We start from the raw sequence: 111,599 nt of genomic DNA on the forward strand, positions 1-111,599 counted from the left end.
AGGCCGCATTCGGTCTCAGCGTTGCCCTTCAAACGGCTGCGTTGGCGTGGTTTGCGATGCCGTGGATACGTACGTTCGGCAAAAGTCTCTGTCGTTCGTTCGCCCGGCCTCCCAAAGCGCGCGGCACCTCGGCCGGATCCGGACGGCCAGCCTTCGAGCGGCCCATTTTTGAGGCGTGTGACGGAGTGGATTGGTAAGCGGGGCGCAAAAGCAGTCTCATAAAACGCGGTCGCGTTACGTCGAACTGAGCCACTAAAGGATTGAGTTGGGCGAGCGCCCCTCGGCGAAAGCCCGGCCCAATGACTGATGTTGTTCCTCCCTGCAAATCGAATTTGTACCCATCGAGATCGCAATTCCGGGGACAGACGCGATGCGCTTGGATACACGACCTAATAGCGAAACGGCAGTTTAACGAGCGAGGCTGACCTCACAAGCTGTTGTTCACGCCGCCGTCGTTTCCGAGCGAAGACTCCGGACACTCCTTTGTTTCTCTTTTCCTACGCCAGGCTACTAACCCAGTAACTGCCTTGTTGTGCCGAGCCATTTCCTGCCCCTTCTATTCATCCCCATCTGAGGCCGCTCGGGACGGCCTCATTCGTTGGGGACAGCGGTGGCAATCCATTCCATTCAATCGGAGGCAATGTCGCGCGGCGCGCGCATGCTACGCACGGCGTTCGGTCCTGCGATCGCGCGCTTCCTGGAAGATCCTGTTGTCGTTGAGGTCATGCTCAACCCTGATGGGCGGTTGTGGATCGACCGGCTGTCGAGTGGTTTGGCGGATACCGGAGAAACGGTGTCTGCCTCGGACGGAGAGCGGATCGTTCGGTTGGTTGCGCACCACGTGGGCACCGAAGTCCACGCCGGCGCCCCACGTGTCTCGGCCGAGTTGCCTGAGACGGGGGAGCGCTTTGAGGGACTGTTGCCGCCGGTGGTTGCGGCACCAGCCTTTGCAATCCGGAAACCAGCGGTCGCCGTGTTCACGCTGGACGATTACGTCGCCGCCGGAATCATGACTTCGGGCCAGGCCAGCGCTTTGAAAGGTGCGGTCGAAGCACGCAAGAATATTCTTGTGGCAGGCGGCACCTCCAGCGGCAAGACGACGCTGACCAACGCACTCCTGGCGGAAGTTGCCAAGACCTCGGATCGTGTCGTTCTGATCGAGGACACGCGGGAGCTTCAGTGCAAGGCGCCAAATCTTGTCGCGCTTCGCACCAGGGACGGCGTGGTCTCGCTATCGGATCTCGTGCGGTCATCGCTTCGCCTGCGGCCTGACCGCATCCCGATCGGAGAGGTGCGCGGCGCCGAGGCGCTCGACCTGCTCAAGGCCTGGGGCACCGGCCATCCCGGCGGAATCGGCACCATTCATGCCGGTACCGCGCTAGGCGCGCTGCGCCGGCTCGAGCAGCTGATCCAGGAAGCGGTCGTCACCGTGCCGCGGGCCCTGATCGCGGAAACCATCAATGTCATTGCCGTCCTGTCCGGTCGCGGTGCCGAGCGCCGTCTAACCGAACTTGCTGATGTCACAGGACTCGGAACTTCAGGCGACTACAGCCTGACAGCAATGGGGGACCAATCATGAGTATCGTCACTTCGTGCAAGCGAATGGTCGCTTCGACGACCATGGCCGCGGCCGCCTGTTTGAGCGTAGGTCCAGCCTTGGCTGCCGGCTCCAACATGCCATGGGAGCAGCCGCTCAACCAGATCCTTCAATCGGTCGAAGGACCGGTCGCCAAGATCATCGCTGTCATCATCATCATCGTCACCGGCCTATCGCTCGCGTTCGGCGACACTTCGGGTGGCTTCCGCAGGCTCATCCAGATCGTGTTTGGCCTATCGATCGCGTTTGCCGCGTCGAGCTTCTTTCTGTCGTTTTTCTCGTTCGGCGGCGGAGTGACGATCTGATGGACGGTGAGATCCCAGGTTTCGTCACGCCGGTACATCGCGCGTTGACCGAGCCGATCCTGATGGGCGGTGCTCCACGTTCCATCGCCATCCTTAACGGCACGCTCGCAGCTGCCCTCGGCATCGGCCTGCGCCTTTGGGTCGCCGGCCTCCTGCTTTGGTTCGTTGGCCACATGGTCGCCGTCTGGGCCGCCAAGCGCGACCCTGACTTTGTCGAGGTCATCCGCCGGCACCTTCGCATCCCTGGTCATCTCAACACGTGAGGTCTTATATGATGAATCTTGCCGAATACCGCCGTTCCAATACCCGTCTTGCGGATTTTCTGCCGTGGGCGGCCCTTGTCGACGAGGGGATCATCCTGAACAAGGACGGGTCGTTCCAGCGCACGGCAAAGTTTCGGGGACCGGACCTCGACAGCGCCGTGCCGGCAGAGCTTGTTGCTGTTGCCGGGCGCCTCAACAACGCGCTGCGCCGGCTCGAATCCGGCTGGGCAATCTTTGTCGAAGCCCAGCGCCATTCGGCGGGAGCTTATCCGCCCAACACCTTTCCGGATGTCGCCTCTGCCCTGGTCGATGCGGAGCGGAGAGCACAGTTCGAAGAGGCCGGCGCCCACTACGAGTCGAGTTATTACCTGACATTTCTTTATCTGCCGCCGGCCGAGGGCACGGCAAGAGCGGAACGGCTGCTTTACGAGGGTAGCAACCGCACCGTGGATGCTGACGCACGGGAAGTTCTCCGCGGCTTCATCGACCGGACCAGTCGCGTGCTTCAGCTCGTCGAGGCGTTCATGCCCGAGTGCGCCTGGCTCGACGACGAGGCGACACTGACCTACCTGCACTCCACGGTCTCGACCAAGCGGCACCGGGTCAGGGTGCCCGAGATCCCAATGTATCTCGACGCGCTGCTTGCCGATCAACCGTTGACAGGCGGTCTCGAGCCGATGCTCGGCTCAGCGCATCTGCGAGTTCTGACCATCGTCGGGTTTCCGACGGCGACGACGCCCGGGATTCTCGACGACCTCAACCGTCTTGCCTTCGCCTATCGCTGGTCGACCCGCGCGATCATGCTCGACAAGGCGGATGCGACAAAACTTCTGACGAGGATCAGGCGGCAATGGTTCGCCAAACGCAAGTCAGTGGCCGCAATCCTGAAGGAGGTGATGACCAACGAGGCGTCTGCGCTCCTCGACACCGATGCGCATAACAAGGCGCTGGATGCCGACGCCGCACTGCAGGAACTGGGCTCGGATCAAATTGGGCAGACCTTTGTCACGGCGACAATCACGGTCTGGGACACCGATCCTGCTACCGCCGACGAGAAGCTCCGCCTCGTCGAGAAGGTGATCCAGGGGCGGGATTTCACCTGCATGGTCGAGACGGTGAATGCAGTCGAGGCCTGGCTCGGCAGCTTACCGGGACATGTCTATGCCAATGTCCGTCAGCCACCGATCTCAACGCTGAATTTGGCGCACATGATCCCACTGTCTGCGGTATGGGCTGGCGAAGCGAGGGACCACCATTTCAAGGCGCCACCGCTGTTCCTGGCCAAGACGGAAGGTTCAACGCCGTTTCGTTTTTCGCTTCATGTCGGCGATGTCGGACATACGCTGGTAGTTGGCCCGACCGGCGCCGGTAAATCGGTGCTGTTGGCGTTGATGGCATTGCAATTCCGGCGCTACGGCGAATCTCAGATTTTTGCGTTCGATTTTGGCTGTTCCGTACGTGCTGCCACGATTGCCATGGGCGGCGATTGGCATGACATCGGCGGCGTGCTCTCGGGCGAATCCGCGGAGTTCGTTGAGCTTCAGCCGCTTGCGGCAATTGACGAACCATCTGAGCGTGCTTGGGCAGCAGAGTGGATCACCGCGATCCTCGGTCGTGAAAGGGTCGAAGTCACGCCGGAAGCCAAGGATCATCTATGGTCGGCACTCACCTCGCTCGCTTCAGCACCGATCGGGGAGAGGACCCTGACGGGTCTTTGTGTTCTTCTTCAGTCCAATGCGTTGAAGCAGGCGCTGCAGCCTTATTGCCTCGGGGGGCCGTACGGCCGGCTTCTCGATGCGGAGTTCGAACGCCTTGGCGATGCCGCTGTTCAGGTCTTCGAGACCGATGGGCTGATCGGCACCGCCGTCGCGCCGGCTGTCCTTTCCTACCTGTTCCACCGTATTGAAGCACGGCTTGATGGTCGGCCAACTCTGCTCATCATCGATGAAGGATGGCTCGCGCTCGATGATGAAGGGTTTTCCGGTCAACTGCGTGAGTGGCTGAAAGCCCTTCGCAAGAAGAACGCCTCCGTCATTTTCGCCACCCAGTCGTTGGCTGATATCGATGGCTCCGCGATCGCGCCTGTTATCATCGAGAGCTGCCCCACGCGCATTTTGTTGCCGAACGACCGCGCCATCGAGCCACAAATCACGGCAATCTATCGACGCTTTGGGCTTAACGACCGGCAGATCGAGATCCTGGCGCGCGCGACGCCGAAGCGCGACTATTACTGTCAGTCGCGGCGCGGCAATCGCCTGTTCGAGCTCGGTCTCGGTGAGGTTGCCCTGGCCTTCACGGCCGCTTCCTCCAAAGCCGACCAGGCCCTTATCGAACAGGTCCTTGCCGAACATGGCCGTGAGGACTTTGTGCGCGGCTGGCTCAGGGCGCGCGACATCTCCTGGGCGACCGACCTCATCCCGCATTTCAGTGAATTGGAGGTCTCGAAATGAACCGCCTTTACCGCCTCGCCACCGCCAGCATAATCGCGATCACCGTTGCCGTCAGCTTGAGGCCGGCGTCGGCGCAATTGGTCGTTTTTGATCCCAATAACTATGCACAAAACGTGCTGACAGCCGCTCGCAGCCTGCAGCAGATCAACAACCAGATCGCGTCTCTGCAGAATCAGGCGCAGATGCTCGTTAACCAGGCGAAGAACCTGGCAACGCTGCCGTTCTCGTCGTTGTTGCAACTGGAGCAATCGATCCAGCGGACCCAACAGCTTCTCGCTCAGGCCCAGCGCATCGCCTACGACGTCGGGCAGATTGATCGTGCGTTTTCAACGACCTACGCGCCGGCAACATTCAGTATCTCGGATCAGGCGTTGATCGCAAACGCGCAGACGCGTTGGCAGAACGCAATGGCGGGCCTGCAGGACGCCATGCGGACGCAGGCCACGGTCGTTGGCAATCTCAATACCAACCGTACCCAGATGTCCGCGCTTGTCACCGCGAGCCAGGGCGCGACCGGGGCGCTACAGGCGAGCCAGGCCGGCAATCAGCTCATGGCCTTGCAAGCTCAGCAGCTAGCCGACCTCACGGCGGTCGTCGCGGCTCATGGGCGCGCACAGAACCTGGAGTCTGCTCAGCGTGCCGCCGCGCAGGACCAGAGCAGGGAGCAGCTGCGCCGCTTCCTGACCCCGGGCCAGGGATATCAACCCACAGCCGTTCGGATGTTTCACTGATGAAGAAGTTAGCGATCGATAGGCTGCCGATGATCGCGGCCATGGTGCTCGTCGTCCTCATCGTCGCGGCCTGTGCAATTCGCCTGCGTGACGACGAAAACCAAACCACGTCCGCCACATCCTTCGACCAGGCGTCTGATCCGTTGGCAACAAGGCTCGCGCAGTGCCGCTCCGTGACCTCGGAGCAGAAAGAGGCTCTGTCGGAATGTCGCAAGGCTTGGGCTGAGAAACGCCGTCAATTCCTCAGGCAGACATCTCCAACGTCCCCGGAAAGCGCCGCTTCTCACGGCACATCACCATTGTTCATCCCCTCTGAGCATGACCGCGGGCCCAGGCTCGGGCCGCACGATTCAGTAACGCAGTCTGGGAAGGAGTAAGCGATGAGCGGTACGGGCATTATCGACCAGTTCCTGGAGACCTTTACCCGCTACATCGATTCCGGCTTCGGGCTGCTTGGAGGCGAAGTCGGATATCTCGCCACGACACTAGCGGCCATTGACCTCACGCTGGCGGGCCTATTCTGGGCATGGGGTGCTGACGAAGACATCCTGGCGCGCCTTGTCAGGAAGACCCTGTTTGTCGGCGTCTTCGCCTTCCTGATCGGCAATTGGAACAGCCTGGCCCGCACCATCTTCGAAAGCTTTGCCGGTTTGGGTCTGAAAGCCTCGGGCACCGGCCTTTCCTCAGCCGATTTCTTGAGGCCCGGAAAGATCGCCCAGGTTGGCCTTGATGCCGGACGACCACTCCTCGACTCAGCCTGGGGACTGATGGGGTATGTCGGCTTCATCGAGAACTTTATCCAGATCGTGGTGCTGCTGTTCGCCTGGATCGTGGTGCTGCTGGCTTTCTTCATTCTGGCCATCCAGCTCTTCATCACCCTGATTGAGTTCAAGCTGACGACGCTCGCTGGCTTCGTGCTGATCCCGTTCGGCCTGTTCGGCAAGACCGCCTTCGCCGCCGAGCGGGTGCTCGGCAACGTGATTTCTTCCGGGATCAAGATTCTGGTGCTTGCCGTCATCGTCGGCATCGGCTCGACGCTGTTTGCGCAATTCACGGCAGGATTTGCCGGCAACCAGCCGACCATCGACAACGCGATGGCGCTTGTGCTCGGCGCACTTTCTCTTCTCGGCCTCGGTATTTTCGGGCCCGGCATTGCCAATGGCATCGTATCCGGTGGACCGCAACTCGGTGCCGGAGCCGCCGTCGGCACCGGTTTAGCCGCTGGGGGCGCCATCGCTGCTGGCGCCGGCCTCGCGGCAGGCGGCGCAGGACTGGCAGGTGGAGCGCTCGTAGGTGGCGCCCGTGGCGCAGCCACGATAGCGAGCGGAACGGCAAGTGCCTACCGAGCCGGAGGATTGAGTGGTGTCGCCAGCGCAGGCGGCTCGGCAATCGTCAGCCCGCTGCGCCGCATGGCAGCCGGACTGACAAGTAGCTCGCCGACCACAGATGCGCCTCCGGCCTGGGCGCGCCGCATGAAGCGCGCGCAGACCGTGAACCAGGGCGTGTCCGCCGCCACCCACGCCGTTCGTAGCGGCGATAGTGCCGGTGGCGGATCCTCCGTCGACCTGTCCGAGGGAGGGCAGTGATGTTCAAACGACCATCCGTGCATTACGGCCGCACGCCAGAGCCAGTGACGTCTTACCAGAAGGCGGCTCAGGTCTGGGATGAGCGCATCGGGTCGGCGCGCGTTCAGGCCAGAAACTGGCGGTTGATAGCATTCGGATGTCTGTTGCTGTCGGGAGGGCTCGCCGCCGGCCTCGTCTGGCAGTCCACCAAAGGCACCGTCACGCCATGGGTGGTGGAGATCGACCATCTCGGTCAGGCCCAAGCGGTTGCGCCGGCGAGTCCTTTCTATCAGCCGACCGATCCGCAAATCGCGTTTCATCTCGCGCGCTTCATCGAAGATGTGCGAGGCCTTCCATCGGACGCCATTGTGCTGCGTCAGGGTTGGCTCCGCGCCTACGACTTTACGACCGATCGTGGCGCTGCAGCGCTGAACGACTACGCACGTACCAATAACCCCTTTGCCAGGCTCGGCAACACACAAGTTGCAGTCGAGATCTCCAGCGTCATTCGCGCCTCGCCGGAGAGCTTTCGGATTGCATGGACCGAGCGCCGCTACGACAGCGGCCAGCTAGCCGCGACCGAGCGCTGGACCGCGATCCTTTCTGTCGTCATCGAAACCCCTCGCGATGCCGATCGTCTCCGCAAGAACCCGCTCGGCGTCTATGTCAATGCGATCAACTGGTCAAAGGAGCTCGGTTAGTGAGAAAACCCGTACCGCGATCCGCGCACCCCGAATGGAATCGAGCGCCCTTACGTCTCGCTTTTCTTCTGACGGTCGCGCTCTCCGGCTGCACGACCTTCAAGCCGCCACAGATCAGCTATGATGATGAGGTACCGCCATCTCCCGATCTCCCGATGCCGGCCGATGACCACGCGCGTCCCTTGCATGTCCCACCGGCCTGGACTCCAACTCGTGGCGGCAACAAGGGTGAAACAGAGTCAAAGGACCCGACCGGTCGCGTCGAGATCGCCAATGATGTGGCGCGTGTCCAGCCGCGGCGGGCAGGGTATTTCAATGCCGTACAGGTCTTTCCCTATAGCCCCGGCGCGCTCTATCAAATCTATGCCTCGCCCGGGCAGATTACGGATATCGCGCTCGAACCTGGCGAACAGCTAACCGGTTCGGGTCCGCTCGCCGCTGGGGATACCGTGCGCTGGATCGTCGCCGACACGGAGAGCGGCAGCGCTGATACCAGGCGCGTTCACATCATGGTCAAGCCAACGCGCCCCGCCATCGAGACCAACCTTGTCGTCAACACCGATCGACGAACCTACCTCATCGAACTTCGCTCTCGCGAAAAGCTCTACATGCCGTCGGTCGCCTGGTTCTACCCGGAAGACCGGACCAGCCGCTCCCGGACGTTGCCGCTAACGCCGCTCATCCCGGAAAAGGATCAGCGTCGATATCGCTATGTGATCGAAGGCGACAACCCGCCGTGGCGGCCAGTGAATGCCTATGACGACGGTCGCAAGGTCTACATCGAATTCTCGCCCGGGATTGGCCAGGGCGAAATGCCACCGCTGTTTGTCATCGGCCAGGACGGCAAGCCCGAACTCGTCAACTATCGCGTCTACAGGAATGTCCTGATTGCCGATCGTCTGTTCGCCGCGGCCGAGCTTCGCCTCGGTACAGACAATCAGCAGAAAGTCCGAATTGTCAGAAACGATGGGAGGCGATCGTGACAGACAACGGCCCAAGCGAGAGCGTCGGTCCCGTATCTGGACCACGGCCGTCACCTGCCGATCGCGCGCATGCCTTGCGTCTGGGTGCAGAGCGCCCAAGGATCACGAGGCTTTCCCGAAGGGTGCTTGCCGGCGGCGCGGCCCTGGCTTTGCTGCTCATCTCTGGCGCGGCGCTGTGGGCGCTAAGGAATAACCATCAGCGCAATCCGGCGCCGGACGAGCTCTACAGCACGAATCATCACAACATCGCAGATGGGCTCGCGACGTTGCCGAAGGACTATGCCGGGATCCCGCGCGATGTGCCGCCGCTTGGACCGCCTTTGCCTGGCGATTTAGGCCGTCCGATTGTTGCAGCGCAGACCCAGACCGGTCCCATAGCGGTCGATGCCGAGCAACAGCGCGTCAACCAGGAAACGGAATCGGCGCGGACGAGCAAGCTGTTCGCTACCACGAATATCCGCCCGCCGTCCGCTACAACGGCATCGAATGACGCGCCCACCACCGAGACGACGTCGTCAGACGAAGCATTCGCTCAGAACGGCCAGGATCGAAAGATCGCCTTCGTGAATGCCTCGGTCGACAGACGCACAACGGGCCCGGATCGTCTGGCCAAACCAGCATCGCCCTTCGTGGTTCAGGCAGGGACCGTCATTCCAGCTGCCTTGCTGACCGGGATCCGCGCTGACCTGCCGGGCCAGATCACGGCACAAGTCACCGAGAACGTTTTCGATTCGCCGACCGGGCGGGTCCGACTCGTTCCGCAGGGCGCGCGACTGATCGGGACTTACGATAGCCGGGTCGTGTTTGGACAATCACGCGTGCTCCTGGTCTGGACCAGGTTGATCATGCCGAACGGCCGGTCCATTGTGCTCGAACGGCAGCCGGGAGCCGATGCCGCGGGCTATTCCGGCCTTGAGGATGAGGTCGACAACCACTGGAAAGAGTTGTTGCGAGCAGCTGCGCTGTCAACGTTGCTCGCCGTCGGGACCGAGGTGAATTCGGGCAGCGACGTCAACAGCACGAACGGCGCCCTCATCCAGGCGTTGCGACGAGGAGCAGGCGATTCCGCCAGCCAAGTTGGGCAACAGCTCGTTCGGCGCAATCTCAATATCCAGCCGACGCTGACGATCCGGCCGGGATTTCCCGTTCGTGTGATAGTCAATCGCGATCTCGTGCTCGAACCCTACGGAGAATAGCTTTCGGCCAATAGCCTAAGAAAGCTAGTTTATAAATTATGGATGAAAGTCTATTCCTCGCTTCTGCGAGCTATTAGCAAGATTCTCTGCAAAATACGACTGCATCGAGTACCCACTTTGGTCAAGTCTTCGAACAGCGCAGATTAACCAGACTGTTCCAGCTTACGACAGTCTGGTTTTTGACCCCGCCTACGCATTCAACCGCGTCAAGGCACAAAAATCTCCCGCGATTGCTCGCGGGAGATTCTTGCTTTGCGCGCCTGAGATTCATTCGGAAGGCACATCGCCGTGAATGGTGTCGCCGAACAATTCCCACTTCGTGCCCTTAAATCTCATTAGTTGAAGCGAACTGATCGGGGCAAAATCGGTCGGCCCGGTGTTGATCTTGACGCCCGGCAGCAGCGTGTCGGGCACGAAGTCCTTCAAATTCGCTGCCTGCTTCATGACATTGGCACGCGTGAGATCGTCGCCACACATCTCGAGTACCTTCGCCAAAGTCTGGGCAGCGCCATAACCATAGATGTGGCCGCTATCGGTCTTGTCAGCACCCGGCATGTATTTGTCGATGAACTCGGCCCATTTCTTCATGCCGGGATCGTTGGCCCATTGCGGATCGGTCGCGTCCTTTGCGTAGGCAGCTGAAATCACACCCTGTGCATTGTCAAAGCCGGCGGGTTGCATCACGCTACCTACCGAGGCCGAGACGTTGGTCATGATCTGCAGTGGCTTCCAGCCGATCTCAGACGTTTTCTTTATCGCTTGCGCTGCGAACTTCGGGGTCGTGTAGATCAGAAAAACGTCTGGGTTGGCGGCCTTGATCTTGACGATGTGGGAGTCGATCGTTGGTTCAGAAACTTCGTGACTCTCTTCCATGATGATATTGGCAGTCTTGGCGCCGAACCCATCCTTTGTGCCCTTGACATAATCTTTGCCGAAGTCGTCGTTCTGATAAAGGATGGCCACCTTCGCATTTGGCTTCTCCTTCATCAGATATTTGGCGTAGATGTGCGCCTCACTCTGGTAGGAAGGCTGCCAGCCCATCGTCCAGGGGAAATTCTTGGGATCGTTCCACTTGGTGGCACCCGTCGCAACGAACAGCTGCGGGACTTTCTTTGAGTTGAGATACTTCTGGACCGCTGTATTGGACGGCGTGCCGAGCGGGTTGAAGACGAGCAAGACTTCGTCGCTTTCGACGAGCTTGCGGACCTGCTCTACCGCCTTCGGAGGAGAGTATGCGTCGTCGTACGTTATGAAGTTGATCTTACGACCATTGATGCCACCGCGATCGTTGATCATCTTGAAGTAAGCTTCCTCAGTCTTGCCGATCACGCCATAGGCGGACGCCGGACCACTGTAGGGCATGATGTTGCCGATCTTGATTTCGGCGTCGGACGCGCCGGTATCGTATTTTTTTTGAGCGAGCGCGGCGGATGGCGAAACCGCCAGCATCGTCAAGGTAAGGGACGCTGCGGCGAATCTGTAGGTGACTGTCATCATTCCATTCTCCCTTTGCTTTTTATGAATCAGTCCTTACGAGAATTCCCTTGTCGTGGACCAGTGACCGGCGCCTTGCTCGAGCTGAAACGGCTTGATGGCATCCTATTCGCAAACATAGGCACCTCTCCCACTTGCCAGAAGGGCGCCGTCGGTACCGACAACACGTGTTTCAGCAACGCTGAATTGGCGCCCCATCTTTACCAATCGGCCAATTGCGCGCAGCTGACCAGGTAACGCAGGTCGATGGAAATCGACGTGCAGATCGATTGTCGCGCGCGGTGTTCCTCCAGCTGCAAGGATGGTGTAGAGTCCAGTCAGGTCGATCAATGCGGAAAGAATACCGCCGTGCGCCGACGCGATCTTGGGATTGGATACAATCTCGTCTCGCCACGGCATTTCGAGTACGAGTTCGTTCATATTGGAATCAACCAGAGTCAGGCCGAGCCAGCGATGAAAGGGTGCGATCAGCAGACGTTCGCGTAGTTGCTCAATATCGTGTGGCTTCTTTTCTCGGCTCACGAGGCCACCTCCGCGACATGCCTTCGGATCAGGAATTCAACGATGGCCTGACCAAAAGCATCATTTTGATCCCCCACTACCATATGCGTGGCGTCGGCGATGTCGGTGTACTCGGCGTGAGGGACCAACCTCTTGAAATGCGCCACAGCCTCGGGAGACACGAGATCGCTGGAACCTCCCCGGATCAAGTGCACGGGCAGGCGAAGCCTTTCGGCCGCAGCGTTGAGCGCAGCGTGCCGGCCATCGATCGCCGTCGAATCCGCTATCTGTGGTCGAATGATTCGATCGATGAAGGCGGGGTCCCAATGCCAGTAGTATCGTCCGTCTTCCTTGCGGCGAAGATAGGTTTGAAGTCCGGATGAAGCCTTGCGGGTTGGCCGATGCGGCAAATAATTGGAGATCGCCTGCGCAGCCTCCTCCGGAGAGGCAAATCCTTCGCGCGCATGAGCTGCCATAAAGCCAACAATGCGCGCAACGCCTGCCGGCTCCATCTGTGGAGCGATGTCGACAAGGGTAAGAGACGCAAAGCTAAAGGGGCTCAGTTCGCCTTCCGCGAAAATGCCTGCCAGCCCCCCGAGCGAGGCCCCAATCAGCGCCGGCCTTCGACTGTTCGCGTTGGCGATAGCCGCAATATCGTTCGCAAAATCCCGGATGTCATAGGCTCCATCGTCGGCCCAGGCGCTATCGCCATGTCCGCGAAGGTCAATGGCAATTGATCGAAATCCATGCCTGGCCAGCAGTTGCGAGACAGCAAACCAACTCCGCCGTGTCTGGCCTCCGCCATGTGCCAGCATAACCGGAAAGCCATTGTCTGGCCCCTCTATCGAGGCGGCAATTCGGTGGCCCCGGTGCCCAGCGAGTGTGATCGCGGGCTGCGTCATGCTTTCAATCCAGCGTGGGCGTTAGTGTCGATCGCCGTTGTGTGACAGGGTTTGAGGGACCGCGGCTTTGGCATTGGCGCTGTCGGGAATCCCGGGGCGGGATTGTCGAGGCAAGCATGTTCGTGGTCCAAACTCATGGCGCTCTGGCCGAACAATTGCGTGCGATTTTTCTGATGCATGGGAGTGCCGCGCCGATGTCGAACGGCTTCGGCGACACCTGGCCGATCAGGTTTTGGCCCTTGAAAGTCGTGGTCAGATCGAGAACCCAAATCAGCGAAGCCTTTTCAAAAAAACAGCAGCAGCACTGCAATGCTAAACGGTACGCCGACGACACCTACGACCATCGCCGCGACGACCATCGCGATCGTTGATGCCGAGCCCTTCTCGGCTTGCAGCTTCACCCGTGTTCGCCGCTGTCTCATTAGCTTGTGAACCGCCGAACGCATCTTACCCGCGCTTCAGGCATTCGAAGATGCGCCCTCCCTTTTTTTTCACGAATAGACCTATTCTTATAAAGAAGCAAGCTTATGATAGCCTTGCACATGGAACTATATGTCGCGAGGGGAATCATGGTGCTTGAAAAACCAGGTGTGAGACCGCGAAAAGCTAAAACTTGCGGGGAGCCAGCGTTGGGGATTGTTTGAAAAGACGTTTCGACGTAATTGCGGGATTTCGGCCCCGAGGAAAATGCCATGAGCATACGAGCATTTTGCTTGATCGGCCTTTTGATGCTTTCGCTGCTCTCGCCATCGGGAGCGGTGCTGCGGTCAAACGTCGCGGCTACTGAAAGCGGCCCCCCGATTACCGACGATACCGATCAAGGGGCTTCACGTGAACTTCAGTTCTTTCGTGAAGCCAAAGTTTCGTTGCGGAGGGCAATCAAAATCGCAGAGAGGCTGCATACCGGATCAAGGGCCTTCGATGTCAAATTCGATATCCTGGCTGATTCCGCGGTTTACTGGGTCAAGACCATGCGGAAACGCAGATTTGGGAGAATGCCATCGACGCAAAAACGGGAAGTGTAGCGAGGAATGAAACTGTCTCCTCTCTGGAGGGCCGTAATGCTGACGACGGAAATAGATTGCCTGATCTGAAGAGCGTAGGGCAGGAATTGTCGGATGCTGTCGCTATCGCAGAGAAGGTCACGAAAGGAAGTGCCATTAGCGCAGCTTTGATGAGCAGGAACGGCAGACTGAACTTCATAATCTTGATCGTGAGCGGCGATCAGCTGAAGGAGGTCACCCTCGAGCCACCGAGAGTACGGCGTCCGTGATCATTTGCTGGCCACTGCAGCTGCGTGGTTCGGGTTCGGGTATAGAGGGGCCGGCTCGCCCTTCGGTTAAGGCCGCTTCAGAGTAGTTATCGGACCGAGCATGCAAACGCGTTGGCCCCGACTGCCTTTTCCCGCCTGCCTCGCCTTGGGTTAACCGGAACTGGTTTCTTCCTTGACGCGTTTTGGAAGCGTGCGGCACTCTTCGGCGACCGAATAGGAACCGAGCCATGGACAGTGTCGGCAGTCGAATCAGGGATATCGTCAGCCGGCACCTTGGCGTGCCGCCGGAGAAGATCACCGAGTCTGCTCGGTTTATCGAGGATCTAGGCGCTGACAGTCTGGATACGCTTGAGCTGCTGATAATTTTTGAAGAGGCATTCGGCTGTGAGGTTCCCGACGAGGCTGCTGAATCTATCCATACTGTGGGAGATGCACAGAGATATCTCGAAGCCAAGGTAAAAACGTAGCCGAATTTCGGGGGGAGGGACAAGGGCGGCAGACGCGTGGCTGTACGCCAATATAGGTTCTGATTGCATTGCGAGCTTGTGGTGAGGCGCCCGCACTCGGAACGGGCCAAGAGCGACGCAAAGTCGGGTAAGCGCTGAGCAAAAGTTCCCCTCGGACGTCCGTTCCATCCTACGAGAATCCGCAGCCGCGCCTTGACTATTACATAAGCTAGCTTATAATATCATTATGTTATTGGAGATGGAAATGAGTCGCGCCTCTGTGGATCAGGATTTTTTGTTCACTCTCGCCGAACTGGCTCGAATGCTGCGTGTCTATGCCGACAAGGAAGCAGGGCGTTTTGGCATTACGCGCGCACAATGGGCGGTCTTGGCTAAAGTGGGGCGCAATGAGGGCATGAGCCAGGCTGAACTCGCTGAACAGATGGAGATGCAGCCGATTACGTTGACGCGGCTGGTCGACAGGTTGTGTGAGAACGATTGGATCGAGCGCCGCGGCGACGCCAATGACCGGCGCATCAATCGTCTTCATCTCTTGAAAGCCGGTCGCCAGTTGCTTGGCAAATTGGCCGGACTGCGTTCGGAACTGACAACCACCGCGTTGAACGGCATTCCCCCGGCAGAGGCCTACCGCCTTCTCACACAACTCGAGGCAATCAAGGAAAACGTTCGTAACGCGGTTCAGAATCCGGTCGAGGACGTGTCTCGGAAGGAACACCGTTATGGCTGATCCCGTCCTGAAATTCCCTCCTGAGCACAAGGGCGAGCCGCCCGTTCCCGGCCGACAAAAGATTGCCGCTGAGCCGCGCCGGCGACTGATGGCGGGCTTGCGTCGTTATCGTCGCTTGCTGTTGCTCGTAGTCTTGCCGCTGGTCGCGGCGCTGGCCGGCGTTACATTCTATCTGAACGGCGGACGCTACGTCACCACGGACAATGCCTATGTCGGCGCGCAGAAAGTGCTGATAACGCCGGATGTTTCCGGCAAGATCGTCAGCGTTTCCGTGAAGGAAGGGCAGATTGTCACGCCCGGCGACACGCTGTTCCAGATTGATCCTGTGCCCTATCAGCTGGCGCTGGCACAGGCGCGCGCCAAGCTGGAGGACGCCAAGACCAACCATGCCAATCTCGTCGCCAATGTGAAGCTCTATTCGCAGACGCTCGAAATCGTCGGCGCTGGCATCGCTATCAAGCAGCGCGACGTCGAGCGCAAGTCGTCGCTCGTGAAAAACAATGTCGGATCACAGCTCGATCTCGACAACTCCATGACCGGGCTCGTGACCGCGCAGGCACAGCAGCAACTGGTCCGCCAGCAGCGCTCCAATGCACTTACCCAGTTGCTTGGTAATCCCGATTTGCCGCTGGAGGAGTTCCCCGCCTATTTGCAAGCCAAGGCGGCGCTCGACGATGCGCAGCGAAATCTCGACCTCACAACGGTTCGCGCGCCGATCAACGGGACGGCCACGCAAGTCGAGCAGATCCAGCTCGGCCGCTACGTCACCGCGGGCACGCCCGTGTTTTCCGTGATGGACGCAGCCAACCCCTGGGTAGACGCAAATCCCAAGGAGAGCGACCTGACCTACGTCGCGGTAGGCCAGCCCGTTTCGCTGGAGGTTGACGCCTTCCCCAACCATCTTTTTAAGGGAAAGGTCGGTTCTCTGTCGCCCGGAACCGGCGCTCAGTTCGCGATCCTCCCGCCGCAAAACGCGACCGGCAACTTCGTGAAGGTGGTTCAGCGCGTGCCGGTGCGCATCTATTTCGACAAGAGCGACCGCATGCTGCGCAAGCTGAAGGCTGGCATGAGCGTCTATGCCACCATCGACACCGGTCACAAGCGCACGCTGGCCGGTCTGCTCGGGCTCTCGGCAACAGCAAACCAGCACGAGGATTGACGTCATGTCGGGTCCGCTCCCTCCGGGCCTGCGGCGGAACATGGTAACAATCTGCGCGATGACGGCCACCATCATGCAGGCGCTGGACACGACCATTGCCAACGTCGCGCTGCCCTACATGCAAGGCACATTGTCGGCGTCGCAGGACCAGATCAACTGGGTGCTTACCTCCTACATCGTCGCCGCCGCCATCATGACCGCCCCTGTAGGCTGGGTGGCCAATCGTTTTGGACGCAAACGCATCTTCATCGTCTGCTCGGCCGGGTTCACCGTGGCATCCGTGCTGTGCGGGCTGGCGCACGATATCGGACAAATGGTGGCGTTTCGTCTGTTGCAGGGGGTATTCGGCGCCGCGCTCGTGCCCCTTTCGCAGTCCGTGATGCTTGACTCCTATACGCTACAGGAGCGAGCCAAAGCGATGGCGATCTGGGGCACGGGCGTGATGATGGGGCCGATCATGGGACCGTCGCTTGGGGCTTGGCTCACTGAAACTTATTCCTGGCATTGGGTTTTCTTTGTCAATCTCCCATTCGGTGTGCTGACGGTCCTTGGCTTATTAGCTTTCATGGACGAGACTAAGAAGGATCTTACGCTCCGGTTCGATTGGTTTGGATTTGCCGCATTGGCCGTTGCCATCGGCGCCCTGCAGCTCGCGCTTGATCGTGGCGAGCAGCTGGGGTGGCTTGAATCGAATGAGATCATCGCCGAATTCATCATCTCGGCCGTCGGCTTCTACTATTTCTTCGCGCACTCCTTCACCACCGCCACCCCGTTCATCCAATTCGCGCTGTTCAAAGACCGCAATTTCGTGACGGGCTGCATTTTCATGACCGTCATGGGATTAGTCCTGTACTCGACCATGGCGCTCGCCTCGCCGTACCTGCAGAACGTGATAGGCTATCCCATTATCACCGCGGGTATGCTGCTTGCGAGCCGTGGCTTCGGTACGTTCCTCGCCATGATGATGGTCGGCAGGTTAATGAGCTTTATCGAGGCTCGAACGTTGATCATCGCCGGCTTGACGCTGACGGCGGGTTCGCTATTCCAGATGACCGGATGGACCGAAATGACCCAGGTTCCGGAAATCATCACGGTGAGTGTTTTTCAGGGCTTCGGCTTCGGCCTTGTGTTCGTGCCCTTATCTACCGTTTCCTTCTTGACGCTTCCCAACCAGCTCCGCACCGACGGGACGTCGATGCTGACGCTGTTGCGCAACGTTGCCAGTTCGATTGGAATTTCAATTGTGATTGCTGAGCTCACGCAGGGAACGCGCCGCAACTATGCGATCCTGTCCGAGCACATCAATCCATTCAACCACGCCCTGCAAATGCCCGACGTGCGTGGCATCATCAATCTTTCAACTGATGCTGGGCGCGCGATGGCCGATAAGATGGTAGCAATGCAGGCGCAGATCATCGCGTTTTCACAAGACTACCAATTGGTCATGCTGTTTATCCTGGCCTCGATTCCACTTGCGATCATGATCGGCTCGACAAAAGCTACGTTGCGCAAGTGACCTGACCGGGCTTTTTTGGACCAAGCGATGTGAGAGAATGAGCTTGGCAAAAGGAGCTTTCGGATGCCGAAGAAGCGGTTTAGCGCGGAGCAAATCGTTGTAGTGCTGCGCCAGATTGAAGTTTTGATGTCGCAGGGCAAGACGCCCGCCGTGGCGTGCCGGGAGGCCGGGATATCTCAGCAGAGTTATTATCGCTGGCGGAAGGAATACGGCGGGCTCGAGCTTGATCAGGCGAAGCGGATGAAGGAGCTGGAGCGCGAGAACGTTCGTCTCAAGCGTCTGGTTGCCGATTTGTCGCTGGAGAAGCAGGTGCTCAAGGATGTCGCCTCGGGAAACTTGTAAGCCCTGAGCGGCGCCGGCGGGCTGTTGAAGGCATTCGGGCGAAGTATGGTCTGTCCGAACGTCACGCCTGCCGGATCGTCGACCAGCCCCGTGGAACGCAACGATACGCCACTATTGTCCGAGCCGATGAAGATGCGCTGACAAGAGCGATTGTCTCACTGGCGTCTCGCTATGGGCGTTATGGCTATCGTCGGATCACGTCGCTGCTGACCCAGGCTGGTTGGCAGGTGGGCTGTGATCGCGTTCAGCGGATCTGGCGCCGCGAGGGGCTGAAAGTGCCCAGGAAACAAAGGCCGCGAGGCCGGCTCTGGCTGAATGACGGATCCTGCATCCGGTTGCGGCCGCAGCACCGCAATCATGTCTGGAGCTACGACTTTGTCGAGGCGCAGACCCATGACGGACGCAGACTCCGCCTCATGACCTTGATCGATGAGTTCACCCGGGAATGCCTGGCCATCCGCGTCGCGCGCCGGATCAACAGCTTTGGCGTCATCGAGACGATGGCCGACGTGATGCTCACCAGAGGTGTTCCAGAACACATCCGCTCCGATAATGGCGCGGAAATGACGGCCAAGATCGTTCGCAACTGGCTTGCAAAGCTCGGCGCCAAGACGCTCTACATCGAGCCCGGCAGTCCATGGGAGAACGGCTATTGTGAATCCTTCAACGGCAAGCTGCGCGACGAGTGCCTCAACCAGGAAATATTCTACAGCCTGAAGGAAGCCAAGGTCGTGATCGAGCAATGGCGCAATCACTTCAACACGATACGCCCACACTCATCGCTCGGCTACCGACCGCCGGCACCGCAGACATCCACAGCCCAAATGCTTCAACTGGATCAGCGTGCGGTCGTGCAGTAGTCTCTATCCCGCTGGTCCAAATTATCCGTCAGGTCAAGTACGACGGGCGGTTTCGAAGTGTATTTGCAGGATCGCTCGGGCGGCAGCCTCGATCGCCTGGGGCAAATGACAACCAGCTTGATACAAGCAGCAGCTCAGCGTCCCGAATTGCGCGGTGTACGTACCACCTTTAGCACGGCTGTGCCGCAATACCGTATTAGCGTAGACCGCGAAAAGGCAAAGGCGTTAAGCGTTCCGATCAGTGCGATATTCGATACGATGCAAAGCACTTTCGGTAGCCTTTACGTGAACGACTTCACGCTGTTCGGGCGCACGTTTCGCGTGAGCCTTTCGTCCGAGGCAGAGTTCAGAAGAACGCCCGACGATCTGCGCCATGTCTTTGTCAGATCGCTCGGCAACGCGATGGTACCGCTAAACGCGGTCGTGTCGCTTGAACGAGTCGTCGGCCCCGATATCGTCGATCGCTTCAACGTCTTCCCGGCCGCGAAGATCCTCGGCGAGCCGGCTCCTGGATATTCCTCTGGCCAAGCAATCGCCGCAATGCAGCAAATTGCGGCCAAAACGCTGTCGGCAGATTATTCAATTGGATGGATCGGCTCAGCTTACCAGGAACTCGCCACCGCCGGCACGGGCTATCAGGGTTTCTTGTTTGGGATTCTCATGGTGTTTCTTATACTTGCCGCGCAATACGAACGCTGGTCACTACCGTTCGCGGTGATCACAGCAGTGCCGTTTGCCGTCTTCGGGGCTGTGCTCGCCATCTTTCTGCGCGGGCTCGACAACGATGTCTATTTCCAGATTGGGCTCGTGACCTTGATAGGCTTGGCCGCCAAGAACGCCATTCTGATTGTCGAGTTTGCTGCACAGCGCATGCGCAAGGGGGCAACGGTCTTTGAAGCCGCCGTAGAGGGAGCTCGCTTGCGGTTTAGGCCTATCATCATGACCTCCTTGGCTTTTGTTCTTGGCGTACTGCCGCTGGCAGTCAGTACTGGCGCTGGATCCGCCAGCCGCCATTCGATCGGCACCGGCGTGATCGGCGGTATGCTGGCCGCGACCTTTCTGGCTATCCTGTTCGTACCGGTGTTCTTTCGTTTGGTGACCCGCATTCGTCCTACAACAGGTGCCAAGCGGCGGGGGGTGACTCAAGCTCCTGCAAAGTAGGCGTTCATCGCGTCAACTGGCCTCATGTACCGGAGGGACTAACATTTGGCGTCTTCTTACTCTATCCGTTGTAGACGCACTCGTCGGCATGACGGTTCGTTGCGACATCTCGGAGAAGGACCGGGATATCATCTATGGAGCGAATGCACTGTGAGAGCGGCGAATACCTAATTCCCCATCGACGCAGTTTGACCATAAATTTTGGACAACCGATCCCTTAGCTCGGAAGCGGAATTGCAGCTCACCTAAGCGCTGATCACCACCTTATTAACCCGGCGTTCACACGACAAAGTGAGAAAGGCCCCTATACTTCTAGCCATTGCCTGCACAGTGTCGCGTCGGCGAGCAGCTCGATTGGGGTTCCTTCGAAGACGATCGATCCGTGACCCATCACGTAAACCCGCTGCGAGACTTTCATGGCAATGGACAGTTTCTGCTCCACAAGAAGCACTGAGATTCCTTTGTTTTTCAGTTCAATCAAATATTTGCCGACAAGGTCAACAATGCGGGGGGCGAGTCCTTCCGTGGGCTCATCGATTAAGATCATGTCCGGATTTCCCATAAGTGTCCTGCAGAGCGTGAGCATCTGCTGCTCGCCACCTGAAAGCACCGCTGCGGGGGTATGTCGGCGTTCCTTCAGATGTGGGAAAAAGTTGTACATGTCATCCAAGGACCACTGCGCTTTCGACGAAACACCTCTACGTTTCTTTTCGCCCAAGATAAGATTCTGTTCCACAGTAAGGGCCGGAAATACGTCGCGGCCTTCAGGTACATAGCCAATCCCTCTGCGAGCAATTTCAAAGGCTCTCAGTCCGGTGATCGCCTCCCGCCGGAATTCGATCGAGCCGGTTGCAGCGACGAGGCCCATGGCGGCCTTCAAGGCGGTGGATCGGCCGGTACCGTTCCGCCCCAGGAGGCTGACGATCTCGCCTTCGTTTACGACCATGTCCACGCCGAACAGGACATGGCTCTTGCCATAGAACGCATGGACATTCTTGAACGCGAGAAGCTCACTCATTGAATTCGATCCACGGTCGAATATTCGCCGAGATAAGCTTCTCGAACCTGCGGGTTATTGCGAATATCGTTCGGTGCGCCGGATGCAATGATCTCGCCATAAACCAGGACCGCGATTTTTTCGGCCAAGGCGAAAACGACGCTCATATCGTGCTCGACGATCAAAAGGGTCTTGCCCTTGGTAATCCTGCGGATCATCTCGACGGCCGCATCGGTTTCAGAGCGGCTCATCCCCGCCGTTGGTTCGTCGAGCAGGATGACGGCGGCGTCGCCAGCGATGGCTATGCCGATTTCCAGGGCCCGCTGTTCGGCATAAGTCAGCAATCCGGCTGGTGAGTGTTGACGGTCTCGCAAGCCGATCAGGTGGAGCACTTCATCGACTCGTTCTTTGACGTCCGGCAAGCTGCTCAGTTTCTGCCAGAACGAGTACCGGTACCCGAGTGACCAAAGCACCGAGCAGCGGAGGTTTTCGAAAACCGATAATCGATGGAATACATTCGTGATTTGGAAGCCACGGGATAATCCGCGTCGATAGATTTCGAATGGCTTCAGTCCCATGATATTGGAGCCGTTCAACAGGATTTCACCCGAGCTTGCGGGGAAACGACCCGTAATGAGATTGAAGAGCGTTGATTTTCCTGCGCCGTTAGGTCCGATTATTGCACAGCGCTCCCCCTTTTCGACTTGCAAATTGGCACCCCGAATGATTTCGGCGCTTCCGAAGCGCTTGCGAACATCTCTTAGCTCAAGTGCATATCCGCTCACGTTCCGGTCCTTCGGATCGTAATCCCCGCAATCTCCGTCTGCGCTTTGTCGGCCCCCTCCCAAAATGCGATCCAAGCCCAACGCAGCAAGCTTCCGCTCACGATAACCAGGAGCCCGACCACGACGTAGCTCATGCGTAACGATGTATCGACGGAGATCCCAAACAAATGGATCGCAGAGTCAGATCCCAAATTATGCTGGAATAACATTTCGATGGCAAATATCACGCCGAAGACGACTGACAACCCGCTCACGCAAATTGCTAGCATCAACGGCCACCGGAGAATGGTCCTTCTGAGCGCCTTTGGCTGCACGGCTTCGACCAGAAGGCTGGAAGCGCCTCCTGGGGCATACAGAACCATAAGGACAAAAAAGATGCCGAGATAAAGTTGCCAGGCAGGCGTATAGTTCGAAAGAAGTTCAGTGAAGAAGACGCCGAAGGCGGCTCCGATCAGCGGACCGAAGAAATGGTCAACGCCGCCGATGAAAGTGAAGAGCAGGATGGCACCGGAGCGCCCCGTGCTGACATTTTCCGCTGATACAATCTCAAAGTTGATAGCCCCCAGCGCTCCCGCGATACCCGCAAAGAAGGATGACAGAATGAACGTCAGATATCTTACGCGCTGGGGGTCATATCCGATGAACTCGGCCCGCTCGGGATTGTCCCGCACTGCATTGATCATTCGCCCAAGCGGAGTCAGTGAGAACGCATAGATGGCCAGCGTGCAGATGAAGAGCCAAGCTGCGATCAGATAATAGACCTGGATTTGCGGTCCGAAGCTGATCCCGTAAAGTGGACGGCCCACGACCCGGTTGAACGAGACGCCGCCTTCGCCGCCGAAAAATTCCGGCATCATGAGTGCGCATGCAGATACCAGTTCGCTGATACCCAGCGTAATCATCGCAAATGTGGTTCCAGATTTCTTGGTCGTCACATGCCCGAACAGGATTCCGAAGAGCATGGCCGCCAGGCCGCCCAATATGGGTACGAGAGATATCGGAATTGAGATCGTCCCGGCTCCCGCCAGCCTGATGGCGTGCGCGGCAAAGTAGGCGCCGAGCCCGGAATAGACAGCGTGCCCGAACGAGAGCATGCCGCCCTGGCCGAGGAGCATGTTGAAGGAGAGCCCGAGCAGCATCATGGTGCCGATTTGGGAAAGAATCGATAACGATGCTCCTCCGCTGAAGATAAGAGGGGCAACGATCAGACCAAGCGCGAACACGACCCACGGCAATGCACGCGGGAGTATCGTCTGCAAGCGCGCAGGGATTGCGTCGGGGCGCTGGGCCGGTTCCGGTTTCATCCTTCCCTCGTACCCATCAAACCCTTGGGACGGAGAATGAGAACCAGGACCAGCAGCATGTAAGGCAGCATCGGTGCCATCTGTGCAACGGTAATGCGGAGAACGCTGCCGCGCAGCGCGGTCCCTTGGATTCCCAGCGCCGTCAGCAGCGTGAGAACAGAATAGTCCAGCGATACCGCAAAGGTCTGCACCATTCCGATTAATAAGGATGCAATCAGGGCGCCGACGAGCGAGCCCAGCCCACCAACGACCACCACAACGAAGATGATGCTGCCGACGGTGGCGGCCATGCCGGGCTCGGTGACGAAGGCATTGCCGCCGATCACACCCGCGAGCGCGGCGAGACCACAGCCTCCTGCAAACACCAGCGTAAACACGCGGGGAACGTTGTGCCCCAGTGCCTCGACCATGGATGGGTGTGTCAAGGCGGCCTGAACAACGAGGCCGACACGTGTCCTGGTCAGGGCGAGATAGATCGACAGCATCATGAGTGACGCAACGAGCATCATGAAACCGCGATAGATCGGAAAGGAGGTGCCATAGAGCGTAAACAGAGGGCCATCCAGTTCCGCGGGAATCGAATATTGCACAGTAGCCCGTCCCCAAGTGACCTGAACCAGTTCCACCACGATGTAGGAAAGCCCGAAGGTGAACAGTAGCTCGGCGGCGTGACCGTACTTGTGGACATGGCGAAGGCCATAGCGTTCGACCGCCGCTCCGAGGCCCGCGACGATCGCGGGAGCCACGAGCAAAGCAACCCAAAAGCTCAGGTTCACGCTGATCGAATACGCGAAATAGGCGCCCAGCATGTAGAAGCTTGCATGCGCGAAATTCAGGACGCCCATCATGCTGAAAATGAGAGTCAATCCGGAAGAGAGCATGAACAGCAATAGTCCGTAACTCAGTCCATTGAGCAATGTGAAAAGGACAAATTCCATAGCTGCTTCTCGTCCGGACGCCGATCATTCGAAGCGAATGCAGGATCCAAGGAGCCAGGAACCATCAGTCCCGCCCCTTGCTAAGTCTCAGGACCGGGGCGGTCTCTTCATGTCGCAAGTCGTCGGCTGCGTGCTCGCAGATGCTTCGTATTTCTTCTCGGTCTTCCAACCGTATCCCGTACCTTCCTGATCGTATTTGACGGCCTTGCCGTCTGCTTTGGTCCATACTCCGATGTAAAGCGGCTGAAGCAGCTGATGGTCGCTCGCCCGCATTTCAACCTGACCGTTCAGACTCGTTGCCTTCATGCCTTCGAGCGCAAATCCAACCTTTACAGGGTCCGTCGAGCCACTCTCCTTGATCGCCTTCGAAAACATCGCGACGATCGAGTAACTCACCATCCAAGTGAAATCGTCGTTATATTTTTGCTTGAAGGATGCCGCGATGTCTTCGCCTGCGAAGGTCTCATTGTTGATATTCCAGATCCCGACGTATCGAACGCGATCCGCGCCATCCGCACCCATCGCGATCGGCGCGCCCTTGAGGTTGGCATAGTAAGTGTAGAAGTTGGCGTTGAGGCCCGCTTCCTTCGCAGCCTTGATAAGCAATGAAAGATCAGTGCCCCAGTTGCCTGTTACCACGCTATCGGCACCCGACGCCTTGATCTTGGCGATATAGGGAGAAAAATCCTTGACCTTTCCCAGCGGCACAAGGTCTTCGCCGACGAGTTCAAGATCGGATCGTGCGCTCTTCAGATACTCCTTTTCACCGCGGGTGAATTGGTGTCCTGCCGCATAATCCTGGTTGATTATATAGACCTTCTTGATCGAAGGATTCGTTGCCAGGTGATTGATCAAGACCTGAGATTTCATGTCTGCATTGGCGTCGAACCGAAAATGCCAGAAGCTGCATTTGTCGTTCGTCAGGCTCGGATCGACCGCTCCGTGATTGAGGAACATGACCTCCTTGCCCGGATTGCGCTCGTTGTGCTTGTTGATGGCGTCGATCAGCGCCAGAGCAGCCCCCGATCCATTCGCTTGCGTTATGTATCGGTAACCCTGGTCGATCGCATTCTTTAACTGGACAAGCGAAATCTGCGGACTTGCCTGATTGTCGAAGCCAACGAATTCAAGTTGGTTGTCGCCGGCCCATTTCTCTTGGTTCGCGCGTGCCGCGATCGCTTGAAAGCTTTGCAGTTCATTCTGTCCCAGGGCCGCGAAGGTTCCGCTCAGTGGGTCAATGAAGGCAACCCTGACGGTTTCCGCGAGAGCCGGCGTCGAAAGCAGGGTGACGCAAATGACTGCCGATCCCGCCAGACTCGTTCGTCGATAAGAAGTGCTCATTAGATCCTCCCTTGTGAGAAATCCTCTTCGCCAGCGGAAAAATCGACAATTCAGCTGGACGCGGGGCATTTGCGAGGCTGCCTCTGAAGCGGGCCGCCCCAGAAAATAAGAATAAGTCAGGATCATTTTTTTTACAAGCTGAGCTATCTTACTTTTGAAGAATGATAACCTACGAAAACCGTGCAAGCAAGCCAGAGTGTCAGAATATTACATACATCCAATATGTTAAGTCAATTTAGGCTACGAGATCAAGAAGAGGATTGACACTTCCACGAAAGGCTTAGATAAAATGAAGATAGCTCATTTTTGCTTAGGAGAAGACGTGATAGTTCGCTCTGAAGTGCGGGGAGACCTGTGGCTAACGATCAACCGACCGGATCGGCGCAATGCGTTGAACAGGGAGGCATCGGAAGCCTTGGCGGCTGAATTTCGGGCGGCAAATGCATCGAACTATCGCGCAGTGGTGCTTACCGGCGCTGGTGACAGGGCGTTCTGCGCGGGAGGCGACCTTCAGCCGACTGCCGACGGTAGCCCGTTCAGCATCGAGCCGGATCAACCTCATCACTTCTTTGCGGAATTGCTGCGTGCGATGGATGCCTGCCTTCTTCCGATCGTTGCGCGAGTCAATGGATCGGCGTTCGGTGGCGGGTTGGGACTCATTTGCGCTTGCGACATTGCCGTCGGTGTCGACACCGCAAAATTTGGGACGCCGGAAGCGAAGGTTGGCGTGTTTCCGTTCATGATCATGCCCTACCTGCTTCGCGTCATGCCTTACAGGGATGTTGTCGCGATGGCGTTGACTGCAGAAACAGTGACAGCGGAGCGCGCCCTTGGTAACGGGTTGCTCCAGCAGACCTGTGCCGCCAGCGAGCTCGACCGTATCGTCGCCAACTGGCTAGACAAGATACGGGCCTGTTCTCCCACGGCTCTCAGGCTTGGCAAACATGCGATCCGATCCACGGCGGCGTTGTCCAGCGCCGATGCTCTCAATCTCATGCAGGCGCTCCTGCCATTGTCTGCCCTTACCCAGGACGCGAAGGAGGGCCTCAAGGCGTTTGGGGAGAAGCGAGCGCCAGCGTGGAGCGGACAATGACAAGCTCCGCGGCTGACGTACTGCGGATCGGGTGCGCTTCGTGTTTCTGGGGCGATACTGAATTTGGTGCCCGCCAGCTGGTCGATGGTGGAAAGATCGATGTTCTGGTCTTCGACTATCTGGCCGAGATCACTATGTCGATTTTGGCGCGCGCAAAGGCCAAGGACCCGACCAAGGGATACGCCGTCGACTTCATCAAGGTTCTCGCGCCACTTTTACCGGAGATCGCGCATCAAGGCATTCGCGTCATCAGCAACGCGGGCGGCCTGAATCCCGATGCATGCGCCGATGCGTTGCGGGCAGAATTGTCCAGGGCGGGACTGGATCTCAGAGTGGCCGTCGTCAAGGGCGACGATCTGATGATGCGGTTGAGCTGGCTCAAGGAGCAGTCGATTCGCGAGATGGGCACTGGCGAGGAGTTGCCGCCGACCCTGGTGAGCGCCAACGCCTATCTCGGCGCGAGACCGATCGCCGCCGCGCTCGATCGGGGAGCCGATATCATCATTACCGGCAGATGTGTTGATAGCGCCGTCACTTTGGGGCCGCTCGTCCACCATTTCGGATGGAAGTGGGACGAATATGACAAGCTTGCCCAAGGCTCGCTCGCCGGTCATATCATCGAATGCGGCACGCAGGGCACGGGCGGTCTCTTTACTGACTGGCGAGACGTTCCCGGCTGGGACGATATGGGGTTCCCGATCGTCGAATGCGGTAGCGATGGTGTTTTCGTTGTGACCAAACCACCCAATACCGGAGGCTTGGTGACGCCGCCGACCGTTGCAGAGCAGATCGTCTACGAGATCGGAGATCCTCAAACCTACGTCCTGCCAGATGTCATCTGTGACTTCAGCGAAGTTGCGCTGTCGCAGGTCGGTCCGGATCGGGTCCGGGTGGTGGGCGCGAGAGGGCGACCTCCGGGTGGGGCCTACAAGGTTTGTGCAACCTACGCCGATGGTTTCCGGATTACGGCGACGTTGATGATTGGCGGCATAGACGCCGCGGCCAAGGGCGAACGGGTGGCGGAGGCGATGCTGACCCGGCTGCGGAGAATCTTGAAGGAAAAGGGCTTCCAGGATTTCCGGGAAGCGAACGTCGAGATCCTGGGCGCGGAAGCAATGTACGGACCGCATTCGCGCGCGCGCTCCGCGCGTGAAGTCATCGTCAAGGTGGGTGCCCGGCATGAATCGAAGGATGCGCTCGATTTGCTAGGTCGGGAGTGGTACTCGGCGGCCGCAGCGATGGCTCCGGGGATTTCCGGAGTGGCTGGTGGCAGACCGGCGCCCTCGGGTGTCGTGAGATTGTTCTCATTTCTCCTGCCCAAGGCTGTTGTTCCGGCCTCAATAGGAATCGACGGAGAAACCTTTAACGTCGAGATGGGGCGGGAATCATCTGCTCCGATACTTCCAGTTCGACCCGAAGTGCGCATACCGACGGCTGCCAGATCGACTGTCGACGTGCCTTTGATACGGGTTGCCCATGGCCGTAGCGGCGACAAGGCGGACACGGCCAACATTGGTCTTATCGCGCGCCGGCCAGAGATCTTTCCCATTCTGGCCGAGCAGGTCACGGCGGAACGCGTCGCAGCGCATTTCAGCTATTTGCTGAAGGGGACTGTCGAGCGATATCTGATGCCGGGAATGCACGCTCTGAATTTCGTCATGACTCAATCTCTCGGCGGCGGCGGCGTTGCCTCGCTGCGCTACGACCCGCAAGGAAAGGCCTTTGCGCAAATGCTGCTGGATATGACCATCACGGTTCCGGCAACATTGCTGGAATCCGGGAGCGTGCAATGACGACTTCGCGACGCGCCACCAAGCGAAGTCCGAACCGGCAATTGCTCCGCGAGCGTGAAATCGTGAACGCGGCACGTCTGGTCTTCGAGACGGCCGGGTATGACAACGCATCGATGGCCGAAATAGCTGCGCGCGTGGGAATCGTGGAGGGTACCGTCTATCTGTACTTCGACAGCAAGAAAGACCTGATGCACCGCGTAATCGCGGAATGGTACGAAGGTCTGATTGCGTCGGTGTCCGAAGGTCTGACGCGGGTCGTTGGCGTTCGCGCGCGCCTTCGATTTTGTATCCTGAGGCACCTACGTGTCTACGTCGAAGATACCGGGCTCGCCAATCTCATGATCAGGGAATTACGGCGCGACAGGAAGTTCTATGAGACCGAGGTCTATTCCTTGAACAAGCGCTACGCTGCTTTTGTGACGGCGGAAATTCTCGACGGCATCAAGCAGGGTGAATTCAGTCCGGATATTGTTCCGGAAATTGTGCGTGATCTGATATTCGGCGGCATCGAGCATTGCGCCTATCGGATCCTGTCGGGTCGCGGCGGCCTGGATATCGATCTCGTCGCCGATCGCATTCTCGGTACGCTCTGGCCAGGCATCGCGGCGCAGAATGACGCGTCGTCAGCTTCGATCGAGCACCGCATTGCCAGACTCGAGAAATTGGTCGTCGCTAGTGGCGAGGATTCATGAAGCACATCCTTGTCGCAAACCGGGGCGAGATCGCGCTGCGGGTTATTCGCACAGCCCATCGCTTGGGCATCAAGACCACCCTCGCGGCCCACGCCGTGGATCTCAAATCCATCGCTTCCCAAGCAGCCGGTCAGACGGCGCAGATCTTTGGCGATCCCCCGGTTTCGGCGTATCTTGATATCCCCCAATTGACCAAGGTTGCGTTGGACTGCGGTTGCGACGCGGTTCATCCCGGTTATGGATTTCTCTCGGAAAATGCAGAATTTGCCGCGCAAGTAGAGGCTGCGGGTCTTTGCTGGGTCGGACCATCACCCGATCTCATCGATCTGATGGGAGACAAGATACGCGCGCGCGAATTCGCGCATCGGTGCGGTCTGCCATTGGTGCCGTTCGCCCTGGACTCCGGTCATAAGGAGTTTCGCGACGCAGTTCTTGCCTTGGGATTTCCCGTGCTTGTCAAGGCGGCGGCCGGAGGCGGCGGGAAGGGCATCAAGATTGTTCGCCAGGAAATCGATCTGGATCGAGCGATCGCCCAGGCGCGTAGCGAAGCGCTCAGGTGCTTTGGTGACGAAAGGATTTATGCAGAAAGGTTTGTCGAAAGACCGCGGCACATCGAAGTGCAGATTCTCGCCGATCAATTTGGCAAAGTCATCCATCTAGGCGAACGTGAATGCTCGATTCAGCGGCGCTTCCAGAAGATTATCGAGGAGACGCCGTCAGTTGCCATCGATACCGATCTGCGCTCAAAGATTTGCGGGGCGGCAGTCGCGCTGGCCAAGGCATCTCAATATCGAAATGCGGGTACAGTCGAGTTTATTCTCGGTCCGGATCACGAATTCTATTTTCTCGAAGTGAATACCAGATTGCAAGTCGAACATCCCGTAACGGAGCTGGTGACGGGGTTGGATTTAGTCGAATGGCAACTGCGAATCGCGTCCGGGGAAGCATTGCCATTCGAGCAATCTGATGTCGCCAGCAACGGGCACGCGATCGAATGTCGGATCAACGCTGAAGATGTTCTATCGGGCTTTGTTCCCAGTTCAGGAATACTGGCTCGCTACATTGAACCGCATGGGGAGGGAATTCGCGTCGATAGCGGAGTATGCGAACTAGATCGGCTAACTAGCTCGTTTGATCCGATGTTGGCGAAGCTGATCGTTTGGGGTCCCGACCGGGGATCCACCATCGCTCGAACTGAAGACGCGCTCGGCAACTTCTGCCTTCTCGGCCCGGAGACGAACATCGCCTATTTACGCGCGCTGCTCAAGCAGCCCGATTATGTTGCGGGGCATATCGACACCGGCTTTATCGATCGCCATCACGAAGAAATATTGCGGCGCATGCAGGTCGAGAGTCGGCTTGACGCGAGAGTGGCCGCCGCATTTATCGCACTGATGATTCCGGAAGCCCGCGTTTCGTATTCGAGCCTTAGCGAACTTGGAGCGTGGAAGAACTAAATGACTGCGGTGTTGAGGTCAGGTTCCGAGTTTCTGGCGGTCATGGCGGAAGCGTCCGGGCGAGTCATGGTCGGGCGCAGCGAGGTGCGGATTGAGAATTTCAGTCGCAACGGCGGAACGCTGGCGGGTACGCTCGGAGGAACGCGATGGAAAATCGAGGTGGCTCGGATTGGCGATCGGATCATTGCCTGGTCGAGCGGGCGGATCTGGCAGGCTGAGATTCAGCTCCTTCCGGTATCTGAAATCGACGCGGCGGGTGAACACTCGGGCCAGATCACGGCTCCCATGCCCGGCTCCATCGTCCAAGTTCATGTTTCGCCGTCCCAGCCTGTCGCCGCAGGGGACGTCATGGTCACGATCGAAAGTATGAAAATGGAGACGGCGCTGGTCGCGATACGCGACGGGGTGGTCGCGTCCGTCCTCGTCGAAGCCGGAACAACAGTAGACCGCGGAGCCCTATTGGTATCGTTCATGAAGCAGGAGGAAGCGGCTTCATGATGCGGCGAATAGTGTCTCGTGTGAATACTCAGAGCACGGAGTTCAAGGCCAATCACGCAAGAATGTCTGGTCTCGTCCAGGCTCTACGCGAACAGCAGCGTGCCACACGGTTCGATCGTCCGAAACGCGATCTTGAACGCATAGGGCGCCAGAACAAGCTCTTTGTCCGTGAGCGGCTCGAGCTTCTCATCGATGCTGGCAGCCCATTTCTCGAATTGTCTTCTCTTGCGGCGTGCCGCAGTTATGACGGGGAAGCGCCGGGTGCCGGTCTGCTAACTGGCATCGGGCTTGTCAACGGCCGCCAGGTGATGGTCCACGCCTCCGACCCGAGCGTCAAGGGAGGTGCCTGGTATCCGCATTCGGTCAAGAAGATCATAAGGGCGCTCGACATCGCCTTGGAAAATCATCTGCCCGTCGTACATCTTTGCGACAGCGCAGGCGGATATCTCCCGCTTCAGCATGAATTCTTCGCGGACCGTCAATATGGCGGACGTATTTTTCGTAACCAGGTCGAGTTGTCAAAGCGCGGCATTCCCCAGGTCGCCGTCGTGTTGGGCCACTGTACTGCGGGGGGTGCTTACGTTCCGGCGTTATCGGATTACAACATTATTGTCCGCGGCAATGGGGGCATCTTCCTGGGCGGTCCGCCGCTCGTGAAGGCGGCAACGGGAGAAGTGGTGTCAGCGAACGACTTGGGCGGGTGCGACGTCCACACACGCATTTCAGGTACAGCTGACTATCCGGCGGCCAATGAGCAAGATGCCATTCATCTTGCCCGCGAGATTGTCGGCGAAGCTTTTCCTCCGGCCCAGCCATGGCTGGCGGATCGAATAGAGCCGGAACAACCGTTTTATGAGCCGGATGAACTCTACGGAATCATTCCGGCAGACCGTAAACGGTCATTTGACGTTCGCGAAGTCATTGCGCGCATCGTCGATGGAAGCAGGTTTCACGAATATCAGCCGGCCCTCGGCACGACCCTGGTCTGTGGTTTCGCGCGAGTATTCGGATGGAAAATCGGCATCGTTGCGAACAACGGCGTTCTCTTCAGTGACAGTTCGCTCAAGGCGGCCCATTTCATCCAGCTATGCGACCGGGACAAGGTTCCGCTTCTCTTTCTGCAGAACATTACAGGATTCATGATCGGGCGGGAGTACGAAGCGCGCGGCATCACCAAAGACGGCGCCAAGATGATCACCGCGCAGGCAAGCGTGAGAGTGCCGAAGTTTACTGTGATGGTGGGGAGCTCGTTTGGTGCTGGTAACTACGGCATGTGCGGCAGGGCGTTCGATCCCAGATTTCTGTTCTCATGGCCGAACAGCCAGATCGGTGTGATGGGTGGCGACCAAGCTGCGAATACGTTGACAGATATCAAGCGAAGTCAGCTCGCGCGAAACGGGGGCGTCGCCGATGAAGACGAAATCGCGTCGATGCGTAATGCAATCCTGGAAGACTATGAACGGCATTCGGATGCCTATTGGTCGACGTCGGAGCTATGGGACGACGGCTTGCTTGATCCGGCCGACACACGAAACGCATTAGCAGTCGCGATCGCCGCATCTTTGCATCGGCCTCTGGACCCTTTGGGATCTGGGATCCTGCGACTATGAAGAAGGGTCTGTACGGAGAGAGCACATGAACTTGCTGAGCTATTCGCAGAGCGACTTGGTGGAGGAACTGCGCTCGACTGCCAGAGGGTTCTCCGATGGTGAGATCGCACCCCGCGTGGAGGAAATGGATCGCTCCGACAGGTTCCCTCGAGAACTCTGGCCCCAAATGGGAAAACTTGGATTGTTCGGCATCACGGCGCCCATGGAATTTGGCGGGCTCGGTCTGGGATATCTCGCGCATGTCGTTGTTACCGAAGAGATCTCGCGCGGGTCGGGTGCGTTGGGCGTGAGCTATCTTGCTCACTCGAACCTTTGCATCAATCAGATTTCCCTGAATGGGACCACGGCACAGAAGGAGAAATATCTGCCGAAACTTATTTCGGGAGAGTGGGTAGGAGGGCTGGCGATGTCGGAGCCCGAGGCAGGATCTGACGTTGTCAGCATGCGCCTCGAGGCTACCCGCCGAGGTGACGGCTACGTGCTGAATGGCACCAAGATGTGGATCACTAATGGGCCCGTCGCTGACCTCCTGGTGGTCTATGCCAAGACTGACCGGAAGGCGGGGAAGCGCGGTATCACCGCCTTTGTCGTCGAAAGGTCGGCAAGTGGCTTCAGCGTTGCGCAGACGCTGGATAAGCTTGGCAATCGAGGTTCTCCCACCGGGGAGCTGGTTTTCCAGGACTGCGTCGTTCCCGCAGAGAATGTGCTGGGAAAGGTCGGTGGTGGTGTCCGGGTCTTGATGAGTGGCCTCGACTACGAGCGGACCGTGGGCGCTGCGATCCCGCTCGGCATTATGCAGGCGTCGATGGACGTAACGCTTCCGTATGTCCGTCAACGAAAGCAGTTTGGCGAGCCGATCGGCAGCTTTCAGCTGATGCAAGGAAAATTGGCCGACATGTACACGCGGTTATCGACGTCGAGGTCCTATCTCTACACGGTTGCGCGGGCACTCGATGACGGGATTCCTGGCAGTACGGCGAACCGCAAGGATGCCGCAACCGCCTATCTGGTATGTGCCGAGAACGGCATCTGGGTCGCGGATCAGGCGCTGCAAAGCTTCGGCGGCAACGGTTACATCAACAGCTGCCCGGCAGGACGATTGCTTCGTGATGCGAGATTGCACACGATCGGCGGTGGAACGGCCGAGATTCGTCGCTGGCTCATCGGTCGCGAGCTTTACCAAGAGTCGCAATAGGACGTACTCCGAGAGAAGGTGGCAGCAATGACCAATCAAGCGGAGCTACTCAGAAAACTGACGGAGGAAGGCGAGAGCGTTGTTGCGCGCTTGAGGAAGTGGGCCGCCGAAACACCCGACCGCCGATTCTTCTTTTATGGGGAAGACCGCACCGGTCTGAGCTTCCGGCAGTTCGACGAAGTGACGGATTGCGTTGCTGGAAATTTCGCGGCGAGGGGCATCAGGAAAGGCGATCGTGTTGCGATCTTGGCCCGGAATCAAAAGCTCTCTGTTTTGTCGATGTTTGCGATCTGGAAGGCAGGCGCGGTATTCTGTCCGATCAATTTCAATTACACGGGCGCGCTCCTTCATTCGCTCATTCTGGACCTTGAGCCATCTCTGCTTATTGCGGATGACGAAGCAAAGCCTGCGATTGATGAGGTCTTGCGGCTTGGTCGCGGCCTCGCAGATATCAAGCGAATTGTGATCGATTGTCCCGGACAGCTACGGTCCATTCCCAATCATGCGTCCGCCGAGGTGCCGGTTCTGGAAAGCTGGTCCGCATATCTGGAACCCTCGCAGGCTCCTCCAATCGACCTCGATTTCGATGATATCGCGAATATCATCTATACGTCAGGAACAACTGGACCTTCAAAGGGCGTGCTTCAGACTCATCGCTGGATCAACCAGATGACGTTCTTCTTGCGGAAGCTGCTCACGCCCGATGATGTGATCTACAATGATCTACCACTTTATCACATCGGAGGCGCAATCTGTAATGTTGCACGTGCCGCATGGGTGGGCTGTGAGGTGGCGTGCTGGGACCGCTTCAGTGTGAGCGACTTCTGGGATCGCATCGAAACAAGTTCTGCAAGCTGTGCGATCTTGCTCGATGTCATGATTCCCAGATTGATGAAAGCGCCAGCAAGCATTCGGGATCGCAACAACACCTTGAACAAGGTAAATCTTCAGCCGCTGCCGCTCAATCACAATGAAATCGCCCGGCGGTTTGGATTTGATGTCGTCGCCACCGGGTTTGGCCAAACCGAAAGCGGAAATTCATTGGTCGCTTATATCCTTGAGACCGATGAGGAGACTGGAACACCGTCATCGATCCGGCGAGGCATGGGCCGAGAGGGGATCCGGCGCGTTATGGAGGCGTATGATGCAACCGTGGTTTCGGCATCCGAAGCCTCTTGGAAGGGTTTCATGGGACGCGAAACCATGTTCGTGGACGCGACGATTCTCGATGAACATGATCGAGAATGCAAACCGGGCGTGGCCGGCCAATTGGCGATCCGGCCCAAAGTACCGGGTTTACTGTTTTCCGGCTATCACAGGCGTCCCGAGGACTCCCTCAAATCGATGCGGAATTTCTGGTTCCATACCGGCGATGTGGCACGCAAGGAGCCTAGCGGCATCTTCACCTACATCGACCGGATGGCGGATCGAATCCGGGTGCGCGGCGAGAATATCTCCTCTTTCCAGATAGAGGATATCTTCAACCAGAATCCGTCGATCAGCATTTGCGCTGCATTTCCCGTTCCTGCGCTAGAAGGCGATGAGGACGACGTGGTTGTTTTCGTTGTCCCCTCAAAGGACGTTCCCGACCTGGAGAAAGGTCTACGAGAATGGATCAAGACGGCGATGCCGAAATTCATGCAACCGAAATATATCCGTATTGTTGATGACATTCCGCGCACGCCGACGAACAAGATCGAAAAATTCAAACTCAAGAGGATGTTCCTCGAACAACGCGCCAATGGATTGTCGTCAGCAGGGAGCAAGGGATGAGGCCGGCGTTTGATGAGGCGGAGGAGCTGTCGCTGCTGCGTGGCACCCTGCGCCGTTTTGTAAATGACCGCATGTTGAGGCCTGAAGCAGCGCGATGGGATGCAGAATCGATCTTTCCCGTCGAGGTGTTTCGCGAACTTGCAGCGCTTGGAGTGTTCGGCCTAACGATTCCGGAGGAATATGGCGGGGCTGGACGAAACATTCCGGCCACGATGGTCGTAATCGAGGAATTGTCGCGACGCAGCATCGCGATGTCGATACCTTACGTACTCGCTGCCTGCTATGGCGGCATGAACATCCTCGAGTGCGGGAGTGAAGACCAGAAGCGCACATTGCTTCCAAAATGCGCTACCGGCGAATTGATGCTCGCGTTCGGTGTAACTGAACCGGATGTTGGTGGTGACGTAGCCAGCGTCAAGACCACTGCCAGGCGCACTGGTGACGTGATCAAGGTCAATGGAACAAAGCGGTATATCACCGGGGCCAATATCGCAGACTACATCTATACCCTAGTCCGGTCCGACGAGACCTTGCCAAGATACAAAAATCTTTCAATCCTGCTGATCCCGAGAACCGCGAAGGGAGTCGAGATCCGCAAGCTGGACATGCTCGGGCTACGAAGCGGCGCCTGGACCACCGAAATCATCTTAGACGACGTCGAGGTGTCGGCCCAGGACATCGTGGGTGGAGAGCCGGGCTGGAACAAGGGCTGGTCGTACATCGCTGGACCTGGCCTCGATGTCGAGAAGCTCGAAGTTGGCGCGATCGCTCTGGGAATCGCCGAGGCGGCTGTCGACGACGCCTGGGAATATGCTGAGACGCGCAAGCAATTCGGAAAGCCCATCAGCAACTATCAAAACATCCGGCATATGCTTGCCGATGCCAGAACGGACCTGCACGCGTGCCGATTGATGCTGTACAGCGCGGCAGGTCTGGCGCAGGCCGGACGCCCTTGCGGAATCGAGAGCTCCATGGCGAAGCTGTTCATCTGCGAGCGGGCAAAACAGGTCGTTCTTAACTGCCAACTGATCTTCGGCGCATATGGATGCGACCTTGATTTGGATATGCAGCGGTACGTGCGGGACATCCTTATTCTTCCGATCGCTGGCGGGTCGTCGGCCATTCAACGAAATAACCTAGCAAACAGAATGCGCCTTCGTCTCTAGCCAGACGAAGATTCGGAGAAGCAAAGTGAAGTATGGATCCGTATTCCGTCCGGGCCTTTTTGCTGACCATCACTTCGTGATAACCGGCGGCGGCAGCGGGATCGGCCGTTGTACCGCGCACGAACTCGCCTCCTTGGGAGCGCACGTCGCCTTGGTAGGTCGTGATCCTGATCGGTTGATAGCCGTGGCCGCAGAGATCGAATCGACCGGAGCCATAGCCCCGACCACTCATGTCTGCGATATCCGCGACGAGGAAGCGTCAAAAAGAACGATTGCGGCAATTCTGATCCAACACGGCCAGATCGATGGTCTCGTGAACAATGCGGGCGGGCAGTTTCCCTCACCATTGAGGGATATAACTCGGAAGGGTTGGGACGCCGTCATTGCCAACAACCTGACCGGCGGCTTCTTGATGGCGCGGGAGTGCTTCACACAGTGGATGGAGGCAAACGGCGGCTCCATCGTCAATATGATCGCGGACATGTGGTGGTCGATGCCCGGAATGGGACATTCCGGAGCCGCGCGGGCGGGAATGCTGAATTTCACGATGACTGCTGCCGTGGAATGGGCCGCCGCTGGCGTGCGGGTCAACGCTGTCGCGCCTGGTGCAATCGCGTCGTCAGGGCTGGATACCTATTCGGAGCCAATGAAGGCTCGGCTGCAGGAGTACTGGCGGCATATCCCGGCAAAGCGACTTGGAACGGAGGCCGAGTGCTCCGCGGCGATTGTCTTTCTGCTTTCGCCGGCAGCTGCTTTCATCAGCGGCAGCTGTTTGCGTATCGATGGCGCTCAGCCGAACGGCAAGAGTATCTGGCCCATGCCGGACCACAAGAAGTCAAGGCCGTTCCGCGGCTTTCCGTTAGAACGTGCTCCGGCATATCTGGAGCCGCGTGAGCCTAAGGAATAACCATGCCACAGGGTGGCGTCGCGGCGCGTGACCATTGAAGGGGGAATGCCTGCATAAGGAGTGACTATGCTGGGTCTCATGCAAGACAAACCGCTTCTGATAAGCGATATCATCACATATGCCGAGACTTATCATCCGCTGCGGGAGGTCATATGGCGGACAGCATCGGGATCGATCAGCCATTCGAATTATTCGACGGTCGCGGGGCGCGCAAAAAAGCTCGCCAATGCGTTGCGAGCGTATGGAATCAAGACTGGCGATCGCGTCGCCACGCTTGCCACCAATTCCACGTGCCACCTTGAACTCTACTATGGAGTATCTGGCATCGGCGCGATTTTGCACACTGTCAATCCGCGCCTGTATGATGAGCAGCTTATATACATCATCAATCACGCCGAAGACCGGATGCTTTTCGTGGATCCGGAATTGATTCCCATTTTGCTTCGGTTGAGAGAACAACTCCCGAGGCTGGAGCGAATCTTCGTTCTTGGAGATGTTGACAGGTCTGCTGTCGAGAATTTGGAGCTGGAAAGCTACGACGACTTTATTGAGCCGCATCCTGCAGCGATTGCCTGGCCGAGCTTCGACGAGAGGACCGCATCGTCACTTTGCTATACGTCCGGCACGACTGGGAACCCGAAAGGCGTTCTATACTCCCATCGTTCGACCGTGCTGCACGCCATGAATGCCGCCCACACCAACGCGTATGGGATTTCAGTCCATGACGTCGCGATGCCGTTGACGCCGATGTTTCACGTCAACGCCGGTGGCCTTCCCTATATTGCTCCGCTATGCGGTGCGGCTTTGGTTCTCGTTGGGCCAAAAATTGATGGTGAGATCATGCAGTCTCTTATTGAATCGGAAAGGGTGAGTTTCACCACGGGCGTACCGACAATGGTCACGATGCTGATGGAGTATCTAGATCGCAGCGGAAAGCGTATTGATAGTCTGAAGCGTGCTGTGATTGGCGGCTCCTCCGTGCCCGCGGCGATGCTCGACCGCATGCGAACCCAATACGGCTGCAAGATCATGCAGCTCTGGGGAATGACGGAGACGAGCCCCGTTGGCGCGCTTTGCACAGAAACGCCGGCTGTGTCGGTCCTGCCGGAAGCGGCGCGAAGAGAAATCATGTTAAAGGCCGGGCGCGTGTTGTTTGGAATGGAGGTAAAGCTGGTAGGCGATGAAAGCTTGACCGCTTCTTCAGAACGAAGCCGGCAGGGTGCATTGTGGGTGCGTGGTCCTTGGACGGCGAAGGCGTATTTCAAGCAGGAGGATCCGCCAATATTGGACAAGGATGGCTGGTTTCCCACGGGCGACGTAGCTGCGCTGGACGAGTACGGTTTCCTTCAGATTCTGGATCGCACAAAAGACGTCATAAAATCTGGAGGAGAGTGGATTTCGTCGATCGATATCGAGAACATGGTGTGCGGGCATCCCGAAGTCCGTCAGGCCGCTGTCATCGGCGTGCACCATCCAAAATGGGAGGAGCGGCCCCTGCTGATCATTGTTCCCGTGCCAGGTTCTTCGCCGACAAAGGAGGGCTTGCTCGACTATCTAAGGCCGAGAATCGCAAGTTGGTGGATGCCGGATGATGTCGTGTTCATTGACGAGATGCCGATGACCGCGACTGGGAAAATTCGGAAGACTTCACTACGCGAGAAATTTGAGAGCCGCCTAATGCCAGAAACCTAGCTCCAGTAAATCTGAACCGCTGCACCGAAGCGTATGATCGTTCGATTGCCCTCCGCGGAGAAAATTGTTGCCACAGCGGCAGACCTCGAGCGCATGGCGATGCTTGCTTTTCCGAGGCCGCCTCACTTAGCTTTTGCCTGTCAGGCTTTGCTCGGTTTGTCGCCGGAAAAGCCGATGAGGCGCCCCATCTGCACGCGTAGGGAGGCATTGCCTTTCTGAAGAAAAGAGGCTGCCGGCTAGTCGTTCGGCGATCATCGCAACCCTTTGCTGGTCTCGGCTCTCTCCGCCGCCGTACGGTCGACGCTACTCGTAGGCGTTGCCGCTCAGGCCGATACCCGAAACACCCTGAATGACCGGCACGCCGCCGGCGCCGTTACCGGCCGCGAGGTTGTACGCCGAAGTGTGGTTGTGCTCACTGCCATTGCAGCACATTGCGGCGGAGTCACAGCCGAATCTGGATTTTGACGAAATTCGACGAGTTATGGGACTTTCTCAGGGCTTCATTGCCGACGGATATTGCGACAAGATGTTGCGCCCGCGCATCCGGAGAAATCGGACATCATCTGCTGGCAGCGGATATTGAATGCAAAGGGATGGGCCGTTCCGCTTGGACGGTCGAGCGGGTAGTTCGAACAATCCGTCAAGCGCAATTCATTCGAACTGATCACGGCTGGTGCAGCCGTCGGCCAAAGCAAATGCGAAGTGGTCATGGTCAACGTCGAACCGCTCGTGCCGATTTGGACCGTTCTATCTTAAGCTGCAGCTTGTTGTTCTTGGTTGCGAACGAGCATGCTGATCACTTGAAGACGCTGTTGGCGGCCTGGAGTTCTCGCACCTTATCAATCTCCCGACCGCTCATGCATCGCGCATGCCGATCTAGCAGGACGGTAGCCCGGCTTCGCGCACATACCTTTGATCGAGAAACATGCCTCTGGGGGGCTGCATTTTCAATAAGGCCGGAACCCCCAGTGGGACGCTGCAAATAAATTCCACGGGAGGATTGCGGGGCTGGCCGAGGCCGTTCGAATTTCTATCCCATTAAGCAGAAATCAAGATCCCGTTGCGCTGTTGACAGGCTTGCGCATGATGGATAAATCTAACGTATGTTAGAAAAAGTTGGCTCGAGAGATGGAAATGTCTAGCGCGGATCATCGGCCGCCGGCGGATCCGGCGTGCTTCACTTCCCCGTCAAACTTTATCGATAGCGACAGCGCAGAGGTGAGGGCTTTCGTAAAGTCTGCTTTGCGCAACCTGAGTTCCAGCGCTTCCGATACCGAAAAGGCAATCCGACTGTTCGAAGCGGTGCGCGATGGGATCCGGTATGATCCCTACACGTTTGAACTGAGCCCCGATGCTTATCGCGCTAGTGTGGTGGCAGGGGCGGAGTCTGCTTTTTGTGTGCCCAAGGCGATCTTGCTGACCGCCTGCCTACGTGCTGTTGGCATTCCCGCTGCATTGGGCTTCGCCGACGTTCGTAACCATTTGAATACGCCAAAGCTAACCGAGCTGATGCAAACGGATCTCTTCATTTACCACGGATACGTGCAGCTGTGGCTCGACGGGAGGCCCTACAAGGTTACGCCGGCCTTCAACATGGAGCTATGCAAGCGCTTCGGAGTAAAGCCTCTTCTCTTCGACGGGACGTCTGACGCTCTGTTTCACGAGTTCGACGAAAAGAATCAGAGGCACATGGAATATGTTCATGACCGGGGCTTGTATGTGGACGCGCCAATTGACGAATTCCTGGCGGCGTTTAAGGCAACCTATCCGAAGCTGGAGGAATTCAACCGTTGCCGGATCGCGGGGCGGAACGCGAAAAACTTTGACGATGGTTTCACTCCGACGGAGGAAGGACATCGGACGTGAAGTACCTGGAGGATTTCAAGGTCGAACAAATCTTTGCGTTCCGCACGCCGCCCTTAAGCAAGGACGAGATAATTTCGTTTGCCAGGGAATGGGATCCGCAGCGGCTGCACACGGATGAAGACTATGCCAGGCAAATCCATGGCGGTCTGATCGCATCGGGGTTCCAGACACTCCTGCTCGTATTCAGGCCGATTATGCGGGACTTCATGACGGGGGTCGCAAACATCGGTGGTTTGGGCTTCGAGAGGCTATCTTGGAACGCGCCTGTGCGGCCAGATGAACCGCTTGATATCACGTTGAAGATGCTGGCAATTCGGCCCTCCCGAACCAAGCCCGATCGCGGTGTCATCAGCTACCGTGTCGAAGCGCGCAACATGGCAGGAGAGCCCGTGCTGACCGTCGATACCGGTGCAATGGTCAAACGAAAGACAGTACTGGTGTCATGAGTAATGTGAGGGCGCATTCACAGGACGATCTGCGAATGCTGCGCGGAAGCGTGCGCACACTTTTGGAGCGCGCGGGCGGCATCGCGCGCGCCCGTAACGCTCGCAACAAGGGCTGGGACCGACAGGTGATGAACGAATTGGCCCATGCTGGCGTGCTCGGTGTCGCCGCTCCAGAAGCGGTCGGCGGGCTTGGCATGGGCCTTAGCGCGGCCGGTGTCATCGCGGAAGAAGTCGGTCGCGCCCTCGCGCCCGAACCGGTGGTGTCAGCCATCGCCCTTGCGATCGGAATGATTCAACGGGTATGTCCTGGCGATGCGATGCTCGCTGCAGCGATTGGCGGTGAAATCACCTGGGCCCTCGCTTGGCAGGAACGTGGTCTTCGAGGTTACCCTGACCAAATGGCGTGCCGATTCGACGGCAAGCTGCTGAACGGCTCGAAGGCCTGGATTGCCGGGGCGGTCGGCGCGGATCAATTGCTCGTGGTGGCGCAAAATGATTCGCAGCCCGTTCTCGTTGCCCTCGACGCTGATGGCAAGGGAATCTACTCGGAGCTGCGACGACAGTCCGACGGAAGCCATTGCTGTGACATCGGCTTTGTCGACGCCCCAGGTAAAGTGCTGGCCGAAGGCTCGGTGGTCTCGGAAGCATTGTCCAGCGTCGTCGCCGACGCCACGGCGCTCGCCGCCGCCGAGTTGGTCGGCGTCAGCGCAAAAGCACTCGAACTGACCCTCGATTATGTGAAGACGCGCGAGCAGTTCGGCAAACCGATTGGGTCGTTCCAGGTGATCCAGCATCGCGCCGTAGACTTGTATGTCGCTCAGCAGGTGGCCGAGGCGGGGGTGACTGAGGCGCTGGCACGGATGGATGTGAGCGCCGATCAGGGCGCGCGCATGCGTGAGGCGAGCCGCGCCAAAGCCCGCGCCTGCAGCACGGCCAAGAAGATTACCCGGGAGTCGATCCAACTTCACGGTGCAGTCGGCTATACCGACGAGTTCGACATCGGCCTGTTTCTGAACCGTGCGCTTGTGCTTTCGGCTTGGCTCGGGGACGCCGCCCACCACCGGGCTCGTTGGATGGACGCGCTCGATGTAAATGAGGCAGGATGATGATTGACTGGAATACACTGAGCGATGAAGCGTTCTGCCGCCACGTTCGCACCTTCTTCCAGACCGAATATCCCGAGGGGCTGCGCCATCTGTCACATCGGGCGAAGTTCGCCGAGATCCGCAAGTGGCACGAGAAGCTCTACGCCAACGGAATGGTCGCACCGGCTTGGCCGGTCGAATATGGCGGAATGGGCCTGGAAGCTTCGAAGCTCCTAATCTTTTACGAAGAGCAACAGCGCTGGGGCGTGACGCGGGGCCGCGACATGGGAGTGCAGATGGTCGGGCCCCTTATCATCAAGTTTGGAACCCAGGCGCAGAAAGATCACTGGCTGCCGCGTATCCTTACCTGCGAGCACATTTGGTGTCAGGGCTACTCCGAACCGGGCTCAGGCTCCGACCTCGCCAGTCTGCGCACAAACGCCGTGATTAATGGCGACCATTTCGTGATCAACGGGCAGAAGATCTGGACCACCATGGCTCATGACGCCACCCACATCTTCATGCTGGTGCGCACCGATCCTAATGCCGCGAAAAAACAGGAAGGCATCAGCTTCGTGCTCGCCGATATGAACCAGCCGGGCATCGAAGTCCGCGTGATCACAACGCTCGCGGGTGAAGACGAGTTCTGCGAAGTATTCTTCGACAATGCCCGCGCGCCCCGCGAAAACCTGGTTGGCGAACTGAACAAGGGATGGACGATGGCCAAGACGTTGCTTGGCTTTGAGAGAATCTTTATTGGAGCGCCTAACTTGGCGCAAAACGCGCTTGTTCAGCTTCGGACGATTGCGCAAGGACGCTGCATGTTCAACGACCCGGTGTTCCGCGATCGCTTTGCCAAAGTCGCTCTGGATGTTGAGGATCACGCGGCACTTTATACCCGCTTCGCCGACCAACTCAAGCGTGGCGAGACGTTAGGTCCCGACGTGTCAATGCTGAAAATCTGGGTCACTGAGACTTTCCAAGAAATTACCGAGCTCATGATCGAAGCCGCGGGACCCGACGGCGGCATGACCGGTCCGTTGCAGATCGGCAATGTCGGTGTCGACGTATTGGCAAACTTCTATAAGGCGCGACCCGCAACGATCTATGGCGGAACGAATGAGATCCAGCGCAACATCTTGTCGAAAGCCGTTCTTGGCTTGCCTGGCTGAAGAGGCAGTTCCATATTTACGGAGGAAAGCACACCATGTCTGACCGCTATGCCAAATACAACAAACTGAAATTCGACTTTCCGGCGGATCGCGTTCTCCGGATCACGTTCGATCGCCCCGAAACCTTCAACTCTGTGGACGCGGAAACGCACACGCAGATGACCGACATGTGGATCGATATCGACCGTGACCCCAACATCAACGCGGTTCTCGTAACAGGAGCCGGCAAAGCGTTTTCGGCGGGTGGCGATTTCAGCCTGATCGAGCGAATAGCTGGCAATTTCGATGAAATGATGCGGACCTGGAAGGAAGCCAAGGATCTCGTCTACAACATCATCAATTGCAATAAGCCAATCATCTCTGCGATCAATGGACCGGCCGCGGGTGCTGGGCTAGTTGTCGGAATTCTCGCCGACGTCTCGATCGCTGGTAAGCGAGCTAAAATTGTTGACGGGCACCCGCGTCTCGGGGTTGCCGCAGGTGATGTGGCTGCGATCATATGGCCGCTCCTCTGCGGTATGGCCAAGGCGAAGTATTATCTTCTGACGTGCAAGGCAATTTCCGGTGAAGAGGCTGAGCGCATTGGCTTGGTGTCCATGTGTGTCGACGATGATCAACTGCAGCAAGTTGCTCTTGATACCGCAGTTGAATTGGCAAACGGTGCGCAAAGCGCGATCCGCTGGACGAAATATTCGCTGAACAATTGGCTGCGCCAGGCTGGCCCGACTTTCGACGCTTCTACCGCATTCGAGATGCTGGGTTTCATGGGCCCTGACGTCAAGGAAGGGGTGCTATCGCATCGGGAAAAGCGTGCTCCCAATTTTCGCAAGGACTGTCCCATTTAGGTCGTGCGGAAAGGGGATCGTTACATGCCCGACGCGATTTACCGCGAGATTGCCGTAGCCTACGGTCAGGCGGCACGCAATGCGCCCGGCCTAAAGGCGCGCTTCGATGCGGCTGGTTTCGATCCTGCAAGCATCAGATCATTGAATGATCTGTCTCGCCTGCCGGTTCTGAAAAAGGAACAGCTCCTAGCGCTCCAAAGGGACAATCCGCCCTTTGGAGGGTTTCTCGCAGCAGATCCAAAAAGCCTGTCGCGGATCTATGTGTCGCCTGGACCGATCTTCGAGCCGTCTTTGGCGGGAGGTGGCGGACACGGCCTCAAGGAGCTTTTCAAGGCTGCGGGGATCACGGGAGGCGATCTTATCCTGAACACATGGTCTTATCATCTGGTTCCGGCAGGTCTTTTGTTTGACGAAGCTGCGCGTGCTGTCGGCGCGACTGTCATTCCCAGCGGTACTGGAAACCGCGAACTGCAAGCGCAGATCATTGTGGAAACCGGCGTGACCGCGATCTGCGCCAGCACGGCCTTTTTCCTTGCTCTGGCGGATAAAGTCATCGAGGCGTATGGGCGCAGCGCCTGGAAGGTGAAGTCGGCCTTCCTCGGCGGCGAGATGGGCGATTGGATGGCCAAGCGGCGTCGTATCGAGGCAGATTACGGCGTCAAGACTTGGGCCGCCTATGCTACAGCCGACCTCGGTCTTGTGGCTTACGAGGATGACGGCGAAGGGTATTCTGTGCATCCCAACCACGTGGTACAGATCTGCGATCCCATCAGTGGAGAGCCGTTGGCCGCCGGCGAGACCGGAGAAGTTGTGGTGACCGCGCGCGACGCCAACTGGCCGATGATCCGCTTGGGCACCGGCGATAGCGGCTTCGCTCTTGAGAGCGATGGAGATGGTCGCGTAACGCGTCTTTCGGCCTTGCAGGGGCGTGTCGGCGCAGCTGTCAAAGTTCGCGAGATTTTCGTCTACCCCCGCGCTGTTGAAGAAGTGGTTATTGCGACCCCCGGCGTGCGTGCCGCTCAAGCGGTGGTGACACGCGAGAACGGCCGCGACACCGTGCGTCTCTTACTCGTCGCGGAGCCCGGCGCTGATCATGCGCTGGCCCAAACGCGTGCCATGGAAGGATTCGCGACCAGTTCCCGAATTCGGGCTGATGGCGTGGATTTTGTCGATCTCCTGGAGGAAAACGCGCCGCTGATTGTAAACAAAAAAGACGTCTAGGCGGAGGGGCCAGCGTGCGACACATGCCGTCTCGCTCGTCTGCCCATGGAGCGCGGATTGCGACGAACGTATTGAAGACCATCCAACAGCAGACTCTGCAACATCACAATCAGTTCGGGCAGGGAATAATATCCATCGCGTTGATCCTTTTCGGGATTGAACCATTCAACAGTCCAATTCAGCGCTCCTAACATGGCCTGCCGCAAGGGCACAACCTTGATATCGGACCGCAGCTCACCGGATTCCTGTGCTTTGCGTAAGCAATCATCCCAAAGGTTCGCGTATTTGTGTCGAATTGGCTGATGACGTGCTCGCACCTGCTCCGGTAGTTGTCCGTAAATGCGGATATTCGCGGACGTAAATTCGCTCAAGCGAAAGAGGTATTCCATATGGGTACGGATCGCGGCAGCTATTCTGCTGCGATGATCAGGAAAATGGCTTTCCTGCGAAAGAGTCGCCGAGACGCCGCGCAACAACGCTCGCAATCCAATGTCCAGCACCTCGTCGAGTATCTCATTCTTTGACCTAAAATGATAATAGATGCTGCCTGCTTCCATGCCGGCTTCTTGTGCGATATCTCGCATGGTTGCCGCTTTGTATCCCCTGTCGCGAAAGATTCGCGCCGCGGCCGAGAGCACTTGGGCGCGCGTTCGGGATGCTTTGCCGTCCTCGGCAGTAATTACTTCTAGGGTTTCCAATTCCGTAGGATCTGGTCGTGTCAGTGGGATGCCGCGTGCCTTGGACATGCCCTCCAGAAGTAGTTTAGACATGCGCTCAGACAGCATGCTGACCGGGTAGCGAGTTGCGTCATACCATTCCACGGTCCAATTCATTGCTCCCAGCACGAACTGTCGCAGCGGCACGACTTTGATGTCGATCCGAATGTCTCCAGCCTTTTGCGCTTGTTCCAGAAACTCGTCCCATATGGATGTATAGGTCTGGCGCAGCTTCCGATGTGGCGACCTCCTAGATCGAGGAAGCCTTGAGTAGTTCCTAATATTGGCCGAGGTGAAGCTGCCTTCCCGCAGAACATGAGTTAGGTGCGTAGTGATCATTGACGCAAACGTCTGGCGGAAATCTATGCCGGACGACCTGCAGCGGTCCCGCACCTCTTGGACAGCGTTAAGAACATCCTGAACGCCCAGCTGGAGAATCTCGTCAAGGATCGCGTCCTTCGACGCAAAGTGGTAATATAAGCTGCCCGCTTCCATGTTTGCCGCAGCTGCAATTTTGCGAAGCGTCGTGGCGCTATAACCTTCATCACGGAAAAGTTTGGCGGTGGCGCTCAGGATGAGAGCCCGCGTCTGGTCGGACTTGACGGCAGCTGTATCCACCGCGTTGGGCTTTGTAGAACGCCTATCCATATCGTTTAATTTGCGTCTGGACATTGAAAGCACAAGTGCGATAATCGAACATTCGTTAGAATTTATCGCGGAATCGACTGGAGCGTATCCGCGGAAGGGAGGGTGATAACCATGCGTGGGCTAAAAGGGAAGCGGACAATCGTAACCGGTGGTGGCAGTGGGATCGGGCGCGAGGTATGCAAGCGATTTGCTGAAGAAGGCAGCGAGGTCGCCGTTTTCGACGTTAATGCGGCCGGAGCGGCCGAAACGGTGAAGATCATAAAGGAGGCAGGCGGTAAGGCCACTGCTCACGCAGTTGATATAACCGATCGTGCGGCAGTCGATGCGGCTGTGGCTGAGGTGGAGAAGGGCGGCCCCATCAACGTTCTGGTCAACAATGCGGGCTGGGACGTTCCTCGCGCTTTTCTGGAAAGCGACGCGGCCCTTTGGAAGAAGGTTATTGACATCAATCTTTACGGTCCGCTGAATCTGCATCACGCGGTACTTCCTGGCATGGTTAAAAACGGTGGTGGTCGCGTAGTTAATATCAGTTCCGACGCGGGCCGCGTAGGCTCCTCAGGCGAAGCTGTCTATTCGGCGTGCAAGGGCGGCATCATTGCTTTTACCAAGACAGTGGCACGGGAGTTGGCGCGCAAGGGAATACAGCTCAACGCGGTGGCTCCGGGGCCGACCGACACCCCGTTGTTCGCGGAATTCTCAAAGGGCGAAGGAGGCGAGAAAATCGCAGAAGGTCTCAAGCGTTCCATTCCAATGCGAAGGCTTGCACAACCGACCGACTATCCCGGAATCATCTGCTTTCTTGCTTCCGATGACGCTGGTTTTATCACGGGCCAGGTGATTTCGGTTTCTGGCGGCCTGACGATGCATGGATAACGCGCAAGGCGCTGCCCAACCAACTAACGGATTTATGTAGCCGGACTGCGCCGACTGTCAAACGCCATCCGGAACTGCCCCCTTTGCGTCATGAAGAACTGCCCCCACCCTTGGGTTCATGATGTCGGTTGAAGGTCGGCTCCGCCGCTGACGGGACGGAGGGAGGCGGAGCCGACCGGAGGGCCGTCAGCGGCGGGCGGCTTGATGAGGCCGCTCTTTCGCTTGGCGCGGAGCCGGTAGCTGTCGCCGCGGATGGTCAGCACGTGGCTGTGGTGCAGGAGCCGGTCGAGGATCGCGGTGGCGACCACCGGATCGGCGAACACGGCGCCCCATTCGGCAACGCTGCGGTTCGATGTGATCAGCATGGCGCCGGTTTCGTAGCGGCGGCTGACCAGCTGGAAGAACAGATGCGCCGCGTCGGGCTCCAGCGGCAGGTAGCCGAGTTCGTCGACGATAAGCAGCTTTGGTTTCGCCAGCGCGAGCAGTTTCTCGTCCAGGCGCCGCTCGCCATGCGCCTTGGCGAGGCCAGCGACCAGCGTCGTCGCCGTGGTGAACTGCACCGTGTAACCGGTCAGGATCGCCTCTCGCCCGAGCGCGATCGATAAATGCGTCTTACCGACGCCCGGCGGGCCGAGCAGCAGCACGTTCTCGCCGTTGGCGATCCAACGTGACGCGGCCAGGTCGCGGATCTGCTTCGGATCGATCGACGGCTGCGCCTCGAAGTCGAAGCCGGCAAGCTCCTTCACGGCCGGGAAGTGTGCGAGTTTCAGCGCCATCTCGATGCGGCGATGATCCTTGCGCACGATCTCGCGCTCGCACAGCAGGATCAGCGTCTCACGTGCCGACAGGTTCGCGCGCGCCGCCTCGTCGAGCAGGTTGTCGAGCTGGTCGCGGATGCCGGAGAGCTGCAATCGCACCAGCATGGCGTCGAGCCGATCGATTGGTGCTTCGGTAGCCTTCTTTGCGCGCGCCATCAGAAGCTCCCTCCGATCACTGCTTCGTATTCGGCAAGAGGACGCAACAACGAGGGCAGCGGAGATGACCCCGGCACTGTCGGTGTCGCGATCGCCGGTCGGCAGACCGCGCCATTGCGACCGGCAACCCCGTCGAGGTGGGCGGAATCGACGATCCGCAGCCGGCGACCCTCCGATTGCTTGTGGACCGCAACCTCGCGCATGCCGTGGCGGACGCGCACCTCGCCGGCCGCAACCGTCACTGCCACGCGCTCCCCGATCAGCCGCCAAGGCACCGAGTAGCTGTTTGTATCGATCTCGACCGCGCAATCGTTGCCAACGACACGGGTCAGTTCGCGCAACGATCCGAACGACGGCTGCCCGCCGAGCGGCTTCAACCGGTGTGCCTCGTCACGCGCAAAGCGAGCGATCGGCGCCTCGCCGGTCGTGCCGTGGATACGCAGGTTCGCCACCTCACGCTCCCACTCGGCGAGATGCGCCTCGAATGCCTCCCAGCTCGCGAAGGAATGCCCCGCGATCGCATTCTTCTTCACGTAGCCGACGCCATTCTCCGTCTTGCCCTTCGTGCGCGCCCGATACGGCGCACAGGCGCGAGGACGGAAGCCCCAATGCTTTGCGAACGCGATGAGCTTGTCGTTAAACTGGACCGACCGGCTCACCGCGTCGTGGCGCACCACCAGCGCGCGTGGATTGTCCATCAGCACCTCCTCCGGCACGCCGCCGAAGGTCGTAAACGCGCTCTCGAGCCCCGCAAACCAGTGCTCCTGCTTCTCAGCTCGGAACGCACGCACATGCAGCCGTCGCGAATGCCCGAGCGTCGCCACGAACACGAATGTTTTGACCTTCACCACGCCGATCTCGACCAGGCGCTCGCCGAAGTCGATCTGCAGCTGTCGGCCCGGTGGCGTCTCGAACCGCGTCGTTGCCAGCGCTTCGGCCTTCAGCGCCTGGCGATATGGCTGCACGGCGCGTTGCAGCGTCCGCCGGCTGACTGCCACGCCTTTCTCGGCCAACAGGTCCTGGCGCACCACATCTGCATTGCCGCGGTGCCGGATGAACCGCTCGCGCAACCAACCTTCAAGGCCATCGAGCCGCTTCGGGCGCTCAGGTGACTTGAACGGCTTCACCCCGCCCGCCGCCACGTAGTCCTTCACCGTGTGATGGCTGCAGCCCAGCTGCCGCGCAATCCGCTTCAGACCCCACCCGCACGCCCTCAGGCGCAACATCTCCGCCACGTCATCCGGCGTCTTCATCACCTGCCCCCGTGGATCAATCCACGACGAGCCTTCCGTGATTCGTTCCTCTTTCATTCACTCTCTCCTCGGCTATCCAAGGAGGGGGCAATTCCTCATGACGCCGAGGGGGCAGTTTTCCATGGCGCGCGACACCGACACGCCATATCGGATGAAATTTGTATGTTTACGCCGGCAAAGGATATCCAGGATGACAGCAGCCTAAGAGCGTTTCTGACGCGCTGGGGTCTGAAAGATTACGAAAGTCTAGTCGAGCGGGCGGACGCCGACCCCGACTGGTTCTGGTCAAGAGTTATCGGTCTTGCGGATATACGCTTTTCGCGCCCGTACCAAAAGTTGCGCGATGTGAGTGGTGGACCCGAGGATATTCGTTGGGCCGTAGACGGCACTCTCAACCTCACTGAGACCTGCCTTGACGGGCGCATCGAGGCCGGCCTTGGGCAAAAAGCCGCCATCGACTGGATCGGCGAAGACGGGGAACGGCGCGTCTGGACTTATCGCGATCTCGCCCGCGAAAGCGCCCGGGTTGCCAGCGCCCTGGCCGCTCGCGGCGTCGGCGCGGGTGATGCGGTTGGCATCTACATGCCGATGGTGCCCGAGATCGAAGCGGCCCTCCTGGGCGTTGCGAGGCTCGGCGCTATCGCCGTTCCCCTGTTCTCCGGATACCCGGCGCCGGCCGTGGCGGCACGCTTGAACGACTGCGCGGCCAAAGCGGTTTTGACGGCCGATGCGAGCAGGCGTCGCGGCAGGCCTGTTCCCATGGAATCCGTGCTGGTTGAGGCTCTGGCCGACGTGTCCAGCGTGCACACGGTGATCAGCCTGCGCCGCTTCAGCGGCAGCGCCGCCGACCCACGGCGGGATCTAGACTGGGCTGCCACAGTCGGGGCCGCAAAGGCGGATTTTGCACCTGTTCCGGTTGCATCGGACGCGCCGATGATGATTGCCTACACGTCTGGGACAACCGGCCGGCCAAAGGGGGTGGTGCACACGCATTTGGGTGTGCAGGCGGCAGCAACGACCAATTTCTTGTTGTGCCTCGACTTGAAGCTCGAGGACCGGCACCTGTGGATGACCGATATGGGCTGGGTTATGGGCCCGCTAACCTTGGTCTCGACGCTTCTGGCGGGTGCGACAGTGGTTCTGGCCGAAGGTGCGCCCTCCACGCCGGACGACCCGTTCCGCCTGCTGCGACTGGCAAGCGAACACGGCGTTACACATCTTGGCGTCGCGCCCACATTGGTGCGACAGTTCATGAGAAGCGATCCCGGACTGCTGGCGCGGTACAATCTCTCTGCGCTCCGCATCGTCGCTTCCACCGGCGAGCCTTGGACCGACGACGCCTGGCTTTGGCATCTCGAACACATCTGTCGCCGCAGGGCGGTGCCACTCAACATCTCCGGCGGTACTGAGCTCTTTGGCGCAATTCTGACGTCGACGGTGCTGCACACGCTGCAGCCCTGCGGTTTTTCGACCGAGGCATTGGGCGTTGGGGCGAAAGTGCTACGACCGGACGGGTCCGAGGCAAGGAATGGCGAGGTGGGCGAGCTGGTGGTCACCAAGCCGCCGCTAGGCCTGACGCCCACGATTTGGCAGGATCACTCGCGATATCTCGAGACCTACTGGTCGGATTATCCCGGCATTTGGCGGCATGGCGACTGGGCGCGTCGGGATTCCGACGGAACATGGTTTATTCTCGGCCGTTCGGACGACACGCTCAATATCGCCGGCAAACGTATCGGCCCGACTGAGATCGAGGCCGCACTCACTGCCACTGGTAAGGTGATCGACGCTGCGGCAATCGCAGCGCCGGATGATCTGAAAGGCTTCGCCGTAGTGTGCGTCTGCGTGCCCTCCGCTGCCGTGAAAAGAGACGACATCTTGGTGGAGCAACTGAAGGACAATGTAGCCGCCGCGGTCTCTCAACCCTTTCGCCCGCGCGAAATCCATTTTGTCGAAGCACTGCCGAAGACTCGGAGCATGAAAACCATGCGCCGCGTCGTCCGCGCAGCGTTTCTGGGCGAGAACCCGGGCGACCTGTCACCCCTACAGAATCCTGAAGCCATTGCTCCGATCGCTGCATTGAGAAACAAAGGCCGCTGACAACCGTCTCAAGGGAAACGAAAGCCGTGCAATTCGTCGCCCGGCCCCGCCGAGGGTTCTGCCCGCCTTGTCATAGTCCATCCTTTGAGGCGCGGTGTCCCAAGAAGGACCTCTTCGACAGCCGGTCTCAATGCGCTGCCAGCGGGCCGGTCCATGGCCTATGTCAACAGCTAATATCATCCACACTTAAAGGGATTGTGCTACCCGGATGCCCTCGTCAATCGCGCGCAAAGCGTCCAGTTCGGCGGCCTCCTTGGCGCCACCGATGACAGTTGCCGGAATACCCCGCTCCACCAGTGCGGCATGAAGCGTGTCGTCAGATTGTTGTCCGGTGCAAAGCACGATCGTGTCGACTACGATGACCTGGCGCCGACCATCGATCATGATGTGCAGACCCTCGTCGTCGATTCGTTCATAGCTGACGCCCGTCAGCATCTCGACGCCATACTTGCGGAGGGCGTTGCGAAGGATCCAGCCTGTGGAAACGCCGAGTCCGTCCCCGGGCTTGGAGGTTTTACGCTGCAGCATGATCACCTTGCGGGTGCCACTCACGGGTGCCAGCGGATCGGCTTTGAGTGCGCCCGCCGCGGAGAAACTTCCATCCACGCCCCAAGTGTGGAAGAAGGCCTCGCTGCCGTTGGTTTCAACAGGGGGGGTGACAAGAAACTCGGCCACGTCGAAGCCGATCCCGCCAGCGCCCATGATCGCAACCGATTTTCCCGCGGTCCGTTCCCCCGACAGGATTTCTGCATAGGTCGCCACCTTGGGGTGGTCGATGCCCGGCAGATCGGGGATGCGTGGGCCGACGCCGGTGGCAATCACCACATGATCGTACCCGCTCAGATCCTTGGGGGAGGCGCGGCGGCCAAGATGCAGGTTGACCCCGAGCTTGTCCACCTGGCGTCGGAAGTAGCGAATGGTATCGTCGAATTCGTTCTTGCCCGGAACTGCACGCGCCAGCATAAGCTGCCCGCCGAGGGTTCGGGAAGCTTCAAACAATGATACGATATGACCGCGTCGTGCCGCTTCCGTTGCGGTAGCCATCCCTGCTGCGCCGCCGCCGACAACGGCGATCCTTTTCTGCCCGGCGGCAACAGTGTCGCTCAGCTCGGACTCGCGACCGGCGCGAGGATTGACGAGGCAACTTACCGCTCGGCCAGAAAAAATGTAGTCAAGGCAAGCCTGATTGCAGGCGATGCAGGTGTTGATTTCGTCTACCCGCCCCTCTCTGATCTTGTTCACAAAAAAAGGATCAGCGAGCATTGGTCGTGCCATGGAGATAAGATCTGCATCGCCGCTTTCGAGGATGTCCTCAGCCATATCAGCAGTGCTGATGCGGTTCGATGCGACAACGGGGATGGACACGGCAGCGCGGACCCGCGCGGCAGCCTTGCGCCAAGCTCCTCGCGGTACCGGATAGGCTATCGTCGGCACGCGAGCCTCGTGCCAACCAATACCCGTGTTGATAATGTCGGCGCCGGCAGCTTCGACCTTACGGGCTAGGGCGGCGATTTCATCCGCTGGCGCGCCGCCCTCGATCAGATCGGCAGCCGAAATGCGATAGATGATCAGTAGATCCGAACCGCAACGCTGTCGTACCGCGCGTACAATCTCGACCGGAAAGCGATGGCGCTTCTCTACACTGCCTCCCCAGGAATCTTCGCGCTTGTTGGTGTGAGTCACCGTAAATTCGTTGATGAGATAGCCCTCTGAACCCATTATTTCCACGCCGTCAAAGCCTGCGGCCTGCGCATTTGCTGCCGCTTCGGCGAATTGATCGATTGTGCGCAGGATGTCGCTATCAGTCATCTCGCGCGGGATATGTCGATTGATTGGCGCGCGAATGGGGGACGGGGCTACGCAGCCGACAATCTTTGCATAGCGCCCTGCGTGAAGGAGTTGCGCGCAGATAAGGGCGCCCTCCTGATGTACTGCGTCGCAGATGGGGCGCAGCGCCTGAGCCTCATTGGGGTCGTCAAGACGCGGCCCTTGAGGGTCGAGTACGCCCTCGGCGTTAGGCGAAAACCCGCCAGTTACGATGAGCGCAACACCGCCCTGCGCACGTTCGGCGTAGAAGGCAAGTTGCGCCGCGATCGGATCGGGCTTGCACTCGAGCTTAGTGTGCATTGAACCCATGATGATCCGGTTGCGCATTTCGTGGCGTCCGACCTTAAGCGGCGAAAGCAATCTGGTGTACGTTGACGAAACCGGCGTGTTCATAATTTTCCTCCCTCGGCACTTGCCGCCTATTCTAACGTTTGTTAGGTTTCGTGCAAAGTCGATTTTAAAGGGCTTTGCGGGAGGACCATTCAATGCCTTTTCAGCCGACGGAGGATCAGGTCGCTTTTCGCGAGGTGGCCCGGCGCTTTGCGCGCGAACGATTGGCCGGCGGCTATCAAAAACGTGCCAAAGGCCATGTTCTTGATAGGGAACTGATCCGTGAAATGGGTTCGCTCGGTCTCATTGCGCCGGATCTTCCTGAAAAACTTGGCGGAATGGGCGAGAGCTCCGTTACAGCCGGTCTAATCACCGAACAAATCGCCTATGCCGATTTTAACGTCAGCTACGTGCAACTGCTGGGCTCGCTCATGGGCGGCATGGTCGCCAAACACGCCTCGGAAGACATCGCACGCGATTGGGTACCGCGCGTTATCGCCGGGGAAGCAGTAATTGGGCTCGGGCTTACCGAGCCACGCGGGGGTTCGGATGCGGCAAACCTTCAGCTGCGGGCCGACAAATCGGGCAATGGCTGGCGGCTCAATGGCGAAAAGACCTCGATGAGCTTTGCCGCACAGGCGGACGCTGCCGTTGTCTTCGCCCGCACCGGCGATCCACAGGGCGGATCGCGCGGCGTCAGTGCATTCTTTGTCAACTTGACGGAAAAAGGGATCAAGCGGACCCACTTCGACGACATCGGGACCAAGCCGGTCGGCCGCGGCTCGGTTTTCTTCGACGATGTCAATGTGCCGGCTGAATGCCTGATGGGCGAACAGGACCGCGCCTTTGGCACCATCATGGCCGGCTTTGACTATAGCCGCGCGCTGATCGGTCTGGAGTGCCTTGGTCCGGCGCAGGCCTCCGTTGATGAGACCTGGGGTTACGTGCAGGAACGCGAGGCATTCGGCGCGCCGCTCGCCCAATACCAGGGCGTTACCTTTCCGCTCGCAGAGGCCGAGACCCAGCTGACGATGATGCGTCAACTCTGCTATTTCACCCTCGATCTCCGCGATCGCGATATGCAGCATACGGCCGAAGCGGCCATGTGCAAATGGTATGTGCCTAAGACAGCCTGCGAGATCATACAGCAGTGTCTGATCTTGCACGGGCACTACGGCTACACAACCGACCTGCCGCACCATCAGCGCTACAACGACGTGCTCGGGCTTCAAATTGGCGACGGCACGGCGCAAATCCAGAAGCTCGTCATAGCGCGCGAGAAGATTGGTCGCGTGGCGCTCCAGTACGACAAGCGATCGAAGGGAGCGGCAAAATGAGCGATCCGGTCAAGACCCGAACCGAAGGCAGCACTGGAATCATCGAGTTAAGTCGGCCGGAGAAACTCAATAGTCTTTCTCTCGAGGTGCATCAGCTAATCGATGCGGCCCGTGCGAACTTTGAAAACGACGGTGGGGTCCGTGCGCTTCTGATCTGCGCTCAGGGAAAGCATTTTTGCACAGGGGCTGACCTCGTCGAAGTTAAGGCCAAAATGAACGATCCGGTGGCGCTGGATCTTTTCATTGGCTTCGGCATGGGCGTGCTGCGCCGGCTTGAGCAGAGTAGCCTGCCGGTCGTCGTGGCGGTCCAGGGCCTATGCCTCGCAGGAGGCATAGAATTGATGTTGTCGTGCGACGTCTGTTTTGCCGCGGAGACCGCGCAGTTTGGTGATCAGCACGCGCAATTTGGACTCGTTCCGGGATGGGGTGGAAGCCAGCGGTTGGTGCGTCAAATGGGTCTGCGTCGAGCGTTAGATCTGATGTTTTCTGCGCGTTGGTTGAAGGCGAATGAAGCGAAGGCGGCTGGCCTCGTCAACTATGTGGTGGCTGACGACCAACTCCGCACGGAGGCCCTGGCTTACTGTCAGAAGATCGGTACGCGCTCGCGGCGGGGCATAGCTGAAATGAAGCGGCTGGGGCGCGAGGGTATTGAGCTGTCGCTCGAGCAGGGCATGCGCCTTGAACGCGATTCTGCATTGCGCCACTTGCCAGGTGCGGACGTGGCCGAGGGGCTGTCGGCGTTTGCCGGTCGTCGAGAGCCGAAGTTCAATCAATAACGCCACGGGGTTCAACATGGATTTCAACTTGAACGATGAGCAGCGCCAAATCTACGAATATGGCGCTCAGTTGGCGCAAAGCTTTGACAACGCCTATTGGCTTGACCATGCGCGCCGGCATGTTTTCCCGCAGGAAATGTTCTCAAAGATCGCTGAGGATGGATTTTTGGGGCTTATGGTGCCCCAAGAATATGGCGGAGCAGGGCTCGGGATGACCGAGATGGCACTATTTATGGAGGGCACGGCGAATCACGGCATTCCACTTTTGATGATGGTCGTGGGACCGACCATGTCATTGGCGCACATTGCCAACCATGGAAGTGAATTTCAAAAGAAGGAGCTTTTACCAAAGGCGTGTCGCGGAGAGATCCAGTTTTGTTTTGCGATCACTGAGCCGGGAGCCGGATCGAACACCATTAAAGCCCGCACCCTTGCACGGCAAAGGGGCAACCGTTTTTCTCTAACGGGCGAGAAGACGTTTATTACTGGCGCTGATGTTGCCGACTATTGCCTGGTAGTGGCGCGTACGAAGTCGCATGAAGAGGTTCAACGCAAAACCGATGGCTTCACACTTTTCGCGGTCGATCTGAAGAAAAAGGGGATCGATAAGCAACGAGTAAAAATTTCGATTCCGCTACCCGAGGAACAATGGACGCTATTCTTCGACGACGTTGATCTGGGACCCGAAGATGTTGTGGGCCATGTGGACGAAGGCTTCTCGATTCTTTTCGATTCACTCAATCCCGAGCGTATCATCCTGGCGGCATTATGCTGCGGAATTGGCCGATTTGCGCTCAATAAGGGCGTCGCCTATGCGTCGCAGCGCAACGTATTTGGCCAGCCTATCGGTGCGCATCAAGGTGTCCAACATCCGATGGCCAAGGCGCATACCGCTGTCGAGATGGCGAGCCTCATGACTCGTCGAGCAGCTTGGGAATTCGACAATAGCCTACCCGCCGGCGCCTCGTCCAACATGGCGAAATACGCGGCTGCAGAGGCAGGTATCGAGGCGGTGGATGCGGCGCTCCAGGCTCATGGCGGATCGGGGTTTACCGAAGACACCGGCATCTACGAGCTGTATCCACTGATGCGTTTGCTGCGCACAGCGCCGGTCAATCGCGAGCTGTGTCTGAGCTTCATCGGCGAGAAAGTCATGGGTCTGCCGCGCTCCTACTGACAGTTGCGGATCGATAAGGAGGCTAAGCAATGGATTTCGGGATCAGTTTCCGGCGAACTGACGCTTACGAACGCTCGGGCTCGCGCTGCTGGCATGAAATCGAAGCGACCCCGCTCAACGAGGTTCGACGCGTTCAGGAAGAAAAGTTGATCGCGCAGATGGCCTATTTGAAGGGCAACTCGGAGTTCTACCAGAAGAAGCTGGATGCGGCCGGTGTCCGGTTCGACGACGTACGCACTATCGAGGATTTGCAGAAGCTGCCCTACACATTCAAAGCAGAGATCCGCGATAGTCTTGCCGCCCGCAAGCCATTCGGCCTTCACCTCGCGGCGAGACGTGAAGACATAATTCAGATGCAAGCCTCATCCGGCACGACGGGCAGTCCATCTTATGTTGCCCTGACCCAGTCCGACGCCGCGATGTGGCATGAAATGTCAGCGCGTTGCTTCTTTGCTAACGGCGTGCGACCTGGCGACACGGTGCTGCATGCCTTTTCGTTAGCCAAGGGCTTTGTTGGTGGAATTCCCGTCATGCAAGGTTTGCAATACATGGGCGCGATCGACGTTCCTATCGGCGCCGATGGTGGGGCGGACCGCCTCATTCGTGCATGTGCCGACATCCGCCCGCGCTGCGTCGTTGGAGCACCTAACTTTGTTCTACATCTGGGAGAGAAAACGCCCGAAGTCTTGGGCATTCAGGCGTCGCAACTGGGTGTTGAGCGAGTCATCGTGGGCGGCGAGCCGGGTGGCGGCATTCCAACGGTGCGCCGCCGTATTGAAGAACTTTGGGGTGCGAAATGCACCGAGTTGCTTGGTGGTACTGACCTTGGTGTGACCTATTGGGCCGAGTGCGAAGAGCAGTCGGGCATGCACATGGTCAGCATGGACTACATTATTACCGAACTCCTCGACCCCGATACCGGAGAAATCATCCCCTTCGAAGATGGTGCTCGTGGTGAGATGGTTTATACGGCCATTGGCCGACAAGCGAGTCCGCTTCTACGCTTCCGCTCTGGCGACTACATCGAGGTGCTAGGTACAAGTTGCTCCTGCGGTCGAACAGGGCCCAAAATTCGCTGCATCGGTCGCACCGACGACATGCTTATTGTCCGCGGTGCAAATGTGTTTCCCTCAGCCATTCATAGCGTTATCGGCGAAATGATGCCCGACACCAACGGCGTTGTTCGAGTTGTTGCCGACTTCGAAGGGCACACGACGCAGTCGGCACTCAAAGTGATTGTCGAACGCGGACCCCACCGACCTCCTGACACAGACGAGGAGCTAAAAAGCAAAATCGAGGCGCGTTTACGCGATGCGCTTGTATTCAAGGCCGACGTCCGTATCGTGAAGCCCGATACGTTCGAGAAGCCCGGCGCAGCGAAGGTTGCGCTTACTCTCCGTAAATACCCCGATCTGACATGACAATCTTCAAATCACTCCTGGACAAGGGTTCGGAAAATTTCCGAGCGAACGATGCGCAATACCGCGCAAGAATTAGAAGACTGCACGAGCTGCGGCTGGAACAACGTGCCGGCGGCCCGCCCAAAGCACGGGAGCGACACGAGGAGAAGGGCAAGATCTTGCCACGTGATCGCGTCGAACGGCTGATTGATCCAGGAAGCCCCTTTTTGGAGCTGGGTGAACTTGCGGGCCTAAATAAGTATGAAGGCGTGCCTCCTGGTGCGGGCATCATCACCGGCATTGGCGTGATCGAAGGGCGCCACTGCATGATCATTGCGAACGACGCCACCGTGAAGGGCGGCACTTATTTCGGTATGACGAGCAAGAAGCATGTGCGCGCTCAGCGTGTCGCTTGGAGCAACCGGCTGCCGGTGATCACGTTGGTGGATAGTGGTGGAGCCTTTCTGCCCGAACAAGCGAACATTTTCCCTGACGAGGGCCAGTTCGGCTCGATCTTCCACAATCAAGTAGGCATGTCGGGCGATGGCATTCCGCAGATTGCCGTGGTGATGGGGCCTTGTACCGCAGGGGGTGCCTATATTCCGGCGTTGTGCGACGAGGTTGTGATCGTGCGCGGTCAAGGATTCATGTACCTTGGCGGGCCCGAACTGACGTTCGCCGCGACTGGCGAACGGGTCGACGCCGAAACATTAGGCGGCGGCAAGATGCATTGCGCAATCTCGGGAGTGACCGACCATCTGGCTGAAAATGACGCCCATGCGCTGGCGATTACTCGACAAATCGTCGCACATCTTGGCGAGAAGACCAGTCCTCGGAAAACTCCCGTTGTGCCGAGTCCGCCCGCTTATCCGGTTGATGAAATCTACGGCATCGTCAGTCGTGACGCCAAGGTGCCAACCGATAATCGCGAAATCGTCGCGCGCCTCGTCGATGGCAGCGAACTACACGAGTTCAAGCCACTGTATGGCGACACTTTGATCACTGGTTGGGCACGTATTCACGGCCACGAGGTCGGCATCCTGGCCAACAACGGAGTGCTCTTTGTCGAGGCAGCTTTGAAGGCTGCGCATTTCATTAACCTCTGCGTGCAGCGCGACATTCCGCTTGTCTTTCTCGCCGACGTTAATGGCTTCATGGTTGGACGCGAAGTAGAGCAGGCAGGCATCGCGAAGGCGGGCGCCAAGATGATTACTGCCATGTCGTCGGCTCGCGTGCCGAAGTTCACGGTGATCACCGGTGGCTCCTACGGTGCGGGCTACCTCGCAATGTTGGGCCGACCGTTTCAGCCCGACGCCATGTTTGCCTGGCCGAACGGACGCGCGGCCATCATGGGACCAGAGCAGGCAGCGAGCGTGCTGTCCCAAGTGCGCGCTCAGATCAACGACCGAGAAGGCAAAAGGTGGACCGCCGAAGAAGAAGAGGTTTTCAAGGCACCGATTCGTCGCGAGTATGAGACGTTTCAGGATGCGTACAATTTCGCATCGAATCTTTGGATTGACGGCGTTATCGAGCCCGCCGAAACGCGCGATGTGCTCGCGCTGCTCCTAGATGTCGCCTCCCGACGTCCGAAGGTTGACAGCCACTTCGGCGTTTTTCGGTTTTAGGTGCGCCAGACCATGCGTATTAAAACACTCCTCATTGCCAACCGTGGTGAAATCGCCTGTCGGATCGCGCGCACGGCCCGCGCGCTCGGAATTGCACCGATCGGTGTTCATTCCGACGCTGACGCCAAGGCGTTGCATGTGCGCGAAATCGGCCGGTCGCTGAGAATCGGACCCGGGCCAGCTGCCGAGAGTTATTTGCGAATCGAAGCGGTGATTGCTGCCGCCCGGCAGGCCAGCGCAGACGCAATCCATCCGGGTTACGGCTTTCTGGCAGAAAATCCGGACTTCGCCCGCGCGGTGGAGGCCGCCGGTATGATCTTCGTTGGCCCCACAGTCGACACGTTGCAGCGGTTTGGCGACAAGGCCAGTGCCAAAACGGCCGCAATAGCTGCCGGCGTGCCGGTCATTCCCGGTAGCGACGGCGTAATGTCTGACGCTCTTCAGATTGCACAAGCGGTGCGGGAAGTAGGGCTTCCGGCACTCTTGAAGGCTGTTGGCGGTGGAGGCGGTCGCGGTCAGAGGTTGATCGAGAACGAAACGACGCTGAATGAAGACATCGAGAGCGCTCAACGCGAAGCGAAATCTACCTTCGGCTCCGAAGGACTTTTGCTGGAGCGCTTCCTGCCTGAGGCTCGCCATGTTGAAATTCAGATTGCTGGCGATGGTAAGGGTCGCGTATTGCATCTCTTTGAACGCGACTGCACCCTTCAGCGCCGACATCAGAAAGTGATCGAGGAAGCACCGGCTTGGGGGCTGCCACGGCCATTTCTCGATCGGATAGCTCAGGATGCGGTCCGGCTGGCGGAGGGGGTGAACTATCGAGGGCTCGGAACCGTCGAGTTCTTGGTACTGGGCGAGGAGTATTTTTTTCTTGAAGTGAATCCCCGAATCCAGGTTGAGCATCCGGTAACCGAGGCAGTCACCGGGCTAGACCTCGTCGCGCTGCAAATTCGTATCGCAGAGGAGGCAGGTTTGGGCCTGACACAGGATCAGATCACCTGCACCGGCCACGCCGTAGAGGCGCGACTTTACGCCGAGGACCCGCGGATGCAGTTCGCTCCCTCAACGGGCCTAATCACGGCGCTTTCGCTGCCGAGCGGTCTACGGATTGATAGTGGCGTCGAGGCGGGCGACAGCGTGAGCCCATTCTACGATCCGATGGTGGCGAAGTTAGTCGTGCATGATTCCAATCGAGATGCAGCTCTGGCGAAATTAGCTCGAGCACTGGACCATGTGGTTGTGGATGGCATCGAGACCAACCGCGATTTCCTGGCGGCTCTTGCGCGGAACGCCCATTTCACACGAATGCATGTCCATACCCGTTGGATTGACGGTTGCGTCGATGCGTTGGTTGTCGCTCCGCAGCGCTCGGATGAGCAGTTGTGGCAGGCGGTGGCGGCGGTCCTGTTCGTCACCAGTGGGCGCAGAGACGGAGACGCCAATCCTTGGCAAAACCGGGACAAGTTTACCGGCTGGAGACTGGGCCTTGGCGGCACGCTGGGGGAAGCCGGCCAGCGTGTGATCGTCGCTCGCTCGGCCACTTTCGCCAAGGAGCTGCGCATCAGTCCAGTGAGAAATGACCACAGCTTCGTTGTCTATAGCGACGACAGCACTTCCCTCGCCTTGCAAGTAACTGAACTTCAAGATGGCTCGTATCAGGTCACACATGAGGATGAAGCCATTACCATCGAAGCGTGCGTTCGAGGGAGTTCGATCGAGATCGACACGCCTTGCGGCCGTCACGTTTACCAAGCGTCTACATCGCTGGCTTTTGCCGAGGTAGATAGCGCCGCGGACCGCATTCTCTTGTCTCCACTAACCGGCAAAATTGTCAAGGTATTGGTCAATGAGGGGACTCCAGTAGCGGCCGGGGAGGTTGTGGCGATCCTGGAATCTATGAAGCTCGAGATTTCTATAAAGGCGATGGTGTCGGGGGTAGCGAAAAATATATCCGTTTCGCAAGGCGCGATGGTGGATCGAGGGCAGCCAATCGTCGAGATAGCTCTCTTAGAAAGTGAGGTTTCATGAGCGATTTTCCAAAATTCGTCGAGTTCAGGGAAGAGGGACCTCGGGAAGGGTTTCAGATTGAGAAGAAGATCTATTCGATCGAAGAGCGAGTTGAACTGATCGACATGCTCAGCGATACCGGGCTGAAGCGAATTCAGGTTGGCAGCTTCGTCAATCCGCAAAAAGTGCCTCAAATGGCTGATACGGCCGAACTGTTCAAGCGCATCAAGCGGGTGTCTGGCGTTAAATACACATCGCTCTGGCTTAACGACAAAGGTTTTCGCAAGGCGCTCGCTGCGCATCGGGTCGATATTGATCCGCGCCTTTTGTTCTATCCATCTGACACATTCTCGCGAAAGAACAACGACGCGTCGTCGATGGAAATGCGCGAAAAGCAGCGCGAATGGGTTAAGCTCTACAAAGAAGACGGTTACGCTGTCGAGACGGCGTACGTGATGACCGCATTCGGATGCAATTTCGAAGGACCGATTCCGCAGGATCGCGTCTTAGACGATTTCCGCTACATTCTGGAGCTTTGTGCAGAAGAAAATATCGCGCTGCCGATTTTTGTTGTGGCCGACACAATGGGCTGGGGCAATCCCGAGTCGGTTAAGCGCATGATCGGAGCGCTGAAAGACCTGGCGCCTGACGCACGCATTGGCATGCATCTACACGACACCAGAGGTCTTGGGATAGCTAACGTTCATGCGGCGCTTTCTATGGGCGTTGACATGTTTGAGAGCTCCGTCGCCGGATTGGGCGGATGTCCGTTTGCAGGTCACGGCCATGCGCGCGCCGCCGGGAATGTCTGCACCGAGGATGCTGTGTTTCTGTGCCATGAACTCGGCATAGCGACCGGGGTCGATCTCGATAAATTAATCGCCGCTTCCGCTTATGCCGAAAAGATTATTGGTTCCCCGTTAATGGGCCGCGTGATGCATTCGGGTGGCCTCGAGAAGTATCGTAAGGTCAGCTGAAGAACGATCGAAAGAGCGGCTTGCTTGGTGAAGTGATCTGGTGATCACAGCGGTAAATCGGGGCACTGATTGAAAATCGCGCTGACAGCCGCAGAGGATTGTGTAGTCGTTGCGGTCAGGGCTAATAGCGAAAGCATCTGGCCAGAAAAGCCCGGCACGCAAAAAGCAGCGGACCAAAGGAGGAAGGGATGTCGAATGTACTCCTGGCTGCGGGTCAGACAAATGTCTACGGACTATTCAGAACTTGTGCACAAAAGCAGCCATTTGGTACCGCGCTCGAGTATGAGGGGGGTACTGTTTCATACGGTGAACTTCTGAAGAGAGTGGATGGGCTTGCTTCCGCCTTACTCAATAGAGGCGTCAATACAGGCGACCGTATTGCAATCCTTTCGCATAACCGTCCCGAGTATGTCGAACTGCAGCTGGCAGCGGCGGCAATCGGCGCTGTCGTGGCGTGCTTAAACTGGCGGCTGGCGCCGGCCGAACTCAAGCATTGTATCGAACTTGTTGAGCCGGTGGTGGCGGTCGTGGAGCCAGAATTGCTTGCGACGTTTGTCGCCGTGTCTCAATTGCCGATAATCGAAGTCGGCGTTGAGTGGATCCGCATGCGCTCGTCGGCCGCCCTCGATTCGAGGCTGGGAACGATGCTCGATAGCAATGAGCAGGGTTTGACTATTCTTTTTACCTCAGGGACCACGGGACTACCCAAAGGCGCGCTGATCAGTCATCGCGCACATGTGGCGCGCGCCATGGCTTTTGCAGCGGAACTAATGCTTGATTCACGAGACGCCTTTGTTGCCTGGGCGCCTATGTTCCACATGGCCTCGACCGACCATATGCTGGCAACGCTCCTGCGAGGAGGTACGGTTGTTGTCATCAACGGCTTCGAGCCAGAGGCGATCAACCGTGCGTTGGCGCAGCACGAGATCGGATGGCTGGTGATGATGCCAGGCGTGCTAGATGCCTTCATAGAGTTGCGGAAAGCCAACCCAGGGCCAATCAAGGGGATTAAGGTCTGCGGCGCTATGGCGGATCTTGTGCCGCGGCATCAGATCGCGGAGCTGACGCGCCTGTTGGATGCCCCCTATCTGAACTCCTTCGGCGCTACTGAAACGGGTCTGCCGCCGGCAAGTGGGTCTGTCATTGAGGTCGGCGTGACACCGACCGATCTAGCCAAGCGGATTTCATCGTTTTGTGAGATCAGGTTGGTTGATCCTTTAGACAACGATGTGCCCGATGGCGAGCCGGGCGAAATGGCGATCCGCGGGCCTACCCTGTTTTCAGGCTACTGGAATGCTCCTGAAACCAACGCCGTCGATTTCAGAGGTGGCATGTTCCATATGGGTGATACGTTTCGGCGGCTCCCCGATGGACGCGTCGATTTCGTTGATCGAGTGAAATATATGATCAAGAGCGGAGGTGAAAACGTTTACCCGGCCGAAATCGAGCGAGTGTTATTGGCTCATCCAGCAGTTCTGGAAGCCGCAGTCGTGAAAGCTAGCGACCCTAAGTGGGGAGAAACGCCAGTAGCGTTCGTCGCTTGTGATGAGGCAGCAGTTCGCGCCGATGAATTGTTGCTACTCTGCAACGAACGGCTGGCCAGATACAAACGACCAAGAGAAATCCGGTTCATCGCGTTCGATGATTTCCCGCGTTCGACCAGCGGCAAAGTCCAGCGTCACGTTCTGGAAGACCGCTTGAAAGAGCAAAGTCTCGGTAATCGAACAAGCAATTCAGTGTGATCCAGGAATCCGGGAGAACTGCAACGCGTGTGAATTCGCACTTGACGACGCATTTGTTTCGCAGGTCGGTCAATTCCAATGTCTGTCACCGCATACAGTGTCGAGCGGTAGCCGATCGTCGTCACATTACCAGAAAGTGGAATAGCCCCTTGGCCACGGGGTTCTCTGGCTCCGCCTGCCAACTTACGGCTTGGACACTTGCCATCCTGCGCCCTTTCCTCAACACCACAGCTCGCACATTCAGTGGCTCTGCGATCGCAGGCCTTAGGTAATCCACCGTAAGATTGATCGGCTTCGGACTCCGTTGTTCAAGGTCTTGCCAAACTGCTACGGATGCGACCACTTCCATAACGCTGGCAATGATGCCGCCATGGTAGTAGTTCATGACAGGATTGCCTATGTAGTTTTCAGAAAAAGGCATCCGACCGGAGACTTGTCTGTCCTCGATGTCCACGATGGTGAAGTCAAGAAACCTGAAGAAGGGCCTTGTCATCAGTAGTGCAGTTGTCTCCTCGGGAGTCATGCTGGGTCCCGCGGTTTCTGGTCATCGAAAAAGCTTTTCTCGCCTCGTGTCAAAGCGAAGGTAGCAGCGCCCCGTGCAACTTCGTCGCCCTTGTCATCATCAAACCAAATGACGCCGGAGTTGAAAGCAATATGGCGAGTCTGGTGGTAGCATTTGGCGCGCACCAGCACATCAGCGCGCGATTGTGCTGGCCTGAGGTAATCCACGCGCAAGTCAAGCGTGGCCATGGTACTGATGTCGTCGACTTCAATGAAATTGACGATTCCAAATACGCTATCCAGTAGCGCAGTCAGTACTCCGCCATGGAGAAGGGTCGGCGGCTCGTCAATACAGAAAATGGGGTTAAACGGCATGCGGACTGTCACGCCGTCAGGCCCGAGCCCCTCGATCCGAAGGTTCATCTGAGTAATGAGACCTTTTGCCCTCGTGATCCAGAGAGTGCTTATTTGCTCAAAGCGTTGCTGATCTTTGAGGAGCATCGGTTCGAACCTAGATGATGATTGCAGGAGGGACTTGGCGGAGATTTTCGGTTACTTGGGCAACTTCTAGGGAAAGGCGGCGTGGTACGACCCGCATGGTAAGGGTGGCAAGAAATCAGCCGTGTCGTCGATCGCCGCGTTCGCGGTTAACAAACATTTCGGTGTTGATCATGTCGCGCGCGTCGTGTGCGAGGTGGAGGGTTTCCCCACCGTCCACGTACCAATCTTCACCGGTGATGAATTTGCCCAGCTTTGACGCAAGAAAGATAATCGCGCCAGCGACATCCTCAGGGCCGCCCATGCGGTTCAGAACGGAACGGTTGAGTTCACTCCATCTCTGCGGGGGAATCGGATAGCGTCCGAGCGCCTCCGTCTTGACGGTGCCGGGTGCTACGCAATTGAGCCTGATTCCATATTGTGCCCACTCGGCGGCGAGGGTCTTCATTAATCCGGTCACGCCCGCGCGTGCAGCGGCGGTGTGAGCGAAGCCGGTTAAGGCGGTGCGGCTCACCGCCGTCACAAAGACGATGGAGCCGCCATGGTCGAACATGAAGTGATCGGCGACGGCCCTCGTCATCTGCCGTGATCCAATTAGATTGTTACGAATTACGGCCTCAAAACCTTTATTGGTAATATCGCGTGCGGCGGCGACATACTGCCCACCCGCGTTGTTGACCAACACATCCAAGTGCCCGTAGTCCTCCTTGATGCGGCGCATCGCAGAAGCAACACTTCCTTCATCTCGGATGTCGCCCGAAATCACTAATGCTTCGCCGCCATGAGATCTAATCATCTCAGCGGTTTGCCGCAGCGGCCCCTCTTGGCGAGCGAAAAGCACGACTTTTGCTCCGCAGCGTGCCATTTCGATCGCGGTTGCGCGGCCCATACCAGAGCCGCTGCCGGTGACGAGCGCGACTTGATCAATCATTAGGCTAGGGGCGAATCGACCCCCGATTTCCTCGTTCATTTCCGATCTCCAACATCGGTCAGGACGACTTCCATGCGATGGCCAACTGGCCCATTTCCTGCCGCTCCGCGACTGGCCGCAGAGATCAGCCTATCCGAGGCATTGACCAAAATCAAACATATGTTAGAAAAAATTAGCGGGTCTGGATCGGTCCCACGACGGTGGACCGCTAGAAAATTTGAGATGAACGAATGAGGCGACTTTCTTCATCGATCAACATCACTTCCGAACGTTTTGTTCGCAACCGCGAAGCGCAGAACGCGCGCACAGCGCTTCTGCGCGAGCGTATGGCGGAGGCAACACGAGGTGGTCGTATCGATATGGTCGAGCGGCATCGCGCTCGCGGTAAGTTGCCGGTCCGTGAGCGTATCGACTTGCTTGTCGATCCCGGAACGGCATTTCTTGAGCTTTCCAGCCTCGCCGCATGGGGACAGTATGGGGGAGAGGTTCCGGGTGCCGGTATCGTCACTGGCATTGGGATCGTCTGTGGGTTGCCCTGCATGGTCATCGCGAACGATGCGACGATCAAAGGCGGATCATTCTATCACGAGACGGTGCAGAAACATATTCGCGCCCAGGAGATTGCCGAGCAGAATCGATTGCCGTGCCTTTATCTGGTTGATTGCGGAGGCGCCTATCTGCCCGAGCAAGACCGCGTGTTTCCCGGTGGTCGCGATTTCGGTAATGCCTTTTATCGGCAATGCAATATGTCAGCGTCGGGGCTGCCGCAGATATCCGCCGTATTTGGCGGTTGCACTGCTGGTGGAGCTTATATTCCCGCTCTTTCTGACGAAGTTATAATGGTGCGGGGCAATGCACGCATTCATTTGGGCGGGCCGTCGATCGTCAAGGTCGCGATCGGTGAGCAAGTCGATGGCGAAACTCTCGGTGGAGCCGAGATGCACACTCGCGTCTCCGGAGTAAGCGATCATCTTGCGGACGACGAGTATCACGCCCTCACGCTCATGCGCGATATCGTCGCTAGTTCGGGCCAGAAACGCACAACCGCGCCTGCAGACCGGCCGCGGCCTCCACTGTACGATCCCGAGCAGCTTCTAGGCGTCGTGAGTGCGGATCGCAGGGAGCCTTATGACGTGCGCGAGCTCCTGCTGCGTATCATCGATGCCGGCGAATTCAACGAGTTCAAGCCCGATTGGGGGGGCACATTGGTATGCGGCATCGCACGCATTCACGGCTATCAAGTCGGCATCTTGGGCAACAACGGTGCACTTCTATCAGAGTCTTCGCTCAAAGGTGCGCAGTTCGTTTCGATGTGCGACCAAAGAAGTCTGCCACTTCTCTTCCTGCACAACGTCCCCGGCTTCATGGTCGGCACGGAGGCCGAGCGCGGCGGCATCGCCAAGAATAGCGCCAAGTTGGTCTATGCCTTGTCAATCGCCAAAGTTCCCAAACTTTCGCTGATCGTGGGCGGCTCCTACGGTGCGGGTAACTATGGAATGTGCGGTCGTGGATTTGCGCCGCGCTTCTTGTTCGCATGGCCGACGGCAGAAGTTTCCACCATGTCAGCGGATATTGCAGCAAACGTGATGATGGAGTTGCGCCTACAAAAGGGAGGCGAACAGAACCAAATGCAGACGGAGTTAAAGGAGATAGAGCTCGCGGTGCGTGCACAATATGCGGAACAATCGAGTCCTTACTATGCAACGTCACGGCTATGGGACGATGGTCTGATTGAGCCAATTCAAACTCGCGACGTCCTCGGGCTGTGTCTCGGCATCGTAACGTCGGTGCCCGAGGCCGGGCGCCACACGCCCGTTTTTCGAATGTGAGGGTTGCTACCATGACCCTAGGCATGGAAAAGACCATCAGCGTCGACGTGAATGCCTTGGGGGTGGCGACCCTGACGCTCAACCGTGCAGAAAAGCACAATGCGATCAATGGAGAGCTGATCGCTGACCTGGGTGCAGCAGTTCAGTCTCTGGCGGGCGACCCAGCCGTTCGTGTCGTAGTGTTGACGGGGGCTGGCAACAGCTTTTGCGCGGGAGGCGACTTCAATTGGTTCGCGTCGAATGTGGAAAAGACTCGTGCTGAGCGAGTGGCAGAGAGCGCGTCGTTGGCCCATTTGCTGCGTGGGCTCGATAGCTTGCCCAAGCCGTTGATTGGACGGATCAATGGTCCGGCCTATGGCGGTGGCGTCGGCCTGATTTCAGTGTGCGACTATACGATCGGAGTCGAAGGTTCAAAATTCGGACTTACGGAGGTCCGACTGGGTCTGCTGCCCGCCACTATCTCACCCTACGTCGTCGCAAGGATCGGAGCGGCCGCCTCGCGCGAGACGATGCTCTCGGGGGCGCTGTTCGATTGTGCGCGTGCCAGGCGCATCGGCCTTTTGACAGAGGTCGTGGCTCCCGGAGAGCTAGACAATGCGGTTGAGCGCATTGTCAATGCACATCTTCAGGCCGCTCCGGGTGCAGTAGCGGACACCAAGCGGCTCATTGCGTATGTCGCGCGTCACGAACTCGATGCCAACATGATCTACACCGCTGACCGACTGGCCGACGCCTGGGAGACTGAAGAGGGAGTTGAAGGCATCAGTTGTTTTTTGAATAGGGGCACACCCTCATGGCGCGTGAAATGAGTTTCAAGCGCGTTCTCATTGCCAATCGAGGCGAGATTGCGCGTCGCATCCATCGCGCCTGTACCAAGCTTGGACTTGAAAGTGTTGCTACGTTTTCCGAGGCCGACCGGAACGCCCCTTTCGTCGCCGAAGCCAATCACGCTATCTGCATTGGCCCGCCCGCACCTTTGCGGAGTTATCTGAACGTCGACGCGATCTTGGAGGCCGCGCAAGTCGTGGGAGCCGACGCGGTACATCCAGGCTATGGTTTCTTGTCGGAAAGCGCCGAATTTGCTCACCGCGTGACCGAGGCCGGGCTCGTCTTCGTCGGTCCGTCACCCGAGGCAATAACGCGGATGGGTTCGAAGATCGAAGCCAAGGCAGTCGCGGAGGCGGCTGGCGTGCCAGTTCTGCCCGGTTATCGCGGTGCAGATCAATCAGAAGCGCGACTGCTTTCAGAAGCCGAGGGCCTCGGCGTGCCATTTATCGTCAAAGCCAGCGCCGGCGGCGGTGGGCGGGGAATGCGGCTTGTCACGCAGCTTGGGGAGGCGATCGACGCGATCCGCGAAGCCAGAGCCGAAGCGCGCGCTGCCTTTGGCGATGCGACCGTATTTCTTGAGCGTTATGCTCCCCGCGCGCGACACGTCGAAGTACAGATCCTGGGGGACAGTTACGGTAATATCGTGCACCTGTGGGATCGCGATTGCTCGCTCCAACGCAACCACCAGAAGCTTGTCGAAGAAGCGCCGGCTCCCGGCCTGCCGGCGCCGCTGCGCGAGAAGATGCTCGATGCCGCTGTAAGCCTCGCCCGCGCTATTGGTTACAGCTCGGCTGGCACTGTGGAATACCTTTACGATTTTGAACGCGGGGACTTCTATTTCCTGGAAATGAATACCCGGCTTCAAGTCGAACATCCCGTCACCGAGGCGATCACCGGCATCGATCTCGTCGAATGGCAACTGCGAGTCGCGCGCGGCGAGGAATTGCCCTTCGCCCAGCGCGACATCGGCTGTTCTGGTCATGCAATCGAGATTCGCCTCGCAGCTGAAAACCCGAGCGACCGATTCCGTCCCGAAACGGGCACAATTACTCTCTGGGAGCCTCCGGTGGCGCCAGGTCTCCGGCTCGACTCGGGAGTCGAAACAGGCAGTGTTGTAAGCCATCATTATGATTCGATGGTCGCCAAGCTCATTGCGAAGGCAGACGATCGTGAAGGTGCGATCCGCAAGGCGGTTGCGGCGCTCGACGGTTTTTTAATCGGGGGCGTAGGCATGAATATCGCCTATCAGCGTGCACTTCTCATTCATCCAGATTTCGCCGCGCTGCGCCACCACACTGCAGCGCTCGAACAGCTTTTTCCCGGTGGATGGAAGGCGCCAGAGGTCGACAAGGAAAGCCAAGCACTGGCTGTGTTGGCGCTGCACCAACATTTGGCCAGGGCCGAGCAAATCGACCCGTGGCACTCCTTGGGGGGATGGCGTGTAACCGATCTAGCGGGCCGCCCCGGCGCGGCACGCTATTTTTTGGTGGGTGACCAGGTCGAAGAGCTCTTGGTGGTCGGGCAGAAGCTTCAGATGGAAGTGCGCTTCAAAGAGATGACGCCGATCTCGGTCGAAGACGTCCAATTCCGCGACGGACGGTTGACCGGGCGCGTTGCCGGCCGACCGTTTGCCCGCATCGTGCGCTTGGAACGCGGCGACATGAACTGGCGCATTCATCTTTCGGGCCGCGATGGCGTGCTGCAGGTGCACATACTCACACTAGACGATCTTCATGGTGGCGATGCCGGTGCTGCTTCAGCTGACGCAGACACTCTGAAAGCTCCAATGCCCGGCACCGTCGTCGAGCTCAGTACCAGACGAGGCGACCTGGTCGAACAAGGTCAGACATTGGTCGTGCTCGAGGCAATGAAGCTATTGCAAAACTTAACCGCACCCTTGAGCGGCACCGTAGAAGAGATTTTTTGCTCGACGGGCGACACCGTGTCTAGCGGTGCCTCCCTTGTCCGATTAGCACGGAAGGAAGAAATATGAATACCGGTCATGAGCAAACGAAATCGACCGCTTTTCCGTTCGACGAAGACATAGAAATGATCCGCGTTCAGCTGCGGCGGTTCATCGAGACCGAAGTCATTCCGGCGGCCGACGCGTGGGAGGAAAAAGGCGTGGTACCTCGCGAAGTCCTGCGCGATATGGGTAAGCTTGGCGTGTTGGGAATGCGCTACGATCTCGAATATGGCGGTGCCGAGCTCGACACGATGGCGAGCGTGATGCTGGCCGAGGAACTGGGGCGCTCCACCTTCGGTGGATTTTCGGCGACGGTTCTGGTCCATACCGACATGGCGTCGCCACATTTGGAGAATGCCGGGACGCCCGAGCAAAAGGCGCGTTGGATGCCCGCTATCACCAGCGGTGAGAAGGTAGCCGCGGTGGCCGTCACCGAGCCGGACGCGGGATCGGACGTCGCGGGTATGCGTACTCGTGCGGTGAAAAAGGGATCCGATTGGGTGTTGAACGGCACCAAGATGTTCATCACCAACGGCGTGTACGCCGATCTGTATTTTGTGGCCGCCAAGACTGATCAGGAGGCGAAGGGCTCCCGCGGGATCACAATGTTCGCCGTCGAGAAAGGCGCACCCGGCTTTTCGGTAAGTCGAGCGCTGAAGAAAACGGGATGGCTGTGTTCGGACACAGCCGAACTGGTTTTCGAGAATGTTCACGTGCCCGCTGAAAACGTGCTCGGTGAAGTCAATCGAGGTTTCTATGCAGTGATGAAAAATTTCCAAAACGAAAGGATTGTGCTGGGCACACTAGCGGTTGCCGAAGCGCAGACAGCTCTGAACTTGACAGTTGCTTACGTTAAGCAACGGAAGGCGTTCGGCGGCGTGCTGTGGGACAAGCAGGCTGTCCGCCAACGCCTGGCTAATTGCCAGGCCCAGATCGAAGCGGGGCGTCAATTAGCTTATCACGCTGCCCGACTGGACTGCGAAGGTCATGACTGTGTGCGGGAAGTTTCAATGGTCAAGGCGTACTGCGGTGAGCTGGTGAATCGGGTTCTCTACGACTGCATTCAATTCCACGGGGGGATGGGTTACATGCGCGAGATGGCGGTAGAGCGGATGTCGCGCGACGCCCGAATTCATGCCATTGGAGGCGGTGCAAGCGAGGTCATGCTGGAAGAGGTTGCTAAACGAATGTAGTCATTTGACCCCCGCGCTTGCGATAGCTTGGAATCCTCGATAATTATGAAATGCGGATGCGGAAGAAAACTCGATCCGATCATGCGCAGCTTATCGCGCGTGCCGGACTCCCAAACCAGAGCCAGCTTGAGCCGTTGCGGTGTGGCAGCGGTAAACGGGCGGCCGTTAAGCTTTCCTGCCCTCATCCCGCCTGACGATGCGGGTAGGCTGACCATGGCCGCCGATCAGCAGAAACTCTTGCGCGCCATATCCCGCTTCCATCGGAATACGCAGAATTCTCCCCTCGTCGGTCGTGCGAGGCTCGGGCCTGACCGTCACCACTCTCGCATCACGCCCAGCCGCGATCGCTTCTGCGACAGTTCGATGGCGGCCGACCTTTTCAAGGTTCAATTGCGTCGGGAACAGCACAGTCCGCCGGCCCGCGTCGGCCTCGCTACACGCATGGGCGGGCGTGAGCCAGATGGAATCGACTGATTCTCGTCCATCATGCCGCAGGACATGATCAAGCGGTGCTTCGGCGAGGAAGAAGTGTGTGTCAAAACGCTTAGGCATGTGCGGTGGCGTAATCCAATGGGCGAAATGCACCAGCCGGTCGAAGGCAGCCACCAAACCTTCACGTTCAATCATGTCGGCGAATCCGACCGCCCCCCTCTCGATTGCCTGCCGATAACGCCTGCCCAGCGCCTCGGCGCGCGCGCCCTCGATGAGCGGGCCGCGGGTCGTCCCACGTGCGAAAAGGACACCGCATTCCTCGAAAGCCTCGCGCGCCGCCGCCGCCATGAGGCACAACATCTCGTCGCTCGCCCAGTCTACACCCACTGCTAGATTGCGCCATCGCGGATCAAAATCGGCGGGATCGACGGAGCCACCAGGGAATACCAAAGCCCCTGATGCGAATTCGATCTCATGATGGCGGACGACCATGAATAGCTCCAATCCGTCCGTGCCGTCACGCGCGAGCATGAGTGTCGCGGCGATTCGTGGTTGTGCGGGCTCGGTCATGCGAAGACTCCGCAGATGATGCCAAAGTGATTATTCATGGTCGACCGTAGGTGCGATCGCAGCACTTCGTCGGCAGCCGCAGCGGAGAGCGGCGAGGTGGCGTATCGCCAGCACTGATGAATCGTAAAGAAAAATGCGAGAGGGACCGGGGGCGCCCCATCTCGAGACTTACACAGTCTTGAATTCATTTGCTCACTCTTTCCGTTATGCGCGCCGGCTTGCCGTTCATGCCAAGATGAGCTCGCTATATCCGCCCTCGGCGACCGCATTGGCCTTCTTGCGAAAGGCCGGCGCACTACCGCTGTAGCGGGCTACAACCCGCTTTTGCTTGCCCTCGATATTCTGGTTAATGCCGGTCATCCAGCTATCCACCTCGTTGGACAGCAAGCCCTCTCCGGTCTTCAGCACGAAATTTGTCCATTCCTCGACCGCTTCGTCGCGGGGAACCGCGAAAGTATAGCCGTGCTCGCGGAGAAACCGGATTAGCTCGGCTACCCAAAGAACATTGTACTCGGCCGAGCGGGGAATGTTGCCGAGGGCAGAATGCGGTCCGATGCACATGAACATATTCGGGAATTCCGCCACCATCATTCCAAGGAAGGTCTCAAGCGCCTGTCGCCATTTCTCCTTGAGCCTCCTGCCGCCGAGACCACAGATATCGATGCGGTCAAAACTGCCTGTGATCGCATCGAAGCCGGTCGCATATACGATCATATCGAAAGCCAAGCTACGGTCCGCGAGTTCGATCCCCGTCGGCGTGATGCGTCGGATCGGGTTATGGAGAATGCTGATCAGTTCCACGTTTGCGCGGTTGAAAACCTCGTAATAGCCGGATTCCTGTGGTACCCGTCGCGTTCCGAACCCGTGATCCTTGGGGATCAGCAGGTCGGCGACTTTGGGATCATGCACGCGTTCACGGATTTTTCTGGCGACGAATTTTGACACTTCCTCGTTCGCGCGGCGGTCGGTCATCATATCCTTGAAGCCGCCGACCCACATCGAAAATCCGGGCGTCTGATATTGCTTCTCCCAAAACGCCTCCCGCTCCTCGGGTGACAGCTCGAATGTGGTGCGGCCATCCGGGGTATGAAGAAATCCAGCCGAAGTCTGGTCGCATAACGAGAACATCTCGGGGTACCATGCGCGCAACCGCCGCATCTCCTCTCGCGAGATCGGCCGGTTGTGCAGCGGCTTGCACCAGTTGGGACGACGCTGGAACACCGTCAGCGTCTTGGCGGTCTTGGCGATCTCGGTGATCACCTGCACGCCACTCGCCCCGCTCCCGATCACCGCGACGCGCTTGCCCTCGAATGTCACCGAATGTTTTGGCCACAATCCTGTGTGGTAGGCCTCGCCGGCAAAACTCTCTCGCCCGGGCACATTCGGATAGGTCGGGGCCGAGAGCGGGCCGACCGCCGTGACTAAGAAGCGGCAGCTGTGGCGCGAACCGTCCTCGAGGATCACATTCCATAAGCGACTGTCCTCCCGGTAATGGCACGCGGCCACCTTGCTCGAGAAGCTGATGCTGCGGCGCAGGTCGAGCTTGTCCGCCATATAGTTCAAATAGCGCTCGGTCTCCGGCTGGCCGGCGAAGTGCTCGCTCCAGTCCCACTCGTCCAAAAGTTCTTGGCTGAACGAGTAAGCGTAGGAGTAGCTTTCACTATCGAAGCGCGCACCTGGATAACGGTTCCAGTACCATGTACCGCCGACGCCGGTGCCCATTTCGAACAACTTGACGTTCATCCCGAGCCGGTCGCGCAGGCAATGTAGCTGATACAGTCCGGACAGGCCGGCACCAACGATGATGGTGTCCCAGTCCAGAGCCGCTACGGGTTCGGGACGGGACAGGCTGGGGATCGTCTCGGCTTCCATCTGTGCGCTCCGGTATTTTTTTGCCGGAACCTGACGCGATCTGCCTCAGGGCGATGATCGCCGGATTCCGTCTTGACGAACGCCGACATCTCCGCCTCTGGTGGATAACCTCGATCCTGCCGCCCGAGATTGACCTCTTGCGAGATGGCATGCGCGTGCCGTCCTAGAACCGCCTTTCATTTTCTTGACATCGATCGTGAAAGGTAACACTGTTGACCGAACAAACGTTAGAAATTTTGTGGAGCAAAGTCAAACTTCTGAAGTTTGATGTCGCCAAATCAGTGTTGCCGAAACGCGTACTGTCAGTGCGGCTGGCGCACTTCTGGCGAGTGAGAGAGGTTCCGATGTTGGCGTGTGCTCCCGGTAGGTTGTTCATTCGGCCCTAACCGAGGAAGCTGAGGTTTCGTCCGATTTCAATGAAGGATCGAGTAGACCGCTCCAAGAATGCAACTCTGACACCGAAGGGGCGAGAGGACATGATGCGAAGTGGGAGCCTGTTGCCCGTTTGTGGGGCCGCGCGAAGCCGTGTCGGTCATGGAGAAACCCAAATCGTGGGGAAATCTTATCAGTTCCCAGTATTTGAGTTGATCCTGAGACAGCGCCGTCGTTCGTGGAGATGGGGCGTCTGCATGGCCGGAGGTGACATCGTCATGCAGGGTCGGGAAAACAGTCGGCCAGCTGCCAGATACGCGGCGGAGCGGGCGCTCTTTTTGTTGCTGTTGTCCGCCGCCTTGAGCACACGCTGTCGCAAACTCGCCGAAGAGTAACCCACAAAGCGGCCCTCAGGGCAACCACTTCGAAAAACCGCACTGCTGGTGGGCACCCTTCCGCGAAAGGTCTCACACTCGCGTCGTCCACCCGGCGCGCGCGCGGCGACCAGCGTGATTTCCGCGCCCATCGCGCGACTAGCGGCGCACAGACCTGATTGACCACGACGTGGCGACCCTCGTCGACTTGCCGGAGAGGGCGCTTGAGAAGGCGATGCAACAATCGACCGACGTTCTCGACAAGTCGATAGCGCGTCGGCAAGCTTGAGATAGTCGATGGAATGCCATCATGACATCATTGAGTCGCGTGGCCTGGTTGATGAGGCTGATCGGAATGCCGCCCGGGATGGTCGCCTCTGAGGAAACGTTCAACATCGCGTGGCGTTGGACAGAGGCCTGCGCCCAGAGTCAGTCAACACCTAGGACAAGCCCGGCTTCATGCGGAACGCCGTTATGGCGCCGTTCCACAATGATATAATCCGGGTGGTGGGATCAGAACGACGAGAAACGCGCCGAGAAAGAAACCTACTTTTCCCTACCGAGGAAGAGCGACAGCTGCACTTTCCTGGAGACGAACCGCCCTTGCAGCATTTTCTAACACATGTTAGATATGATCAAGCCCGACATAAGGGATCGGGGAGGGAGGAAATGGATAGTTCACCGCGAGGGCCATTCGGGTTCTCGGAATCCGAGTTGCGCAATTGCGCGACGGTTTTCAGGCCCGATCTTTTCAAAGGAAAAACCGTCGTCGTTTCTGGCGCTGGCAGCGGCTTGGGACGGGCAATCGCTTCGCTCTTCGCGCGGCTTGGCGCATCATTGGCGATTTGCGGCCGCAATGAAGAAAAACTGAAAAGCGCTGCGGACCATTTGCGCGGCTTCGGCGGCGATGTCCTGAGCCAGCGGATGAGCATACGCGATCCCGAGCAGGTAGCTGCTTTCATGAGTGCGGTGTACGAGCGCTTCGGGCGGCTGGATATTCTAGTCAACAACGCTGGTGGTCAATTTCCGCAGCCGGCGCTCGACTACTCGCCCAAGGGTTGGAATGCAGTAATCGATACCAATCTTAATGGGACATGGTGGATGATGCAGGCTGCAGCGAAGAGATGGGTCGCGGCAAAACAGCCTGGCAATATAGTAAGCATCGTTGCCGACATCTGGCGCGGCTTACCCGGCATTGCGCACTCCTGCGCAGCTCGCGCCGGCGTGATCTATCTGTCCAAATCAGTGGCGGTGGAATGGGCGCCGTACAACATCAGGGTCAATTGCGTCGCGCCTGGATGCTGCAAAAGCAACGGATTCGGCAACTATCCGCCAGAAGGCGCGGCCACTTTTGAGGAAGCAAATCCGATGCGCCGGTCAGGTGACGAGTGGGACGTTGCCGAGGCCGTTGTTTATCTGGCTGCACCCTCGGGCAAGTTCATCACCGGCGAAATTCTGACGGTCGACGGCGGTCAGCAAATGTGGGGTGATCCGTGGCCGACGGGGCGTCCAGATTACTTCAGAATAGGCTAATCAGGTTTGCGAGCCGCTAATGCGGATCGAAAGGGTATGACGGAAAAGTGCATGGCAAAAGAGTTCTGCGAAGCGGTGCCGATCCTACAATGTACCGGCGTTGAACGTCGCTTCGGCGGTCTAATTGCTGTGACCGGAGTCGATTTGAGCGTTTATCGCGGCGAGATCTTCGGTCTTGTCGGGCCAAACGGTAGCGGCAAGACCACGCTGACAAACGCCATAACCGGCTTTTATCCGCCCAACAAGGGGACGATCAAGCTAGACGGCAAGGACATTACAGGCACGGCGCCCCACAAGGTGGCCGGATTGGGCGTCGCTCGCACATTTCAGAATCTGGCTCTGTTCAATGGCATGAGTGTGCTCGACAACATCTTGCTTGGCCGACACGTCCACATGCGCCCCGGCGTGATTCGCACGGCGCTCTATTGGTGGTTGGCGCGTCCGGATGAAATGCGAAACCGTGAAATCGTGGAGGAGGTGGTTGAGTTTTTGCAACTCGAAAGCGTCCGTGATGACCTTGTCGATGGCATTCCGATCGGAATGAAGAAGCGTGTCGAGCTTGCACGCGCGTTGGTGGCGGAGCCGCGCCTTCTGATCCTCGATGAGCCGATGGCTGGAATGAACCAGGAGGAGAAGGAGTATATGGCAAGGTTCATTCTCGATGCGCGCGCGGAGCGCGGCGTGAGCGTTTTGTTGATCGAACACAGCATGGATGTGATTACCGGCATATGTGATCGCGTGCTGGCATTGAACTACGGAGAAATGATCGCAACGGGCAAACCAAGGGAGGTTGTCAAGGATCAGCGAGTCATCGAAGCCTATATTGGTGTCGGTCATGCGGCATGAAAAAGTGATGGGTATGCAAGCAAGTGCCGCAGACGATACCTTGGCGCGCCTTCTAGCTTACAACGCCGCCCAGCATGGCGATAAGATCGCGATGCGGGAAAAGGATCGCGGCATTTGGAAGGAGATGACATGGTCCGAGTATTTCGGTGAGGTGCTGGTTTGCGCGGCTGGTTTGGACGCTCTCGGAGTTCGGTCGGGCGACGCCGTCATGATCCTTGGCGACAACCGCGCGCGCCTTTATGCGGGCATGACGGCATCGTCGATGCTGGGAGCATATGCGATGCCAGCCTATCCGGGGACGACACTGGACGAATTGCGCCACTTCGTCGGTGAAGTGAAGGTTGTGGCGGCGCTCGCGGAAGACCAGGAGCAGGTCGACAAATTTCTCGATTTGCGGGAGGATGGCAGCGCGATCCAATATATCGTCTACGAGGACAAGAGGGGCCTTAACACTTATGACGCGCCGGGGCTCCTGTCGTGGGAGGACTTTCAGGACAAAGGTAGGACAAATCTCAAGTCAAATCCGGAGCTGCGGGATGGCTTAGTCGATCGTGCTATGCCGGACGATCCTGCGATATTCCTGCATTCGTCGGGCACGACCGGTAAACCAAAGGGGGTCGTGCTCAGCCACAGAAATGTCGTCGCCGCAGCTCGCAATGCCCATGCGGGCGGGGCGTTCTGCCACGGTGAAGAGGTTCTCGCCTATTTGCCGATGGCATGGGTCGGAGATTTTGCCCTGACGGTTGCTGCCGCAATCGCTTTTCGCTTTACCGTCAATGTACCGGAAAGGCAGGAAACGGTTTTGCGTGACATGCGCGAGATCGCGCCCAGCCTTTATCTAGCTGCTCCGCGCAGCTGGGACAACTTACTAACCTCCATTCAGGTGGGAATCGAGAACTCCACTCCGTTGAAGAAATGGCTCTACCACTTTTTTACGGACAGAGCGGTTGCCTCGGAAAGGCGAAAGCTCGATGGGAAAAAGCCTGGCCGTCTGGAATGGCTGGCCCGGTTGCTGGGCGAGCGCATTGTCTTCGGGCCCGTGAAAGATTTGTACGGTCTCAGCAGATTGAAGAGCGCGTTCACGGGTGGCGAAGCCATTGGGGAGGATACGTTTGTTTTCTACCGTGCGCTGGGGATCAAGTTGCGACAGCTTTATGGCCAGACCGAAAATGCAGCCTTCAATGCCATTCAGGCGCCCGATGAAGTCAAGCTACATACCGTAGGCCGACCGCTTCCTGGCGTTCAGGTAAAGGTGACGGACGCGGGTGAAATACTGCTTAAGGCAGAAAGCGTGTTTCGCGGGTACCACAACAATCCTTCGGCAACCACGGAAGCGCTCAAAGACGGTTGGCTGCACACCGGCGATGCCGGATATCTGGAGAACGACGGCCACCTCGTCGTGCTGGGACGCGTTTCCGAAGTTGTCCATACCAAAAACGGCGAACGCTACGTCCCGAATTACATCGAGAACCGGCTGAAGTTCAGCCCGTACATCAAAGACGCGGCCGTATTCGGAGCCGGCCGGGATGAATTGACGGCCATTGTTTGCATCGACCTGGAGGCAGCCGGGCATTGGGCCGAAACCAACGCCGTGCCCTATGTCTCATACGCGGACCTGTCGCAACGGTCGGAGATTTCCGAGTTGCTCCGCGATGCGTTTCACCGGGTCAACAAAGCGCTTCCAGAAGCGCTGAAACTGCATCGATTCGTCAGCCTCCACAAAGAATTCGATCCGGATGATGGTGAAATCACGCGCACCCGCAAGCTCCGCCGCGCAGTCGTCGAAGAGCGGTACGAGCCGGTTATTGCTGCGCTTTACGATGGATCGAAACAGATACATGTGAAAGCCGCGGTGAGGTACGAGAGCGGCGATGTCGGCCTCGTGGAACGCACGCTGGCCATCCGGGAGGTCTGAATGGACATCGCATTTCTCAGCGAGCTTGGTGTAAATGGTGCATTGACCGGATTGCTCTACTCGCTTTTCGCACTTGGGCTTGTGCTGATCTACAAATCGTCGTCGGTTCCCAATCTTGCTCAGGGCGCATTGACGATGTTGGCCGCATACGCGGTGCTGGCCCTTTCCCGGCAGCTGGGGTTCCCATTGTGGCTGGCCATAGCTGCCGCAACGATCATCATGTTTCTGGCCGGCTTTGCCGTGGAGAAGGTGGCGCTGCGGCGGATGGCAGGGCGTCCGATCGTCATGATCCTGATGATGACGCTCGGTATCGATATCTTTATACGCGGTACGACCTTGGCTGTGTGGGGCGGCACCTCCCGTTCGATGGAGCTGGGCATCAGCTACGATCCTTTGTTTCTGGGGCCGCTACTGCTGAGCCGGATAAATCTGGCCGGAGCTGGCGTCGCGCTCGCACTCTTTGTGGGACTTTTCCTGTTCTTCCGAACGCGCCTTGGAATCCGATTACGTGCAATCTCGGACGATTATGTCGCTTCTTGGTCGATCGGGATCTCCGTCGAGCGCGGCGTAGCTTTGTCATGGGGTATGGCTTCCGTGATTGCGGTTGCGTCAGGTGTGATTTGGGGAGAGATCCAGGGCGTCGACCAATCGCTTTCGCAGCTTCTGCTGAAGGGACTTACAGTGGCCGTCCTGGGCGGTCTCGACAGCATTGCCGGCGCGGTTCTTGCCGGAATTTTCCTTGGGATCGTTGAGAACGTAGGCTCCTCCTATCTCGATTCAGTAGTTGGAGGAGGTAGCCGTGATCTGATCGTTGCTGCCGTGCTGATCTTCACCGTCGTGTTGCGTCCGCATGGACTCTTCGGCCGCCACGACATCGAAAGAGTGTGACGTATGTTCTATCCTCTCGCGGGTGTCCGTCATGGGAGCTACAAGTCGGACAGCAAGCTGTTCCCGGTGCCGACGGACCGGACCCTGCTTATTCTCCTTACTATTGTTGCCATCGCTGCACCGTTCCTTCTGAGTTCGTTGTATTTGAACAGCTACGTTCAACCGTGGCTGATCTGGACGGCGGCGGCTCTCGGTCTCAATCTAGTGACGGGTTGGGCAGGGCAACTGCATCTGGGATACGCTGCTACTATGGCGGTGGGAGCCTATGCGGCCGTACACGCGGCTAGGTTCGGCACTCCCTGGGAGCTCGCTCTTCTGATCGGCGGCCTTGCCGCATCGTTGATAGGAAGCCTGTTTGCCTTCGCGGCCCTGCGCGTGAAAGGGCTTTATCTTGCGATCGTCACGCTTGCCATGCAGTTCGTAATGGACTGGGTGCTAAACCATTCGCCCGCGATTTCTGGCGGCTCTCACGCCTCGCTTCAATCCCCTCGTTTTGCCCTCTTTGGGCAGGAAATCGCTTCAGACAAAGGACTATATTATGTGGCACTCGGATGGTGTGCGTTGGTTACCATTTTCATGATGAACACGCGCCGAACCGCTTTGGGACGGGCCTTGGTTGCAGTACGTGAAAAGGACTATGCGGCTGCAATCCTTGGCGTGAACAGCTTCTACTACAAGCTGATTGCCTTTTCGGCTTCCTCGTTCATCGGTGGGATCGGCGGAGCCATTCTCGTTGCGACGTTCTTTTTCCTGGCTGCGCCTGAGCAATTCTCGGTAAACGTTTCGATCCAGGTGCTTGCCATGATCATCGTCGGAGGGCTCGGCAGCATCATCGGCACGTATTTTGGAGTGGCGTTGATTCTCCTTATGCCAGGAATTGCGAACGAAATCCTTGCTAAGGCAGCGGGCCTGTTTGGACTTCAACTCGGCAATGAAACGCTCGCTCATATCCCGACGGCCGTCTACGGCGCTTTGATCATCATTTTTCTGCTGGTTGAGCCTTTAGGCCTCGGAAAGCTCTATGCGAACATCAGGGACTATTTCCTGGTCTGGCCCTTCGACCAGTTCAAGAAATAGGACCCGCCATGAATCCGCAAGAGATCCACAAAGATAGCCCGATACTGTCGATGAACAGTGTGGAGGTGCTTTACGATTCGGTCATGCTTGCCATCAAGGGAGTATCGATCGAGGTGCCGCACGGAGGGGTGGTTGCGCTTCTTGGATCCAACGGAGCCGGGAAGAGTACGACATTGAAAGCAATAAGTGGCCTTCTGGCCGCGGAACGCGGGAAGGTGAGCCGAGGTGAGATCCGCTTTGACGGCAAAGCAATTGGCGACCGTCCGCCTCAGGAGCGGGTCGATCTCGGGATTTGCCATGTGATCGAGGGACGTAGGGTTTTCGAACATCTGACGCCGGATGAGAACCTCGAAGCGGCGGCTCCAACGTCGATGTCGAGGGCGCGGGTCGCTTCGGATAAAGCGCGCATTTACGACTACTTTCCACGCCTGGCCGAGCGAAAGTCTGCGCTTGCCGGATATCTTTCGGGCGGTGAACAGCAAATGCTCGCAATCGGGCGGGCCTTGATGACGCAACCGCGTTTACTGATGCTGGACGAGCCTAGCTTGGGCCTAGCTCCGTTTCTGGTGGCCGAGATTTTCGAAATCATCAAACGCATTAATCGCGATCACGGCCTGTCCGTCCTGCTTGTCGAACAAAACGCGCTTGCGGCTCTCGATATCGTCTCGCATGGCTATCTGATCGAGAATGGGCGCGTTGTCATGCATGACACGGCGGAAAGGCTGAAGGCAAACTCCGATATTCAGGAGTTCTACCTGGGCGGTAGCGAAGCCAAGAGTTTTCACGACATCAAGCATTATCGCAGGCGCAAGCGCTGGCTCAGCTGATCAGGAACGTCCAGACCGGCATTTGTGAAGGGAGGAGAGCTCATCATGGGATTTTCGAGGTTGCTTGCAAGTGCGGCAATCGCCTGCGTCGTGGTGCTTTCGATAGCGCCTCAGGCCAGTGCCGTACAACCGCTCAAGCTTGGCGTTTGCTACGATTTGAGCAAGGCCTACACTTTCGCCACGCCCCAGGTATCGCAGGCGGCACAGGATCTGGTCGCGCTAACCAATCTCAAGGGTGGGATCGCCGGTGCTCCGATCGAAGTCATCGTGCGAGACCATGGCAATGAGCCGCAACGCGGCATCGAGTGCTACGAAAAGCTCAAACGAGAAGGTGTCTTCATCTTCGACACACTGTCGACCCCCGTTTCGCTCGCCGTGTTGCCGCGAGTTATGCAGGACAAGAACATCCTCATCCAGGCATTGGTCGGCCGCGGAGATGCCGTGGACGGCGCCGTGTTTGAGTGGGTTTTCCCGCTGGGGCCCACTTACTGGGGGCAGGTCGCCAACGATGTTGCCTACTTGAAACAGGTGCATGGCGGCGATCTGCGCGGGGTGAAAGTCGGATTCGTCTATCTCGACTATCCGTTCGGTCAGGAGCCGATTCCAATTCTCGAGACACTGGCCAAGGTGGAAGGCTTCGAGTTGAAGCTCTACCCGGTGCCGCTCCCTGGCAACGATCAGGCCGGCATCTGGACTCAAGTTCGCCGAGACCAGCCCGACCACATCATCAGCTGGCTGTTGGGAGGGGCGCATGTCGTGGCATCGAAGGAGATGAAGCGCAACGGCATCCCAATGGACAAGTATATCTCGGTCAATTGGCTGAACGAAGTGGATATTGCCAATATCGGCCCCGAGGCAGCCAAGGGGTTGAAGCGGGGCACCAACGTTGCAGGTGGGCAGGATGTTCCGCTGATCCAGGAGATCATCGCTGAGCTTTACAAGAAGGGCAAAGGCAGCGGGCCGGAGAAAAACCTCAAGGATGTCTACTACAACACTGGACTGGCCATGTACTCCATGATCCTCGAAGGCGCTCGCCAAGCTGCCAAGTTGCAGGGCGATCCGATCACTGCCGCGGCAATGCGTGAAGGGCTCCAACACATCACAAACTATGATGCCAACGGGCTGATGGCACCGGTAACGGTGACATCGAACGATCATGGTGGCGGCGGCAAGACCCGCATCGAGATGTGGGATGGTCAGAGATGGGTGCCGCAGACAGAATGGAGGGCGGCCTATACGGATCTGATCTGGGAAGTGGTGAGGAAGAGTTCCTCCAAATATCGAAACTAGCCTTTGAGGGCTCCGCTCGGCGCAGCGCCGGTGCAAGGCTTTGCGGATAGCGGAGATGTAGGATTGGAAATTTGGGACTAACAGACGGGAGATGAGAATGTCGGTCGAAAAAGCAATAAAATGGCTCGTGGTCGCCGCTGCCATCAGCGTCGCAGGATGCGCGCAGGCTTTAGCTCAGGAGACCTTGAAATTCGGTGCGTGCTTTGATCTCAGTAAATCCTATACCTTCATCTCACCGCAGGTGGCGCAAGCCGCGCAGGATCTTGCCGCGCTTACGAACATGAAGGGCGGCATCGATGGGCACAAGATCGAGATCGTGGTTCAGGACCACGGCAATGAGCCCCAGCGCGGCATTGAATGCTACGAAAAGCTTAAGCGTGAAGGCGTCTTCGTCTTTAACATGCTGTCGACCCCCGTGTCGATCGCGGTGCTGCCGCGGATCATGAAGGAGAAGAATGTCCTTATCCAGTCGTTGGTCGGGCGCGGTGACGCCATCGACGGTTCGATCTTCACTCAGATCTTTCCAGTGGGTGCAACTTATTGGGGGCAGGCTGCCAACGATATCGCCTATATCAAACAACTGCGCGGCGGCGACATGAAAGGGGCCAAGATCGGATTTATCTATCTCGACTATCCTTTTGGTCAGGAGCCGATCGGTATCCTCAAGACTCTCGCCGAACGCGAGGGCTTTGAACTAAAGCTTTATCCTGTACCTTTGCCCGGCAGCGATCAGACCAGCGTTTGGACACAGGTGCGACGCGACCAGCCTGATTTCATGATCAGCTGGCTGCTGGCCGGAGGACATGTCGTGGCAGCCAAAGAAATGAAGCGCAACGGCTATCCGATCGAAAAGTACATTTCGGTCAACTGGCTTAACGAGGTGGATATTGCCAATATTGGTCCCGAGGCTGCCAAGGGGATCAAGCGTGGAACAAACGTCGTCGGTGGTCAGGATGTTCCGATCATCAGGGAGATGACGGCAGAGCTTTATGCCAAAGGCAAAGGCAGCGGGCCCGAGAAAAACCTGAAGGACGTGTATTACAATACCGGTTTAGCTATCTATTCGGTCGCTTTCGAGGCTACCCGCAACGCCATCAAACAGGCGGGTTGGCCGGTGACCGCAGCCTCGATGAAGGGCGGATATGAGAGCATAAAGGACTTCGACGCCAATGGCCTGCTTGCCCCCGTGACTGTAACGGCGGCAGACCATGGCGGCGGGGGCAAGACGCGGATCGAAATGTGGGACGGCCAGAAGTGGGTGCCGCAGACTGCTTGGTTATCAGCCTATCAGGACCTGATCTGGCAGATCGTGAAGACGAGTTCATCTGGATTCAAGGTCGAGTAATTCAGGCACCCAACGAGTTAATAGCATACGCGTCGGCGGGTGCAATCCGGCTCGGCGGCGGGCAATGCATCCGTCGCCGAGCCGCCAATCTTCAGCGCGAAAGCCAGTGAACTCCATGGTTGATAGTCCAATCCAAGTCAGCGTCGATGAGGGTATTGCTACCGTTTTTATCAATCGTCCTGAGCGCAAGAACGCTCTATCTGTGGCGGCCGCCAATGGACTGGCCGACGCGTGGGATCAGATCGAAGCGGATGCCAAGATCCGAGTGGTAATTCTAACCTCTGCCGATTGTGGCGTCTTCAGCGCAGGGCTTGACCTCAAGGAGGCGGCCGAGATCGCTCGCAATGAGCACGTCGATATCCTCTCCAAAATGCGCGATCCTTTCCACGAGCGCATGCGCGCCTGCTCGAAGCCGATCGTTGCCGCGATGACCGGCTCGCTCATGGCGGGAGGGATGATGCTGTCGCTCATGTGCGATCTGCGCGTGGGTCTCAAGAGAACCAAAGTCGGGATCACGGAGGTCAAGATCGGTCGCGGCTCGCCGTGGGCCGCTCCGGCCCTCTATATGCTCCCTCAGGCGATCCTTATGGAGATCGTTCTGACCGGCGATCTCATGCCAATTGAACGGCTGCACGATTACGGCTTCACCAATTATCTTGAAGATACACCCGACGCAGTGCGGTCTCGTGCGATGGATCTGGCACGACGGATTGCCGCCGGCGCGCCGTTGTCCGTAATTGCGGCCAAGGCCAGTGTTCGCGCGACAATGGATCTCGGATGCCGCGCCGGGCTGGTAGAAGGCGCTCGCCTTCACGAGGTCGTTTATGCCAGCCGAGACGCAATTGAAGGCCCCAGAGCTTTCGCCGAAAAGCGCAAGCCGGTCTGGCAGGGCAGGTAGGGCCGCCACGATCGAACGGCGCTGTCGGGAGTTCAGAACGCACGGTTTCAGCAACTCCGCGATGCGTGTTACTTTATTTGTCAAGAATTAGGGGAGCGATCGCAGTGGGCAGTGTTGCGTTTGAGCTTCCCGAAGACGTCATTGAAGTGCGCGACGGCGTTCTGCGCTTCGTCGAGTCGCAGGTCGTTCCGCTGATTGACCGGAATCGCGCGCTTCTCGAAGATCAGCGGCGCCTGTATGACGAATACGGTCGATACTCGGCCGAAGTACGCAAGTTGATCCAAGAAGTCAGGATGCTTTCGGCCGAAGCCGGCTTCTATGCGATGTGCGCACCCGCGGAAATCGGAGGAGGGGGGCTGGGGCATCTGGCCTACTACGTGGCCTGGGAGGCGATATATCGCCGACTCGGAGGACAGGGCGTCATCATTCCCTGGGTCATTGCTCATTGGGCCTTCGGTCCCAGCCGGTTACTCACCCAGGTCACGGAGGAGGCCCGCGAGAGATGTCTGGCGGGCATGATGGCTGGGAAGACATCGATGTGCTTTGGTCTTTCCGAGCCAGGGGCTGGCTCAGACGCCAGCATGATCAAGACGCGGGCTGGCAAGACCGGACCAGGCTGGAAAATCTCTGGCCGCAAGCTTTGGACAACAAACGCTCCCACCGCGGAATGGTGTGTCGTTTTCGCCATCACCGATGTCGAGAAAGCCGCGCGAAAGGCTGGAGGCATCAGCGCATTTCTCGTTCCAACCGATGCACGAGGATTCCATGTTGAGAGTGTAGTGCGCTTGTTTGGTCACGCCGGGGGTCACGAGGGCGCTCTCGTGCTTGAGGATGTCGATGTGCAGCCCTGGCAATTGGTCGGCGAGCTCGACGAGGGATTTAAGATCGCACTTTATGGAGTCTCGCTGGGTCGGGTCTACAACGCTGCCCGTGCTGTCGGACAGGGAAGATGGGCGCTGGAAATGGCCATCGACTATTCGAAGCAACGTGAGGCCTTCGGTGCCAAGATCGCGGAGTATCAAGCCGTCTCGTTCCCGATAGCCGAGGCAGCCACGGAATTGCATGCCGCGCACCTGATGGGATTGAATGCAGCGATGCTCCTCGACCGCGGCGATAAGGCGCCGAAGGAGCTTTCAATGGCAAAGGCCTATTCGGTACAAGCCGGATTTCGCGCCGTGGATCGCGCAATTCAGACACACGGCGGCATGGGATTGACGAACGAAATCGGTCTTGTTCACGCTTGGCAAGACCTTCGGATCGTCAACATTGCCGACGGTACGAATGAAATTCTGACGCGGATGATTGCCCAGCGGTTGTTGGCAGGCGACGTCGATCTCTAGGCCAGGGCGGAAGTTGACGACTTGTCCGCCGGCGGTTCCCGCGGCCAAACGGGTCAGGTGAACCGCAGTTGCACCTCCATGGCGATGGTCCCGCCCGGCGTCATTGCCCACAGCTCGGCGCCCGCGCCGCCGTCGACGGGGCGTCCGGCGACGTCGAACGGCGTGGTATCGAACAAAGGTGCACGCGCGCGTTGCGTGAATGAGGCGATCGTCCTGCTCGCATTGTTGTCCCGGACGAGATCGATGAGGCATTGCTGCGAATAAGGGCCGTGCACCACCAGCCCGGGGTAACCCTCCACGGTTGTCGCGTAAGTCCGATCGTAGTGAATACGATGCGGGTTGAAGGTCACAGCAGAATAGCGGAACAGCGATACCGGTTCCGTTGTGATCTGCCGCGTCCACGGTAGGTCGGCGGGCGGCGTATCTCGCTTCGGTATCCCGCTTTTCTCCCCCGGCTTCACGGCGTCGCGAAACACGGTGTAACTCTCCTCCACGATCGCGAGGCCGCGTGGCGAGAATATGCGCCGCGTTTGCGTGGCAAAGATGAGAGGGCCCGTACTGCCGGAACGCAACGTCATGTCTGTCAGTTCCGTCTCGCGCTTGAGCGCGTCCCCCACCAGCAGCGGATGATGAAACGTCAGGCTCGTGCCCGCGTACATGCGCCGCGGGAACGGCACATCGGGAATGACGCCCCCCGACGTTGGCAGGCCATCCTCGCCCAGCGTCGCCCTGCGCGCGAAGGAATGGAAATAGGCGAGGTGCCATCCCGGCGGAATCGCTTCGCCCCTGGTGGGTACCTGATCGTCTCGGTCGAATGCAGCCACGAGCCCGAAGAGCGGCGCTCGCGTGGCTTCGTCTTCTTCCACGATCTTCGCGCCTATGTGCTTGCGCAAACTGTCAATGTCGATTTCGGCAGCCATCGTCATTCTCCCAGGCTGGGTGCAGGCATGTCAGCTCGCGGGCGCTGCAAGAACGAATCCGGGCAGTGTGAGGCCGGGTTTCGCTTTCTCGAAAACGAGGCGGACGGGCATGCCGATCTCGAGCCGCGTGTCCGCCGGCGCATGCAGTCGCCCCAGCATGCGCACGCCTTCCTCCAGATCGACCGTCACCAGCGTGCAGGGCAGGTCGGACCTGTAAGCGTCGTGAAACGGATGATGCGTAATCGTCCAGCTGTGAATCGTACCTTGCTCTAATGCCTCGACCCACCGGGTTTCGAAGGAATGGCATGCATCGCATACCGGCCGGGGATAATGCCGGACCTTTCCGCAGCCCGCGCATTGCTGAAGCAGCAACTTGCCTTCGTTGAGGCCCTCCCAATAGGGCATAGTGTCTGGTGTCGGTTCGGGCACGAGCCTCGAATATGTGTCGCCAATCATACTCTCAACCTCTCCTCATGATCGCGACCGACCCGTCGCCCATGTCGCCGTAACCGGAGACGAGACCCAGTTCAGCGCCGTTTACTTGGGCTTTTCCGGCACTCCCCCTGAGCTGCTTTACGAGCTCGACCACATGATTCATCCCAACCATGTGCGCTTGGGACAGCAGACCGCCATGCGTGTTGACCGGGAGCCTGCCGCCAAGCCTTATGGCGCCGCTCTCGACAAACGGCCCGCCCTCGCCCTTCCTGCAGAAGCCGATATCTTCCAGCTGGCAGAGCACGACATACGTGAAACAATCGTAGATCTCGGCCACTTGAATTTCCCGAGGCGTAACGCCCGCCATCGCAAACGCCTTGGGTGCGGCTTTGGCGATGCCCAAACGCGTCATGTCGGGACGCTGGGTGATCGAACTCGGAGAGTCGGGATGTCCTTCGGCGACGCCCATGATGAGGATCGGCTTCTGGCGCAAATCTCTGCTGCGCTCGGCAGCGCTGACGACGATTGCAGCACCGCCATCGCTCTCGAGACTGCAGTCCAGCAACCGCAGCGGATCGGAGATCATGCGCGAATTCTGATGATCTTCGATCGTGACAGGCTTCGTCATCATCGCATTGCCGTTCAGGGCCGCGTTGTGGCGTGTCGACACGGCGATCTCGCCGAGTTGGCGGCTTGTCGTGCCGTAGAGCTCCATATGCCGCCGTGCCATCGGGGCGTAGAGCTGCGCCGGCGCGATTGCCCCGATTGGCATCTCGAATTCGCCGACAACCTTGAACTGCGGCATCTGCTGTACGCGTGTGCCGATACGGCCTGCAGACGAGCCGTTCCGTCCGATCGGCAGCAGGACATGATTGCAAAGACCCGCACCGATCGCCAGGAGTGCGGCTTGAATTCCGGCCACGCAACTCGCGCCTCCGAGAGGCGTTGTGGCTGAAAAACGAAGATCCTCGATACCGAAGTTAGTCACGAAATCCTCGGCGACGACAGCTGAATTCGAATAGGGAATGATCCCGTCGATGTCTCTTGGCGACAATCCGGCGTCCTCGATGGCCTTCAGCGAGGCTTCGAGCTGGAGAGCGAGCACGCTTTTTCCGGAGTTGCGGCTGTAGGCCGTCTCGCCGACGCCGGTTATGGCGACCCGTTCCTTCAATACCATCTGTAGTCTCCTCGAATGCACTGCGGGGCAGTTGTCCTAGCGACAGGCGAAGCTCGGTGCGATTCTATTCGCAAAAAGCTCCAGCGAGCCGAAATCCTGGCCGCGCTCGTGAATGCTTCGCGGAATGAGCCGGAAACACTCGTTCACCCGGAATACGCTTATAGCGGCGAACTCATTGGCGACCTCAAAGCCTGTCGATCTGCAGGTGGTGCTCGAGTATCCGAAACCGGTATAACCGGCTTGTTCAGCGACTTGGACGTACCCCGCGATCTCTTGCAACATGCGCTGATAGGGTTCGGGCCGCTTGCCGGCCATGCCAGCTTTGAGCTCCTGCGGCCGACCAATCGTGCAGTACATGCATAGATTGAAATCCACGGAGCGAACTCCTTGACGCCGGTCGTGGGAAGTAACAATATGAACCGAACAAACGTTAGAATTGTTGCGCCATGAAGTCAAATATCAGGCTATCGGCGGCCCGCACAGTCGTGAGTTGAGGCGTGGTCAGGATCGCCAGTTCTTGCGCGATGTAGATAAACGAGGAGCTAGGTTTGATGCAGCGGATCCCGCTGGCTTGGCACAAAGTAGCGCGCATGGAGGAGAACGCTCATGGATTTGAGCTATGGTCCCAAATATCGAGCGCTGCAGCAGGAGGTTCGCGGCTTCGTGAAAAGCTACGGCCATTTGTCGCCGCGAACGGGCGGCGGCCGCAAACGGCCTGACAAGCGGGCGCTGGAGTGGCAGCATCTACTTCTCCAGCACGGATATTTCGCGCGCAATATCCCCAAGGACTACGGCGGTTTTGGGTTACCGCTGGACGTGATGGAGCTAGCGATCATAGCCGACGAGTTTTCTTCGGCCGGTGTTTCTCCTGGTATCATGAATCAAGGGATATCGATGCTCGTTCCGACCCTCCTCGAGGTCGGATCCAAAGAGCAGTGCGCTAAATGGATCGGTCCGACTATCCGCGGCGAAGTCATCTGGTGTCAGGGTTACTCAGAACCGGGTTCTGGCTCGGATCTCGCCGCCGCAAAGACACATGCTCGAGTCGAGGATGGCCATTTTATCATCAACGGCCAAAAAATCTGGACGAGCTCGGCTCACTTCGCCGACATGATGTTCCTGCTTTGCCGTACCGAGACAGAAAAGGGCAAGCACGGAGGACTCTCATACCTCTTGGTTCCTATGAGCGCCCCTGGCATCGACGTTCGGCCGTTGGTGACAATGACGGGGCGCGCCGAATTCAATGAAACGTTCCTGACTGATGTGCGTGTTCCAGTCGACCAGATAGTGATGACGCGCGGTGACGGCTGGCATGTCGCGAATGTGACCCTAAAGTACGAGCGTCTCCTTCTCGGTGATCCCAACAAGCTTACTTATCGGCTCGCCCGGGTTATCGAGCTCATGAAGAAGACTTCTCTGGAGGGTGTGCCGACAATTCAAATTCCAGAGTATCGTGATCGGCTTCTCAGGATTCAGGGTGAAGTTCTGGCGTCGAAGTTCCACGGTCTCCGGTTGTTGAGTGAGCAGTCGAGAGGCGAAGAGTCCGGCGTCAGGCGTCTGATAGTCAAGCTGAACGGCACCATGATCGCGTATCGTCTATCTTCGCTTGCCGTCGATGTGCTTGGTGCAGCCGGTCTGCCCTATGAGCCGAAGGGCGAGGCGCTGGAAGACGACGAGGCCACGACGTGGCAGATCGACAACATGTACGATATCGGTCTTATCATCGGCGGTGGTTCGTCCAACATCCAGAGGAACATCATCGGCGAGCGCGGGCTTGGCTTGCCTCGCGAGCCCACAGCCGACATCAAACTTGGCCCTAAGGAATGACCCATGGAGTTTGGTCTTAGCAACGAGCAGCGGATGCTCGAGAACTCGCTGCGCGGCCTTCTCGAAGAAAAGCTTTCTCTCGAAAGGTTGCGCAAGGTTGCCGAGATCGGCACGGGTTTTGATGCGACGCTGTGGGAGGGCTTGGTCGAGCAGGGTATCGTAGGACTTCTGGTCCCGGAGCGATTCGGCGGTAGTGGACTAACCGTGCTGGATGCCGCCGTTGTTGCCGAAAGCCTGGGCTATCATGTGGCACCTGTGCCTTTCTCGGCGAGCGTGGTCATGGCGCCGCTGGCGCTGATGTCTGCAGGAAGCGAGGCGCAGCAAGCCAAGTGGCTTCCCAAGATTGCGAGCGGCGAAGTTAGAATAAGCGTCGCGTTCGCTGGCGGAGTCGGACAGACAGGTGACGCCTCGGTGCAGCTCGACGGCGATCGGATCAGCGGGATTGTGACTGGACCTCTTGATGCCGGGGCCGCATCTCACATCCTCGTAATTCTGCCAGATGGTCGCGCAGCTCTCGTCGATGCCCATGAGATGGGAGTCGCCATCGATATGCGCGGAAGCCTCGATCGCACCCGTCCGGTATCACGCTACGAGCTCAATGATTCAAGAGCGATCAATCTGGACGCCGCCAATGATGCCCGGGTAGTTGCGGCCCGTGTGGTTGATGCAGGAAGAGTTGTCCTCGCGGCAGATACACTGGGGGCAGCGCAGTCCATGTTCGACCGAGCGCTTGCTTACTCGAAGGAGAGGGTTCAGTTCAATCGCGTCATCGGTTCCTTCCAGGGCGTCAAGCATACCCTTGCAGATCTGGTGACGATGTTGGAGCCGTGTCGAGCGTTGGTCTGGTACGCAGCGCATGCGCAAGATGCAGTGCCCGAGGAAGCTCGCATCATGGCGTTGCAAGCCAAGGCCCATTTGGGCGAGGTCGGCAGGGAAATTGCGCGTCTGACCACGGAAGTGCATGGAGGGATGGGATTCACCGACCTGCTTGGCTTGCACTATTGGTTCAAGCGCATCGCGTTTAACCGTCAGATGCTGGGAGCGCCAGAGCGCTGTCGGCAGGAGGCTGCAGCCGTGCAGGGTTGGTTAACCATCTGAGTTCGAATTTGGCTTTTCGGTCCGGCCGGCGCTCGCCGTTGCCGGACCGCAGGACATCCTTGAACGCCCGGGAGGCAAGATGAATATCCGTCCACCTGTCGAGGATTGGGCAACAGATTTCGATCATCTCGACCCGCGATGGATCGAGGACCCTTTTCCAATCTGGGCTGAGCTGCGCAGCTCTTGCCCCGTTGCGCATACGGATCGGTTTCAGGGGGTATACTTGCCTACCCGCTACAAAGACATTCGCAAGATCGCATATGACACCGAAGCTTTCTCGTCGCGCCGTGTACAAGTGCGCACCACCCCGCCACCTGTAAAATCGCCGGCGCCGCCCATCACCTCCGATCCCCCACACCATCGCCTAGCGCGCATGGTACTGTTACCGCCTTTCACCCCCGCAGCCATCGACAAGCTGATTCCCGAAACGCGCGCCATTTGCAACGAGTTGATAAACCGGTTCGCCGGAAAGAACCAGTGCGACGCGGCGCTCGACTATGCCCAACATATCCCTGTGCTTGTGATCGCGCGAATGCTTGGTCTGCCGGCGGATCATGGTGAAAAATTCCGCGATTGGGTGCATGGGCTGGTCGAGGCGGCAGTTCTCGATGACGAAGCGATGGTGCGCACGCTGGAGGAAATGACCGCCTACCTCCTTGAACAGGTGCAACGGCGCCGAAAGACCCCATCTGAAGATCTCATCAGCTATCTTGTTGCTGCTCGTGTCGACGGGAAACCTCTTACGGACAATCACATTCTGGGAACTCTGCGCCTGCTCCTTATTGCCGGCATTGATACGACGTGGAGCGGGATCGGGGCCTGCTTGTGGCATCTGGCCAGAACGCCTGAAGACAGGCGCCGGCTTGCAGCGGACCCCGCCCTGATGCCGATGGCGATCGAGGAATTATTGCGAGCCTATTCCCCCGTGACGATGGCACGCATGGTAACCAAGGATACCGTTGTTGAGGGCTGTCCGTACAAGGCGGGTCAGATGGTGCTGCTTTCGTTCCCCGCTGCTAATCGCGATCCTGCAATGTTTCCTGATGCCGACAAGGTCATCATCGATCGCAAGGAAAATCGACATGCCGCCTTCGGTCTCGGCATCCATCGTTGCATCGGATCCAATCTGGCGCGCATGGAGCTGACCGTGGCCGTCGAGGAGTTTCTCAAGCGCATTCCCGAGTTTCATCTGGCGGACCCCAAGGCCGTAAGATGGTCGGAAGGTGCCGTAAGAGGGCCCCGCGTGCTGCCCTTGAGGTTTGAATAAAGATGAACCACGAAACGGAATCGCTTTGGCCTAGCGTGATTGACCATAGACGGGAAGAGCAACATGAACTCCGAATTGTGTGACAAACTCGGCATAGAGTTTCCGCTCTTTGCATTTACCCACTGCCGCGATGTCGTCGCGGAAGTGACCAATGCGGGCGGGTTTGGCGTCCTTGGCGCGGTCGGCTTAACGCCAGATAGTCTTGAGATCGAAATGGATTGGATCGACAAGAAGGTCCGAGGCAAGCCTTATGGTATCGACCTGCTTATCCCCAACAAGATGGAGGACAAGTCAGGTGCGCTGACCGACGATCAGCTCCGCGAACAGATCCCTGTGGGTCACCGCAAGTTCGTCGAAGATATTCTCGATCGGCACGGAATCGATTCATTTGATCTGTGGAACGGCGAATACGACGGCCGCTCCTCGGACAACATGCGGGAAGCCGGTGCCCTAAAGCTCATTGACGTTGCTTTCAAACATCCGATCAAGCTCTTTGTGAATGCATTGGGTGTGCCGCCAAAATCGGTGATGGACCGCGCTCGAAAGAACAGCATCATGGTCGGCGCGCTTACTGGTGCAAGAGAACACGCCGTCAAGCACGCGCAGGCTGGAGTCGATATTTTGGTGGCTGCGGGCGGAGAGGCTGGAGGCCATTGCGGAGAGATCGCGACGATGGTGCTGATTCCCGAAGTGCTCCAGGCGATCGAGCCCTATAAGAACATCTATGTCTTGGCGGCGGGCGGCATTGCGACTGGCCGGCAAATGGCGGCTTGCATGGCCATGGGGGCTGCGGGCGCCTGGACCGGCTCCGTGTGGCTGACGACGACAGAGGCGGAAACGACACCCATCGTCAAAGAGAAGATGCTGAAGGCGACTTCGCGTAACACGGTCCGTTCTCGCAGCCGAACCGGCAAGCCCACGCGCCAGCTGCAATCAGCGTGGTCGGATGCCTGGGGTACGAAAGATGCGCCTGATCCGCTCCCCATGCCGCTGCAGGGACTGCTCAGTCGCCCCCCGTTTGCGAAGATCGATAAGCTTGCGGCTGGCGGCCACAGCGGTGCAAAGGAACTTGCTGCCTATTTCGTCGGCCAAGCGGTCGGTCTCATGAATTCTGAGCAGTCGGCGCGATCCGTCGTTTTGGATTTCAAGCGGGATTATGCGGAGGCGGTCGAGCGGCTATCCGCAACGTTGGCTGACTGAGCTCTTACGATCGAGGAAACTTCGTACAGTGCTCTCGACCCAAGGTGATCGGTCCATCTGCAACTTTTGCCGCCGACTTCAGAGAACGCGGCCCGCGCGACGGAGGGCCCGGCGTGGCTCGTCCGGCGACTTGTGGCGCGGGAATTTTCCGTTCGCAGTAGCGCCGGCTTTGGCGGTGAAGTTCACGGCGCCCTCGAGCGCCGGGTTAATGCGCCGGCAAAGCAGGGACGCGTCCGCCGCGTCGCCGACAAGGCCACGCCCGACCTCAAACTGATCGGGACCCAGCGTCGCCGCCAACTCGACACGGTTGGACGCCATGTTGGAGGAAACGGGGATCGCGCATGCCCATCGAAACAGGCGAGCCGATTTCGGGGCTACCGCCAACGGTCGTCACTTGCATCCCGCCAGTTCGTCATGATCGACGATGGCGTCGGCTTCCAGCTCGTATCCTAGTAGGTACTCTTACTCGCGCGTGAACTGGGCTAACAGGTGAGCCGCAGGTAGCGTCGTCGAGGCGCGCAAACCGGTCTGGAAGGAATGAAAGTAGCATCGTCTTTGCGCCGCTCAGGCTGGTCATTTTTCGCAGAAAAGATTCTCGGCGTTTCCGCACGCGACGCTTCGCCGCTGGGGCTGTCGCGGTTGGATCAGCGGCTCCGCAGAGCCCCCTCTATGAGATCGACAAATTGCCGGGCGACCTGCTCGCCTGTGAGCGGTCCCTCAGTCGTGAACCATCGCGTCATCCAGTTGATCGACCCCATGAAGAAGAACACCGTCAGCTTGGGATCAACGGCACGCACCGTTCCGTCGGCAACACCTTCGGAGATCAGTTTTCGGAAGCCGCGGTCGAACTCGTCGCGGCGTTTGCCGACGACGGCCTTGTTCTGCGGCTCCAGTGCGTCGTACTCGCCGAGCACGGCGAAGGAGCCCATCTCGCTGGTGATGGTTTTGACGTACTTGTCGATAAGCAGGAGAATTTTTTCGAGGCCGGTCTTGCCGTGTTCCTCGCAGTACTTCATCGCCTCGTCGCCGAAGTCTAGCGACATCATGTGGCATTCGAAGAGAATTTCCTGCTTGTTCTTGACGTAGTAATAGAGCGCGGCCTTGGTAACGTCCAAGGTCTTCGCCACATCCTCGAGCGAGGTGTTGTGATAGCCGCGAAGGCTGAACGCGCGGCCGGCTTCACGAAGCAGCGCGCCCCTCTTAAGCGAGAACTGCTGTTCCCGACTGAGGACGACGCTTTTCCAGGCAGAGGCATGGCGGCCGCGCCTTGCTGTCGATGCTTTCTTCATGAGAGCATGCCGAGTATCCAGGGAATACGGGAATGATTCGTGATATTTAAGGCCCCATAGTCAAAACTATTGCCTCAAAGTCAATTCTTGGGGCGTCAGGCCGAGAGGCTGCGCGCGATGATTTGCTTCTGGATATCGCTGGTCCCCTCGTAAATTTTGCAGACGCGGACGTCGCGATAGTAACGCTCGACCGGAAAATCCTTCAGGTAGCCATAGCCGCCGTGTATCTGCAGTGCGTCCGAGCAGACCTTCTCCGCCATCTCCGATGCGACGAGCTTGGCAATGGCCGCTTCCTTGGCGCACGACGCCCCGGCTTCGAGAAGCCGCGCGGCGTGGATGTAGTATTGCCGCGCGACGTCGACCTGGGCCGCCATCTCCGCGAGATGGAAGCTCACCGCTTGCAGTTCGACGATCGGCTTGCCGTAGGCCTCGCGCTCGTTGGCGTAGCGGATCGCAGCGTCGAGCGCTGCCTGGGCGACGCCGACCGCCTGCGCGGCGATCGCAATCCGTCCGTCAGACAGGCCGCCCATGACGATCCGGTAGCCCCCGCCGACCTCGCCGAGCACGTTCTCCGCCGGAACGCGGAGATTGTCGAGCTGGATCTGAGCGACATGGGCCGTGCGTTGGCCGAGCTTGTCCTCGACGCGCGCGACGTTGTAGCCAGGAGAGGTGGGATCGACGATAAACGTCGTGAAACCGCGTTTGCCGGCCTGCGTATCGGTGCGAGCGAGCACGATGGTGGTGCCGGCCTCGCTCCCGTTGGAGATGAACTGCTTGGTGCCGTTGAGAATGAAGTGGTCGCCGTCGCGGCGCGCGGTGGCGCGAAACGCGGCTGTATCCGAACCGGCCTGCGGCTCGGTGAGAAGAAAGGCGCCGATCTTCTCGCCGCGCAGCATCGCCGGCAGATACTTCTGCTTCTGTTCCTCGTTGCCGCGCAAGGCGATCGTGTAGGCGGTGACGTTGTGGACGTGGAAAATGGTCCCGACTCCCGCGTCGGCCGCGGCGATCTGCTCCAGCGCCAGGCAATAGGCGACGAATCCCGCGTTCGAGCCGCCATATTGTTCGGACGGCAGCATGCCCATGAAGCCAAGATTGGCGAGAGCCTTCAATTCGGCATGCGGCCACGTCGCCGTGCGATCGCGTTCCGCAGCCGTGGGAGCGATCCCGTCGGTCGCAACGTCGCGCGCGACGTCGCGAACCATCGTCTGCTGCTCGGTAAGGAACGAAAAAGATTTGCTCTCGGTCCGTGTCATCCCGGATTCTCCTCCTGCATGTCGTTATCGGAGATTGGCAGCGTCGTCGGAGCGACGTGGTTTCGCGATCGTGGGAAACCGGTTGCAGAGCCTTGCTCAAAGAGAGCTGCGGATCTTCCATATTCAACTGTATATTAGGATATTTGACGAGATGGTCAATTCATAATCGAGGCTTTGCCTGTTTCGGCTTTGCTTGGTGCCGTTACGGTCGAAAGGCCGTGAAAGCTGCTTCGTCGAAAGGTGTGACCTGATGCACGCGATTAAAGGCCCACCCGCGAGCGGGGAAAGGCTTTTCGCTCGCCATCGTAATTCTCTTGATGCGTTCGCGTCAGAGTATGTTCGCTCCTAAATGGGCTTGACGAGAATTGACTATCAAGTTAAAAATCATCCTCGATAGTCATAAAAATCCGCAAAGGATTGGTCGATTTTGAGGGGTGGGGCGCTGCTCGGTCGAAATGCCGCAGTACAATGCCGCATACCTTGAGGAGGATGAATGTCGCAGGATTGCGTTGGTGAAGGAGGCGCATGTTGAGTGCCGTTTCACCTGTCCGCTCGGCTTCGCAGAGCCGTGCGGCGCAAAACGCTGCGGTTCTCGTTGCCGACGGCATCCGGATGGCTTTTGGCGGCGTCGTCGCGCTTGATAATGTGTCCATCACGGTAGGGGCGGACGAACTGCTGGCGGTGATCGGGCCGAACGGCGCGGGCAAGACCTCCCTGATGAACTGCCTCAGCGGCTTCTATCGGCCGCAGCATGGCGAGATGAGATTCAACGGCTCGCTGCTCTCCGGCATGGGGATCCACAATATCGTGAGGGCCGGCTTGGCTCGGACCTTCCAGGGGACGCACATCTTTTCGAACATGACCGTGATCGAAAACATCATGGTCGGTCGTCACATTCACATGAAGAGCTCGATTCTGTCGGCGTTCTTCTACTTCGGGCCTTGCAGGCGCGAGGAGATCCGGCACCGCGAGGTCGTCGAGGAAATCATCGAGTTGCTCGAAATCGAATCCATCCGCCATCAGCCGGTGGGCAGCCTCGGCTATGGCCTCCGCAAACGCGTCGATCTCGGTCGTGCACTGGCTCAAGAGCCGAGCATCTTGCTGATGGATGAGCCGATGGCCGGGATGAATACCGAGGAGAAGGAAGACCTCGCGCGCTTCATTCTCGACGTTCGCGAGGCGCGACGGATCCCGGTGGTGCTGGTCGAGCACGACATGGGTGTCGTCATGGATATTGCGGACCGGATCGTCGTGCTCGACTTTGGCCGCAAGATTGCAGAGGGGACCCCGCTGGAGATTCAGCAAAATCCTGCGGTGCTCAAGGCGTATCTGGGCGAAGGAAATCGCTGATGCTGCCGATGCGTACCATTCCGCAACTGTTGCTCGAGCGCGCCAGCGCGGCGCCGGACCGGCTCGTTGAGCGGCACAAGTATCGCGGCATCTGGCGCGAATACACCTATGGTGATGTTCTCGAGAAGGTGCGTTCCTTCGCCCTTGGCCTTGACGCGATGGGTATTCGCCGCGGCGAGACCGTGGCCATTATCGGCGAGAACGAGCCGGAGAACTTCTGGAGCGAGTTTGCGGCGTTCTCGGTTGGATGCAAGATCGTCTCGCTTTATCCTGACATTACTGCGGACGAAATCGAATACCTCCTCAACGACAGCGATGCGGTCTGTCTGGTAGCGCAGGATCAGGAGCAGGTGGACAAAGGGTTCGCGATTCTCGATCGCGTTCCGCATCTTCGCCAGATGATCTACTGGGACGATACCGGGATGTGGTCCTATGGTCACGAGCGGTTGACGCCGTTCGAGAAGGTGCTTGAGGCTGGGCGCGCACGCCATGCCGAGGATTCCGATCGGTTCCGACGCGTGGTCGAGGCAGGTCGACCCGACGACGTGGCCGTGCTGTCCTATACCTCCGGGACCACCGGGCGGCCAAAGGGCGTCGTGCTGACCCACCGCTATCTCGTCGACAACGCGCATCGCGTCATCGCGGCGACCGGCATCAAGCCCGGCATGGAGTATCTCACCTATATCGCCCCGGCCTGGGCGACGGAGCAGTTCTTCGGCGTCACCATCGGCCTCCTGCTGCCGCTGGTGGTGAATTTCCCGGAATCGCCCGAGGAGGTTCTCAACAATATCCGCGAACTCGCAGTCGAGGTCATGGTATTCGCTCCCCGTCAGTGGGAGAGCCTCGCCGCCACCATCCAGGGCCAGATGCTCGATGCCGGCCGGACGCGCAGGGCGATCTATGCCTGGGGTGTCGATATCGGCCACAAGGTCCATGTCGCGCGTCTTGAAGGCAAACCCGTCCCGCTCGGCGCGCGGCTTGCGCTGCCGCTTGCGGAGATGCTGGTATTGAAGCCGCTGCGAGACAAGCTCGGCCTCACGCGCATCAAGCTCGCATTGTGCGGCGGCTCCACGATGGCGCCGGATGTGTTTCGACTGTTCCATGCCATTGGCGTGCCGTTACGCAATATCTATGGCGCCACTGAGATCGGGCTCCTGACCCTGCACCAGGGGGATCGGTACAATCTCGAGACGGTCGGGCACTGGCTGAGCTCGCACCCCGGATCTGGCGCGTCGCTGGAATGGAAGGTGTCGGAGCAGGGTGAATTGCTCGTTCGTGGCGGCAGCGTGTTTCAGGGCTATCACAAGAAGCCCGACAGCGTCGCCCAGCGCGTTGAGGACGGATGGTATCGCACGGGCGATGCCGTGTCGGTCACCGACAGTGGCGAGCTCGTATTCCTCGAGCGCCTCGACGATCTTCGACAGCTTCGCTCCGGCGAACGGTTCCCGCCGCAGTTCATTGAGACCCGGCTGCGTTTCAGCCCGTTCATCAAGGACATCATGACGCTCGGCGACGATACGCGCGACTATATCGGCGCGCTGATCAATATCGACATGAGCGTGGTGTCGCGTTGGGCGGAGGATCGCAACATCAGCTTCTCCACCTTCACCGACCTTTCGCAGAAGCCAGAGGTGGCCGAATTGATGCGCGGCGAGATTGCGCGCGTCAACACGTTCCTGCCCGAGCACGCGCGGGTCCGTCGCTTTGCCAACTTCCCCAAGGAGCTCGATCCGGATGAAGGCGAATTGACCCGCACACGCAAGCTGCGACGCGAATTCCTCGCCGAACGCTATGCCGTGCTGATCGAGGCGATGTACGGCAGTCGGGATCAGCAAAAGCTCGACATCGCGGTGACATATCAGGACGGGCGAAAGGGCACGCTGTCTGCTCACGTCGCCATCCACGACGTCGTCAAGGCAGGCAAGTCGGCAAACGCCGCTGAACCGTTGCGGGCCATCGCATGATCGATTTCGTCAACTACTTCATCAACGGTGCGCTGGTCGGGCTGCTCTATGCCCTCATCGCCATGGGCTTCGTGGTCATCTATCGGGCGTCGAAGGTCTTCAATTTCGCCCAAGGCGAACTCGTCGTGTTCGGCGGCTTCATCGTCTGGTGGATGGTCGCCTCGCTGGGCCTGCCGCTCTCGATCGGCATTCCGCTCGCGTTCGTTGCGGCGGCGCTGTTCGGACTCCTCATCGAGCGGGTGTTCTTTTCCCGCCTCGCCGGCGAGTCGGTGTTCGCCATGGTCATGGTCACGATCGGACTGTTGATCCTGATCCGCGGCTTGATCCTCGTGCTGTTCGGCCCGCAGGTGCGCTCGTTCCCGATCATCTTTCCGCTTCAGCCGGTGATCATCGGGGAGATTCTCATCCCCCGCTCGCTTCTCATCGGCGGCGCAATCACGGTCATCGTCGGCTTCGGCCTGTCGTGGTTTTTCAACCGCACGCGGGCCGGGTTGCGCATGACAGCGGTTGCCGAAGATCATCAAGTGGCATTGTCGATGGGAATTTCAGTGAAGCGCTCTATCGCGTTTGCATGGATTCTCGGCGCCGTACTGTCGACGCTCGGCGCCATCATCTTCCTCAGCGGAAAGTCGCTGAACTTTCTTGCCTCCGACATCGGCCTTGCGGCGTTGCCCGTGGCGCTGCTGGCGGGTTTCGAGGCGATCGCCGGGGTTCTGCTGGCCGGCCTTATCGTCGGCATCATTCAGGGGCTCGTGACCGCCTACCTCGATCCGATCGTGGGCGGCGCGATCGGCACCGTGTTTCCATTTATCATCATGCTGCTCATCCTCTTTATTCGGCCGACCGGAATGTTCGGCTGGAAGACCATCGAAAGGGTCTGACCGATGGATCCGGCAGGCGTATTCGCCACCAGCTTCGAACGCGACCAGGCCTTGATCCGCACCCGCGGGCAATGGGTCGCGCTCGTTCTGTTTCTCGTCGCGCTGGTCGTTCTGCCCCATGTTCTGGGGCCGCGCCTCGTCGCCATCTCGACCAACATGCTGATCATGGCCGTGGTCGTGATCGGACTGCAGATCAACATGGGATATGCGGGCCAGATCAATCTCGGCCAGGCTGCCTTCATGGGGGTCGGCGCCTACGCCACCGGTGCGCTGGCCATCAAATTCAATCTGCCGTTCTGGCTCAGTATTCCGCTTGGTGGCTGCGCCGCCGCCGTATTCGGGTTCATCTTTGGCCTGTCGGCGGTTCGCATCAAGGGCTTCTACCTGGCGCTCACCACCATCGCGGCGCAGACTTTGTTTCATTTCCTCATTCTCAATCTGCCGCAGTCATGGTTCGGCGGATCGAACGGGTTGACGCTGGAGCCCGCCCAGATCTTCGGCTTCAGCTTCGTCAGTGAGAACTCGATCTACTATCTCTGTCTGGCTGCGACCGCAGCGATGGTGTTCGGCGCCTACGGCATTGTGCGCAGCCGGCACGGGCGCGCCTTTGTCGCAGTCTGTGACGACGACGTTGCTTCCGGGTTGATGGGAATCAACGTGGTGCGGACCAAGGCAACCGCCTTCCTGATCGGCGCGTTCTACGCGGGGATCGGCGGGGCGCTGTGGGCTTACTACGTCCGTTTTGTCGCAGTCGATCAGTTCACGCTGTTCCATTCGATCTGGTTCATCGCCATGGTCATTGTCGGAGGTCTTGGCTCGATCACCGGAGCGTTGATCGGAGTCTTCGTCATCAAGGCAATTCAGGAAAGCTTCGTGACGCTTGGTCCCAGTATCGTTTCGCAATTTCCCTCGCTTGGTGGAGATGTGGTATTCGCGCTGATGAATGTGTTTCTCGGTGGGATCATCGCCGCGTTCCTGATTTTCGAGCCGCGCGGGCTGATGCATCGCTGGAACATCCTGAAACGATCCTATCGCCTTTGGCCGTTTCCTTATTGAAGGCGGGGCGCTCGGACTTTGAGAACACACATGGGAGGAACTGAACAGTGACAATTTTGAAGCACATCAAGATCGCTGGGGCGGCAGCCGCGCTCGGTTTGCTGACGATTTCGGCACCGGCCGGTGCCCAGACGACTTACAATGTGGCGTCGCTTGCCGATTTCACCGGTCCTTATGCGGACGTGATGAAAGACCTGATCGGTGCGCGCCGGCCGGTCATCGAGTGGTGGAATGCCGAAGTCGGCAAGAAGATCGGCGTCAAGCTCGGCACCAAGGATTACGATCACCGCTATGACGCTGCGCAGGTGGCGAGCCTGTGGCCCGGCATCAAGGCCGAGCTCAACCCGATCATCGTGCTTGGGGTCGGCGGACCCGACGTCGCCGCGCTTCAGGGGCGCCTGCCATCCGACAAGATTCCGATGGTGATGTCGACTGCCGCGTATGGCTTTGCCTGGAAGCCCGATCCGTGGATCTTCAACCAGCGCCCGACCTACAGCCATGAGGCCGCTGCGTTCTTCGAGTGGTTTCGCCAGAAGCGCGGGGGCAACGGGCCGCTGAAGGTCGCGATCATTTCGTCGGAAGCCTCGCCCGCCTATGTCGATCAGCACAAGGGTGTTCAGCGATATGCATCCGACAATCCTGACAAGGTCGAGGTCGCCGAAGTAGTGTTCACGGAAGTTCAGCCCACCGATCTCACCACCCAAGTCAACCGCGTGACCCGCAAGGGAGCTGAGGTGATCATGATCATGACGAACACGGCCGCTGTGGTCGCCACCAAGCGGGCGCTGCAGTCGCTAGGCAAGCAGGTGCCGATTATCATGAGCTCGCACAACGGACTGGCGGAATCCGGCCGCGCGATCGGCGACGTCAAGCAGATGGAGGGCGATTACGAGGTCTATGCGATGGCCGCGCCGACTGACGCAAAGACGCCGGGCCGCGAGTTCTTCGAGATGCTTCAGAGCAAGTACGACCTCAAGGCCAAGTGGACGGTTTCGGCCGTGCAGGGTCTAGGTCAGGCCTTGATCGCGATGCGGGCCATCGAAGCGGCGGCCAAGAAGGTCGGACCGGACAAAGTCACGGGTGAGGCGGTCCGCGAAGCGCTTCTGTCGACGACGATCTCGGCGGACGACACCTTCAAGATTCTCGGCAACACGAAGTTCTCGAACGACGGACCGTTTCCGACGCAAGGAATGGTCGCGAGCATCGCCTCCGTCAAGGACGGCAAATACATGGAGGTTGCGGCGGGCGTGCCGGTGCCGTCCATCAACAAGTGGTGAAGTAAGGTTATCCGGCCGGTCCCGAGAGCCCGGCCGGAATCCTGCGGGAGGCCTGCGCCTTGCTCGAGCTGAAGAACGTTGAAGTCATCTACAGCGATGTCATCCTCGCAGTGAAGGGCGTCTCGCTCGCCGTGCCGGATGGTAAGTGCGTTGCGCTGCTCGGCGGCAACGGCGCCGGCAAGTCCACGACATTGAAGGCGATTTCCGGCATCATACGGGTCGAGGATGGTCGGGTGACTTCCGGCAACATCAATTTCGACGGCAAGAGAATCGACAAGTCGGATCCGACCGAGGTCGTTCGAAGCGGGATCATCCACGTGATGGAGGGCCGCCGCGTGTTGCGCCATCTGACGGTGGAGCAAAATCTGCTGGTCGGCGGCCACATGGAATCTTCGGGCCGCGAGGTGCGCAAGCGTCTCGATAATGTTTATGATCGCATTCGTCGGCTCGCGGCGCTCAAGGATCGCACGACGGGCTATCTGTCCGGCGGCGAACAACAGATGGTCGTGATCGGCCGCGCGATGATGGCTAATCCCAGGCTGATCATGATCGACGAGCCATCGCTCGGCCTTGCGCCGCTGATGATCAATGAGGTCTTCGAGTTGCTGAAGGATCTCAAGGCAAGCGGAACCACGCTTCTGATCGTCGAGCAGAACACGCTTGTTGCGCTTGAGATCGCCGACTACGGTTACGTCATGGAGAATGGACGCATTGTCCTCGAAGGCGCCGCAGAGGAGCTGCGCAACAATGAGGACGTGCGGGAGTTCTATCTCGGACTCGACCTCAAGGGCGAACGCAAGAGCTACCGCGACATCAAGCACTACCGACGTCGCAAGCGGTGGCTCGGCTGAGGCGCCGCTTGCTGTTGCCTTGCAGGCTCATGCGTCCTTCCGGTCGACCACGAGTGGACCCTCAGCCGCCAACTCCTCCGTGCCCACCACCTCGATACGGTCGGCTTTCAGGCGCGACAGCGCGTTGAAGCGGGCCGGCACCGCAGCCAGGACGGCGTCGCGGTCAGCATCCGGAAGCAGCGAAAGCCGCACCGTGATTTCTTCCCGCAGTTGCGGGCGCGTGACGACCGCCTGCGCGCGGCTGATTCCCGGAATGGAAATAGCGAGGTCTTCGATCTGCCGGGGATAGATGAATATCTCCCGCGCCTTCACCGCCTGGCCGACGCGTCCCTGCAGCATTCCGATCCGCCGCACCGTGCCGTCGGCATTCGTTGCCGTGGCGGCGGCGACATCGCCGGTCCCAAACCGGATCAGCGGCCAGCCTGGCGTCAGTGTGGTGACCACGATCTCGCCGGGCTCGCCCTGCGGGAGCGGGACCCCTGTCGTCGGGTCGCAGATCTGTACGATACGATCCTGGTGGATCTCGTAGCCGCCGTCCTGTGCCCTATTTTCGAAGCCGATCACGCCGAAGTCCGCCGTCGCATAAACGGCGAAGGTCCGGATACCATACTTGACTTCCAGACGACGGCGCTTGCCGAGCCAGTCGCCGAGTTCGCCGCCGAGCAACGCAGTTCTGACCTTCCAGCTTCCGGGCAGCGAATGACCCATCGCCTCGACGGCTTCTGCGAGCGTGATGAAGAAGGCGGTCGAGGCGCAGATGCAGGTCACGCCAAGGTCGATTGCCAGCTTCGCCTGCAATTCGCTGCCGCCTGTGCCTGCTGGAATCACTGTCGCGCCGACGGAACGCAGTCCCTCGTCGAGCAGAAGGCCGGCAGGCACGAGATGATAGGACCAGGTGTTTAGCACGCGATCTCCGGGGCCAAGGCCGGCAGCAGCAAAGGCGGCACCGAAGCCACCGCCGTCGCGGTCGTGCCTCAGTTGAGGTTCGTTGATAGGACCAGGCGAGACAAAGATGCGGACGATATCTTCGTCCTTCGCTGCGAGGAACCCGCCGAACGGGGGCCGCTGCCGCTGCAGGTCGACCAGCGTCTCCTTCTTGAATACGGGCAGCCGCGACAGATCGTCCACGGTCTTGAGATCGGCCGGAGCGAGGCCTGCGCGATCAAACATCTCCCGGATGGCGGGTGCAAGCTGGTAGGCTGCATGATGAATCTGTTGCAGGAGTGTGAAGCGGGTCTCCTGGTTCATTACCGTCTCCTGTTTGCCTTTCCGGTTTGCTTTTCCTACTTGCCGGCGAAGAGTGGTTTGCGTTTTTCCTCGAATGCGGCAAGTCCCTCCTTCAGGTCGTAGCTGTGGGCGTGGACTTCGCTGACGAGCAGTTCTTGTCGCAATGCTATCGCCGAAGGTTGGTCGAGGCCATCATCGACCAGCGCCTTCATGCGGCGAAGCACGAGCGGGCTCTTGTTGACGAGCTTGGTGACCAGCGTCTCGGTGGCCGGGATCAGCATGTCGTCATCAACGACCTCGTTAACTAGTCCGGCGGCGACAAGCTGGTCGGCCGGCACGAATTCGCCGGTGTAGAGCAGATATTTCGCGCGGGTCGGGCCGATCTTGCGCGGCAGCCGCACCGAGCTGCCGCCGCCCGGCAAGAGGCCATAGTTCGCGTGCGCGTCGCCGAGCCTGGCTGAACGCGCAGCGACGACGAGATCGCAGCACAGCGTCAGTTCGAGGCCGCCGGCCAGCGTCAATCCGTTCAGCGCTGCAATGACGGGCATGGGGAACGTCTCGAGGCGGTTCATGACGAGGAGAACGGTATCGAGAAAGCGGCTCAGTGCAGTTTCGTCGTCGCCCGCTTCGCTGCGCACGAATTTGAGGTCGGCGCCGGCGCAGAACGAGCGCCCCGCTCCGGTCAGCACCACGGCGCGGACGTCCGATTGCTGAGCCCTGTCGAGTGCCGCATTGATGCCCGAAACCACCGCCGGAGTGATGGCATTGAGTGCATCCGGCCGGTTCAGGGTGATCCACATAGCGCCGCCCCGAACTTCAGAAATCACCGGTTCCACAGCGCTTCCCTTATTAATTGACTTCAAAGTTAGTTGATTATTCACCCGGTTATGTTACAGACTGTCGGGACTAATGCAAGTCAAGTTGCTGCCGGAAAGTGCATCATGAGTCTTCCCCTCGCTGGAATTCGGGTGATCAGTCTGGCTGAACAGTATCCGGGGCCCTACGCAACCTTGTTGCTGAGCGATCTTGGCGCCGAGGTGATCCTTGTGGAGCGGCCGGGAGCAGGCGACCCTGCACGGCAGTTTCCGGCCTTTCATGGAGCGCTCAATCGCGGCAAGCAGTCGGTGGCGCTGGATCTCAAGGGCGTCGAAGGCAAGCTGCAGCTGCGCAGGCTGGTCGCTTCCGCCGACGTGCTGATGGAAGGATTTCGTCCGGGCACCATGGCGCGTCTCGGTTTCGGCTATGACGCGATGGCGCAGCTCAATCCGAGGTTGGTCTATGTCTCGATCTCGGGCTTCGGCCAGGACGGGCCATATCGCGATCGGCCCGCCCACGATATCTCCTATCAGGCACTGGCCGGGTTTCTCTTTCGTCACGCCGAAAAGGGCTCGGTGGAGGATCCGGGAAGCATCGCGATCGGCGACCTTTCCTCGGGCATGTTCGCTGCCGTCGGCACGTTGGCGGCGCTATTCGAGCGCGCACGTACAGGAAGAGGAAAATACGTCGATGTCTCGATGACAGATGGCCTGGTGTCCTGGATGTCAGTGATGCTCGGTCCGGTGATGAATGGTGCGCCGCTCGCAGACATAGGGGCCGAGCCGGCCTATGGCGTCTTCAAGTGTGCCCATGGCCGTCTCCTTACTCTGTCGATTGCTCATGAAGACTGGTTCTGGCGGCCGCTATGCGACCTGCTCGGCATGCCTGATGCGGCCGGCTTCAATCGCGGCGAGCGGGTCGCGCGCGGCGATGCATTGCGAGGCAGGATCGCTGCCGTGCTGGCGACACGCGATCGCGACGATTGGGAGGAGAGGCTGGACGCTGCGGGTATTCCGTGGGGACCAGTGAACTCGCTGAGCGAGGTGGCCGCCGATCCGCACTTCCGCACGCGCGGGCTGTTCCGCGAGGTGGTAGATGGTAACGGCGAGCGGCGCCATCACGTGGCGCAGCCGCTGATTTTCTCCGGCGAGCATCCCGGGCCGCGCTCCGGCGTGCCTGGTCTTGGCGAGCATACCGAGCAGGTGCTGCGTTCGCTGCCGGAGCTCAAGGACCAGCAGGCAGAGACAAGAAAAGGTTCCAATCCTTAAGGAGGGCGCGATGAGCGACATCTATGTGGTCGGTGTTGGCATGACGCCGTTTGGGCGAATGCTCGATATCGATATGAAGACCCTGTCGCACAGGGCCGTGGATGCCGCGCTCGGTGATGCGGGATTGCAGAAGTCTGACATCGAGGCGGCTTTTTTTGCCAACGCGTCGCAAGGCCATATGGAGGGCCAGCACATGATTCGCGGCGAAATCCTGCTGCGCGAAATGGGCATCGGCGGCATTCCCGTGGTCAACGTCGAGAACGCCTGCGCCAGCGGCAGCACAGCGTTCAACCTTGCCGTGACTTTCCTCAAGGCGGGTGACGGTGATGTCGCGCTCGCGCTCGGCGCCGAGAAGATGTTCTCGACCGATCGCAAGCTGATGTTCGAGGCATTCGATAGTGCCTGGGACGTCAGCCGCGACGGCGAAATTCGGGATAGGCTGCTGGCGCTCGGCGAGGGTGTCGAGGTGCCGGAAGGCTCGACCTCGGACAAGCCCTACAGCGTGTTCATGGATGTCTATGCGGCGTTCTCCCGTCAGCATATGAAGCGGTTCGGCACCACGCAGCGCCAGCTTGCAGCGGTGGCGGCGAAGAACCATCGGCACTCCGTGGAAAATCCGCTGGCGCAGTTTCGCAATGCCTATTCGGTGGACGAGGTACTTAATGCACCGCCGATCACCTATCCCCTGACACTGCCAATGTGCTCGCCAATATCCGACGGCGCGGCGGTTGCGATTCTCGCGACCAAGGCGGGCTTGAAGCGGTTTGGTATCGACGAGTCGCGGGCCATCCGCGTGCTGGCATCGGTGATCCAGACTGGCAGCGACCGCGATTCGTCCGAAGTGGAGCGGCACTGTACCGCGCTCGCGGCGAAAAAGGCCTATGACAAGGCTGGCATCGGCCCGGACGACGTCTCCGTCGCCGAGGTGCATGATGCGACGGCCATGGGCGAGATCATCCAGATCGAGAATCTCGGATTCTGCGATTTCGGCGAAGGCGGCATCATTTCGGAGCGTGGCGACACCTCGCTCGGCGGACGCATGCCGGTCAATCCGTCCGGTGGACTTGAATCCAAAGGACATCCCGTTGGTGCCACCGGAATCGGGCAGGTACATGAACTGGTGGCGCAACTGCGTGGCGAGGCGGGAGCACGGCAGGTTGAGGGGGCGCGCGTCGCGCTCGCCGAAAACGGCGGCGGCCTTCAGGGCATCGAAGAGGCCGTAGCCTGCATCACCATCCTCGGCCGCTGAAAAGGATCGAGCAGGAAGGACGCTCATGCAGTTGAATG

Annotated in this window: 96 protein-coding genes and 1 pseudogene; 71 read left to right on the plus strand and 26 right to left on the minus strand. The window is 58.6% G+C overall.

Annotation, left to right across the window (positions count from 1 at the left end; all coding sequences use genetic code 11):
• The 11 genes from R3D51_18750 to R3D51_18800 all read left to right on the plus strand — a co-directional run.
• Positions 1–197 (plus strand): MFS transporter (locus R3D51_18750; GenBank protein MEZ5901524.1); only part of this gene is annotated, 197 nt, incomplete at its 5' end.
• A gap of 413 nt (positions 198–610) precedes the next feature.
• A complete protein-coding gene (trbB, locus tag R3D51_18755) occupies positions 611–1,579 on the plus strand; it encodes a P-type conjugative transfer ATPase TrbB (protein ID MEZ5901525.1) in 969 nt (322 codons plus the stop codon).
• Positions 1,580–1,620: 41 nt separating this feature from the next.
• The gene (locus R3D51_18760) at positions 1,621–1,902 is read left to right on the plus strand and encodes a TrbC/VirB2 family protein (GenBank protein MEZ5901526.1); all 282 of its coding nucleotides are present in this window, start codon (positions 1,621–1,623) and stop codon (positions 1,900–1,902) included.
• Entirely contained in the window at positions 1,902–2,165 is a 264-nt protein-coding gene (locus R3D51_18765) for a VirB3 family type IV secretion system protein (protein ID MEZ5901527.1), read from the plus strand. Before R3D51_18760 ends, R3D51_18765 begins: the two co-directional genes overlap by 1 nt.
• Positions 2,166–2,173: 8 nt before the next feature.
• Positions 2,174–4,615: a conjugal transfer protein TrbE gene (gene trbE / locus R3D51_18770; GenBank protein ID MEZ5901528.1), complete on the plus strand. Its 2,442-nt coding sequence runs from the start codon at positions 2,174–2,176 to the stop codon at positions 4,613–4,615.
• Positions 4,612–5,346 (plus strand): P-type conjugative transfer protein TrbJ, encoded by a 735-nt coding sequence (gene trbJ / locus R3D51_18775; GenBank protein ID MEZ5901529.1) that lies wholly within the window; start codon positions 4,612–4,614, stop codon positions 5,344–5,346. Before trbE ends, trbJ begins: the two co-directional genes overlap by 4 nt.
• Positions 5,346–5,723: a putative entry exclusion protein TrbK-alt gene (gene trbK-alt, locus R3D51_18780; protein ID MEZ5901530.1), complete on the plus strand. Its 378-nt coding sequence runs from the start codon at positions 5,346–5,348 to the stop codon at positions 5,721–5,723. The genes trbJ and trbK-alt overlap by 1 nt, the downstream gene beginning before the upstream one ends.
• A 3-nt stretch (positions 5,724–5,726) precedes the next feature.
• A complete protein-coding gene (gene trbL, locus R3D51_18785; GenBank protein ID MEZ5901531.1) occupies positions 5,727–6,932 on the plus strand; it encodes a P-type conjugative transfer protein TrbL in 1,206 nt (401 codons plus the stop codon).
• Positions 6,932–7,612: a conjugal transfer protein TrbF gene (gene trbF / locus R3D51_18790; protein ID MEZ5901532.1), complete on the plus strand. Its 681-nt coding sequence runs from the start codon at positions 6,932–6,934 to the stop codon at positions 7,610–7,612. The genes trbL and trbF overlap by 1 nt, the downstream gene beginning before the upstream one ends.
• Positions 7,613–7,680: 68 nt before the next feature.
• Positions 7,681–8,595, plus strand: a complete 915-nt coding sequence (trbG, locus tag R3D51_18795; GenBank protein MEZ5901533.1) for a P-type conjugative transfer protein TrbG — start codon at positions 7,681–7,683, stop codon at positions 8,593–8,595.
• Positions 8,592–9,791: a TrbI/VirB10 family protein gene (locus R3D51_18800; protein MEZ5901534.1), complete on the plus strand. Its 1,200-nt coding sequence runs from the start codon at positions 8,592–8,594 to the stop codon at positions 9,789–9,791. Before trbG ends, R3D51_18800 begins: the two co-directional genes overlap by 4 nt.
• A 267-nt stretch (positions 9,792–10,058) precedes the next feature.
• Here R3D51_18800 and R3D51_18805 read toward each other — a convergent pair whose 3' ends face one another.
• From R3D51_18805 to R3D51_18815, 3 genes are all read right to left on the minus strand, one after another.
• A complete protein-coding gene (locus tag R3D51_18805; GenBank protein ID MEZ5901535.1) occupies positions 10,059–11,240 on the minus strand; it encodes an ABC transporter substrate-binding protein in 1,182 nt (393 codons plus the stop codon).
• Between the two features lie 150 nt (positions 11,241–11,390).
• Positions 11,391–11,807: a hotdog fold thioesterase gene (locus R3D51_18810; GenBank protein ID MEZ5901536.1), complete on the minus strand. Its 417-nt coding sequence runs from the start codon at positions 11,805–11,807 to the stop codon at positions 11,391–11,393.
• Complete coding sequence (locus R3D51_18815) at positions 11,804–12,688, minus strand: alpha/beta hydrolase (GenBank protein ID MEZ5901537.1); 885 nt, start codon at positions 12,686–12,688, stop codon at positions 11,804–11,806. The genes R3D51_18810 and R3D51_18815 overlap by 4 nt, the downstream gene beginning before the upstream one ends.
• A 116-nt stretch (positions 12,689–12,804) precedes the next feature.
• Here R3D51_18815 and R3D51_18820 point away from each other — a divergent pair, with 116 nt between their 5' ends.
• From R3D51_18820 to R3D51_18850, 7 genes and pseudogenes are all read left to right on the plus strand, one after another.
• Positions 12,805–13,059 carry a hypothetical protein gene (locus R3D51_18820; GenBank protein MEZ5901538.1) on the plus strand — a complete coding sequence of 85 codons (255 nt, stop codon included), beginning with the start codon at positions 12,805–12,807 and terminating at the stop codon, positions 13,057–13,059.
• Between the two features lie 1,129 nt (positions 13,060–14,188).
• On the plus strand, positions 14,189–14,428 hold the full coding sequence (locus tag R3D51_18825) for an acyl carrier protein (GenBank protein MEZ5901539.1): 240 nt from the start codon (positions 14,189–14,191) through the stop codon (positions 14,426–14,428).
• Between the two features lie 244 nt (positions 14,429–14,672).
• The gene (locus R3D51_18830; GenBank protein MEZ5901540.1) at positions 14,673–15,155 is read left to right on the plus strand and encodes a MarR family transcriptional regulator; all 483 of its coding nucleotides are present in this window, start codon (positions 14,673–14,675) and stop codon (positions 15,153–15,155) included.
• Positions 15,148–16,314 (plus strand): HlyD family secretion protein, encoded by a 1,167-nt coding sequence (locus tag R3D51_18835; GenBank protein ID MEZ5901541.1) that lies wholly within the window; start codon positions 15,148–15,150, stop codon positions 16,312–16,314. The genes R3D51_18830 and R3D51_18835 overlap by 8 nt, the downstream gene beginning before the upstream one ends.
• A gap of 4 nt (positions 16,315–16,318) precedes the next feature.
• Positions 16,319–17,830, plus strand: a complete 1,512-nt coding sequence (locus R3D51_18840) for an MDR family MFS transporter (GenBank protein MEZ5901542.1) — start codon at positions 16,319–16,321, stop codon at positions 17,828–17,830.
• Positions 17,831–17,893: 63 nt separating this feature from the next.
• Positions 17,894–19,032, plus strand: a protein-coding gene (locus tag R3D51_18845; GenBank protein MEZ5901543.1) for an IS3 family transposase whose coding sequence is annotated in 2 segments (ribosomal slippage) — positions 17,894–18,158 and positions 18,158–19,032 — 1,140 coding nt in all. Because the reading frame shifts where the segments join, the coding sequence is not laid out codon by codon here.
• A gap of 36 nt (positions 19,033–19,068) precedes the next feature.
• Positions 19,069–20,193, plus strand: a pseudogene (locus R3D51_18850) (efflux RND transporter permease subunit).
• Between the two features lie 304 nt (positions 20,194–20,497).
• On the opposite strand, the gene R3D51_18855 reads toward R3D51_18850, so the two are convergent.
• The 5 genes from R3D51_18855 to R3D51_18875 all read right to left on the minus strand — a co-directional run bounded on the left by R3D51_18855 (position 20,498) and on the right by R3D51_18875 (position 25,558).
• The gene (locus R3D51_18855; protein ID MEZ5901544.1) at positions 20,498–21,211 is read right to left on the minus strand and encodes an ABC transporter ATP-binding protein; all 714 of its coding nucleotides are present in this window, start codon (positions 21,209–21,211) and stop codon (positions 20,498–20,500) included.
• On the minus strand, positions 21,208–21,975 hold the full coding sequence (locus R3D51_18860; GenBank protein MEZ5901545.1) for an ABC transporter ATP-binding protein: 768 nt from the start codon (positions 21,973–21,975) through the stop codon (positions 21,208–21,210). Before R3D51_18860 ends, R3D51_18855 begins: the two co-directional genes overlap by 4 nt.
• Entirely contained in the window at positions 21,972–23,279 is a 1,308-nt protein-coding gene (locus R3D51_18865) for a branched-chain amino acid ABC transporter permease (protein MEZ5901546.1), read from the minus strand. The genes R3D51_18860 and R3D51_18865 overlap by 4 nt, the downstream gene beginning before the upstream one ends.
• A complete protein-coding gene (locus tag R3D51_18870) occupies positions 23,276–24,217 on the minus strand; it encodes a branched-chain amino acid ABC transporter permease (GenBank protein ID MEZ5901547.1) in 942 nt (313 codons plus the stop codon). Before R3D51_18870 ends, R3D51_18865 begins: the two co-directional genes overlap by 4 nt.
• Before the next feature lie 87 nt (positions 24,218–24,304).
• Positions 24,305–25,558: a branched-chain amino acid ABC transporter substrate-binding protein gene (locus R3D51_18875; GenBank protein MEZ5901548.1), complete on the minus strand. Its 1,254-nt coding sequence runs from the start codon at positions 25,556–25,558 to the stop codon at positions 24,305–24,307.
• A 322-nt stretch (positions 25,559–25,880) separates the two neighbouring features.
• On the opposite strand from R3D51_18875, the gene R3D51_18880 reads away from it, so the two are divergent.
• From R3D51_18880 to R3D51_18960, 17 genes are all read left to right on the plus strand, one after another.
• Positions 25,881–26,651 carry an enoyl-CoA hydratase-related protein gene (locus tag R3D51_18880; GenBank protein MEZ5901549.1) on the plus strand — a complete coding sequence of 257 codons (771 nt, stop codon included), beginning with the start codon at positions 25,881–25,883 and terminating at the stop codon, positions 26,649–26,651.
• On the plus strand, positions 26,648–28,444 hold the full coding sequence (locus tag R3D51_18885) for an acyclic terpene utilization AtuA family protein (protein MEZ5901550.1): 1,797 nt from the start codon (positions 26,648–26,650) through the stop codon (positions 28,442–28,444). Before R3D51_18880 ends, R3D51_18885 begins: the two co-directional genes overlap by 4 nt.
• Entirely contained in the window at positions 28,441–29,136 is a 696-nt protein-coding gene (locus R3D51_18890; protein ID MEZ5901551.1) for a TetR/AcrR family transcriptional regulator, read from the plus strand. The genes R3D51_18885 and R3D51_18890 overlap by 4 nt, the downstream gene beginning before the upstream one ends.
• Entirely contained in the window at positions 29,133–30,593 is a 1,461-nt protein-coding gene (locus R3D51_18895) for a biotin carboxylase N-terminal domain-containing protein (GenBank protein MEZ5901552.1), read from the plus strand. The genes R3D51_18890 and R3D51_18895 overlap by 4 nt, the downstream gene beginning before the upstream one ends.
• Positions 30,594–31,091 (plus strand): biotin/lipoyl-containing protein, encoded by a 498-nt coding sequence (locus R3D51_18900; protein MEZ5901553.1) that lies wholly within the window; start codon positions 30,594–30,596, stop codon positions 31,089–31,091. It abuts the gene before it with no gap.
• Positions 31,091–32,701, plus strand: a complete 1,611-nt coding sequence (locus R3D51_18905) for a carboxyl transferase domain-containing protein (GenBank protein ID MEZ5901554.1) — start codon at positions 31,091–31,093, stop codon at positions 32,699–32,701. The genes R3D51_18900 and R3D51_18905 overlap by 1 nt, the downstream gene beginning before the upstream one ends.
• 25 nt (positions 32,702–32,726) lie before the next feature.
• Positions 32,727–33,896: an acyl-CoA dehydrogenase family protein gene (locus R3D51_18910; protein ID MEZ5901555.1), complete on the plus strand. Its 1,170-nt coding sequence runs from the start codon at positions 32,727–32,729 to the stop codon at positions 33,894–33,896.
• Positions 33,897–33,923: 27 nt separating this feature from the next.
• Entirely contained in the window at positions 33,924–35,669 is a 1,746-nt protein-coding gene (locus R3D51_18915) for an AMP-binding protein (protein MEZ5901556.1), read from the plus strand.
• Positions 35,666–36,835: an acyl-CoA dehydrogenase family protein gene (locus R3D51_18920; protein MEZ5901557.1), complete on the plus strand. Its 1,170-nt coding sequence runs from the start codon at positions 35,666–35,668 to the stop codon at positions 36,833–36,835. Before R3D51_18915 ends, R3D51_18920 begins: the two co-directional genes overlap by 4 nt.
• A gap of 25 nt (positions 36,836–36,860) precedes the next feature.
• Entirely contained in the window at positions 36,861–37,742 is an 882-nt protein-coding gene (locus R3D51_18925) for an SDR family oxidoreductase (protein MEZ5901558.1), read from the plus strand.
• A 66-nt stretch (positions 37,743–37,808) separates the two neighbouring features.
• Entirely contained in the window at positions 37,809–39,434 is a 1,626-nt protein-coding gene (locus tag R3D51_18930) for a long-chain fatty acid--CoA ligase (protein ID MEZ5901559.1), read from the plus strand.
• Between the two features lie 1,134 nt (positions 39,435–40,568).
• On the plus strand, positions 40,569–41,300 hold the full coding sequence (locus tag R3D51_18935) for a transglutaminase family protein (protein ID MEZ5901560.1): 732 nt from the start codon (positions 40,569–40,571) through the stop codon (positions 41,298–41,300).
• Positions 41,297–41,746 carry a MaoC/PaaZ C-terminal domain-containing protein gene (locus R3D51_18940; GenBank protein MEZ5901561.1) on the plus strand — a complete coding sequence of 150 codons (450 nt, stop codon included), beginning with the start codon at positions 41,297–41,299 and terminating at the stop codon, positions 41,744–41,746. The genes R3D51_18935 and R3D51_18940 overlap by 4 nt, the downstream gene beginning before the upstream one ends.
• 35 nt (positions 41,747–41,781) lie before the next feature.
• Positions 41,782–42,852, plus strand: a complete 1,071-nt coding sequence (locus R3D51_18945; GenBank protein MEZ5901562.1) for an acyl-CoA dehydrogenase family protein — start codon at positions 41,782–41,784, stop codon at positions 42,850–42,852.
• On the plus strand, positions 42,849–44,003 hold the full coding sequence (locus tag R3D51_18950) for an acyl-CoA dehydrogenase family protein (GenBank protein ID MEZ5901563.1): 1,155 nt from the start codon (positions 42,849–42,851) through the stop codon (positions 44,001–44,003). The genes R3D51_18945 and R3D51_18950 overlap by 4 nt, the downstream gene beginning before the upstream one ends.
• Before the next feature lie 35 nt (positions 44,004–44,038).
• Positions 44,039–44,848, plus strand: a complete 810-nt coding sequence (locus R3D51_18955) for an enoyl-CoA hydratase/isomerase family protein (protein ID MEZ5901564.1) — start codon at positions 44,039–44,041, stop codon at positions 44,846–44,848.
• 24 nt (positions 44,849–44,872) lie between these two features.
• Positions 44,873–46,069, plus strand: a complete 1,197-nt coding sequence (locus tag R3D51_18960; protein MEZ5901565.1) for a hypothetical protein — start codon at positions 44,873–44,875, stop codon at positions 46,067–46,069.
• Here the strand turns inward: R3D51_18960 and R3D51_18965 are convergent.
• Positions 46,066–47,403, minus strand: coding sequence for a TetR family transcriptional regulator (locus R3D51_18965; GenBank protein MEZ5901566.1), 1,338 nt, complete (start codon positions 47,401–47,403; stop codon positions 46,066–46,068). The genes R3D51_18960 and R3D51_18965 overlap by 4 nt on opposite strands.
• Positions 47,404–47,544: 141 nt before the next feature.
• On the opposite strand from R3D51_18965, the gene R3D51_18970 reads away from it, so the two are divergent.
• Positions 47,545–48,306: a glucose 1-dehydrogenase gene (locus R3D51_18970; protein MEZ5901567.1), complete on the plus strand. Its 762-nt coding sequence runs from the start codon at positions 47,545–47,547 to the stop codon at positions 48,304–48,306.
• Positions 48,307–48,422: 116 nt separating this feature from the next.
• Here the strand turns inward: R3D51_18970 and istB are convergent, their stop codons facing one another.
• Positions 48,423–49,280: an IS21-like element helper ATPase IstB gene (gene istB, locus R3D51_18975; GenBank protein ID MEZ5901568.1), complete on the minus strand. Its 858-nt coding sequence runs from the start codon at positions 49,278–49,280 to the stop codon at positions 48,423–48,425.
• Entirely contained in the window at positions 49,280–50,533 is a 1,254-nt protein-coding gene (gene istA / locus R3D51_18980) for an IS21 family transposase (protein ID MEZ5901569.1), read from the minus strand. The genes istB and istA overlap by 1 nt, the downstream gene beginning before the upstream one ends.
• A gap of 162 nt (positions 50,534–50,695) precedes the next feature.
• On the opposite strand from istA, the gene R3D51_18985 reads away from it, so the two are divergent.
• Entirely contained in the window at positions 50,696–52,633 is a 1,938-nt protein-coding gene (locus tag R3D51_18985) for an AMP-binding protein (protein ID MEZ5901570.1), read from the plus strand.
• A 186-nt stretch (positions 52,634–52,819) separates the two neighbouring features.
• Here R3D51_18985 and R3D51_18990 read toward each other — a convergent pair whose 3' ends face one another.
• Complete coding sequence (locus R3D51_18990; GenBank protein ID MEZ5901571.1) at positions 52,820–54,853, minus strand: NADPH-dependent 2,4-dienoyl-CoA reductase; 2,034 nt, start codon at positions 54,851–54,853, stop codon at positions 52,820–52,822.
• 92 nt (positions 54,854–54,945) lie between these two features.
• Here R3D51_18990 and R3D51_18995 point away from each other — a divergent pair, with 92 nt between their 5' ends.
• The 8 genes from R3D51_18995 (at position 54,946) to R3D51_19030 (ending at position 65,831) form a co-directional block, all read left to right on the plus strand.
• Positions 54,946–56,127, plus strand: a complete 1,182-nt coding sequence (locus R3D51_18995; GenBank protein MEZ5901572.1) for an acyl-CoA dehydrogenase family protein — start codon at positions 54,946–54,948, stop codon at positions 56,125–56,127.
• A complete protein-coding gene (locus tag R3D51_19000; protein ID MEZ5901573.1) occupies positions 56,124–56,903 on the plus strand; it encodes an enoyl-CoA hydratase/isomerase family protein in 780 nt (259 codons plus the stop codon). The genes R3D51_18995 and R3D51_19000 overlap by 4 nt, the downstream gene beginning before the upstream one ends.
• A 16-nt stretch (positions 56,904–56,919) precedes the next feature.
• A complete protein-coding gene (locus R3D51_19005; GenBank protein ID MEZ5901574.1) occupies positions 56,920–58,080 on the plus strand; it encodes an acyl-CoA dehydrogenase family protein in 1,161 nt (386 codons plus the stop codon).
• A 29-nt stretch (positions 58,081–58,109) separates the two neighbouring features.
• The gene (locus R3D51_19010; GenBank protein MEZ5901575.1) at positions 58,110–59,501 is read left to right on the plus strand and encodes an AMP-binding protein; all 1,392 of its coding nucleotides are present in this window, start codon (positions 58,110–58,112) and stop codon (positions 59,499–59,501) included.
• Positions 59,498–61,105 (plus strand): carboxyl transferase domain-containing protein, encoded by a 1,608-nt coding sequence (locus tag R3D51_19015; GenBank protein ID MEZ5901576.1) that lies wholly within the window; start codon positions 59,498–59,500, stop codon positions 61,103–61,105. Before R3D51_19010 ends, R3D51_19015 begins: the two co-directional genes overlap by 4 nt.
• A 12-nt stretch (positions 61,106–61,117) precedes the next feature.
• A complete protein-coding gene (locus R3D51_19020; protein MEZ5901577.1) occupies positions 61,118–63,133 on the plus strand; it encodes a biotin carboxylase N-terminal domain-containing protein in 2,016 nt (671 codons plus the stop codon).
• Positions 63,130–64,089 carry a hydroxymethylglutaryl-CoA lyase gene (locus tag R3D51_19025; GenBank protein MEZ5901578.1) on the plus strand — a complete coding sequence of 320 codons (960 nt, stop codon included), beginning with the start codon at positions 63,130–63,132 and terminating at the stop codon, positions 64,087–64,089. The genes R3D51_19020 and R3D51_19025 overlap by 4 nt, the downstream gene beginning before the upstream one ends.
• Before the next feature lie 188 nt (positions 64,090–64,277).
• The gene (locus tag R3D51_19030; protein ID MEZ5901579.1) at positions 64,278–65,831 is read left to right on the plus strand and encodes an AMP-binding protein; all 1,554 of its coding nucleotides are present in this window, start codon (positions 64,278–64,280) and stop codon (positions 65,829–65,831) included.
• A 121-nt stretch (positions 65,832–65,952) separates the two neighbouring features.
• Here R3D51_19030 and R3D51_19035 read toward each other — a convergent pair whose 3' ends face one another.
• The 3 genes from R3D51_19035 to R3D51_19045 form a co-directional block, all read right to left on the minus strand.
• A complete protein-coding gene (locus R3D51_19035) occupies positions 65,953–66,354 on the minus strand; it encodes a PaaI family thioesterase (GenBank protein MEZ5901580.1) in 402 nt (133 codons plus the stop codon).
• Positions 66,351–66,833, minus strand: a complete 483-nt coding sequence (locus R3D51_19040) for a PaaI family thioesterase (GenBank protein MEZ5901581.1) — start codon at positions 66,831–66,833, stop codon at positions 66,351–66,353. Before R3D51_19040 ends, R3D51_19035 begins: the two co-directional genes overlap by 4 nt.
• A 115-nt stretch (positions 66,834–66,948) precedes the next feature.
• Positions 66,949–67,800: an SDR family oxidoreductase gene (locus tag R3D51_19045; protein ID MEZ5901582.1), complete on the minus strand. Its 852-nt coding sequence runs from the start codon at positions 67,798–67,800 to the stop codon at positions 66,949–66,951.
• A gap of 191 nt (positions 67,801–67,991) precedes the next feature.
• Here R3D51_19045 and R3D51_19050 point away from each other — a divergent pair, with 191 nt between their 5' ends.
• Genes R3D51_19050 through R3D51_19065 form a run of 4 tightly spaced genes read left to right on the plus strand, consistent with a single transcriptional unit; the run spans position 67,992 to position 73,577 of the window.
• A complete protein-coding gene (locus R3D51_19050; GenBank protein MEZ5901583.1) occupies positions 67,992–69,590 on the plus strand; it encodes a carboxyl transferase domain-containing protein in 1,599 nt (532 codons plus the stop codon).
• 11 nt (positions 69,591–69,601) lie between these two features.
• Positions 69,602–70,399: a crotonase/enoyl-CoA hydratase family protein gene (locus R3D51_19055; GenBank protein ID MEZ5901584.1), complete on the plus strand. Its 798-nt coding sequence runs from the start codon at positions 69,602–69,604 to the stop codon at positions 70,397–70,399.
• Positions 70,396–72,411 (plus strand): biotin carboxylase N-terminal domain-containing protein, encoded by a 2,016-nt coding sequence (locus R3D51_19060; protein MEZ5901585.1) that lies wholly within the window; start codon positions 70,396–70,398, stop codon positions 72,409–72,411. Before R3D51_19055 ends, R3D51_19060 begins: the two co-directional genes overlap by 4 nt.
• Complete coding sequence (locus tag R3D51_19065) at positions 72,408–73,577, plus strand: acyl-CoA dehydrogenase family protein (protein MEZ5901586.1); 1,170 nt, start codon at positions 72,408–72,410, stop codon at positions 73,575–73,577. The genes R3D51_19060 and R3D51_19065 overlap by 4 nt, the downstream gene beginning before the upstream one ends.
• Positions 73,578–73,742: 165 nt before the next feature.
• Here the strand turns inward: R3D51_19065 and R3D51_19070 are convergent, their stop codons facing one another.
• Positions 73,743–74,579 (minus strand): NUDIX hydrolase, encoded by an 837-nt coding sequence (locus tag R3D51_19070; GenBank protein MEZ5901587.1) that lies wholly within the window; start codon positions 74,577–74,579, stop codon positions 73,743–73,745.
• 225 nt (positions 74,580–74,804) lie between these two features.
• A complete protein-coding gene (locus R3D51_19075; protein MEZ5901588.1) occupies positions 74,805–76,451 on the minus strand; it encodes an NAD(P)/FAD-dependent oxidoreductase in 1,647 nt (548 codons plus the stop codon).
• Positions 76,452–77,866: 1,415 nt separating this feature from the next.
• Here R3D51_19075 and R3D51_19080 point away from each other — a divergent pair.
• From R3D51_19080 to R3D51_19125, 10 genes are all read left to right on the plus strand, one after another.
• Positions 77,867–78,730 (plus strand): SDR family oxidoreductase, encoded by an 864-nt coding sequence (locus R3D51_19080; GenBank protein MEZ5901589.1) that lies wholly within the window; start codon positions 77,867–77,869, stop codon positions 78,728–78,730.
• 51 nt (positions 78,731–78,781) lie between these two features.
• Entirely contained in the window at positions 78,782–79,576 is a 795-nt protein-coding gene (locus R3D51_19085) for an ABC transporter ATP-binding protein (protein ID MEZ5901590.1), read from the plus strand.
• A 7-nt stretch (positions 79,577–79,583) separates the two neighbouring features.
• Positions 79,584–81,491 carry an AMP-binding protein gene (locus tag R3D51_19090; GenBank protein ID MEZ5901591.1) on the plus strand — a complete coding sequence of 636 codons (1,908 nt, stop codon included), beginning with the start codon at positions 79,584–79,586 and terminating at the stop codon, positions 81,489–81,491.
• Positions 81,492–82,379 carry a branched-chain amino acid ABC transporter permease gene (locus R3D51_19095; GenBank protein MEZ5901592.1) on the plus strand — a complete coding sequence of 296 codons (888 nt, stop codon included), beginning with the start codon at positions 81,492–81,494 and terminating at the stop codon, positions 82,377–82,379. It begins immediately after the preceding gene.
• A 3-nt stretch (positions 82,380–82,382) separates the two neighbouring features.
• Positions 82,383–83,456 carry a branched-chain amino acid ABC transporter permease gene (locus R3D51_19100; GenBank protein ID MEZ5901593.1) on the plus strand — a complete coding sequence of 358 codons (1,074 nt, stop codon included), beginning with the start codon at positions 82,383–82,385 and terminating at the stop codon, positions 83,454–83,456.
• 8 nt (positions 83,457–83,464) lie between these two features.
• Complete coding sequence (locus R3D51_19105) at positions 83,465–84,283, plus strand: ABC transporter ATP-binding protein (protein ID MEZ5901594.1); 819 nt, start codon at positions 83,465–83,467, stop codon at positions 84,281–84,283.
• A 45-nt stretch (positions 84,284–84,328) separates the two neighbouring features.
• Positions 84,329–85,573: an ABC transporter substrate-binding protein gene (locus tag R3D51_19110; protein MEZ5901595.1), complete on the plus strand. Its 1,245-nt coding sequence runs from the start codon at positions 84,329–84,331 to the stop codon at positions 85,571–85,573.
• A 97-nt stretch (positions 85,574–85,670) separates the two neighbouring features.
• The gene (locus tag R3D51_19115) at positions 85,671–86,918 is read left to right on the plus strand and encodes an ABC transporter substrate-binding protein (protein MEZ5901596.1); all 1,248 of its coding nucleotides are present in this window, start codon (positions 85,671–85,673) and stop codon (positions 86,916–86,918) included.
• 115 nt (positions 86,919–87,033) lie between these two features.
• Positions 87,034–87,816 carry an enoyl-CoA hydratase-related protein gene (locus R3D51_19120; GenBank protein MEZ5901597.1) on the plus strand — a complete coding sequence of 261 codons (783 nt, stop codon included), beginning with the start codon at positions 87,034–87,036 and terminating at the stop codon, positions 87,814–87,816.
• A gap of 104 nt (positions 87,817–87,920) precedes the next feature.
• Entirely contained in the window at positions 87,921–89,156 is a 1,236-nt protein-coding gene (locus R3D51_19125; GenBank protein MEZ5901598.1) for an acyl-CoA dehydrogenase family protein, read from the plus strand.
• A gap of 53 nt (positions 89,157–89,209) precedes the next feature.
• On the opposite strand, the gene R3D51_19130 is transcribed toward R3D51_19125, so the two are convergent.
• From R3D51_19130 to R3D51_19145, 4 genes are read right to left on the minus strand one after another with little or no spacing between them, the layout of a single operon-like run.
• On the minus strand, positions 89,210–90,076 hold the full coding sequence (locus R3D51_19130) for a MaoC family dehydratase N-terminal domain-containing protein (GenBank protein ID MEZ5901599.1): 867 nt from the start codon (positions 90,074–90,076) through the stop codon (positions 89,210–89,212).
• A gap of 30 nt (positions 90,077–90,106) precedes the next feature.
• Entirely contained in the window at positions 90,107–90,532 is a 426-nt protein-coding gene (locus tag R3D51_19135; protein MEZ5901600.1) for a Zn-ribbon domain-containing OB-fold protein, read from the minus strand.
• A gap of 4 nt (positions 90,533–90,536) precedes the next feature.
• Positions 90,537–91,688, minus strand: a complete 1,152-nt coding sequence (locus R3D51_19140) for a thiolase family protein (GenBank protein MEZ5901601.1) — start codon at positions 91,686–91,688, stop codon at positions 90,537–90,539.
• Between the two features lie 36 nt (positions 91,689–91,724).
• Entirely contained in the window at positions 91,725–92,063 is a 339-nt protein-coding gene (locus R3D51_19145) for a hypothetical protein (protein MEZ5901602.1), read from the minus strand.
• Positions 92,064–92,294: 231 nt separating this feature from the next.
• On the opposite strand from R3D51_19145, the gene R3D51_19150 reads away from it, so the two are divergent.
• From R3D51_19150 to R3D51_19165, 4 genes are all read left to right on the plus strand, one after another.
• Positions 92,295–93,515, plus strand: coding sequence for an acyl-CoA dehydrogenase family protein (locus R3D51_19150; protein ID MEZ5901603.1), 1,221 nt, complete (start codon positions 92,295–92,297; stop codon positions 93,513–93,515).
• A gap of 3 nt (positions 93,516–93,518) precedes the next feature.
• Complete coding sequence (locus R3D51_19155) at positions 93,519–94,613, plus strand: acyl-CoA dehydrogenase family protein (protein MEZ5901604.1); 1,095 nt, start codon at positions 93,519–93,521, stop codon at positions 94,611–94,613.
• Positions 94,614–94,692: 79 nt separating this feature from the next.
• A complete protein-coding gene (locus R3D51_19160) occupies positions 94,693–95,880 on the plus strand; it encodes a cytochrome P450 (protein ID MEZ5901605.1) in 1,188 nt (395 codons plus the stop codon).
• Positions 95,881–95,943: 63 nt separating this feature from the next.
• A complete protein-coding gene (locus R3D51_19165; GenBank protein MEZ5901606.1) occupies positions 95,944–97,080 on the plus strand; it encodes a nitronate monooxygenase in 1,137 nt (378 codons plus the stop codon).
• A gap of 78 nt (positions 97,081–97,158) precedes the next feature.
• Here the strand turns inward: R3D51_19165 and R3D51_19170 are convergent, their stop codons facing one another.
• The 3 genes from R3D51_19170 to R3D51_19180 form a co-directional block, all read right to left on the minus strand.
• Positions 97,159–97,464, minus strand: a complete 306-nt coding sequence (locus tag R3D51_19170) for a hypothetical protein (protein MEZ5901607.1) — start codon at positions 97,462–97,464, stop codon at positions 97,159–97,161.
• A 260-nt stretch (positions 97,465–97,724) separates the two neighbouring features.
• The gene (locus R3D51_19175) at positions 97,725–98,369 is read right to left on the minus strand and encodes a TetR/AcrR family transcriptional regulator (protein ID MEZ5901608.1); all 645 of its coding nucleotides are present in this window, start codon (positions 98,367–98,369) and stop codon (positions 97,725–97,727) included.
• Positions 98,370–98,464: 95 nt separating this feature from the next.
• Positions 98,465–99,622: an acyl-CoA dehydrogenase family protein gene (locus R3D51_19180; protein MEZ5901609.1), complete on the minus strand. Its 1,158-nt coding sequence runs from the start codon at positions 99,620–99,622 to the stop codon at positions 98,465–98,467.
• 525 nt (positions 99,623–100,147) lie between these two features.
• Between R3D51_19180 and R3D51_19185 the strand changes: the two genes are divergently transcribed.
• Genes R3D51_19185 through R3D51_19210 form a run of 6 tightly spaced genes read left to right on the plus strand, consistent with a single transcriptional unit; the run spans position 100,148 to position 107,001 of the window.
• The gene (locus tag R3D51_19185; protein ID MEZ5901610.1) at positions 100,148–100,972 is read left to right on the plus strand and encodes an ABC transporter ATP-binding protein; all 825 of its coding nucleotides are present in this window, start codon (positions 100,148–100,150) and stop codon (positions 100,970–100,972) included.
• Positions 100,972–102,936 (plus strand): AMP-binding protein, encoded by a 1,965-nt coding sequence (locus R3D51_19190; protein MEZ5901611.1) that lies wholly within the window; start codon positions 100,972–100,974, stop codon positions 102,934–102,936. Before R3D51_19185 ends, R3D51_19190 begins: the two co-directional genes overlap by 1 nt.
• Positions 102,933–103,817: a branched-chain amino acid ABC transporter permease gene (locus R3D51_19195; protein MEZ5901612.1), complete on the plus strand. Its 885-nt coding sequence runs from the start codon at positions 102,933–102,935 to the stop codon at positions 103,815–103,817. The genes R3D51_19190 and R3D51_19195 overlap by 4 nt, the downstream gene beginning before the upstream one ends.
• Before the next feature lie 3 nt (positions 103,818–103,820).
• Complete coding sequence (locus R3D51_19200) at positions 103,821–104,873, plus strand: branched-chain amino acid ABC transporter permease (protein MEZ5901613.1); 1,053 nt, start codon at positions 103,821–103,823, stop codon at positions 104,871–104,873.
• Positions 104,874–104,920: 47 nt separating this feature from the next.
• The gene (locus R3D51_19205) at positions 104,921–106,150 is read left to right on the plus strand and encodes an ABC transporter substrate-binding protein (GenBank protein MEZ5901614.1); all 1,230 of its coding nucleotides are present in this window, start codon (positions 104,921–104,923) and stop codon (positions 106,148–106,150) included.
• 59 nt (positions 106,151–106,209) lie between these two features.
• On the plus strand, positions 106,210–107,001 hold the full coding sequence (locus R3D51_19210; GenBank protein ID MEZ5901615.1) for an ABC transporter ATP-binding protein: 792 nt from the start codon (positions 106,210–106,212) through the stop codon (positions 106,999–107,001).
• Between the two features lie 27 nt (positions 107,002–107,028).
• Here R3D51_19210 and R3D51_19215 read toward each other — a convergent pair whose 3' ends face one another.
• Both R3D51_19215 and R3D51_19220 read right to left on the minus strand, forming a co-directional pair.
• The gene (locus R3D51_19215; protein ID MEZ5901616.1) at positions 107,029–108,249 is read right to left on the minus strand and encodes a hypothetical protein; all 1,221 of its coding nucleotides are present in this window, start codon (positions 108,247–108,249) and stop codon (positions 107,029–107,031) included.
• A gap of 35 nt (positions 108,250–108,284) precedes the next feature.
• A complete protein-coding gene (locus R3D51_19220) occupies positions 108,285–109,028 on the minus strand; it encodes an enoyl-CoA hydratase/isomerase family protein (GenBank protein MEZ5901617.1) in 744 nt (247 codons plus the stop codon).
• A 141-nt stretch (positions 109,029–109,169) separates the two neighbouring features.
• On the opposite strand from R3D51_19220, the gene R3D51_19225 reads away from it, so the two are divergent.
• Together R3D51_19225 and R3D51_19230 are read left to right on the plus strand one after the other, a co-directional pair.
• Positions 109,170–110,312, plus strand: coding sequence for a CaiB/BaiF CoA-transferase family protein (locus R3D51_19225; protein MEZ5901618.1), 1,143 nt, complete (start codon positions 109,170–109,172; stop codon positions 110,310–110,312).
• Positions 110,313–110,322: 10 nt separating this feature from the next.
• Positions 110,323–111,561, plus strand: a complete 1,239-nt coding sequence (locus R3D51_19230; protein MEZ5901619.1) for a thiolase family protein — start codon at positions 110,323–110,325, stop codon at positions 111,559–111,561.
• Positions 111,562–111,599 lie beyond the last annotated feature (38 nt).

Source organism: Hyphomicrobiaceae bacterium (assembly GCA_041397645.1).
Taxonomy (GTDB): domain Bacteria; phylum Pseudomonadota; class Alphaproteobacteria; order Rhizobiales; family Hyphomicrobiaceae; genus Hyphomicrobium_B.

Excerpts from the sequence above, each read along its gene's own strand:
- R3D51_18760 (MEZ5901526.1), top strand. The coding sequence starts at position 1,621 with ATGGCCGCGGCCGCCTGTTTGAGCGTAGGTCCAGCCTTGGCTGCCGGC.
- R3D51_18765 (MEZ5901527.1), top strand. The coding sequence starts at position 1,902 with ATGGACGGTGAGATCCCAGGTTTCGTCACGCCGGTACATCGCGCGTTG.
- trbE (MEZ5901528.1), top strand. The coding sequence starts at position 2,174 with ATGATGAATCTTGCCGAATACCGCCGTTCCAATACCCGTCTTGCGGAT.
- trbJ (MEZ5901529.1), top strand. The coding sequence starts at position 4,612 with ATGAACCGCCTTTACCGCCTCGCCACCGCCAGCATAATCGCGATCACC.
- trbK-alt (MEZ5901530.1), top strand. The coding sequence starts at position 5,346 with ATGAAGAAGTTAGCGATCGATAGGCTGCCGATGATCGCGGCCATGGTG.
- trbL (MEZ5901531.1), top strand. The coding sequence starts at position 5,727 with ATGAGCGGTACGGGCATTATCGACCAGTTCCTGGAGACCTTTACCCGC.
- trbF (MEZ5901532.1), top strand. The coding sequence starts at position 6,932 with ATGTTCAAACGACCATCCGTGCATTACGGCCGCACGCCAGAGCCAGTG.
- R3D51_18805 (MEZ5901535.1), bottom strand. The coding sequence starts at position 11,240 with ATGCTGGCGGTTTCGCCATCCGCCGCGCTCGCTCAAAAAAAATACGAT.
- R3D51_18815 (MEZ5901537.1), bottom strand. The coding sequence starts at position 12,688 with ATGACGCAGCCCGCGATCACACTCGCTGGGCACCGGGGCCACCGAATT.
- R3D51_18820 (MEZ5901538.1), top strand. The coding sequence starts at position 12,805 with ATGTTCGTGGTCCAAACTCATGGCGCTCTGGCCGAACAATTGCGTGCG.
- R3D51_18825 (MEZ5901539.1), top strand. The coding sequence starts at position 14,189 with ATGGACAGTGTCGGCAGTCGAATCAGGGATATCGTCAGCCGGCACCTT.
- R3D51_18830 (MEZ5901540.1), top strand. The coding sequence starts at position 14,673 with ATGAGTCGCGCCTCTGTGGATCAGGATTTTTTGTTCACTCTCGCCGAA.
- R3D51_18835 (MEZ5901541.1), top strand. The coding sequence starts at position 15,148 with ATGGCTGATCCCGTCCTGAAATTCCCTCCTGAGCACAAGGGCGAGCCG.
- R3D51_18840 (MEZ5901542.1), top strand. The coding sequence starts at position 16,319 with ATGTCGGGTCCGCTCCCTCCGGGCCTGCGGCGGAACATGGTAACAATC.
- R3D51_18855 (MEZ5901544.1), bottom strand. The coding sequence starts at position 21,211 with ATGAGTGAGCTTCTCGCGTTCAAGAATGTCCATGCGTTCTATGGCAAG.
- R3D51_18865 (MEZ5901546.1), bottom strand. The coding sequence starts at position 23,279 with ATGAAACCGGAACCGGCCCAGCGCCCCGACGCAATCCCTGCGCGCTTG.
- R3D51_18870 (MEZ5901547.1), bottom strand. The coding sequence starts at position 24,217 with ATGGAATTTGTCCTTTTCACATTGCTCAATGGACTGAGTTACGGACTA.
- R3D51_18875 (MEZ5901548.1), bottom strand. The coding sequence starts at position 25,558 with ATGAGCACTTCTTATCGACGAACGAGTCTGGCGGGATCGGCAGTCATT.
- R3D51_18885 (MEZ5901550.1), top strand. The coding sequence starts at position 26,648 with ATGACAAGCTCCGCGGCTGACGTACTGCGGATCGGGTGCGCTTCGTGT.
- R3D51_18890 (MEZ5901551.1), top strand. The coding sequence starts at position 28,441 with ATGACGACTTCGCGACGCGCCACCAAGCGAAGTCCGAACCGGCAATTG.
- R3D51_18895 (MEZ5901552.1), top strand. The coding sequence starts at position 29,133 with ATGAAGCACATCCTTGTCGCAAACCGGGGCGAGATCGCGCTGCGGGTT.
- R3D51_18900 (MEZ5901553.1), top strand. The coding sequence starts at position 30,594 with ATGACTGCGGTGTTGAGGTCAGGTTCCGAGTTTCTGGCGGTCATGGCG.
- R3D51_18905 (MEZ5901554.1), top strand. The coding sequence starts at position 31,091 with ATGCGGCGAATAGTGTCTCGTGTGAATACTCAGAGCACGGAGTTCAAG.
- R3D51_18910 (MEZ5901555.1), top strand. The coding sequence starts at position 32,727 with ATGAACTTGCTGAGCTATTCGCAGAGCGACTTGGTGGAGGAACTGCGC.
- R3D51_18915 (MEZ5901556.1), top strand. The coding sequence starts at position 33,924 with ATGACCAATCAAGCGGAGCTACTCAGAAAACTGACGGAGGAAGGCGAG.
- R3D51_18920 (MEZ5901557.1), top strand. The coding sequence starts at position 35,666 with ATGAGGCCGGCGTTTGATGAGGCGGAGGAGCTGTCGCTGCTGCGTGGC.
- R3D51_18930 (MEZ5901559.1), top strand. The coding sequence starts at position 37,809 with ATGCTGGGTCTCATGCAAGACAAACCGCTTCTGATAAGCGATATCATC.
- R3D51_18935 (MEZ5901560.1), top strand. The coding sequence starts at position 40,569 with ATGTCTAGCGCGGATCATCGGCCGCCGGCGGATCCGGCGTGCTTCACT.
- R3D51_18945 (MEZ5901562.1), top strand. The coding sequence starts at position 41,782 with ATGCTGCGCGGAAGCGTGCGCACACTTTTGGAGCGCGCGGGCGGCATC.
- R3D51_18950 (MEZ5901563.1), top strand. The coding sequence starts at position 42,849 with ATGATGATTGACTGGAATACACTGAGCGATGAAGCGTTCTGCCGCCAC.
- R3D51_18955 (MEZ5901564.1), top strand. The coding sequence starts at position 44,039 with ATGTCTGACCGCTATGCCAAATACAACAAACTGAAATTCGACTTTCCG.
- R3D51_18960 (MEZ5901565.1), top strand. The coding sequence starts at position 44,873 with ATGCCCGACGCGATTTACCGCGAGATTGCCGTAGCCTACGGTCAGGCG.
- R3D51_18970 (MEZ5901567.1), top strand. The coding sequence starts at position 47,545 with ATGCGTGGGCTAAAAGGGAAGCGGACAATCGTAACCGGTGGTGGCAGT.
- istB (MEZ5901568.1), bottom strand. The coding sequence starts at position 49,280 with ATGGCGCGCGCAAAGAAGGCTACCGAAGCACCAATCGATCGGCTCGAC.
- istA (MEZ5901569.1), bottom strand. The coding sequence starts at position 50,533 with ATGAAGACGCCGGATGACGTGGCGGAGATGTTGCGCCTGAGGGCGTGC.
- R3D51_18985 (MEZ5901570.1), top strand. The coding sequence starts at position 50,696 with ATGTTTACGCCGGCAAAGGATATCCAGGATGACAGCAGCCTAAGAGCG.
- R3D51_18990 (MEZ5901571.1), bottom strand. The coding sequence starts at position 54,853 with ATGAACACGCCGGTTTCGTCAACGTACACCAGATTGCTTTCGCCGCTT.
- R3D51_18995 (MEZ5901572.1), top strand. The coding sequence starts at position 54,946 with ATGCCTTTTCAGCCGACGGAGGATCAGGTCGCTTTTCGCGAGGTGGCC.
- R3D51_19000 (MEZ5901573.1), top strand. The coding sequence starts at position 56,124 with ATGAGCGATCCGGTCAAGACCCGAACCGAAGGCAGCACTGGAATCATC.
- R3D51_19005 (MEZ5901574.1), top strand. The coding sequence starts at position 56,920 with ATGGATTTCAACTTGAACGATGAGCAGCGCCAAATCTACGAATATGGC.
- R3D51_19010 (MEZ5901575.1), top strand. The coding sequence starts at position 58,110 with ATGGATTTCGGGATCAGTTTCCGGCGAACTGACGCTTACGAACGCTCG.
- R3D51_19015 (MEZ5901576.1), top strand. The coding sequence starts at position 59,498 with ATGACAATCTTCAAATCACTCCTGGACAAGGGTTCGGAAAATTTCCGA.
- R3D51_19020 (MEZ5901577.1), top strand. The coding sequence starts at position 61,118 with ATGCGTATTAAAACACTCCTCATTGCCAACCGTGGTGAAATCGCCTGT.
- R3D51_19025 (MEZ5901578.1), top strand. The coding sequence starts at position 63,130 with ATGAGCGATTTTCCAAAATTCGTCGAGTTCAGGGAAGAGGGACCTCGG.
- R3D51_19030 (MEZ5901579.1), top strand. The coding sequence starts at position 64,278 with ATGTCGAATGTACTCCTGGCTGCGGGTCAGACAAATGTCTACGGACTA.
- R3D51_19035 (MEZ5901580.1), bottom strand. The coding sequence starts at position 66,354 with ATGACTCCCGAGGAGACAACTGCACTACTGATGACAAGGCCCTTCTTC.
- R3D51_19040 (MEZ5901581.1), bottom strand. The coding sequence starts at position 66,833 with ATGCTCCTCAAAGATCAGCAACGCTTTGAGCAAATAAGCACTCTCTGG.
- R3D51_19045 (MEZ5901582.1), bottom strand. The coding sequence starts at position 67,800 with ATGAACGAGGAAATCGGGGGTCGATTCGCCCCTAGCCTAATGATTGAT.
- R3D51_19050 (MEZ5901583.1), top strand. The coding sequence starts at position 67,992 with ATGAGGCGACTTTCTTCATCGATCAACATCACTTCCGAACGTTTTGTT.
- R3D51_19055 (MEZ5901584.1), top strand. The coding sequence starts at position 69,602 with ATGACCCTAGGCATGGAAAAGACCATCAGCGTCGACGTGAATGCCTTG.
- R3D51_19060 (MEZ5901585.1), top strand. The coding sequence starts at position 70,396 with ATGAGTTTCAAGCGCGTTCTCATTGCCAATCGAGGCGAGATTGCGCGT.
- R3D51_19065 (MEZ5901586.1), top strand. The coding sequence starts at position 72,408 with ATGAATACCGGTCATGAGCAAACGAAATCGACCGCTTTTCCGTTCGAC.
- R3D51_19070 (MEZ5901587.1), bottom strand. The coding sequence starts at position 74,579 with ATGACCGAGCCCGCACAACCACGAATCGCCGCGACACTCATGCTCGCG.
- R3D51_19075 (MEZ5901588.1), bottom strand. The coding sequence starts at position 76,451 with ATGGAAGCCGAGACGATCCCCAGCCTGTCCCGTCCCGAACCCGTAGCG.
- R3D51_19080 (MEZ5901589.1), top strand. The coding sequence starts at position 77,867 with ATGGATAGTTCACCGCGAGGGCCATTCGGGTTCTCGGAATCCGAGTTG.
- R3D51_19085 (MEZ5901590.1), top strand. The coding sequence starts at position 78,782 with ATGGCAAAAGAGTTCTGCGAAGCGGTGCCGATCCTACAATGTACCGGC.
- R3D51_19090 (MEZ5901591.1), top strand. The coding sequence starts at position 79,584 with ATGGGTATGCAAGCAAGTGCCGCAGACGATACCTTGGCGCGCCTTCTA.
- R3D51_19095 (MEZ5901592.1), top strand. The coding sequence starts at position 81,492 with ATGGACATCGCATTTCTCAGCGAGCTTGGTGTAAATGGTGCATTGACC.
- R3D51_19100 (MEZ5901593.1), top strand. The coding sequence starts at position 82,383 with ATGTTCTATCCTCTCGCGGGTGTCCGTCATGGGAGCTACAAGTCGGAC.
- R3D51_19105 (MEZ5901594.1), top strand. The coding sequence starts at position 83,465 with ATGAATCCGCAAGAGATCCACAAAGATAGCCCGATACTGTCGATGAAC.
- R3D51_19110 (MEZ5901595.1), top strand. The coding sequence starts at position 84,329 with ATGGGATTTTCGAGGTTGCTTGCAAGTGCGGCAATCGCCTGCGTCGTG.
- R3D51_19115 (MEZ5901596.1), top strand. The coding sequence starts at position 85,671 with ATGTCGGTCGAAAAAGCAATAAAATGGCTCGTGGTCGCCGCTGCCATC.
- R3D51_19120 (MEZ5901597.1), top strand. The coding sequence starts at position 87,034 with ATGGTTGATAGTCCAATCCAAGTCAGCGTCGATGAGGGTATTGCTACC.
- R3D51_19130 (MEZ5901599.1), bottom strand. The coding sequence starts at position 90,076 with ATGGCTGCCGAAATCGACATTGACAGTTTGCGCAAGCACATAGGCGCG.
- R3D51_19135 (MEZ5901600.1), bottom strand. The coding sequence starts at position 90,532 with ATGATTGGCGACACATATTCGAGGCTCGTGCCCGAACCGACACCAGAC.
- R3D51_19140 (MEZ5901601.1), bottom strand. The coding sequence starts at position 91,688 with ATGGTATTGAAGGAACGGGTCGCCATAACCGGCGTCGGCGAGACGGCC.
- R3D51_19150 (MEZ5901603.1), top strand. The coding sequence starts at position 92,295 with ATGGATTTGAGCTATGGTCCCAAATATCGAGCGCTGCAGCAGGAGGTT.
- R3D51_19155 (MEZ5901604.1), top strand. The coding sequence starts at position 93,519 with ATGGAGTTTGGTCTTAGCAACGAGCAGCGGATGCTCGAGAACTCGCTG.
- R3D51_19160 (MEZ5901605.1), top strand. The coding sequence starts at position 94,693 with ATGAATATCCGTCCACCTGTCGAGGATTGGGCAACAGATTTCGATCAT.
- R3D51_19165 (MEZ5901606.1), top strand. The coding sequence starts at position 95,944 with ATGAACTCCGAATTGTGTGACAAACTCGGCATAGAGTTTCCGCTCTTT.
- R3D51_19175 (MEZ5901608.1), bottom strand. The coding sequence starts at position 98,369 with ATGAAGAAAGCATCGACAGCAAGGCGCGGCCGCCATGCCTCTGCCTGG.
- R3D51_19180 (MEZ5901609.1), bottom strand. The coding sequence starts at position 99,622 with ATGACACGGACCGAGAGCAAATCTTTTTCGTTCCTTACCGAGCAGCAG.
- R3D51_19185 (MEZ5901610.1), top strand. The coding sequence starts at position 100,148 with ATGTTGAGTGCCGTTTCACCTGTCCGCTCGGCTTCGCAGAGCCGTGCG.
- R3D51_19190 (MEZ5901611.1), top strand. The coding sequence starts at position 100,972 with ATGCTGCCGATGCGTACCATTCCGCAACTGTTGCTCGAGCGCGCCAGC.
- R3D51_19195 (MEZ5901612.1), top strand. The coding sequence starts at position 102,933 with ATGATCGATTTCGTCAACTACTTCATCAACGGTGCGCTGGTCGGGCTG.
- R3D51_19200 (MEZ5901613.1), top strand. The coding sequence starts at position 103,821 with ATGGATCCGGCAGGCGTATTCGCCACCAGCTTCGAACGCGACCAGGCC.
- R3D51_19215 (MEZ5901616.1), bottom strand. The coding sequence starts at position 108,249 with ATGAACCAGGAGACCCGCTTCACACTCCTGCAACAGATTCATCATGCA.
- R3D51_19220 (MEZ5901617.1), bottom strand. The coding sequence starts at position 109,028 with ATGTGGATCACCCTGAACCGGCCGGATGCACTCAATGCCATCACTCCG.
- R3D51_19225 (MEZ5901618.1), top strand. The coding sequence starts at position 109,170 with ATGAGTCTTCCCCTCGCTGGAATTCGGGTGATCAGTCTGGCTGAACAG.
- R3D51_19230 (MEZ5901619.1), top strand. The coding sequence starts at position 110,323 with ATGAGCGACATCTATGTGGTCGGTGTTGGCATGACGCCGTTTGGGCGA.